The following is a 113,340-nucleotide window of genomic DNA, read 5'->3' on the forward strand; positions in this document are numbered from 1 at the left end:
GTCCCGGAGCTCGGGTTCGCCCCGGTCGACGTGCGGGACGTGGCGCGGGCGCACCGGCTCGCCATGGAGAAGCCTGACGCCGCGGGTCAGCGGTACATCTGCGCCGGCGACAATTTCTGGTTCGGCGACCTCGCACGGATCCTCGACGAGGAGTTCGGGCCGCAGGGGTACCGCGTGCCGCGGCGCCGGATGCCGTACTGGATGCTCTGGACGGTCGGCCGGTTCGACCGGGAGGTGCGGCTCGGCCTCGACTTCGTCGGCAATGCGGAGCTCGTCAGCGCGGACAAGGCCCGTCGCGAGCTCGGCTGGGACATGCGGCCCGTGCGGGAGACGCTGGTCGACACCGGCCGCAGCCTCGCCGAGCTGGGGCTCGTCCGGCCGCGCGGCGCGGTGCGACCGGCGGCGTGAGCCGGGCGGCCGGCAGGGTGAGCCGGGCGGTCGGCAGGGTGAGCCGGGCGGTCCGGGTGGTCGGCAGGGTGAGCCGGGCGATCGGCAGTTTGGATCGCAGACTCGGCAGTCCGCATCCAGGTCGGCACAGGCCTGTGCCGACCTCGACGCAGGCTGCCGACCTCGCAGGAAGCTGCCGACCTCGACGCAGCTGGCCGTCACCGTCACGATCGAGGTGCCGGGCCGCGCGCCGCGCGCGCTGCCGACCTCGACGTACCTGCCGACGTCGACCGCACCGGACGACCTGCCGACCTCACCGGAGGTCCCTCAGCGAGGCTCCGGCCGAAGGGCCCGCAGGCGCCGGTTCAGGTACTGCTGCTCGGCGAGGTTGTGGGTGGACCGGGCGGCCCGGCGGTACGCGTCGGCGGCCTCCGTCGTCCGGCCCAGGCGTTCCAGGAGGTGCGCGCGGACGGCGTCGAGGCGGGGCAGACCGGGGTGCTGCCGGTCCAGGTCGTCGAGCGAGGCCAGCGCCGCACCGTCGCCGCGCACCTGCGCCTCGGCGACGATCCGGTTGAGCGTGATCGTCGGGTTCTGCCGGCCGGTCACGACCTCCAGGACGCCGTACAGCGCGAGGATCTCCGACCAGTCGGTCGAGGCGGTGTCGGCGGCCTCGGCGTGCAGCGCCGCGACGCAGGCCTGCAGCAGATAGGGCCCGGGCTCCGCACCGGGCACGGTCGCCTCGACCAGGGCGACGCCCTCGCGCACGAGGGCGCGGTCCCACCGGGTCCGGTCCTGCTCGTCCAGCGGCACCAGGGAGCCGTCGTCCGCCTGCCGTGCGGGCGCGCGCGACGCGGTGAGCAGCATGAGCGCGAGCAGCCCGGCCACCTCGGGGTCCTTCGGCAGGGCCTGGCGCAGCAGGCGGGCCAGGTGGATCGCCTCCGCCGCGAGGTCCGCGTCGCGGGCGGGCGTGCCCGACGTCGTGTGGTGGGCCTCGGTCAGCATCGCGTAGAGGACGTCGAGCACGGGGCTGAGCCGTTCGGCGGCGTCGCGAGGCCGGGGCAGGTCCCCGCCGAGCTCGGCCAGCTGGCGCTTGGCACGCGTGATGCGCTGGGCGACGGTCCCCTCCGGGAGCTGGTGGACGTTCGCGATCTGCGCCGTCGTCAGGCCGGCCACGGCGCGCAGCGTCAGGGCGACCTGCGCGGGGCGGGCGAGCGCGGGATGACAGCAGAGCTGGAGCAGGAGCAGGCTGTCGTCGGCCGGGGAGGCACCCGGGTCCGCGCCGTCCGGCGGTGTGCTCAGCGGGTGGGCCAGGAGCGCCTCCCGGGCCTCGCGGTCACGCCGCCGGCTGTCGGCACGCACGCGGTCCACGTACCGGCGCCGGGCCGTGGTGACGAGCCAGGCCAGCGGGTCCGACGGCGGTTCGGCCGGCCACTGGCGGTACGCCGCGAGCAGGGCGTCCTGGACGGCGTCCTCGCACACGTCGAACTGGCCCGTGCCGTGGGTGCGGACGAGCCGGGCGAGGACCTGCGGCGCGAGCTCGCGCAGCAGGTCCTCGCCGACCCCCGGCCCAGGGTTCACAGGTCCCCGAGGTCGCTGAACATCACGGGCCGTACCTCGACCGCCAGCCCGTCGATGGACGTGTCGGGGATCATGCGGGCGAGCTCCAGGACTCGTGCCTCGTCCTCGACGTCCACCAGGTAGAAGCCGCCCAGGAACTCCTTGGCCTCGGCGAACGGCCCGTCGCTGGTCTGCGGCGTCCCCGCCACCGACCGCACCACCTTGCTCTGGCTCGGGTCGGCGAGCGCCTGCGTGCCGACGAACTCGCCACGCTCCTTGAGGTGCGCCATGAACGCCTCGTGCCCGTCCTGGACCAGCTTGTTCTGCTCCGGGGTGAGCTGTTCGAGGACGGTGGGGTTGATCTGCATCAGGATCAGGTACTTCATGGTTCCTCCTGGGTTCTCCGCGACGGCGCCCTGCCGTCGTCGTACCCCTTGGTCGGCACGGACCCGCCGGATACGACAACCGGCCCGAAGAAATCTTCGCGTGGCCGGACGGGCTCCGGCGAGCCGCCATACTGGAGTGTGACTACGTCCATCGTGACTCCTGCGGAAGCGGGGGCGGAGATACCGATCGAGCTGCTCTACCGGGTGCCCTACGGCAAGGTCCTGCATGGCAAGGACTGCCCGCACCTGACTCCGAGCCGGTTGGCGACGCTCCACCCCGCCACCGAGCTGGACCGCCAGAAGTTCAAGATCTGCAGGTCGTGCCTCATCGCGCTCGACGGCGACCCCGGCCGGGACGACTTCGAGTCGCTCGACGCGGCGCTCGAGGCGCTGCACGTCCCGCAGGCGAACCGGCCGGCCATGCGCGCCATCGCGGAGGGCCTCGACACGGCCCGCATCTGGATCCCGGCGACGCGCACCTACATCGCGGTCTCGCCCGGCACGGGGCACGAGGTGACCGCGTTCTTCAGCAAGGACTCCGTGGACCTGCGCAAGGACGAGGGCGGCTACGAGCGCCTGGTGTTGTCGACGCCGACCACGCCGGCCGGCCGGACCAGTGCGGCGAAGGCCTCGGGCACGAGGAAGACGAAGGCCGCGGCCGCGCAGGAGCCGGAGCCGGCCCCGCCGACCTGCCCCACCTGTTACATGCAGCTCCCGGCGACGGGCGTCTGCGACAGCTGCGACTGACCGACCGACCCGTCGTCCGGCTGGAGGCACATCCCCTTTGAGGCCCGGGTTTCTTCGCTTTGAGCCGACTCAAAGCGAAGAAACCCGGGCCTCAAAGGGGATCCGACGGGGCGAACCCGGGCCGGGTCGAATCTGGACCGCCGGGTGTGAAGACGTGCCGACAGGCTGGGTAACGGAGAGGTAGCAGTGCTCCCTCTCCGTAACCCTTGCGGCTGCGGGTCGTGTTGCTGGGAGTAGCCGATGTCCACTCCCAGCAACACGACCCGCGTACTACTGGCTTCCCCGGCGCCGATCCTCAGCGCTGGGCCCGGCGCCGCGGAGGGACCTACTTCCTGCCGGCGATGCCGAACGCCGCCGTGACCTCCTGGGTCACCGAGTTGCCGGCGTCGTCACGGGCGGTCGCCCGCAGCGAGACCAGGTCGGCGCCCCGCGACGGGATGCGCAGGTTCGCCTTCCAGCGGTCGCCCTCGCGCCGCAGCTTCACGTCAGACCAGGACGAACCGCCGTCGTAGCTGACCTCCAGCGTCGCCCCGGCCAGGGAGCCCGCCCGCGGGGCGCCCGGCACCGTGTACGGCTCCACCGCGAACGGAACGGTCGAGCCGGCCCGGACGGTGCCGTCGAGCGCCGTGTCCACGTCGTAGTCGAGCTGGACCAGCGGGAGCGGCGTGCCGTTCTCACCGGGCACGGCCTCGTCGGCCTGGTCGGCCACGAAGGTCCACGACGTGCGGGTGCTCGTCGAGTACCGGTGCGCGTCGTCGGCGGCGTCGGTGTCGATCTCGAACCGGTACTTCTGCGGCCCCTCGACCACCGGGACCGACGTCTGGACCGCCTGCCCGATGTTCTCCCGGACCAGCGTGTCGCCCTGGTACAGACGGGAGGTCACCGGGGTCTCGCCCCAGCCGAACCCGCCGGTCAGGCCGTTCGGGCCGCCCGCGGTGGACACGTTGACCGCGAACCAGTCGGCGCCGTGCCACGGGCCCCAGTAGCCGTCGCCCGTGCGGGGCGCCGCCACAGCAGCGAACCAGTCGCGGACCGTGGTGCTGCGCGGCTCGTAGGCCTGGCGGACGCCGCGCTGCTCCCAGCCGCTCTCATGGTTCACGTTCTCGTACCACTCGACGTCGTCGTACGTCGAGACGTAGTCGGTCCGCTCCGACGCCGTGGGCTGCAGGGCCCGGACGCTGAGGCACGGCGGCCACTGGTAGTCGCGGCAGTCCGCGCGGTCGTCGACGGCGAGGCGGTCCTCGGTGTCGTTGTAGCGGCTCTCCACCGTGGCGAGCTGCCGCGTGGTCGGCGCCAGGGCGAGCTCGGCGGGGATCTCGCCGGGCCAGCTCTTGGACACGTCGTACAGGTACGTCGGGAACTCGACGGCCTTGCCGGTCAGCGTGAGCCGGCCCGTTGCGGCCGCCTTCAGGAGCTTGGGGCCCTGGGCGGACGGCACCGAGACGACCGGCAGGTCACCCTGGGTGACGTTCTCGACCAGGGAGCCGGGGCGGTCGTCGACCACCACGAGCAGCGCGGCCCTGGCCGCCTGGGCGGCAGCCTCCCGCTCCTCGGCGGTCACGGCGTCGTCCCTGGTCACCAGCACTGCGCGGCCCTCGGCCCGCACGCCCTCGTAGTCGGCGGCGGTGCCCGTGCCGGCGGCGACGGCCCGCAGCGAGACGCGGCCGTCGAGCCGCGCGGAACCGTTCTGGTAGACCGGGTCGAACCCGACCGGCAGGGGGCTCCACGCCGTCAGGTCGAGCGCCGGCTCGATGGCCCGCCACCGCACGGCGAAGTCGAAGTCGGCGCTGTCGACCGGACCCGTCCTCGCGGCGTAGAACGAGTCGACGTCCGCCGGGACGGCGTACGTGGCGGCGAACGTCGAGTACAGGCCGCCGATCCCGGAGTCGTTGAAGAACTGGAACCGTCGGTAGGCGACGTCGCTCGCGCGGGGCGTCCTCAACGTGAGCTCGTCGGCGTCGCGCGCGTCCAGCACGAGCGACCGGTCGGCGTCGGTGACGACGACCTGCGGGTCGCCGACCAGCGCGATGCCGGTCGAGCCCGGCCCCTGGGAGCCGGCGACGTCGAGGAACGCCGTGGCGGAGTAGACGCCGGGCTGCAGGCGCTGCGTCGGCACCTCGCCCGTGGCCGGGTCGATCGGCAGGCTGCTGACGAACTGGTCGCCGTAGCGGTAGAAGTCCACGTAGCCGCTGGCGGGCTCGCCGGACCGGTCGAGCGCCGTGATGTCGAGGCCGTACCGCTCCTCCTCCTTCACCAGCGCGACGGCGGTGCGGACGGTCACCTCGCCCGAGGCGTCCGTACCGACGACGGCGCCGCTGTACTTACCGGCCAGTGCCGCGTCGTCGGCGTCGCCGGTGACCGTGACGTCGGCCGTGCCACCCGCCGGGACCACGACCTCGGCGGCGGACAGGGTCATCAGGTCGCTCGGCGCGCCGTCCGGCCCGGTGACGTCGGTGCTGAGCGCGAGCGTGACGTCGGCGTCCGTGGTGTTGGTGAAGGTGACGGTGCTGGTCGCGGGCTCGTCGCCGTCGTGCGGCCAGTCGTAGAAGCCGAGCAGGCCGCCGCCCGACGCGTCCACGCCGTCGAGGGCGGCCGGGACATCGAGACGGCCCGTGCCCACCTCGTACGCCGGGGCGTCGATGTCGGCGGCGGAGGAGACCAGCGCCTCCTTGAGCTGCTCGCCCGTGAGCTCGGGGTGCGCGCCCTTGACGATCGCCGCGGCGCCCGCGACGTGCGGGGTGGCCATGGAGGTGCCGCTCATCGACGTGTACCAGCCCGATCCGCCCGACTGCTGCGAGCGGGCCGCGACGATGCCGACGCCGGGCGCCGTCAGGTCGGGCTTGATCGCGTGGTCGCCGACGCGCGGGCCGTAGCTGGAGAAGTCGGCGCGCACGTCGTCGTCGTCCACCGCGCCGACCGTGAGCGCGGCGTCCGCGGTGCCGGGGCTGCCGAGCGAGCCCTCGGCGTAGCTGTTGCCTGCCGCGACCACGAACAGGGCGCCCGTCTCCTCGCTCAGCGCGTTCAGCGCCTGCGCCATGGGGTCGGTGCCGTCGTTGAGGCTGGAGTCGCCGAGGCTCATCGAGACGACGTCCGCGTTCGCGGCGCCCCACTCCATGCCCGCGATGATCCAGGAGTCCTGGCCGTAGCCGTCGTTGTCGAGCACCTTGCCGACCAGCAGGTCGGCGCCGGGGGCGACGCCCTTGTACAGGCCGTCGCTCGCGGCGCCCGTGCCGAGCACCGTGGAGGCGACGTGCGTGCCGTGCCCGTGCTGGTCGTCGTCGACCGCCTGGCCGGGCACGAACGACTCCGCCTGCGCGATCTGGTCGGCGACGTCGGGGTGGGTGGCGTCGATGCCGGTGTCGAGCACGGCCACCGTGGCGCCCGTGCCGTCGAAGCCCGCGGCCCACGCCTCGGGCGCGCCGATCTGCGCGGTGCTGTGGTCCAGCGTGGACTCGGCCTTGCCGTCGAGCCAGATCTTCTCGACGCCGCCGGCGAACGCGCCGGCCTCGGCACCCGAGCGCGCGGAGCGCGTGGAAGCGGCGGTCGCGGCCGACCAGAACGCCGACGCCTCGGCCTTCTTCGCGTCCACGGCGGACGCGTCGATGCTCGGCAGGTCGAGCGTGCGCTGCGCGCCCGGCAGCTCGGTCGCGGCGGAGCGCGCCGCGGCGCGGGTGTGCTCCAGGATGAGCGGCGTCGCGGCCACGGTCTCGTCGTCGTACTGCATCTCCAGCAGCGCGGTGACGTCGAACAGCCGCCGGTCCAGCGTGCCCGCGGCCAGGTACGGCAGCGCGGCGTCGGGCACCACGTAGAGGTGGTCGCCCACCTGCTGGGTGCGGACGGCGCCGCCGTCGGCCGACTCGACGCCGACCGTCAGCGCGCCCGCGTCGGTCGTGGTGACGTCGACGACGTCGCCGGTCACGAGGGTGACGGTGGTGCGGCCGTCGGCCAGGGCGGGCGTCCGCGGCGCGGTGCCGCCGGAGCCGGAGCCGCCGGGACCGGACAAGGTGCCGGGGCCCGAGGCGGGCTCGGAGCCGGACGGGATGGTGGTCGCGTGGGCGGTGGTGGCCATCGTGGCGACCAGGGCGGTCGCGGCGACGGCTGCGGCGGCCCTGGTGGCGGCCGACAGCCCGCGCCGAGTGGGGGATCTCATGGACCTGGACACTCCCAGCGAGCGGCGACACGTCACAAGAGGCGCATCGTGGCGGCTTTACGGCATGTCGTGACTCCGCCAGAGTTGGGCACCCATCGACGTGACGGAGGAGTGCCATGCTCGGCGACGTGCTCGGACTGACCCCTGACGAGACCCTCGCGTACAGCGAGCTCGTCGCCCTGCCCTCGGCGACGGTCGCGGACCTCGCGGCCGCGCTCAGCCCCTTCGGCACCTCGCTGGGCGACGCCCACCGGCTGCTGCGCCGCCTGGAGGAGCACGGTCTGGCCGCGCGGATCACCGGCGACGAGCGGCGGTTCGCGGCCGCGCCGCCCGCCATCGCGCTCGGGGCGCTCCTCGCGCGCCGGCAGGACGAGGTGCGGCACGCCGAGGTCGAGCTCAGCCGGCTGGAGGAGGTCTACCGGGTGGCCGCGGCGGGCCGCGGCCCCACCGACGTGGTCGACGTGATCCGGGGCGAGGACGCCGTGCGGCACCGGTTCGAGCAGCTCCAGCTCGGGGCGCGCGAGTGCGTGGACGCGTTCGTGCGTCCGCCCGTGATCGTCACGTCCAGCCAGGAGAACTCCGCCGAGGGCCAGGCCGTGGAGCGCGGCGTGCAGTACCGCGTGGTGGTCGAGCGCAGCATGCTGGAGAGCCAGGACGTGACGATCGACGAGGCCGTCGAGGCCACGGAGGCGGGCGAGGACGTGCGCTTCGCCGAGCGCGTGCCGCTCAAGCTCATCGTGATCGACCGGCGGCTCGCCCTGATGCCGCTCACGTCGTCCGGCGACGTCGTGGGCGCGCTGCTGGTCCGGGAGAGCACGCTGCTCGACGCCCTGCTCGCGCTCTTCGAGAACGTGTGGGACCGGGCGACGCCGCTGCTGGTGGGTACGTCCGGCCTGGCCGGCGACGTCGTCGACCACGTGGACGACGATGACGCCCGCGTGCTCGGGCTGCTGCTCGCCGGGCTCACCGACCAGGCGGTCGCCAAGCAGCTCGGCACGTCCCTGCGCACCGTGCAGCGGCGGGTCCGGGCGCTGATGGACCTCGCCGGCGTCGAGACGCGGGTCCAGCTCGGCTGGCACGCCGCGACCCGCGGCTGGGTGCGCTCGGGGGCCGTACCCGTGTGACGTTGCCGACGCCGGCACGGTGACGGCCGAAATCCGCTTTCCGTGCCGCCGTGCCCGGGGTGAGGATCGGGCGGTGACCTCCTCTCCACGCACCGGCGCCCTCGGATTCTGGGCGGACCTGCCGCAGGACGGCCGCTGGCTGCTGTCCACCGTGGTGGTGCAGTTCTTCGGCCGCGGCCTGACGCTCCCCTTCACGATCATCTACCTGCACGAGGTGCGCGGGTTCTCGCTCGCCCTGTCCGGCACGCTCATGGGCCTGATCGCCGTGGTCGGCGTGCTCGTGACCGGCCCGGCCGGGGCCCTCGTGGACCGGTACGGCGCCCGGCGCGTCATGCTGACCGGCCTGTTCTTCGCCGTGGCGGGGTACTCGGTGCTGGCCTTCGCCACGACCCCGCTGGTCGCGGCCGCCGGGCTCGCCCTGTTCGGCGTGCAGCTCGGCGTCGGCTGGCCGTCCGTGAACGCGCTCGTGGCCACGGTGGTGGACGGCGACCTGCGGCAGCGGTACTACGGCGTGAACTTCGCGCTGCTCAACCTCGGCGTCGGCGTGGGCGGCGTGGTCGGCGGGCTCGTGGTCGACGTCGAGCGACCCGGCACCTTCGTGCTGGCGTTCCTGGTCAACGCCGCCACGTTCCTGCTCCCGATCGTGGTGCTGGTCGGCCCGCTGCGGCACCTGCACGGCCGGGTCGACCGACCGCACGACGCCGAGGTGGGCGGCGAGAGCTACCTCGCGATCCTGCGCCGGCCCGAGGTGCTCTGGCTCGCCGCGCTCGGGCTGCTCGCGGCGTTCGTGGGCTACGGCCAGATGGAGGGCGGGTTCCCGGCCTTCGCCCGGCAGGTCGCCGAGGTGTCCACGCGCGTGGTCGGCTTCGCGTTCGTGGTGAACACCGTGGTGATCGTGGCGCTGCAGTTCTGGGTGATGAACCGGGTGCGGGGCCGGCACCGCACGCGCGTGCTGGCGCTCATGGCCGTGGTCTGGGCGGCGGCCTGGCTGCTGCTCGGGGTGACCGGACTGATGCCGGGCGGCCTCGCCGCCGTGGTGATCGTCCTCGCGTTCCACGGCGTGTTCGGCCTGGGGGAGACCCTCATGCAGTCGGTGCTGCCCGCGCTGACCAACGACATGGCGCCCGCGCACCTGCGCGGCCGGTACAACGCGATCGGGTCGGGCTCGTTCCAGGCGGGCACCATCGCGGGACCCGTGGTGGCGGGGCTGCTGCTGGAGCACGGCTGGTCCGGGGCGTTCATCGGCGTGGTGGTCGCGGGCTGCGCCGGGATCGCGGCGACGTCGTACGCCGTCGGACGGCGCGTGACACCGGAGGTGAACGGCGTCGCGGACGCGACCCCGACGTCGTCCCCCACCACGACCCCGGCCTGACCGCGGATCCCGACCCCGGCCTGACCCCGGATCCCGACCGCGGATCCCGATGCCCAACTCACCTTTGAGGCCCGGGTTTCTTCGCTTTGACGCCGTCCAAAGCGAAGAAACCCGGGCCTCAAAGGTGAGTTGGCAGTCTGGAGTGAGGTGTCAGGAGCCCTGAGTGAGGAGTCGTGATCGAGGAGTGAGAAGTCAGGTGTCAGGCGGCAGGTGTCAGGCGTCAGGCGTCAGGCGTCAGGCGGCCGGGTCCGGCGACGTCGCGTGCTCCTGGGCCCACGTCAGGGCGTGGTCCGCGACCTCCTGCCAGCCCTCCGCGCCGCACGTCCAGTGGTCGCGGCCCTCGAACTCGAAGTACTCCGTGACGGCCGGCGACTTGTCGTAGTGCCTCGCGTTGGAGCGGTTCACCGACGGCGGCATGATGTGGTCCTCGCTGCCGGCGATGAACAGCAGGGGAGCGCGGTCGGCGGCGTAGTCCACCCAGGTCTCCTGCGGTCCGGGCTTGAAGTTGGCGAACAGGCCGTACTCCCAGACCCAGTGGCCGGGCGCCGGGATGGCGTACCGCTCCCAGACCTGCCGGGACTCCTCCGCCGAGAGCGTGTTGGTGAACGCGTAGTGGAACTCCTCGGCCGTGAAGCCGACGGCGCGGTGCCGGTTGGCGGGGTTCTTCAGCGCGGGGAACAGGGACCTCGCCTGGGACAGCGGGTTGACCCGTACGCCCTCCGTCGGCGCGGAGTCGATCACCACGCCCGCGGCGCCCAGCCCCCGGGCGAGCAGGAGCTGCGTGAGCGTGCCGCCGAACGAGTGGCCGATGATGATCGGCGCGCTCGGCAGCGCCTCGATGACGCCGGCGAGGTGGTCGACCGTCTCGGGCACGGTGAGCTTCGCGATGCGGTCCGGGTCGGCCCGCAGGGCCTCGACCTCGATCTCGAAGCCGGGATAGCCGGGCGTCACCACGTTCAGGCCCTTGGCCCGGTAGTGGTCGACCCACGCCTCCCAGCTGCGCGGCGTCATCCAGAGGCCGTGGACCAGGACGACGGTGTCGGGCTGTGCTGCGTTCATGACAGAGCTCCTCAGGGTGCGGGAACGGCGGGAATGGCGGAAAGACAGCGGGGACGGCCGGTCAGCCGTCGATGAACGCCAGCAGGTCGGCGTGCAGGCGCTCGCGCGCCGTGTCGGGCAGGGCGTGGGCGGCGCCCTCGTAGACGGTCAGGACGGCGCCGTCGACCAGCGCGGCGGACCGCTTGCCGCCCACCTCGAACGGCACGATCTGGTCGTCGTCGCCGTGGATGACCAGCGTCGGCACGTCGACCTTGGCGAGGTCGGGCCGGAAGTCCGTGGCCGAGAACGCGGCGATGCACTCGTAGGCGCCGCGGTGCCCGGTCGCCATGCCCTGCGCCCAGAACGCGTCGCGGAACCCCTGGTCGACGTCCTGGTTCCGGTTGTGCCCGAAGAACGGCCCGTCGGCCAGGTCGCGGTAGAGCTGGGCACGGTTGCCCCGCTCGCCGGCGCGGATGGCGTCGAAGGTCTCGGGCGGCAGGCCCTCGGGGTTGTCGTCGGTGCGCACCATGAGCGGCGGCACGGCGGAGACCAGCACGAGCCGCGCCACGCGCGCGGTGCCGTGGCGGCCCACGTACCGCACGATCTCGCCGCCGCCGGTGGAGTGGCCCACGAGGGTCAGGTCGCGCAGGTCGAGGGTGTCGACGAGCACCGCCAGGTCGTCGGCGTAGGTGTCCATCTCGTTGCCCTGCCAGGTCTGGCTGGACCGGCCGTGGCCGCGCCGGTCGTGCGCGACGACGCGGTGCCCCCGCTCGGCCAGGAACAGCGCCGCCGCCTCCCACGCGTCGGAGCTCAGCGGCCAGCCGTGGCTCAGCAGCACGGGCGTGCCGTCCGTGCCCCAGTCCCGGTAGAAGATCTCGGCGCCGTCGTCGGCGGTGACATAAGGCATGTGGCCCCCTCGGTCGGTCAGGTGATGAACTCGACCTTGCCGCCGGTCGCGGTACGCGCGGACCACGCGAACCGCGTAGTCCGTCGCAGGCCCGTGACCTGGGTTACGACGTGGCGGGGCGGGGGTTCTGGTCCGACGGCGGGGTGGCGCCCGGTGCCGGCGACGGCGGGGCAGCCAGCCGGTCGGCGAGCTGCCGCCGCGAGGTGACCCCGAGCTTCTGGAAGACCTTGCGCAGGTGGTAGTCGACGGTGCTGGGGCTGATGAACAGGTTCGCCGCGATCTCCGGGTTGGTGTGGCCGGCCGACGCGAGCCGCGCGACCGTGTGCTCCTGCGCCGTCAGGCCGAACCGCCGGGGCGGGGCGTCGGTGTCCCCGGAGGCACCGACGGCCGCCAGCTCGGCGACCGTGCGGTCGACGAACAGCTCGGCGCCGCTGTGGTGGAAGTGCGCCAGGGCGAGCCGCAGCTGCTCGGCCGCGTCCCGCCGTCGCCGGGCCCGGCGCAGCCACTCGCCGTAGACCAGGTGAGCCCGGGCGAGATCCATCTCGGCCCCGGTGCCGTGCAGGGCCTCGACGGAGGCGACGTGGTGCCGCTCGGCGTCCTCGTCCGTCCCGGCCAGGGCCAGCGCCCGCTCGGCGACACCACGGCACCACGGCGAGCCGTTCGCGTCCGCCATGGACGCCAGCAGCCCCGCGACGCGTGCCGCCTCCTCGGGGTGCCCGCTGCGGGCCGCCGCCTCGACGTAGTCCGGGTACTGGTCGGGCGTGACCTGCAGGAACGGGTCGGCGATCAGCGGGCTGAGGCGCTCGTACGCGTCCTGGTAGGCGCCCTCCGCGAGGTCCCGGACCGCGAGCGAGGCGACGGCGGAGGCCTCGACCCCGCCGAAGCCCGTCGCGGCCGCGCCGTCGGCGATGGCCCGCACCACGTCCCGCGGCGCGCCGCCCCACGCCAGGACGGCGACGTTGGGCACGTTCTCGGTGTCCCACCCCATGGCCCGCCGCACCTCGCGGACCAGCTCGTCGTACGCGCCGGCCCGCCGCGGGGTGCCGCCCCACAGCTCCGAGAGCGCCATCACCCACAGCAGCGTGTCGAGCACCTGCAGGGCACCTGAGTCGCGCGCCGCCTGGGCCGCGCGGTCGAGCGCGGCGGCCCGCCCGGCGTCGTCCCAGAGGAACGTGCCGAGCGACGCGATGGCGGTGCCCATGTGCATCATCCGGTCGTCGGGGAGCGCGAGGATCGCGGCCAGGGCCGCGCGCGCCGGGGCCACGGCCCACGGGTACGGGTCGAGCACGATGGCACCCAGCCCCCGCAGGATGTCCGACGTCGGGCCGTCGGCCAGGTCGGCGCCCGCCGTCAGGCGGCGGCCCAGCTCCTCCAGCGTGACCCCGCTCATCAGGCGCTCGGCCGTGCAGCAGCTCTCGAACGCGTGCAGGAGGGCGACCTGCTCCTGCTCGGCGTCCTGCCCGTGGAAGGCGTCGGCGGCGCGCAGGTGCGCCGCGGTGGCGCCGCGCACCCCCTCGGCGTCCGCGCTGAACAGGCTGAGGCCCGTGCGCACCGTCAGCGCGCGGCCCCGGGTCACGGGGTCCACGGCGGCCAGGTCGATCTCGCTCACGAGCCGCTGGGCCACGTGCGCCGCGCCCACGGCCAGCGCGGCCTCGGCCGCGCCGACCTGGCGCGCGTCGCGGACCGGCCCGGGCGCCGTCAGCTCGGCCGCGCGCGTGAGGATGGTGGCGCGCGAGGCGAGGCCCCCGCGCCGCGCGGCGAGGTCCGCGGTGTGCGCCAGCCGGTCGGCGACGGCGGGGTCCGTGCCGAGCACGGCGCGCGCGGCGTGCCACGCCTCGGTCTCGACCATGCCGATCCCCGCGGCCGCCCGCGCGAGCGCCCCGTGCATCCGGCGCAGCTCGGCGCCGGGCGCGGCGTTGTAGACCGCGGACCGCACCAACGGGTGCCGGAACCGCACGACGGGCTGCAGCTCCACGAGGCCGGCCACCTCGGCCCGGTCGCCGTCGTCGGGTCCCAGGCCCACGTCGGCGGCCGCCGCGGTCACGAGGTCGATGTTGCCCGTCGAGTCCGCCGCGGCCAGCAGCACCCAGGTCTGCACGCGCGGGTCGGCCCGCCGCACCTGCCGCACGTAGTGCTCCTCCAGGTGCCGGCCGACGGGCACCGGCGCCCCGCCCAGGCCCAGGTCCGGGAGCTCGTGCACCAGGGCGTCGCCCGCGAGGTCGATCAGGGCCAGGGGGTTGCCGCCGGTCGCGCGGGCGATCGCGGCGGCCGCCGACGGCGCGAGCGGCCGCTCCGCCGACCGGTTCAGGAGCTGCGCCGCGGCCTCGGGGGAGAGGCCCGTGAGGGCGAGCCGCGGCACCCCGCCCATCCGGTCGGCGATCCCGCCGTCGTCCCGGGCCGCGAAGACGACCGCCACGTTCTCGACCTCGAGGCGCCGCGCCACGAAGGCGAGGGCGTCGAGGCTCTCGGCGTCGATCAGGTGTGCGTCGTCGACGACGCACACCACCGGCCGCTCGGCCCCGGCCGCGGCCAGGAGCCCGAGCACGCCGAGGCCCACCAGGAACCGGTCCGGGGCCGGCCCGTCGGCCTGGCCGGACGCCACGCGGACCGCCTGTCGCTGCCGCTCCGGGAGGCTCCCGCAGTGCTCGCGGAGCAGGGAGACGAGCCGTTGCACGGCCGCGAACGGGATGGTCGACTCCGACTCGTACCCGTCCAGCCGGATCGTGGCCAGGCCCGGGGTGCGCGTCGCCGCGGTCAGCAGGCAGGTCTTGCCGATGCCCGGTTCGCCCAGGACCAGCAGCGAGCCGCCGCGGCCGTTGCGAGCACCGCCGAGCAGCGTGGCCAGCCGGCGCAGCTCCTCGTCGCGCCCCAGGGGGGCGGCGGCGGTCTCCATGCGCCCACGGTAGGGCCGACGGCGAGGGACTACGTGGTTCACGTGGTCCATATCACCCGGCCTCCTGCGGATGATCTTTGGTGTCCGTACCACGACAGGAGACATACCGATGACCAGGAGACGCTTCACCCGCCCCACCGCACTGGTCGCGGCGCTCGCCACGGCGCTGCTCGCACTCTCTTTCGTGACCGGCGCCACCGCGCCGGCCCGTACGCACGGCTCCTCCGGGGGCCACGGTGACCACGACAAGCCCACCATCGTGCTGGTCCACGGCGCGTTCGCCGACTCCAGCGGCTGGTCCGGCGTCACCGAGCGCCTCCAGGACCGCGGTTACCCGGTCCTGGCGTTCTCCAACCCGCTCCGCGGCCCGACGTCGGACAGCGAGTACCTGCGCCTGTTCCTCGACACGATCGAGGGGCCGATCGTGCTGGTGGGCCACTCCTACGGCGGCGCCGTGATCACCAACGCCGCGACCGGCGACGAAGACGTCGAGGCCCTGGTCTACGTGGCCGCCTTCGCGCTCGCCGAGGGGGAGACCGTGGCCGACGCCAACGCGCTGGGCGGCGGCCCGCCGCCCGTGGTGATCGACCACCTGGTGCTGCGCCCGTACCCGGGAGCCCCCGAGGGCGACGCCGACGCCTACATCGACCCCGAGTGGTACCCGCGGCTGTTCGCCCAGGACCTCCCGCGCGACACGGCCCGCGTCATGGCCACCAGCCAGCGCCCGGCGACGCTGAGCTCGCTCGTGACGCCGTCCGGTCCGCCCGCCTGGGAGGACATCCCGAGCTGGTACGTCGTGGCCAAGAACGACCGGATCATCCCGCCCCAGGCGGAGCGTGCCATGGCCGAGCGCGCCGGCTCCACGACGGTCGAGCTCAAGAGCTCGCACGTGGCGATGATCAGCCAGCCGGGTGCCGTCACCCGGGTGATCCTGGACGCCGCCCGCAACAGCTGAGGCCCGTCCGCCGCCCGGGCACTGGTTCCCGGGCGGCGGACAGCGGGTGATCAGCCGACTTTCGTTGCCCTTTTCGCCCGTTCTCTCCAGAGTGTCACGTGGCCCGCGCTCGTGGGCCAGTGGTTGCGCCCCGTACGGAGCGCTTGCACCCCGGAGGCAAGATGCACAGTCACATGCCCACCAGACGCGCGCCGATCGCTCTCGCAGCGGTCGGCGCTCTGCTGGCCACCACGGTGAGCGTGACCCCTGCGTTCGCGACCACACCCGGGTCCACGGGACCGCAGCCGGCGGGAACGCTCGCCGCCGACGTGCCGGAGCGCGCCGCCGACAAGCTCACGCCCGGCGTGCAGACCCGGTTCGAGGCCAAGGAGACCGCCGACTTCTGGATCCGGTTCGCGGACGCGCCGGACCTCGCCCCGGCCCGGGCGATCAGCGACTGGGACGAACGCGGCCAGTACGTCTACGACGCCCTGACCCGCACGGCCACGACGTCGCAGGCGGGCGTCGTCGCCGACCTGGAGGCCGCGGGCGTCGACTACGAGTCCTACTGGATCAGCAACGCCGTCCTCGTCGAGGACGGCACCCGGGAGCTCGCCGAGCAGGTGGCCGCGAGTCGCGAGGTCGAGGAGGTGCACGAGCGGTTCGCGGTGCAGCCCGTCGAGCCCGTCGAGCGCAAGGCCCCGACCGCGCGGGCGCCGCTCGCCACCGAGTGGGGTCTGGACGCCATCCATGCGCCCGAGGTGTGGGACCTGGGCTACACGGGTGAGGGCATCACCGTGGCCAACATCGACTCCGGCGTCGACGTGGAGCACCCGGCCCTCCTGGAGCACTACCGCGGCTACCTGGGCGAGGGCGGCCTGAGCAACGACTACAACTGGTTCGACGCCGGCGGTTTCTGCGACGGCTCCCCGTGCGACGCCGATGCCCACGGCACGCACGTCATGGGCACCATGGTGGGCGACGACGGCGCGGGCAACCAGGTCGGGGTCGCACCCGGCGCGGACTGGATCGCGGCCAACGGGTGCGCCTCCTGCTCGGACGCCGACCTGCTCGCGTCCGGCCAGTGGATCCTCGCGCCGACGCGGGCCGACGGCTCCGACCCCGACCCGTCGCAGCGGCCGCACGTCGTGAACAACTCCTGGGGCCAGCAGGCGCCCGGCGCCATCGACGACTTCCTGTCCGAGGAGATCGCCGCCTGGGAGGCGGCGGGCATCTTCGGCGCGTGGGCGGCGGGCAACGCGGGCGATGCCGGCTGCCAGTCGACGTCGTCCCCGGGGGCGAACGTGGCCACCTACGCGGCGGGCGCGTTCGGGGAGTCCGGCGAGATCGCCGACTTCTCGTCGCGCGGCCCCGGTGCCGACGGCGTGACCAAGCCGAACCTGGCCGCCCCCGGCGACGACGTGCGCTCGTCCGTGCCCGGCGGTGAGTACGCCGAGTTCAGCGGCACGTCCATGGCCTCCCCGCACCTCGCGGGTGCCGTGGCGCTGCTGTGGAGCGCGGCCCCCGTCCTGGTGGGCGACATCGAGGCGACCCAGGCCCTGCTCGACCAGACGTCGGTCGACGTGGCCGACGACTCCTGCGGCGGCACCCCCGCCGACAACAACGTGTGGGGCGAGGGGAAGCTCGACGTGGCGGCGCTCGTCGCGGCCGCGCCGATCGACGGCTACGGCTTCGTCGCGGGCACCGTGACCGACGCCGACGGCGAGCCGGTCGCCGGCGCGCGCGTCGCCGCCGGCGAGCGCTCCGACACCACGGACTCGGAGGGCACCTACCGCCTGGGCCTGGAGGAGGGCGCGCACGAGCTGGCCGTCTCGGCCTTCGGGTACCTGGACGCCGCGGCGCAGGCCGACGTCGTCGAGGGCGAGACCGTCACGGTGAACGTACGGCTGGAGGCCGCGCCCACGACGACCGTGAGCGGCACCGTCACCGACGGTTCCGGGCACGGCTGGCCGCTCGACGCCGAGGTCACGGTGCAGGGCGCGCCGAGCAGCGTCGCCGCCTGGACCGACCCGTTCACGGGGGAGTACTCGCTGGAGCTGCCGCAGTCGGCCACGCACACGCTGGTGGTGCAGCCCTCCGTGGCGGGGTACGCGACCTTCACCCGCGACGTCGAGGTGGGCACCGGGCCCACGTCGGCGGACGCCGCGCTCGGCGTGCTCGCCGAGTGCACCGCGCCCGGCTACGGCCTGACGGGGGCGGGCACCGCGACCGAGGAGTTCGAGTCGGGCGACGTGCCTGACGGCTGGACCGTCGAGGACCTGGCCGGCAGCGAGCAGGTCTGGACGTTCGACGACCGGTTCGGGTTCTCCAACCAGACCGGCGGCGAGGGGCTGTTCGCCGAGGTGAACAGCGACGCCTACGGCGAGGACGGGTCGCAGGACACGACACTCACGTCGCCGTCCTACGACCTGAGCGGCCTCGACGCGCCGCTGCTGATGTTCGACCAGGCGTACGCCGCGTTCTTCGACTACGCCGACGTGGACCTCAGCCTCGACGGCGGCGCGACGTGGGAGACGGTGCTGCACCAGACCTCCGACGCGCTGGGCCGGACGATCGTGCCCCTGCCGGGTGCGGGCGGCGAGTCCGACGTGCGGGTCCGGTTCCACTACGGCGACGCCGTGTACGCCCTGTTCTGGCAGGTCGACAACGTCTCGGTCGGCTCGTGCGAGCCGGTCGACGGTGGCCTCGTGGCCGGGTTCGTCCACGACCTCAACACCGGCGACGGCGTGGACGGCGCCACCGTGACGGCGGGGGAGCAGAGCGTCCGGACCGCCGACCCCGAGAACCCGTCGGTGGGCGCCGGGTACTACTCGCTGTTCTCCCCGGCCACGGGCGAGCAGCAGGTCGGGTACACGGCCAAGGACTACGAGTCCGCCGAGGCCACGGTGACGGTCGTCGCCGACGCCGTCATCCGGCAGGACGTGGAGCTCGCGGCCCCGCTGCTGACCGTCTCGCCCGGCGACCTGCACCGCGAGGTGCGGCTGGGCGGCACCCGGTCCGGGTCGTTCACCGTGACGAACGAGGGCACCGCGTCCGCGGACGTCGAGGTGGCGCCGGCGTCGTCCGACTTCGAGATCCTCGGGTCGGCGTCCGCCGCCGGCGTCATCAGGGGGGCCTCCGCCGACGTGACCGAGGAGAGCACGGCGTCGTCCTCGGGCGCGCAGGGCGCCCGGGGCGTGGCCGCGGCGAAGGGCGACGGGCTGGCCCGGAGCGGGCGGCACCCCGGCAGGACGGCCACGCCGTCGGCCCCGCCGGCGCTCCTCGCGGACGGGACGACGATCACGCACTCCACGTCGCAGGACATCACCATGGGCAACTCCGTGGCCTGCGTGGGCAGCCAGACGCAGTGGCTGCGGACGTTCACCCTGGAGGACTTCGACATCCAGGGCGAGCTCGCCGTGACGGACGTGTCCTTCGGCGTCGAGACCGCGGCGGCGGGCACCGCCGTCACGGTCAACCTGTACGAGCTCGACGGGGACTTCGTCTACGAGAACATGACGCTGGTGGGCACGTCCGACGTGACCCTGGAGGCCCAGGAGCTCACGCTGGTCGACGTGCCGGTCACCGGCACCGCGTCCGGCACGCTCGTGGTGGAGGTCGTCAGTGCCGGTGAGTTCTTCATCGGGTCCAACGCGGAGCCGGAGACGGCGCCGTCGTACCTCGCCTCCGACGAGTGCGGCAACCCCGAGCCCGCGACGGTCGAGGAGCTCGGCTTCCCCGACATGCACACCGTGCTCAACGTGACCGGTGAGACCACGGTCGACGTGCCGTGGCTCGACGTCCAGCCGCCGGCGTTCACGCTGGCCCCGGGCGCCTCGGCCAAGGTGTTCGTGGACCTCGACAGCAGCCGGGTGGACCAGCCGGGCACGTACACGGCAGGGGTCGTGGCCGACGGCGGCACGCCGTACGCCGAGCCGCGGGTCCAGGTCTCGCTCGCGGTGACCCCGCCGGCGAGCTGGGGCAAGATCGCCGGCACGGTCACCGGAGCCACCTGTGCCGACGAGACCGTCCCGCTGGAGGGCGCGTTCGTGGTCATCGACGGCTCGGAGTACGACGTCACGCTCGTGACCGGGCCGGACGGCGGATACGCCCGCTGGATGGGGGTGTCCAACAACCGGCTGACGCTGCTCAGCTCGGCGACGGGCTACCCGCCGGAGTCGAAGCAGGCACGCATCATCAAGGGCCGGACGGTGGTGCACGACTTCGAGCTGAACGAGTTCTGCGGCTAGCTCGGCGGCTTCCACGGCTCGTCCGGCAGAGCCGGCGCACCGTGGGCCGTCCGCGCCCGGTCCCGGGGCTCACGCCCCGGGACCGGGCGCGGACGGCGTTCCAGGGTCAGGCGCGGACGGCGTCCCGGCGGCTGCGGGTCCAGGTGGCGATTCCGAGGGCCAGCGCCAGGACGGCGGCGACCGCCGGGACCAGCAGCGCCCGCTGGTAGTCGTCCGCGCTCGCGGCCGAGGCGTGGCCGTCGACCAGCACGACCGTGGCGGCCGTGACGCCCAGCGCGGCGCCGAACTGGAACGCCGTGTAGACGACGCCGCCGGCCACGCCGTGCTCCGCCTCGGCCAGGCCCGCCGTGGCCGCCGCGGTCAGCGGCCCGTAGACCAGCGCGAACATGACCGCGACCAGCAGCAGCGACGGCAGCAGGTCGAGGTAGCCCCACGTCCCGTCGAGGCGCAGGGCCAGGACGAACGCCGCCGTGCCCGCCAGCAGCCCGGCCACGAGCACGGGCACGTTGCCGAACCGGGCGACCAGCCGGTGCGTGAGCAGCGGCGCGATGATCATGTCGGCGCCCATGACGGCGAACACCAGCCCCGTCGCGACGGGCGACCAGCCGCGGTACTCCTGCAGGTAGAGCGTGATCAGGAACTGGAACGCGAAGAACGCGCCGATCACCAGCAGCCCCGCGAGGCTCGCGCGCAGCAGCAGGCCCTCGCGCAGCACGGCCAGGCGCAGCAGCGGGTCGGCCGCGTGCCGTTCGATCAGCACGAACGCGCCGGCCAGCACGGCGGCGGCGACGAACGACGCGACCCCCGCGACGACGTGCCCGCCCTCGCCGACCGCCACCACGCCGTAGATGAGCGCGACCATCGCGGACGTCAGCGTGATCGCGCCGCCCACGTCGAACCCGCCGCGCGGCCCCTCGGCCGGGGCGTCCGCCCGGATGAGCAGCCGCCCCGCGACCCAGAGCGCGGCGCCCACGATCACCGGCGCGAAGAACACCCAGCGCCAGCCCGCGTCGGTGAGGAGCCCTCCCGCCACGACGCCGAGCGTGAAACCGCCCGCGCCGATGGCCCCGTAGATCGCCAGCGCCCGGTCGCGCAGCGGACCCTCGGGGTAGCTGGTCGTCAGCAGGCTGAAGCCCGCCGGCGTCATGAATCCCGCGGTGGCCCCCGTGACGAACCGGGCGACGACCAGCACCCAGGCGTCGTCGGCCAGGCCGCCCAGGCCGGAGAACACGACGAACACCGCGAGGGCGGCGAGGAAGGTGCGGCGCCGGCCCACGAGGTCGGCCGTGCGCCCGCCGAGGATCATGAACCCGCCGTAGGCGAGCACATAGGCGCTGATCACCCAGTGCGCGTCGGCGGTGGCCAGGCCGATGTCCGCGGCGATGGCGGGCACCGCGACGTTGAGCATCGCGATGTCGATGCCCTCCAGGAAGAGGGCGCCGCAGACGACGGCGAGCACTCCCCAGCCCGTCCGTGTCGCCGTGGTCGGTCGGGTGACCGCACTCGTGTCCGTCACAGGGATCTCCTCGCTCGGGTGCCGCATGGTTACCACTTGTAACCATGACGATCGTTGGGCACGATCGACGGATGGCACAAGAAGGCACTTCGACGTCACCGGGTTCTCTCGAGGTAACCGCCGCGGAGCTGGCGGAGTGCCGGGCGGACCGCGACCCGTTCCAGTGGGACGTGCGCGAGGACTGCCAGGTGCGGCAGATCCTGGACCGCATCGCCGACAAGTGGTCCCTGCTGGTCATCGCCCTGCTGGACGAGCGGACGCTGCGGTTCGGCGAGCTGGGCCGGGAGATCGACGGCATCAGCAAGCGCATGCTGACCGTGACGCTGCGCAACCTCGAGCGCGACGGCCTGGTGCGCCGCACGGTCTACCCCGAGGTCCCGCCGCGCGTGGAGTACGAGCTCACCGCGCTGGGCCGCACGCTGCTCGCGACGACCCAGGCGCTCGTCTCCTGGACCGAGGAGCACCAGGACCAGATCGCCGAGGCCCGTGCGGCGTTCGAGACGGCGAACGGTGGCGCGGGCGTCGGCGTGTGAGCGGTCCGCCGGGATCTGAGCGGCCCGCCGGGATCTGACGTTGGCGGGGTGCACGACTGGGGCGAAGGGTGTCGGCTGGGCTGAACTTCGTTCGGCTGTGGCCCGGGCTATTCGGCTGCCCAGGATTATTCGGCCCAGCCGGATTGCGCGGGGCCAGGCCGACCGAAGTTCAGCGCACCCGGCCGGTCTCGTCTGAGGGCATGTCACCTGGCGGGCGTAGGGCACGCGGCGGCCGCACCCTGCCGCCGTCCGCGGCGGATCGGTCAGGTCCGCCGGTCCCGCCACGCCGGCCCGGTCCGCGGGTCGAGGGCTGGGTCAGATCCGGTCCCACGGGACCGCGGCCAGGCGGTCGACGAGGCCCGCCAGGAGCGGGCCGCCGTCGGGGAGCGGGACGTCGTCGATCGACGCGACGGCGACGACGCCGATCGAGTTGACGAGGAACGCCCCGGCGAAGCCGGCGACGTCGGCCAGCGGGACGAGCCGGCGGGACGACGGCGTGGTGTCCTCGACCAGGCGCATCGCGGTGCCGTGGAGCCAGGGGGCCTCCGGCCAGACGACGGCGCCGTCGGGCTCCAGGAAGCCGATGTTGGCGATCGAGGACTCCGCGACGGCGCCGTCGGGCGTGGTGAGCAGGGCGTCGTCGTACCCGTCGCGGCCGACGCGGCGGGCCCACTCGAGCTGGGCGAAGCCGCCCAGGTGCTTGAGGTGCGCGAACGGGCGCAGGTAGGGGACCGACCGCAGCCGCTGCGGCGCGGCGGGCGGGTGGTGCGGCTCGGCGACCGTGACCACGACGTGCTCGGCGTCGCGCAGGACGACGCGCACGGAGGCGTCCGGCGTGCCGTCCAGCGCGTGCCGCACCAGGTCGCGCACCCGGTCCGCCTCGAGCGGGCGGTCGAACAGCTCGCGGTGCGCGGCGTCGAGCCGGGTCAGGTGGTGGGCCAGGCCCTGGACCCCGCCGTCGCGCACCTGCATGGCCGTGAAGTGGCCGTAGGTGCTGAACAGGTCGGCGGCAGCCGCAGGCCGCCCGTTGGTCTCGATACGCACCCTCGGACCCTAGCCCGCTGTCACGCGGTGACGGCGGCGTGGGACGTGGCCCAGGTGAGGGCGTGGTCGGCGATCTCCTCCCAGCCCGGCTGGGAGACGAGCCGGTGCGTGCGGCCCGCGTACTCCTTGTACTCGACGACCGACGGGCTGCCGGTGCCGGTGTACTTGGCCACGATCGCCTTGCCGATGGCGGGCGGGGCCACGTGGTCGATGCCGCCGGTGATCACCAGGAGCGGCGCGCGGTCGGCGCGGGCGTAGTCGACGTGGGTGACGCCGGTCTTCTCGTTCATGGTCGACGCGACGCCCTCGAACAGGACCCGGTTGTAGGACGGGACGGCGGACTGCTCCCAGAGGACGTCCGACGAGGCGCGGTTCAGGTCGTTGCCGAAGGTGAAGTGGAAGTGCGCCTTCGACAGCGGCTTGGCGCCGTTGCGGCCGAACGGGTTGGACAGGATCGGCAGGCCGGTGCGCAGCGTGGACAGCGGCAGCACGCTGATGCCGGCGGTCTGCGCGGGGGCGACGCCGACGTAGGCGGCGCCGAGGCCGCGGTCGGCCAGCATCTGGGTGATGACGCCGCCGAACGAGTGGCCCATGATGATGGGCTTCACCGGCAGGGCGCGGATGATGCGCTCGTAGTGGTCGGTGATCTCCTTGAGTCCGACGCCGCGCAGCGCCGCGGGGTTGTTGCGGACGTCCTGGACGCTGCGGTCGTCGATGCCGGGCCAGCCCGGGACGATCACCTCGTGGCCCGCGGCGCGGAAGCGCTCGGCCCAGGTGTCCCAGCTCGCGGGGGTCATCCAGAGGCCGTGGACCAGGACGATCGGCAGCTTCTCCGGGGTGGCGCCGGCGGTGCCGGTGGTCTCGGGGGTGGCGTTCATGGTGGGCTCCTCAGGTTCGGTGGGCCGGGCTCCCCGGTCCGTCGACAGGAAGAACGATCGTTCTTTCTCTGTTATTCCCAGAAGGTACGCCCGCACCCGGCCGGCGTCAACGCCTCACGAGAAAGATCGTTCTATGCTCAAAGACATGGCAACCAGATCCACTGCCTCCCGCGCACCCCGCAAGACCGCCGAAGGAGGCTCCGAGGCCCGCGAACGCCTGCTGCGGACCGCGTCCGAGCTGTTCTACGCCGAGGGCATCCACGTGGTGGGGGTGGACCGCATCGTCGCGGCGGCCGGCGTCACGCGGGCCACGTTCTACCGGCACTTCCCGAGCAAGGAGGACCTGGTCGAGGCCTACCTCGGGGTCGAGGACGCGAACCTCCGCGCCGCGCTCGACGGCGCGCAGGGCGCCACCGACGACCCGGTCGAGCTCGTCGGGCTGATCATCCAGGGCATCGCCGAGGACGTCGCGCGGCACCACACCCGCGGCTGCCCCTTCATCAACGCCGCCGCCGAGTACCCCGACGCCGGCAGCGGGGTGCGGCGCGCCGTCGACACCCACCGCGCCTGGTTCCGGGGCGCGCTCGAGCGGGCGCTCACCGCCGCCGGCGTCGACGACGCCGTGACGCGCGCCGGGCAGCTCGTGCTGCTGCGTGACGCCGCGCTGGTGGGCGGCTACCTGGACGGCTGGGACAACGTGCGCGTGGCGTTCGTGAGCGCGGCCCGCCAGGCGGCGGGCCTGGACCCTGCGGCGTAGGGCACGACGCCGCCCGGCAAGCCACACATCGGCCTTCCCTTTGCCGAGTGTTGACCCATATCCTGGCGTCCGTCGCACGACCGTCACGAGGGGGAACGGCCTGATGAACGCACCCGACGCAGGACGGGGGACCGCGCGCGGAGTGCGCGGCGTCCTCGCGGCGTCGGCGGCGACCCTCGTGGCCCTCGCCTCGCACCTCGCCGGCGGCGGGGACCTCCCCGGCCTGCTCGGGATCCTCGTGCCCTGGGTGCTCTCGCTGCCGGTCTGCACGGCCCTGGTCGCCCGCCGGCTCACGCTGCCGCGACTGTCGGTCTCGGTCGCGGCGAGCCAGCTCCTGTTCCACCTGCTCTTCCAGCTCGGCACCCCGGCCGGCACGCTCCAGGCCGTCGCGGACCCGCACGGGGCCCACGGCGGGCACGGCGACATGGCGCCGCTGACGACGTCGGGCATGCCGGTCCAGACGGCGCTGCTGCACGGCGGGCCGACGATGTGGCTCTGGCACGGGATCGCCGCGGCGGTCACCGTCGTGGTGCTGCACTGCGGCGAGCTGCTCCTGCGACGCCTGCGCGAGCTCGGCGCCCGGATGGCCGCCTGGCTGCTGCGCGCCCGGGCCGTCGTCGGACGGGCGATCTCCCTCGTGGCGCCCGCCCGCTCCGGCGTGCCCGCCGCGGTCTTCCGCCCGCTCCACCCGGGCCCCCGCCTCACCCCCCTGCTCCGGAGGGGACCTCCCGCACCGCACGCGGTCTGAGCTCTGCCCACGGGCGCACGTGTGCCCGTGGGCCGTCCCGTGCGCGCCCGCGCGGCCCTGCCCTGCGCGGTCGCCCGCGCGGCCCTGCGCGTTCGCCCCCCCGCGGCGGGCGGGGACCCGTGTGTCCCCGTGCGTGCCGACGTCGGGCGAACCCCTCCTCACCTGAAAGCAGGACCCACATGACCGACACGATCACGGGTGCCGACGTCCCCACGGCGGCCGACCCCGCACGACCGCGCGGCCGCACACCCTGGTTCGGCCCGCTGCTGCGACGGCTGCACTTCTACGCGGGCCTCCTCGTGGGCCCGTTCATCCTGGTCGCCGCGACGAGCGGCGCTCTCTACGCGCTCACCCCCGCCCTGGAGCAGGTCGTCTACGACCAGGAGCTGCACGCCCCCGCCGCCGACACCGCCCTGAGCCTGGGCGACCAGGTCGAGATCGCCCAGGGCCAGGTCGGCGCCGACGCCGTGCTCACCGCCGTCCGCCCCGCGCCCGAACCGGGCGAGACCACCCGCGTGATGTTCGCCGAGGACGGCCTGGGCCCCAGCGAGTCCCGGGCGATCTTCGTCGACCCCGCGACCGGCGAGGTGCGCGGCGACCTGACCCTCTACGGCTCCAGCGGCGCGCTGCCGCTGCGCACCTGGATCTCCAACCTGCACCGCAGCCTGCACCTCGGCGACCCCGGGCGGCTGTACAGCGAGCTCGCGGCGTCCTGGCTCGGCATCGTCGTGGTGGCGGGGCTGATCCTGTGGATCGGCCGGCTGCGCGCGTCCCGGCGGGCCGCCGGGGTCGTCCGGCCGAAGCGCCGGCAGACCGGGTACCGGCGGCTGCTGTCCTGGCACACCGCCGTGGGCGCCGTGGTCGTGCTGGGCGCCCTCTTCCTGTCCGTCACCGGGATCACCTGGTCCCAGTACGGCGGCGCCAACGTCGGCGAGCTGCGCAGCGCCCTCGGCTGGACCACGCCCGCCCTGGACACGCGCGTGGCGGGCGGCGCCCCCGCCGAGGCGGACGAGCACGCCGGGCACGGGGGCGGCGCCCCCGGGGCGGACGGCGCGGTGGACCCCGCGACGTTCGACGCCGTGCTCGCCGTCGCCCAGGGCATCAACGTCAACACGAACGAGGTGGAGATCAAGCCGCCGGCCGAGGCAGGCACCGCCTGGACCGTGCAGGAGAACAAGAGCGACGTGCCCACCGAGGCCGACGCCGTGGCCGTGGACGGGACCACGATGCAGGTGGTGCACCGGACCGACTTCGTGAGCTTCCCGCTGCCCGCCAAGCTCACCACCTGGGGCATCGACCTGCACATGGGCCTCCTGCTCGGCCCCCTCAACCAGGTCGTGCTGTTCGTGCTCGCGCTCGGCATCGGCTCGATGGTGGTGCTCGGCTACCTGATGTGGTGGAAGCGGCGCCCCACCCGCGAGCCGCGCGGGCCGGGCAGGCTCGGCGGTCCGGCCCCGCGGCGCGGGGTGCTCCAGGGCACGCCGTGGTGGGGGCTGACGGCGGTCGCCGCGGTCGCGATCACGGTGGGGACGTTCCTGCCGCTGGTCGGGTACACGCTCATGGCGTTCGTGGTGGTCGACGTCGTCGTCGGGCTGGTGCAGGCGCGGCGCGCCGGGGAACGGGTCAGCGCCACGCCCTGACCTCGAACCCGGCGTCGGCGACCGCCGTCGCGACCCGGGTGTGGTCGACCGCCGAGAGGGTCTCGAACGTGACCCGACCCGACGCCGCGTCGATCCGCACCCGCCGGACGCCCGGCACCGCGGACAGCTCGTCGACGAGCGCGCGCCGGCAGTGCTCGCAGGTTCCGGTGTTCACGTACAGCTCGGTCGTGCGCACCGGAACCACCCCGCTCCCCGTCCGCCCCCGGTCCCCAGAACCGTACAACATCTCTACATCATGTGGTACTGTCGCGGCGGTTCGGCCGCTTCAACATCTCGGGACGCGGGGGCGCCAATGACGTCGGACCCGGTCGTGCAGTGGGCGGCGACAGCCCTTTTCGCCGTCCTGAGCGCCTGGTCGCTCGCGCGCCTGACCGCCACCCGCCGGCCCCTCCTCGCGGCGGGCCACCTGTTCCACCTGGGCATGGGCCTCGCGATGGTGGCCATGGTCTGGCCGTGGTGGGTCCGCCTGCCTGCGCTGCCCCAGGTCGCCTTCTTCGCCGTGGGCGCGGCCTGCTTCGCGGCCGCCGCGGGCTGGTACGGCCTCGACACCCTGAGCCGCCCGGCAGGCGGTCCCGGTCCGACGGCGGACGGTCGGACGCCGGACCGGCCGCGGGCCGGACACCACGAGAGCGCCTGGTGCCAGGCGACGCACGCCGTGATGATGCTCGCGATGGTGTGGGCGCTCGCGGTCATGGCTCGGCCCGCTGGTCATGGTGCCGCTGGTCACGGTGTCGGGGGCCAGGGTGCCGCCGTACAGGGTGCCGCCGAGCCGGCGCTGGCGGCCGTGCCGCTGGACGCCCCGACGGCTGTCGCCGGCGGGGTGCTCGTCGTGCTGCTCCTTGTCGGAGGCGCGCTGTTCCTGGTCGTGGCGGTCCGGCACGCGCGTGCGAGCGGACCGGCGGGCGGCCGCGCCGGCCTGGACCGAGCCGGGCTCGACCTGCTGGCGGGCGGCCTGATGAGCCTTGGCACGGCCGCGATGTGCGGGCTCATGCTTGTCGGATGACCGGACCCGGGACCCTGGGGGCCGAGTCAGACCTGGAGTCCGGCCCGGAACCGGATGCCGGAAGGGACCAGGTGCCTGACCCGAGCGAGGAGTGCGGCAAGAATCCGGACGAACCGCCGCGGGGCAACGTGATGCCGACGAGCACCGGTCGGCTGCGCTGAATTTCGTTCGGCCTTGACCCCGCGAGTTCGGCTGAGCTGGACTGTCCTGCAGGGCCAGGGAATCAGGGGCGCAGCTGAACAGAATTCACGTGTCCCGACGCCTTCCGCAAGAGTGCACCTTGGTACACGGCATGACTAGATGATTCGGCGTCCCGGCGTCCCGGCGTCCCGGCGTCCCGGCGTCTCGGTGTCCCGGTGTCCCGGCGTCCTGGTGTCTCGGTGTCTCGGTCTCCCGGCGTCCTCGCGGATCCCGCGACCGGTACGGCGCGGCGGCGTCGCGAGGGGGCGGGGCGGGGTCAGCCTGCGCGGCGTCGTCCCGTGGGCTGCTTGGGGCGCAGCGCGCGCTGCAGCATCTCGGCGTCCCGGGCGGTCAGGTGGTCGGCGAACCGGAGCAGGGCACCCTCGCGGTCGCCCGTGCCCTCCAGCACGGAGAGCATCGCGGCGCCGGCGCGTTCGCCGTCGGACCGGGTGGGGCGGAACCGGACCTTGCGGGGGGAGGTCGCGATGCGGACCACCTCGCCCTTCTTCTCCAGGCGGTCGAGCACCGTCAGGAGCGTGGTGTACGCCGGGACGTGCTCGTCCCCGAACCTCTCCTGGATCGCTCGTGCCCCGATCGCGTCCTCGTGGTCCCAGAGGATGCGCATGACCTCCGCCTCGAGCTGTCCGCGTGCGCGAGTCCTGCCTGACATAGTGCCCTCCTGGCAGGACCATACTGCACAGGTGGCCGCCCACCGGTGAGTGGGCAGCCACCTGTGCCGTCGTCCGGAATACCGGACGGAACACCCGAACGTCAGGCCGGCTGCAGCGCCGCCGCGTCGAGCGCGCCGCTGCGGGCCTGCTCCACCAGGTCCGCGAGCTGGTCGTGGCTCATCTGGATGCGCTGGCCGAAGTCGTCGGTGATCACGATCTGCTTCAGGGGCTCGGCGGTCGGGTCGACGAACAGTTCCGGGCAGCCGCAGTCGCACTTGCCGCAGAACGTCGCCACGTGAAGTAGCTGAGAGTTCTCGCTCATCGCTGTCTCCTCTGTTGGAACGGACGGGTCTCGGGCGCGTGCTGGATGCCCTCTACGAGGGTCGCCCTATCTCTACAACACGTCAAGATGTGGGTGTGGTCGTCCGCGCCTGCGCCAGCAGGTGCTCGACGAGGTCGGCGGCGCGGGAGGTGCCGCCCTCGGCCTGGGCGGCGGCCCGCAGCCGCGCGGACCGCTCGGCGCGTCCGGGGTCGCCGACCAGGTCGTCCAGCGCGGCGCGGAGGGTCTCGGCGGTGGCGTCCTCGGTGTCCACGCGGCGGGCCACGCCGAGCTCCACCAGGCGGTCGGCGTTCATGAACTGCTCGGCGGCCTGGGGCACGGCGATCATGGGGACGCCGGCCAGCAGCCCCTCGCCGCAGCCGCCCATGCCGGCGTGCGTGACGAAGGCGTCGGCCTGTTCCAGGATCGCCCGCTGCGGCACCCAGGGGTGCACCTCGACGTTGCCCGGGATCTCGCCGAGCTCGGCGACGTCCGTGTGCCGGCCGATCTGGAGCACGACGTGCCAGCCCGGCAGGTCGCCGAACGCGGCGAGGCACCGGCGGTAGAACTCGGGCCGGCGCGTGTAGGCGGAGCCCAGGGAGATCAGCAGCACGTTCTCCGCGTCCGCGGGGCGGGTCCAGCCCTCGGCGTCCACGTCCGGGCCGGTGTCGAAGCACGGTCCCACGAAGGTGACCCTGCCGGGGTCGACGCGGTCGGCGTGCGGCTGCATCGCCCGCGGGATCAGGGCGAGGGCCTGGTCGGGTGGGCCGGAGAAGGCGTCCACGTCCGTGGTGGTCGCCCCGCAGCCGGCGAGCCAGCGCGCGAACCGGTCGCGGTACGCGTCGGCTCCCGGCAGCCGCCACAGCTGGGCAGCCACCTCTTCCTGATAGCCCTCCCAGCCCACGAACGTCGGGGACAGCTGCACCAGGGGGCGGCCCTGCGCCTCGGCGAGGGCGCGCGCCGCATAGGCGCCGATGTCGTAGAGGTACAGGTCGGCCGGGTCGTCGTCGTAGGCGGCGCTCAGCTGCGGGAGTGCCTGCACGGCGTCGTCCAGGAAGAGGCTCGCCGCGGCGATGGGGTCGGCGGGCCAGTCGTCGTCGGCCACGGGCAGCGTGGAGGTGCAGGGCACCAGCTCCGCGCCCGTCGGTGCGATCCGGTCGGCCACGAACGGGTCGGCGGCGTAGGTGACCCGGTGTCCGCGGGCCACGAGCTCCCGGACGACGGCGAGGCTGGGCAGGACGTGGCTGACGATCGGCACGCCGATCATCGCGATGTGGGCAGGGTGGTGCGGCACGGGCGATCACTCGTCTCGGGTGGGTCGGGCGTGGGGGACGGGGCGGGGGTCTCTCAGGCCCGGCCGACCTGCTCGGCGGCCCGTTCGAGGTCGGCGACGGTGCCCGACATGATCGTCCGGACATGCTCCGTGACGTGCTCCGCGGGCCAGTCCCACCAGGCGACGGCGAGCAGCCGGGCGACGTCGTCGGCGTCGTACCGGGTGCGGATGAGCCGGGCGGGGTTGCCCCCGACGACGCCGTAGTCGGGCACGTCGGCGGTGACCACGGCTCCCGCCGCGATGATCGCGCCGTTCCCGATGCGCACCCCCGGCATGACGGTGGCGCCGTGCCCGAACCAGACGTCGTTGCCGACGACGGTGTCGCCGCGGCTCGGCAGGCCGGTGATCAGGTCGAAGTGCTCGGCCCACGAGCCGCCCATGGTGGGGAACGGGAAGGTCGAGGGGCCGTCCATACGGTGGTTGGCGCCGTTCATGATGAACCGGGTGCCGGTGCCGAGCGCGCAGTAGCGGCCGATGACGAGCCGCTCGGGGCCGTAGTGGTAGAGCACGTTGCGGGTCTCGAACGCGGTGGGGTCGTCCGGGTCGTCGTAGTACGAGTAGTCGCCGACGTCGATCAGCGGGGACGTCACCAGGGGCTTGAGCAGGACGACGCGCGGGTGCTCCGGCATCGGGTGGAGCACCGTCGGGTCGGCGGGAACGGGCTGCATCGGGTGGGTGGGTCCTCTCGGAGACGCTAGTGCGACAATTGTCGCGTTAAGATGCTGACACATCACCCGTGCCCCGATCAACCGGATACCGACCCCCATGACCGACCCCCAGAGCACCACCGCCGACCGCCGCCCGGGCGGCCGCACCGCCCGCATCCGTGACCAGGTGCTCGACGCGGTCCGCGCCGAGCTCACCGAGCGCGGCCACGAAGGCCTCACGATGGAGGCGGTCGCGACGCGCGCGGGCGTCCACCGCGCGACGGTCTACCGGCGCTGGCGCGACGTGGGCGGCCTGCTCGCCGACACCATCGCCGCCGCCGGGGAGATCGACTGGCAGCCCCCGGACACCGGCTCGCTGGAGGGGGACCTGACCCAGCTCAACCGGGAGATCCAGGACTCGCTGGTCGTGCGTCCGTCGTTCGCCGTCGCCCTGATGGCCGCCTCGTTCCACTCCGAGCAGGCCGCGCAGGCCCAGACGCGGCTGTGGGCCGACCGGTATGCCCAGTGCGAGGTCCTCGTCGACCGTGCCGTCGCCCGGGGCGAGCTCTCCGGGCAGCGCCCGGACCCGCGCAGCCTGCTCGTCGCGGCGACCGCGCCGGTCTACCACGAGCTGGTGCTCCTGCGCGCGGATCCCGACCCGGGGCTCCCGGAGCGAGCCGCCCGGGCCGCGGTGCTGGCGGCAGCGGCGGGCGGCCTGGCTCGGTAGGACCGGGAGACCCGTCGGCCCTGGAGACTCGTGGGCCGGGCGGTCAGAATGGGTCGATGATCTCCACCGAGCTGGCCACGAAGCTGCGGGACGCGGGCCTGGTCTGGACGCCGGTCGACGGCGACCAGTTCCTGGTCCGGGCGCCCGAGCTCGCGGGCGACGTCTTCACCGTGAGCACCATGACGATCGAGGCGCACGAGTACCCGACGGGCACGATCCTCGGTTTCAACGGCACCACCGAGTGGGCGCTGGACTCGGTCGCGATCGAGGACGCGCTCTGGCTGCCGCGCGAGGACCAGCTCCGCCGCCTCCTCCGCGGGAGCTTCCACCTGCTGCGCCACACCGACGACGGCTTCGAGGTCGAGGTCGAGCTGCTCGGCGAGCCCCGGGTGTTCACCGACCCGGAGCCCGCCGAGGCGTACGGCGAGGCGCTGCTCGCCCTCATCGAGCTCAGCCGCTGAGCGAGCGGGCCGGCTCAGGAGCCGGTCAGCCCTGGTCGTCGTCCGTCAGGCCCAGCTCCTCGGCGAGGCCCAGCAGCGAGTCGGGCCCGGCCGACGGGCTGGGCGACGGCGCCGGTGAGGACGGCGTCCCGCTGCCGCTCGGGGCGGGCTCCGGGCTCGGCGCGCTCTGCGCCGGGCTGGGCGACGGCGCCGGCTCGCTCGGTGCGGGCGACGGGCTCGGCGCCGGCTGCGACGGCGTCGGGGACGGCGGGGTCGACGGCTCGCCCGGATCCGACGGGGACGGCGACGGTGTCGGGGAGGGCGTGGGCTTCGGCGTCGGGTCGCTCGGGGACGGCGAGGGCGACGGCTTGGGAGTCGGCTTCGGGGCCGGCTTCGGCGCGGGCTTCGAGACCGGGTCGCTCGGCCGGGGCGACGTGGCGGGCTCGGACGGCTTCTTCGTCGGCGGGTTCTTGCGCGGCTCGTCGTCCGGCGTCGTCCGCGGCTTGTCGGCGGACGAGCCGCCCTCGGACCGGGGATCGCGGGCGGCGGCCTCGAAGGCCGGCTCGGACGGGTCGTCCGACGTCCACGTGCCGATGTCGGACGGGTCGATCGCGCGGTCCGGCACCGAGCCTGCCGCGAAGAACTCGAAGTGCCACGGCTCCGGCTTGGACCCGTTCGGGCGGGCCCACGACGGGTTGTCCCACCCGTAGTCCGGGCCGTGCACCCGCAGCCACACGTACTGGGCGGACACGCCGCCCGAGATCGGGGCGCCCAGGTCCACCGCGAGACCCCAGCCGTGGTTGGACGTGCCCGGGAGGGCCGCGAGGTGCGGCTTCGCGTCGGCCACCGCCACCTGCTGCACGTACGAGCGGTAGGAGTCGGTGATCGGGATCGGGTGCCCGAACTCCTCCTCGAACTTCGCGTTCAGCGCCGTGAACCGCTCGGCGGCGTCGCAGCGGAGCAGGTGGCCGGGCGCGAAGTCCAGCGGGCACAGCACCGCGGCGGGGATGCGGCCGTTGGCGTACTCGAGGGTCGAGCCGCCGAACGTCGAGACCACGTCGAGCAGGCTCGCGCGCAGCGTTCCCCCCGCGCCGCTCCGGCCGGCGAGCACCTCGCCGGTCCCGCGGGAGGCCGGCTCCTGGTCCTCCCCGGTGGCCTCCACCTCGACCAGCGCGAGCGGTACCGACGGGTCCAGCAGGTTCGCCAGCCGCACCGCCGCCAGCACCACCTGCTCGTAGGTGATCCGGCCCGACGGCAGGTCCACGTCCTCCGTGCCGGCGGCCGCCCCGTGCACGTCCGACACGGGGATCGCGGCCGGGAGCCGGCCCGTGCCCGCGGCCGCCGTGGCGTCGTCGTCCCTGGCCGCGCGCGCGACCGGGGCGTCCTGGACCCGCAGGCCCTCCGTCGCCTCACCGAAGGCGAGCTGCTGCATCCGGTACGTGGTGTAGAGCATGCCGAGCTCGGCGGCGGCCTGCGCGACCACCGGGCTGAGCCGCGGACCCTGCCGCTCGGCCTCGTCGTCGGCGCGGGCCAGGACCGCCGTGACCTGTTCCATGCTCACGTGCCGCGGCGTGGTGATCACGTGCGGCGTCGTCGGCGCCGAGCGGGCGACCGCCACCGCGGCGATCAGCTCCTGGTGCCGGTCCGTCCGGTCCTGGCCGTGCCCGGCGACGGGCATGCCCGGCACGCTCGGCGCCGCCGCGAACAACAGTCCTCCCGCCGTCACGGTGGCGACGGCGCCCGCCCATGCGGTGCGCAGCACTCTGCGCGGGTCGGGGCGGGAAGCGGGGGGCACGAGCTCGTTCGCCTGGTCCTGCACGCGTCGCTCCTTCAGGTCGGTGCGGTGGCACGCCGATCGCAGGTAAAGAACTCCTGCGTGGCAGTCAAAGAACTATCACGAGTCGGCGAGGTGCACAGGACGAGGTCCGGATGCCTCGGCCCTGCGGCCGTTCCCGGCCCTTCGATGCCCGCGCCTGCGTTCCCGTCCGGCCCGGCCCTGCCGGGCGCTGCGGCCGCTCACCCCCTCGTTTCCTGGTCAGACGTCGGAGAACGGGTGAATTACGCCCGCGGGTTGGTGATTCGGTTGGTGATTTCTTGATCCTCGACTGGTGATCGAGCGCCGACGGGATGGCATTGAACACGCCGTACTGGATACGGGCCGTGTGGCTCGTGAGCGAGGGGAACAGCAGATGCGCGTACGAAGGTCAACGACGAGGACCACCCGGGGCGGGACGGCCAGGAGGCGGCGCGGACGGGTTCCGGCGGTCCTGGCGGCGCTCGCCCTGGTCGGGGCGGGCCTGGTCGCCACGTCGCTCACGCCGGTGACGCCGAGCGCCGTGGCCGCTCCGGGCAACCCCGGTGTGCCCGGCGAGCCGACGGTCCTCTTCGTCGAGGACTTCGAGAACCGGGCGGCCGGCTCGAACGTGCTCCTGACGGACTACACGGGGGCGGCCGGGACGACCTACGCGGGCGACCCGTTCTGGGTGGACCGCAACGACTGCAACGGCTTCATCATCAACCAGACCAGCACGCGGCTGGCCGGGGACTGCAACGGGTCGCAGCCCGAGACCTTCGGCGCCGCGACGTTCACCTCGCTGACGGCCCTGCCCTACGCGCTCGGCACCATCAACGGCACCGACCCGGTGGCCAACGCGGCGGCGTCCTCGTACACGTCGGGCAGCTCCGGGGACGACCAGGTCCAGTTCCGGACGGCCAGTCCGCTGTCGCTGACGACCGAGGGCCGGTTCGTGACGTTCTCGGTGGACGCGGTCGCGCAGAACTGCCAGGCCAGCCACCCCGAGCTGCGGTTCTACCTCGTGGACGGCACCGGTGCGGAGATCCCGGTCTCCAGCGCGGCGATCGACCCGTGCACCGACCCGCGCGGGACGCAGTACAACTCCCCGACCCAGGACGGCACGACGCGCCTGGTGACCGGTGGCCGGTTCCCCGCCGACGGCTCGACGCTCGTCACGGGCGGTGAGTTCGGCATCGTGATGCGGAACGAGAACGGCGACGGCACGGGCAACGACGGCGCGTACGACAACATCCGCGTGCTCGACGTGACGCCGCAGCTCGACAAAGAGTTCAGCCCCACGTCGGTCGCCACGGGCGGCGTCTCGACGCTGACGCTGACGATCACGAACACCAGCGACCTGGCCGCCAAGAACGGCTGGTCGTTCACGGACACGCTCCCCGCGGGTCTGACGGTCGCGGACCCGTCCGCCGTGGCCACCACGTGCCCGGCCGGTGACGTGACCGCCCCGGCCGGCGGCACCGCGGTGTCGGCGACCGGCAACCTCGACGCCGGCACGGCCTCGTGCACCATCACGGTGAACGTGACCTCCGACGAGGCGGGCAGCTACACCAACGACGCCGACAACGTCTCCGCGATCGGCCTGGACTATCCGGACCCGTCGACCGTGACGTTCGGCGACCCGGGCCTGGGCCTCGTCAAGACCGCGGGCGACCCCGTGGACGTCAACGAGAACGGGATCACGGACACCGGCGACACCGTCGCGTACACGTTCGAGGTGACCAACACCGGCGACGTCGCGATCGGCGACCTGGCGATCGACGACCCGAAGGTGGGCGCAGTCACCTGCGAGGCGACCTCGGTCGCCCCGGGTGACTCCGTCACCTGCACGGCCGACGAGCCCTACGTGGTCACGGACGAGGACGTCGCGGCGGGGTCGGTGGACAACTCGGCGACCGCCACCGGCACGCCGCCCGGCACGACCACCCCGATCGGCTCGCCGCCCTCGGAGACGAGCACGCCGACCGAGGCCCCGGACCCCGGGATCGAGGTCGTGAAGTCCGCGACGCCGGCCGGCCCGGAGTCGTACACCGTGGGCCAGGAGATCACCTACAGCTTCGCGGTGACCAACACCGGCAACGTGCCGCTGAGCGACATCACGGTCGACGAGACCGAGTTCACGGGCACGGGCGAGGCCCCGGTCCCGGCCTGCCCCGCGGACGTCGTCCTCGCCCCGGGCGACTCGGTGACCTGCACCGCGACGTACGTGATCACGCAGGCGGACGTCGACGCCGGCGAGGTGACCAACACGGCCACGGCCACCGGCACCCCGCCGGGCGACACCCCGCCGCCGGAGTCGCCGCCGTCGACGGCCGAGATCCCGAGCACGCCCGAGCCGGGCATCGAGGTGGTCAAGACGTCCGACACCGAGGAGATCAGCGAGGTGGGGCAGGAGATCACCTACAGCTTCGCGGTGACCAACACCGGCAACGTCACCCTGACGGACGTCGAGGTCGACGACTCGGACTTCTCCGGTTCGGGTGAGCTCTCGCCGGTCGAGTGCCCCGCCGAGGCCGCAGGCCTCGCGCCGGGCGCATCGGTGACCTGCACGGCCATGTACGTGGTCACCCAGGCCGACCTCGACTCCGGCGAGCTGAGCAACACGGCGACGGCCACGGGGACGCCGCCGGGCGACACCCCGCCGCCGGAGTCGCCGCCGTCGACCATCGACATCCCGGGCACCCCTGCGCCCGGCATCGAGGTGGTCAAGACCTCGGACACGTCGAAGATCACGCGGGTCGGCCAGCCGGTCACCTACTCCTTCGAGGTGACCAACACCGGCAACGTGGCCCTGACGGACGTCGAGGTGGACGACTCGGACTTCTCCGGGTCGGGTGAGCTCTCGCCGGTCGAGTGCCCCGCCGAGGCCGCGAACCTGGCGCCGGGTGCCTCGGTGACCTGCACCGCGACGTACGAGGTCACCCAGGCGGACCTGGACACGGGGGAGCTGACCAACACGGCCACGGCCACCGGCACCCCGCCGGGCGGCACCCCGCCGCCCACCTCGCCGCCGTCGACGGCGAAGGTCCCGGTGGACCCCGCTGACCCGGCGCCCCCGGCACCGGACCAGCCGGACCGCCCGGTCGGTGCGCTGGCCTCGACCGGTGCCGACCTCGGCTGGGCCGTGGGTCTCGCGGCACTGCTCCTGCTGACCGGAGCCGCGCTCCTGGTCGTGGTGCGGCGCCGCACGGCGAGCTGATCGCCGGGTCCCTCGCCCCGCCGTCCTCGTGGCGGGGCGAGGGACCGACCCGGCCGTGAATTCGCGCACGACGGATCAGCACGTCATTCCGGGCAATTATTGGTTTATCGGTCGGTGATATCAGATCGGCCAGGATAGCCCTTTCCCGGGGTTTAAAGAATGACTTATAGTGCCGTCGCACGCTGGATGCGAAACGATGCTCCACTCCTCACGAACCAGCACTGGTGCAGCCCTGAGCAGGGGAAACGCCGGAGTTGCCCCCTCGTTGCGCCCGGGCGGTCACGCCGGGTGGCCGGGCCGGCACCCCAGGCCGCACTCCCCGCCGCGGAAAAGCACCGGCGCTCTGGTGGAAATGGGACGCAACGACTTTGTCAGACAACCTGAGATGGCTTGTCCCGCCCGAACCGGACACCTCGGCGACAGGGGACCGAGCGGACGACCACGGCGAGCACGGTGTGCTGAGCGCCATCGCCTCCGGAGACCTGGACACCCTCGAGGACCTGGCGGACGCGTGGTGGTTCGAGCTGCCCGCCCGCTTCGGCCCCGAGCTGCTCGGCCTGCTCGAACGGCTGCCCGCCACGATGGCCGCCCGCCGCCCGCGGCTGCTGATGGCCGGCGTGCTGGCCTACCAGCTCGCCGAGGCGCGCGACGACACGCAGCTCCGCGCCACCATGCGCCTGTTCGAGCTGCACGGCGTACGCCTGTCCAAGCGGCTGCGCTCGTTCACGCGGCCCGGCGACCTGGTCGCCGCCGGGGCGCTCGCGATGCACGCTGCCCGCATGCGCGGCCAGTACCGCACGGCGGAGGGCATCGGCGCCTGGGTCGAGGAGCACCTGCTCCGGACCGACGACGCCGGGGCGCTGCCCTGGAGCGGTGACCGCCGGGTGGGCCGGCCGGGCCTGATCGCCCTGAACCGGGGCGTGACGGCGCTGCTGGCCGGGCACCCGGCCGTCGCGATCGGGCACCTGCGCCGCGCCTACGACCAGGCCGGCCCGGCGCCGTTCCAGCACTTCGCGGGCGCCGCGGCGTGCGCGAACCTCGCCCTGCTGGCGGCGGTGCGCGGACACCACGCGATGGCCGAGAACTGGCTGGAGCGCATCCAGGAGTGCGGCCCGGTCCCGGACTGGCTGAAGCATCACCTGCTGCTGGGCGCCGTCATCGCGCGGGCGCTCCTCGCGATCGACCGGCTGGACTCCTACGCCGCCGCGCAGGCCCTGGACGAGGCCGGCAGCGGGGAGGACCCGGGCGACCTCTGGCCGTTCCTCGCGGCCGCCCGGGCGGCGTACGCGGTGGCGTTCGACGAGCCCGTGAACGGTCTGCTGGGCCTCGACGCCGCCTGCTTCGCCCACGGGATGGGCGGCCGGCCCGGCCCGGACGCGCACCCGGTGCTGCTGCGGGCCCACGCCGACCTGCTCGCCGCGACCGGCGAGGGCAACCGCGTGGTGGCCCTGGCCGAGACCGCCCCGACCAGCCGGCTGCTGCCGCCCGCGGCCCGGGTGCGGCTCCTGGCCGGCGATACCGACGGGGCGTTGACGGTCGCCGGGCGGGCGATGCGCGACGCGGCGGTGCCGCCCCGGGACGCCCTCGAGCTCCAGCTCGTCATGGCCGTGGCGCACCTGCGCGCGGGCGAGCCCGACGAGGCGCGGGCCCGGTTCCTGCACGCCGCCGAGCTCGGGCGGCAGGGGCCGCTCGCGCCGTTCGCGCTGTTCCCGCGGGAGGAGATGCTGGACCTGTGCCACCGGACCGGCACCGACCCCCGGCACGTGGGGATCACCCGCATCCCCGACGACGCGAGGCACCCCGTCTCGGGCCCGATCGTGCTGCTCACCCGACGGGAGCGGGCGGTGCTGGCCGGCCTGGCCGCCGGTGACAGCGCTGTACGGATCGCCGCGGACCACGGCGTCTCGGTGAACACCGTGCGCACCCAGGTGCGCAAGGTCTACCGCAAGCTCAACGCGTCGAGCCGCACCAGCGCGCTCGCCCGCGCGGGCCAGCTCGGGCTGATCCCGCCGGAGACCCCGCGGAGCGCCTGACCGGACGCCGCCATCCGCGTGCCGGTGGGCGGCCGCCGGGTCATAGTGGCTCCGGGCGAGATGGGCCGGCACAGGGGAGGGGACGGCGATGGACGGCGCGGAGGGACTGACCCACAGCAGCGACGCGGACCCGGGCCTCCACCGCCGTCGGCGCGGCAGGGGTTTCTCCTACACGGACCAGCGGGGCGACCGGGTCACCGACGAGCGCACGCTCGACCGGATCCGCGCCCTCGTCATCCCGCCCGCGTGGACCGACGTGTGGATCTGCCCGGACGCCACGGGGCACATCCAGGCCACGGGGCGCGACGTCAAGGGCCGCAAGCAGTACCTGTACCACCACGAGTGGCGGCGCACCCGCGACGCCGCCAAGTTCGAGGAGCTGACCGGATTCGGGGAGGGGCTGGTCGCCCTGCGCAAGCAGGTGGACGCCGACATGAGCGCGCCGCGGCTCAGCCTGGACCGGGTTGCTGCCACCGTCGTCCGGCTGCTCGACGAGACGCTGATCCGCGTCGGCAACGACGAGTACGTGCGCTCCGGGGACTCGTACGGGCTGACGACGCTGCGCAACCGGCACGCCACCGTCGACGGGGCCGAGGTGCGGTTCCGCTTCACGGGCAAGTCCGGGGCGCCGCACGACGTCGTGGTCGACGACCGGCGCGTGGCGAACATCGTGCGCCGCTGCAAGGAGCTGCCCGGCCAGCGGCTCCTGCGGTACGTCGACGGCGACGAGGTGCGCGACGTCGGCTCGCGCGACGTCAACGACTACCTCGGCCGGGCGACCGGGGCCGGCTGGACGGCCAAGACGTTCCGGACGTGGGGCGCCAGCGCCGTCGCGTTCGGGCACCTGCGCCGGCTCGCACCGGCGGACCAGGCCGAGCACGACGCGCAGCGTGTCGAGGCGGTCAAGATCGCCGCCCGCCACCTGCACAACACCCCGGCGGTGTGCCGCAAGAGCTACGTGCACCCCGCGATCCTCGCCGACGACCGCGCCGAGCTCGACCGCCTGATCGCCCGGTCCGGCGCCGACGACGTGCGCACGTCCCGCTGGATGGCGGCCGACGAGCGCGCTCTGCTCCGGTTCCTCACCGTCGCGGAGCGCGCCCGCCGCAGGGCCGCCTGACCGGTCAGCGCCAGAGCTCGGCGAGCTCGCCGGCGCGGGCCCTGCCCTGGTCGTAGCCCGCCCGGGCGGCGGCCGGGCGCAGCGAGCCGTCCATCGCGTTGAGGCCGAACAGGTGCTCGTTCTCGGGCTCCGGGAAGATCGTCTCCACCCTGCTGCCGCCCGCGCGCAGCTCCGCGACCTGGGTCGCCAGGTCCAGGCCCCAGTCCGCCGGCGTCCGGGACCGGCCCCCGAACGGGGACAGCACCAGCACCCGGGCGTACCCGGCGGCCAGGTCGGCGTTCTCGGCGCCCGCGCGGTAGCCGCCGTCGACGTAGCGGCCGGAGCCGATCCGGTAGGCGAAGCCGCTGGCGCAGCTCGCCGCGACGGCGTCCGCCAGGCCCACCCCGCTCGTCCGGTCGAACACGGCCGGCTCCCCGGTGACGGCGTCGACCGCCGTGAGGAGCACCGTCCGCTCCGGCCAGGCCTGGGCCGGCAGCCGCGCTGCGACGGTCGCCCGCCACCGTTCCTGCACCGCGTCGTCCGAGGACCCGGGCAGGTCGAGCGACATCGCACCCAGCCGGCGGCGCAGGTCGGCCGGGCCCTCGGCGGCCTCGATGATCCGGCGGGTCCGCTCCATGTGGTCCGTCACGGGCCGCGTGTCGTGGGACTGCGGCCCGGTGGGCCGGGGCGTGGTGGGCTGCGCCCCGGCCCACGCGGGCCCGGCGGGCTGCGGCCCGGCCGGCGGCGGCGCGGTCAGCGTCGCGGCGTACAGCTCGCCCGGCGTCGCGCCGGCGAGCTGCGCCGCCGCCGTCGACCCGGCCGACGTGCCGACGGTCAGGTCGGCCGTGGTCACGTCCAGCCCGCCGTCGAACAGGCCGGCCACCACGCCGATCAGCCACGCGTTGCCCGTGGAGCCGCCGCCACCGAGCACGAGCGCGCGCTCACGGGCGGGTGCGGGCGCGCCGGAAGGCGGAGCAGAAGAAGAAGAAGAAGTGTTCATGGGAGTCGCCTCTCGCGAGTTGCCTGGCGAGCGCTCCCGGTGGCGACTAGCGCCGTCGCGCGATCGTGGGCAGCGGGGGAGCACCCGGTACGGACACAGCGTTCACGGGTCTCACCTCCTCCTGCCTGCGGTTCACGATCGCGACGACGTTAGCACACGTCAGGGGCCGTCTCCTCGGCCACCACGAGCGCCACCTCGCAGAACATCGAGTCGGCCCACGAGAACCACGGGCGCGAGTACACCGTCGGGTCCGAGGCGTCGAACGCCTCGTGCATCCGGCCGGTGCCGGCGTCGGTCCGGGCCAGCACGCCGAGGAGCCGGACCCGGTCCTCCGGGGTGCCCGTGAGCGCCTCGACGGCCAGCGCGATGGGCCACACGCGCCCCGGCCGGGTGTGCGGGCTGCCGATGCCGCTCGCCGCCGTGCCTGTCACGTAGTACGGGTTGGCGGGGCTGAGCACGAACGCGCGGGTCGCGCGCCAGACGTCGGCGTCGTACACGTCCGGCGCGACCAGCGGGAGCGACAGCAGCGACGGCGTGTTGGCGTCGTCCATGCGCAGCACCCCGCCCAGCCCGTCCACCTCGTAGGCGTAGACCGGGGCGGCGTCGCCCGGCCCCGCGCCCGGCAGGCCCGGCCCCGCGCCCGGCGCACCGGGCACCACGCCGAACGCCTCGACGCCGGCGACGAGCTCGCCGGACAGCGTCCGCGCGTCGGCGGCCAGGGCGGCGTCGTCGAGCACCTCGCCCGCGATGTCGCCGATCGCGAGCAGCGCCTGCGCCGCGAACAGGTTCGCCGGGATGTTGTAGCCGTAGGTGCAGGCGTCGTCCGACGGGCGGAACCCGCTCCATGTCATGCCCGTGCGGCCGACGGCGGTGCCGCGGCCGTCGCGCGCGAGCGTCTCGGTGGGGATGTCGGTGTCGCGCCGGAACCGGTACGGCGACACGTCGTGGTCCTGCTCGGCGCGGAGCTGGTCCACGATCGTGCGGAGCACCCGGTGCGCGCGCCCGTCGAACACATCCTCGCGGCCCGTCGTCCGCCAGAGCGTGTGCGCGAGCGTGACGGGGTACGCGAAGCTGTCGATCTCGTACTTCTGCTCCCACACGTGCGGGTCGTCGCACACGTCCTCGGGGTCGTAGTGCGCGCCCGTCGGGCCGTCGTTGAAGGCGTTCGCGTACGGGTCGTGGTCCAGGCACGCGAGCTGACGCCGCACCACGGCGGCGACCAGGTCGGCCAGCGGCGGGCACGCGGCGAGGAAGCGCAGGTACGGCGTGAGCTGCGTCGTCGAGTCGCGCATCCACATCGCCGGGATGTCACCGGTGATCACGAACGCCGTGCCGTCGTCGCCCATCGTGACCGTGTCGGTCAGCGTGCGCAGCAGCGCGGCCTCGACCATGTCGCCCACCTGCGTGCCCGAGGTGGCACGCACGCGGTCGGCGGCCGCCGTCAGGGTCGCCGTGATCGCGGGGTCGAGCGGGGTGCGCGTCATCGCTCCCATGGGGTGGCTCCGTTCTGGTCGGTCACGCGGACCGGTAGGGCGTCGGCGGGCGGGTCCGAATCCGGCGTGCACCACACGCTGAGCGTGACCGGCCCGGCGACCGGCGCGCCGGTCGCCCACGAACCCAGCTCGTCCAGGCCGAGGTCGAAGGCGACCGCCGTGGTGGCGCCCGGCGCGACGGTCACCCGCCGGACGGCGAGGAGCTGACGGCGGCGCGGCCGGATCCCCGGCTCGTGCCGGCGGGCGTACAGCGGCACCGGGAACGACCTCGTGTCCGGGCTCGCGTTGGTCACCTCGACGGTCACGGTCGCCACGCCGCCGTCGGCCAGGTCGGCGGCGGGCATGGACGGCGCCTCCCCGCGGAGACGTGTGGTCACGCCCGGCAGCAGCGCCGTGCCCAGCGGGAGGCGCCGGAGCACGTCCGCGTCCACGTACCCGCGCGCCGTCTCCATCCGCTCGTCGTGCGCCACCGGCATGACGCCGTCCGCGGCCGGGAACGTCGCCGGCAGGCGGCCCGACGCCGCGCCGTCGCACAGCGCCGCCACGATCGCGGCACCCCCGCTCGGGCCGGGGAACGGCACGACCAGCAGCGCGTCGACCAGGGAGCGCAGCTCCGTCAGCGCCCGCGGCCGCCCGTCCAGCACGACGGCGACCACGGGCGTGCCGCCCTCCCGCGCCGCCCGCACCACGTCGAGCTGCGCCTGCGGCAGCGCGACCGACGCCAGGTCCACGCCCTCGCCGTTCGTCGTGTCCGGCGCGGGACCGTCGACGGCGCCGTTGTCGGCGAACTCGTCGTCGTACGTGCGGCGGCTCGTCCCCCCGAGCACCACGACGCACACGTCGGCGCCGGCGCTCGCGGCCCGGACCTGGTCGAGCGCGTGCGTGCCGGGCGCGTTCGGGCCGTTAGCGCCCGGTTCGCCCGCCTCCGGGACGACTGCGTGCGCGGCGTCGAGCGGTCCGCGCAGGCGGCTGCCCTCGGCGTACCGCACGCGGTCCGCGCCGAACCGCGCGATCAGGGCCGAGCGGACGGTCGAGGCGGCCGGGTCGGGAACAGGCCGCGGCGGCGTGTAGTCGCCGAGCTGGGCGTCGAGGTCGTCGGCGTTCGGGCCCACGACGGCGATCGTCGCGCCGGGGCGCAGCGGCAGCACGCCGCCGTCCTCGACGAGCACGACGGACTGGCGCGCAGCGCGGTCCACGAGCTCGACGAGGTCGCGCGCGGCAAGGGTGCCAGCAGCGGTGGCGCCGGGCGCGTCCCAAGCGCCCGCGTCCGCCGCGGGCTGCTCCGGCGTCGGCGAACCGAACAGCCCGAGCCGCCGCTTCAGCGCCAGCACCCGGTCCACGGCGCGGTCGAGCACGGCCTCCTCGACGAGCCCGCGCTCGATCGCGGGCTCGATGTGCATGAATGCCTCGTCCCAGAGGCTGAGGTCCACCCCGGCCCGCAGGGCGAGCGCGGCGGCGGCGGCGGGGTCGGGCGAGCTGTCGCGGAGCCGGTCGATCGCGGTGCCGTCGGCCATGACCACGCCGTCCCAGCCCCACCGCTCGCGGATCGTGCCGGTGAGCAGCTCCTCGTTGGCGCTGCACGGCACGCCGTCGACGTCGTTGTACGCGGCCATGAAGCCGGCGACGCCGACGCGCGCGGCGGCGTGCGCGGGCCGCAGGTGGATCTCGCCGAGCTCGCGGCGTCCGATCGGCGCGCCCGAGCCGTTGCGCCCGCCGATCCCGGCGCCCTGCCCGGCGAGGTGCTTGGCGACGACGGCGACGTGCGAACCGTCGATCGGGTCGTCCGACGAGGCGGTGCCCTGCATGCCGCGCACCGTCGCGGCGACCAGCAGCGCGGCCAGCGCCGGGTCCTCGGAGAAGCACTCCTCGGCGCGGCCCCAGCGCGGGTCGCGCAGCACGTCGAGGCCGGAGACGAGCGCGACGTGCGTGCCGCGGGCGCGGGCCTCGGCGGCGACGGCGGTCGCGAGCTCCTCGGTCAGATCGGCGTCCATGCCGGCGCCGAGCGCGAGGTTCACGGGCAGCGTGGTGCCGCCGAGCGCCATGAGGCCGTGCGGCGCCTCCTCGACGAACAGCACGGGGATGCCGTCGCCGAAGGTGTTCACGTGGTCCTGGACCGCGGCGTAGGCCTCGGCGCTGCGCTCGGGCGGGATGCCGTTGTCCCAGCGCACGGCCGACCACGGGTCGGCGCGGAGCACGCCGTACAGCGCGCCGAGCCCGCCCCACCGGTCCACCTCGCGCCGCAGCACGTCGGTCACGCGGGGAGCGCCGTCGACCCACCTGACCGCCTCCCACCCCTTGACCCGCTGATTGACTTGCCCGACGCGTGTAGCCAGCGGCAACGCCGCGGCGCGGGTGTCAGACGTACAGGTCACCGGGGTGACCTGTACGTCTGACAGGTGCGGGTGGGTCATCCCTTGACCGCCCCCGACAGCAGCGCGCGCTGCATCTGGCGCTGGAGCACGGTGTAGACGAGGTACACGGGCAACAGTGTGAACAGGGTGCCGGCCATCAGCACGCCGTAGTCGGTGCCGGCGTCGACCTTGAGCGTGGGCAGCGCCACCTGGATGGTGCGCTGCGCGGTGTCCGGCCCGATCAGGATGAGCGGGTACAGGTAGGCGTTCCAGAACGAGAGGAAGTTGAGCAGCAGCACCGTCGCGATGCCCGGCACGCAGATGGGCAGGTAGACCTGCCGCAGCACCTGGAGCGACGACGCGCCGTCCATGGAGGCGGCCTCCTCCAGCTCGCGCGGGATGGTGCGCATGAACGACGTCAGGATGACGATGGAGAGCGGCAGCGCCGTCGCCGGCAGCAGGAAGATCACGAACGTGCGGGTGTGGAACAGGCCGAGCGCGGCGGCGAGCAGGAACGTCGGGAACAGCGCCGCGAACGACGGGATGAGGAAGCCGAGGGCGAAGACGCTCTCGACGACCTTGCCGGCGCGGCCGCGCGCCCGCGCCAGGGCGAACGACGCCGGCAGCGCGAGCACCAGGGTCAGCACGAGCGCGGCGACCGTGGTCAGGGCGGAGTTGGCGACCGCGAGGCCGAGGTCGGCCTGCTGGATCGCCGTCGTGAAGTTGGAGAGGTCGAACGTCGTCGGCAGCGCGAGCGGCGACTCGAAGATCTCCTCGTTCGTCTTGAACGACGAGACGATGAAGTAGTAGAAGGGGATGACCAGCAGTGCGGCGTAGATCCACGCGAGCGTGCCGCTCGTGATCGAGCCGATGCGGTCGCGCAGGGGGAGTCGCCGGGCGACGGTGGCGCTCTGTGCCATGAGGGTCTCCAGGGCAGGTTCGGGAGGCAGATCGGGCGGGGATCAGTGGGTGGCGCGGAGCGTGCGGCGGATCGCCCACATCCCGAGCAGCCCGATCACGAAGAGGACGACGCCGACGGCCTGGCTGTAGCCCAGGTCGGTCTCGACGAACGCCTTGCGGTAGATGAGGTACGCGAGCGTTGTGGTCGCGTTCTCGGGCCCGCCCTGCGTGAGCAGCAGCACGGTCTGCGCCGAGTTGAACAGCATGGACAGGAACTGGAGCATCGCGACGACGCCGATGAAGTCCTGCGCGATGGGCCAGTACATCCGCCAGGCCAGCCGCCAGTCGCCCGCGCCGTCGAGCCGTGCGGCCTGCACGAGCTCGGTCTCGACGCCGTCGAGCCGCGACGCGATGAGCACCGCGGAGTACCCGATGCCGCTCCACAGCTCGACGGCGATGATGGCGCCGAGCGCGGTGGTCGGGTCGGCGAGCCACTCGTTGCCCTCCAGGCCCAGCGGGCGCAGGAAGCCGTTGACCAGGCCGTCCGGGTTGAGCATCGCGTAGAAGACCATCGCCGTCGCCGGGGCGGAGATGAGCGCCGGGATGAACAGCAGGTACCGCAGCACGCGGTGGCCGCGCGGCTTCTGCACCACGTAGAAGGCGAGGAGGAAGGCGAGGCCGATCATGATCGGCAGGCCGACGACGATCTGGATCGCGGAGTTGGCGGTCGCCGTCCAGAAGGTCTCGTCGGCGAGGACGCGGGCGAAGTTGTCGAGGCCCGCCGGCGTCGGCGTGGTGAGCATGCCCGGCCAGGAGAGGAACGCGATGACGAACATCGCCACCACGGGGCCGATCATGAACACCGCGTACCAGATCAGCGCGGGCAGGGCGAGGCCGGGGAACCGGTCGCGGAGGGTCCCGCGGCGGCGGGTGCGGGGGGCGGCGGTCGTGCCGCCCCCGGTCGTGTCGGGGCGGCCGGCGTCGAGGAGCGCGGTCATGGGTGGGGGTCCTTTCCCAGCTCGAGCGGTCAGACCGCCTGGTATGACTTCTCGAAGGCGTCGATGATGCGGTCGGCCGGGGCGGACCCGTAGGCGAGCGCGGTCGCCTGGATCATCGGCTCGAACACGGCGTCGGGGATGAGCAGGTCGGGCAGCATCACGGGGGTGACGTCGTCGTCCGTGAGGCGCGAGCCCTGGGCGACCAGCGGGAAGTCCTGGCTCACGGTGTCGGTGATGCGGCTCATGTCGCGCCCGGACCCGAGGATGAACTCGTCGGTGACCTCGGGGGTGTACAGGTTCTGCACGAACGGCTTGATGAGGTCGAGCTTCTTGCGGCCGTTCTCGCTGATCCAGATGCCGTGGCCGTTGAAGCTCCGGATCACGCTCGGGTGCTCCAGCACGCCGCCGCTCGACGGCACGGGCCAGCCGCCCACGGTGACCTCCGCCGCGCGCTCGTTGGGCACGAGCGCCAGGGCCGACGACATGGCCGGCACGATGGCGGCCTTGCGGGTGTTGAACTGCGTCAGCTCCGAGTCGGACGTGTAGCCCTGGACGTTGTCGACGAAGACGCCGGCGTCGCGCAGCTCCACGAAGTGCTCCACGCCCGCGATCGCGCCCGGGCTCTCGGAGATCTTGCCCGTGGAGAACACGGTGCGCGCCTCGTCCTGGGTGATGAAGCCCTGGAGGATCTGCAGGAACATCTTCTGGCCGCTCCAGTCGGAGCCGCCCACGGTCACGGGGCCGATGCCCTTCGAACGCAGGGCGTCGGCGGCGGCGATCAGCTCGTCCGACGTCGTCGGGATGGCCTCGACGCCCGCCTCCTCCAGCAGCCCGGTGTTGAACGACACCGGCCAGTTGGTGCGGGTGAACGGGAAGGCGCGCAGGCGGCCCTCCTCGTCGGTCCACTCGGCCAGCGCCTCGGGGATGATCAGGTCGCGCAGGCCCCAGTCGTCGAGGTAGTCGCCCACGGGCACGGTCGCGCCCAGGCGGGTCCAGGAGAGCGTGCGGCCCATCATGTTGACGATCGCGACGTCCGCCTCCTTGCCCGCCAGCGTGCTCGTCTCGAACACGATGGGCAGGTCGGAGCCGTTCTTCAGCAGCGCGACCTTGCGCGCGGTGGCGCGCTGGTAGGCGGCGACGACGTCGGAGAACACCTGGGCGCCGGCGACGGCCCCGCTGATCTGCGTGTGCACGGTCAGGGCGTTCGGGCCGCTGGAGGCGGGGACGAGCGCCCCGCACCCGGCGAGGAACGGCGTGATGATCCCGCCGCTGAGCGCGGCGCCCAACAAGGTGCGCCTGCTGATGCCGTGGGACACGGGACCTCCTGGAGCTTGTCGACCTGGGACTTCGGTGTGTCGATCGAGACGGGCGGGGCACATCCGCGTGCCGGGCCTTGTAAAGCGGTACACAATCTGGCTGGCCGCGAATGTATACCGCTTTACTTTCGAGGGTCAACCCCCGTAGGGTCTGGCACGTGACCGAAACACCCCCGAAACGAGCAACGATCGCCGCGGTGGCTCGCCGTGCCGGCGTGTCGCCGTCCGCGGTGTCCCACGTCTTCAACGGCCGGCCCAACGTCTCGGCCGCCACGGCCGAGCGCATCCGGCAGGCCGCGGACGAGCTCAACTGGCGCCCCAACTACGCCAGCCGCAAGGTGTCGGGCCAGGGTGGGCGCAGCCTCGGGCTGGTGATCGCCCGGGCGAGCGACACCTTCGGTCGCGACCCCTTCTTCATGCGGCTGCTGGCCGGGCTCACGCAGCCCCTGGCCGACATCGGCTGGTCGCTCTCGCTCACGCTCGTGGCGGTCGACGACGAGGCGCGCGTCTACCGCGAGTGGTGGGCCGAGCAGCGCGTCGACGCGTTCCTGCTGGTCGACGCCCGGACGGACGACCCGCGGCTCGACCTCGTCGGCCAGCTCGGCGCCCCCGCGGTGGTGCTCGGCGCGCCCGTGGACGCCGCGGTGCCTGCCGTCACGGTGCGCGACGACGCCGCGTTCGCTGCCGTGCTCGCCCACCTGACCGAGCTCGGGCACCGCCGCGTCGCGCGGATCAACGACGCGCCCGGCCTCGCGCACACCCAGGCCCGCGACCGGCGGTTCGCCGCGGCCGCCGCCGACTGCGGCGTCGAGCCGTCCTACGCGGTGTGGGACGCCGAGGCGGCCGACCCCGTGGCCGACCTGCTGGGCCGGGTCGGCGACGTCACGGCGATCATCGTCGACAGCGAGGTGATCGCCGCCGAGATCGTCGCGCACGCGCCCGAGCTCGGGGTGAGCGTGCCCGGGCAGCTCTCCGTGGTGGCCTGGGAGGACTCCTGGGTCTCCACCCTCGTGCGCCCGCGACTGACCGCGCTCGACGCGCCGGTCGAGGAGAGCGCCCGCACCGCCGTCGCGCTGCTGGAGCGGCTGGTGCGCGGCGAGGACGTCACGTCGCAGACGGTCGGCGGGCGCCAGCTCATGGTGCGCGAGTCGACGTCCGCGGCGCCCGGCGCCGGCGCCTGAGAGCGCGCCCCAGCACCCTTACGCCTGAGAATCCTGACAGACCTGAGAGGCAGGCCCTTGACCACCACCCCGCGTTTCGGCGTCAACTACACCCCGTCGAAGGACTGGATGTTCCAGTGGATGGCGATCGACCCGGACGTCGTCCGCGCCGACTTCGAGGCGATCGCGGCGCTCGGCGTCGACCACGTGCGGGTGTTCCCGCTCTGGCCCGTGCTGCAGCCCAACCGCACCCTGATCCGGCAGCGCGCGCTGGACGACATCGCGCTCGTCGCCGACCTCGCCGCCGAGCAGGGCCTGGACCTCGCCGTCGACGTGATCCAGGGGCACATGTCCGGCTTCGACTTCGTGCCGGCGTGGCTCGTGAACTGGCACGACGGCAACATGTTCACCGACCGGCCGGCGATCGACGCGCAGGCGGCGCTCGTCGCGGCGGTCTACGACGCCGTCCGCGACAAGCCGAACCTCCTGGGGCTCACGCTCGGCAACGAGCTCAACCAGTTCCAGCGGCCCAACCCGGCGGCGATGCCCGCCAAGCGCGACGAGATCACACACTGGCTGACGTCGCTGCTGGAGGCGCCGCGCGACCGCGACCCGGGGCACCTGGTGACGCACAGCGAGAACGACCACCTCTGGTACCGCGACGAGCACCCCTTCGTGCCGGCGCACGCCTCGCGGCTGGGCGACCTGACGACCGTGCACTCCTGGATCTTCAACGGGACGGCCGCGACCTACGGCGCGCTGTCGCCGCAGTCTGTGCGGCACGCCGAGTGGATGATCGAGCTGGCCAAGGCGTTCGCCGCGCAGCCCGGCCGACAGGTCTGGCTGCAGGAGGTCGGTGCGCCCTCGATGAACCTCGCCGAGGCGGAGATGCCGGAGTTCTGCGCGCGCACCATCGAGTCGGCGCTCACCACGGACGACCTCTACGCCGTCACCTGGTGGTGCTCGCACGACGTGACGCGCGACCTCGCCGACTACAAGGACCTGGAGTATTCGCTCGGCCTGCTCGACACCGAGAACCGGGTCAAGCCGCTCGGCCGGCGGTTCGCCGAGGTGGTCGCGGAGGCGCGTGCCGCGGGCGGGCGGCCTGCTGGTTCGGGGCGGACGACGGCCGTGGTGGTCGACGTCGACGCGGACGACCTGCCGCTGTCCCGGCCGTCCCTCGGGCCCGGCGGCGCGGTCTTCGAGCGCTGGCACGCGCTGCGCGAGGAGGGCGTGGAGGTCACCGTCGTGACCAGCGCCGCCGCCGTCGACCCCGCGGCGCTGGAGGCCCGCGGCATCCGGGAGCTCGTCCGTGTCGACGCGGGCTGACCGTGGTGGTGCCGGTGGTGCCGGTGGTGCCGGTGGTGCCGGTGGTGCCGGCACCGCCGGGCTGCCGGGCTGGATGATGTCCGGATGAACGGGGACCTGCTCCTGCGCGGCGGTCTGGTCGTCGACGGCAGCGGGGCGGAGCCGGTGCCCGGCGACGTGCTGCTGCGGGACGGCCGGATCGCCGCCGTCGGCCTCGGTGCCGGCGGCCGGATCGACGCGCCCGGCGCGCGGGTGATCGACGCAGACGGCCTGGCCGTCGCGCCGGGCTTCGTCGACATGCACGCCCACTCCGACCTGGCCGTCCTGGCCGACGGCGAGCACCTCGCCAAGGTCACGCAGGGTGTCACGATCGAGGTGGTGGGCCAGGACGGGATCTCGTACGCGCCCGTCACCGACGAGACGATGGCGCTGGTCCGCGAGCAGATCGCGGGCTGGAACGGCATCCCGGACGGGATCGACTTCGCCTGGCGGTCCGTCGCGGAGTACCTGGCCGAGGTGGACCGGCGCGGCAGCGCGACCAACGTCGCCTACCTGGTGCCGCAGGGCACCGTGCGGATGAACGTCGTCGGCACCGGCGACCGGCGCGCGACACCCGCCGAGATCGCGGAGATGCGCGCCCAGGTGGACCGGGGCCTGCGGGACGGCGCGTTCGGCCTGTCGTCCGGGCTCACCTACGTGCCCGGCATGTTCGCCGACACCGACGAGCTGGTCGCCCTGTGCGAGGTGGTCGCGGAGCACGGCGGCTACTACGCCCCGCACCAGCGGTCCTACGGCGCGGGCGCGATCGGGGCCTACGCCGAGATGGTCGACGTCGCGCGGCGCTCGGGGTGCGCCCTGCACCTGACGCACGCGACGATGAACTTCCCCGAGAACCGCGGCCGCGCGGGGGAGCTGCTCGCGCTGGTCGACCGTGCGATCGTGTCCGGTGTCGACATCACGCTCGACACGTACCCGTACCTGCCCGGCTCCACGACGCTGTCCGCGCTGCTGCCGAGCCGCGCCGCGGTGGGCGGTCCCGAGCGGACGCTGGCCCGGCTGCGCGACCCGGGGGAGCGGGCGTGGATCGCGCACGAGGTCGAGGTCGTCGGCAGCGACGGCTGCCACGGCGTGCCTGTCGACTGGGACAGCATCGAGATCGCCGGGGTGCGCGACGCCGCGCTCGGCGACCGGGTGGGCCGCACCGTGGCGCGGATCGCGCTCGACGAGGGGCGCCCGCCCGCCGAGGTGTTCTTCGACCTGCTGCTGGCCGACCGGCTCGGCACGAGCATCCTGCAGCACGTCGGCGACGAGCAGAACGTCCGCGAGATCATGCGGCACCCCCGGCACACGGGTGGCAGCGACGGCATCCTGGTCGGCGCCAAGCCGCACCCGCGCGGCTCCGGGACCTTCCCGCGGTATCTCGGCCGGTACGTGCGGGAGGAGGGCGTGCTGTCGCTCGCCGAGATGATCGTGCACCTCTCCGCGCGGCCTGCGGCCCGGCTCGGTCTGCACGACCGCGGCCGGATCACCGAGGGCTACGTCGCCGACGTCGTCGTCTTCGACCCGGCGACCGTCGCCGACCGGGCCACCCCGGACGAGCCCCGGCTGACCGCCGCGGGCATCCCGTGGGTGCTGGTGGACGGCGTGCCGGTGATCGAGGACGGCGTCCGGACCGACGCCCGCCCGGGCCGGGCGTTGCGGCACCGACGTCCCGGGACGTCGCGGCGCGTGCCGTAGGCGCGGTCGGGAGTGCGGCCCGGGCTTGAGGCGATGGCCTGGTCGGGGGCACGTCGTCCCTGCGAGGGGTGTCGGCTGGGCCATACTTCGCTCGGCCTGGACCCACTTGATTAACGCCAGCAGGACTGTCCGGCACAGCCGGATTCGGCGGGTCACAGGTGAACGACATCAGGCCCAGCCGACACCCCCTCAAATGTGTGTATGCGTCCCGCGGCCGGCCAGGCGGAGCACCGAGGTCGGCAGCTCCCTGAGGTGATCTCACGTGCGCGAGCCAGAATAGTGTGCCAAGCGCGGAGCGCTCTCGGGGTTGGGCCAGGTCGTGCTCGTGGCGGGAGAGTGGGAGGGCGTCACGGGCTGCGGGATTTGCCAGGTCGAGTGCCCGTGGCATCTAATATATTGCATGCCTATTCCGAGGAGCGTGCCCGCGATCGATCGCCGGCTGCTGCGTGACGACGTCTACGGCCGGCTGCGCGACGCGATCGTCGACGGCAGCCTGGCGCCGGGGGAGCAGCTGCGCGACCTCGAGCTCGCGGCCTGGCTCGGTGTCAGCCGTACGCCCGTACGGGAGGCGCTGCTGCGCCTGGCCGAGGCCGGGCTGGTCGTGGCGCGGCCGGGCAGCTCGACGACCGTGAGCTCGCTGGACCTGCGCGAGGTGCGGGGTGCCCGCGACGTCGTCGCCGCGATGCACGAGGTGGCCGTGCGCGCGGCCGTGCCCGGCCTCACGGCGGCCGACCTCGACGCGATGCGCGCGGCCGAGCGCGAGTTCCGCGAGGCGATCGAGCGGGGCGACGTCGACGCGGCCCTGCGTGCCGACGACGCGCTGCACGGCGTGCCCGTGACGGTGGCGGCCAACCGGGCGCTGTCCGCCGTGCTCGACCAGTTCACACCGGTGCTGCGGCGCGCGGAGCGGCTGCGGTTCTCGTCCCTGGGCGGGCGAGCATCGCTCGCCCGGCACGCGGAGCTGATCCGGTTGTGCGCCGCCGGGGAGGCGGAGGGGGCGGCGGCGGTCGCCTTCGACACCTGGAGCACCCTGCCCACCGACGCCGACGAGCCCACCGACGCCGACCAGCCCGTCGCCCCCGACCAGCCCGGCGACCGCCCCGCCCGCGAGGAGTAACCCATGGCCCTGTCCGACTTCCCCCGCCACCCGCTCACCTTCGGGCCCAGCCCCGTCCACCCGCTGCCGCGCCTCACCGCTCACCTCGGCGGGGCGTCGGTGTGGGCCAAGCGGGAGGACTGCAACGCGGGCCTCGCCTACGGCGGCAACAAGACCCGCAAGCTGGAGTACTTCGTCCCCGAGGCGCTCGCACAGGGCGCCGACACGCTGGTCTCCATCGGCGGCTACCAGTCCAACCACACGCGCCAGGTCGCCGCCGTCGCGGCGTCGCTCGGGCTCAAGGCCGTGCTGGTGCAGGAGAACTGGGTCGACTGGCCCGACTCCGTGGCCGACCGGGTCGGCAACATCATGCTCAGCCGCATCATGGGCGCCGAGGTACGGCTCGACCCCGCCGGCTTCGGCATCGGCTTCAAGGACTCCTGGTCCCGCGCGATCGAGGACGTGAAGGAGCGCGGCGGCACGCCGTACGCCATCCCGGCGGGCGCCTCCGACCACCGGCTCGGCGGCCTCGGCTTCGCCCGCTGGGCGTACGAGGTCCAGGAGCAGGAGCGGGAGCTCGGCGTCTTCTTCGACACGATCGTCGTCTGCGCGGTGACGGGCTCCACCCAGGCCGGCATGATCGCCGGGTTCGCGGCGCTGGAGGAGGCCGGCGGCCCGCCGCGCCGGCTCATCGGGATCGACGCGAGCGCCAAGCTGGACGAGACGCGCGACCAGGTCGCCCGGATCGCGCGCGCCACGGCCGAGCTGATCGGCGTCGGCCGGCCGCTGCGGGACGACGAGATCACCGTGCTGCCCGGCTGGGCCGGGGACCTGTACGGCATCCCGGTGGAGTCGACGCTCGACGCGATCCGGCTCACCGGCGAGCTGGAGGGCGTCATCATCGACCCCGTCTACGAGGGCAAGTCGATGGCCGGGCTGATCGACCTCGTGGCCAGCGGCGACATCCCCGCGACCAGCAACGTGCTGTACGCCCACCTGGGCGGGCAGCCCGCGCTGAACGCGTACAGCGGGCTGTTCACGCAGACCCGTCCCGTGCTCGGCTGACGACGCGCGCTCGAGACGGCGACAAGCGGCGCGGTTTCGGGGAGGCTTGGCACGCGCCGGGCGTTCACCGCGGACACCCGGGATCGAGATGGAGCGTCATGGCCCGCCTGCTGCACCGCCCCGGCACCACGCCACGCCTGCCCAGAGGGCGGGACCTCGACGCGAGCTTCCGCCCGGCCGGGCCCGCGCGGTCGCCGCGGGTCGCCGGCGAGCGGACCGGGAGCCGGGGCCGGGCCGTGGTGGGTCTGCCGGCCAACCCGTTCGGCTACGCGATGCTCGCCACCCTGGGGGTCGGCGCCGGCCTCGCGGTGCTCGGCGCGCTGTCGGCGGTGGCGACGGTGCTCGTGTACGTCGGGCTCGCGCTGTTCCTGGCGCTGGCCCTGGAGCCCGGCACCGAGGCCCTGACCGACCGGGGGCTGCCCCGCTGGGTGGCGGCCACCGTGATGGTCGTCGGGTCGCTGGTGGTGATCGCACTGGTCGTCGTGGCGGTGCTGCCGGTCGCCGTCCCGCAGGTCAGCAGCTTCGGCGCCCAGCTCGTGGACCTGCTGCGCACCCTGCCCGACCAGGCCTGGTACGCCTGGGCGACCAGCAACCTGGGCGCCCTCGACCTGAACGGGCTGCTGTCCTCGGTGACGGACCTGCTGAGCGACCCCCGGCAGCTCTCGGCGATCGCCGGCGGCGTGCTGCAGGTCGGCACCGGGCTGATCAACGGCGTCACGGCGGTCATCATCGTCACGGCCCTGACGATCTACTTCGCCCTGACGCTTCCGACCATGGTCGCCGCCGTCCTGCGCCTGGTGCCGCGCTCCCGGCGGGAGATGACCGGGTCGCTCCTGGACGAGGTGCTCGACTCCGTGGGCCGGTATGTCTCCGGGCAGCTCATCCTGGCCACCATCAACGCCACGTTCACGCTGGTGCTCACCCTGTTCGCGGGCAGCCCGGCGCCGATCCTGCTTGCCGTCATCGCGTTCGTCGCGGCGCTGATCCCCGTCGTGGGCACGGTCATCGGGTCCATCCTCGTGACGCTCGCGACGCTCACGGTGAGCCCCGTCGCGGCGATCGTCGTCGGCGCGTGCCTGCTGGTCTACATGCAGGTCGAGGCGTACGTCCTGTCCCCGCGCGTGATGAGCCGGGCCGTGTCGATGCCCGGCGTCCTGGTCATCGTCGCGGCCCTGGCGGGCGCGGCGCTCGGCGGCATCCTCGGCGCCCTCGTCGCGGTCCCGGTCGCGGCGGCGGGCCTGCTGGTGATCAAGCGCGTGGTGATCCCGTACCAGGAGATGCGCTAGAAGCAGCGGCCCGGCCGGGCGCCTGCGCGGTGCCGGTTTCGGGGTCTGGTGCGGCCTGACGCGCGCGGGCGGCGGACCCGGGTCCGACGGCGGTCAGGCCGCGCAGCTCGGCGAGCACCGACCGCTCGATCTCCCCGATCGAGCGGTCCTCGCCCGGCGCGATCCACTGCGTGAAGGAGACGCCGAACACCGTGGCCGCGGACTCCGCGGCGAGCGTGGCCGCCGGCTCGGCGACGCCGCGGGCGCGCAGAGTGTCGCGCAGCGTCGTGGCCAGCACCGACATCTTGTGCCGCTCCCGCTCCTGCAGCGCCGGGTACTGGTCGATGACGCTCTGCCGCAGCCGGGAGTGGTCGCGCCGCTCGCCGGGGAAGAACCTCGCCCCGGACTCCAGCGCGGCGCCGACCAGCTCCATGGGCGACGCGTCGTCCGGCGCGTCCGCAACCCCGGCAAGGAACGCCTCGACCAGGAGCTCCTGCCCGTGGAACAGCGCCTCGCGCTTGTCGCTGAAGTGCCGGAAGAAGGTGCGTTCGGTCAGGCCGACGGACTGCGCGATCTCCGCGGCCGTCGTCTGCTCGTACCCCTGGCTCGCGAAGAGCTCCAGCGCGGCGGCCTGCAGCCGTTCGCTCGTACCTGGCTGCCATCTGACCATGCCGCCAGTCTAGGTGATGACAGACGCTGACGTCACGCGTATGGTGATGTCTGTGACTGACAACAGTCACTGACATCACTGGAGGTGCACCATGCAGGTATTCGTCACCGGAGCGTCCGGCTGGATCGGGTCGGCCGCCGTCGACGAGCTGCTCGCGGACGGCCACGCCGTCACCGTGCTCGCCCGGTCCGCCGCGTCCGCGGCGGCGCTGGAGGCCAAGGGGGTCCGCGTGCAGCGCGGCGACCTGGACGACCTCGACGGCCTCCGCCGGGGCGCCGACGCCGCCGAGGCGGTGCTGCACCTGGCCAACAAGCACGACTTCGCCAACCCGGCCGTGTCGAACGCGGCCGAGCGGGCCGCCGTGCAGGCCTTCGCCGACACCCTCGCCGGCTCGGGCCGGGCGCTCCTGCTCGCGGCGGGTACCGCCGGGCTGGCGCAGGGCCGGCCCGCCACCGAGGAGGACACGTCGTCGTCCTTCGGGCCGGACTCGCCGCGCGGCGGCGCCGAGAACCTCGCGCTGGAGTATGTGGACCGGGGCGTGCACGTGGTCAGCCTGCGCTTCTCGCCGACGGTGCACGGCGTGGGGGACCACGGTTTCATCGCCGCGATCACCGACGCCGCCCGGCGCAACGGCGTCTCCGGCTACCCGGGCGACGGCAGCAACCGCTGGGCCGCCGTGCACCGGTCCGACGCCGCCCGCCTCGTCGCGCTCGGCCTGGCCAAGGCGCCGTCCGGCTCGCGCCTGCACGCCGTGGCGGAGGAGGGTGTCTCGAGCCGCGAGATCGCCGAGGCTATCGGCGCCGTCCTCGACCTGCCGGTCACCTCGGTCGCGCCCGACGACGTCGCCGCGCACTTCGGCTGGATCGGCGGGTTCTTCGGCATGGACGGCTCTGCGACGAGCACCGCGACGCAGGAGTTGCTCGGTTGGACGCCGTCCGGCCCGACCCTGGTCGAGGACATCGCGGCCGGCGCGTACACGACTTCGGAGGCCCGGTAGGCCCAGCGTCCGCTCGTGGCACGCGGCCAACCAGTCCCCTGTGAGGCCAGTTCCCTTTGAGGCCCGGGTTTCTTCGCTTTGAGCTGGCTCAAAGCGAAGAAACCCGGGCCTCAAAGGGAAGGGGCGACCCGTCGCGCGACGACCGCCGCGGCGGAGGGCGAGGCCGGCCCGGCCGGCCACGTCTCAGGCCGCCGGCGTCTCGGCGATGTCCGTCGTGGTGGCGAGAGCACGGGATGCCTCGACGTCGTCGGACAGGCTCTGCAGGCGGCCCGCGGCCAGCCCGAGCGAGTCCGAGCCGAGGAGCTGGTGCAGGGGCGCCTCGCCGGAGGTCGCGACGGTGATGATCGCCGCGGCGGCCTTCGCGGGGTCGCCGAGCTGGGTGCCCGGCATCCCGAGGTGCTGCTCGACCATCTCGCGGACGGCGGGGTACGCCTCGTTCGTGTCCGACGGCAGGCCGAGCGACACGGGCCGCAGGAAGTCGGTGCGCATGTAGCCGGGCTCGACGAGGTTCACGCGGATGCCGTGGTCCGCGACCTCGGCGGCCAGGGACTCCGTGATCGCCTCCAGCGCGAACTTGCCCGCCGCGTACAGGCTCCAGCCGGGGAACGAGAGCAGGCCGAGGATCGAGGACACGTTGACCACGTGCCCGCCGCGCTGGGCCCGGAAGCCCGGCAGCACCGCGCGCAGCACGTTCCAGACGCCGAACACCTGGACGTCGAACATGGCGCGGGCGTCGGCGTCCGAGACCTCCTCGACGGCGGCGAGGTAGCCGTACCCCGCGTTGTTCACGACGACGTCGAAGGTGCCGAAGCGCTCCTTCGTGGCGGCGACGGCCCGGTCCACCTGTGCCTGATCGGCCAGGTCGACGGTCAGGGCGAGCAGCCGGGAGGTGTCGACGTCGTCGAGTGCGCTGGTGAGGCGTTCGGTGGACCGGGTGGTGGCGGCGACGTTCTCGCCGCGCTCCAGGAGCTGCCGGACGAGCTCGAGGCCGAGCCCGCGGGAGGTGCCGGTGACGAACCAGGTCGCGGGGCGGTCGGTGGGGTAGGACATGGTGGTCTCCTCGGGAGGGTCAGGTCGGCGGGGCGTGCCGACCCGTCAAGACTTCCGCGCGAAACCGTGCTCCTGGGGGCCATCTTCGGCCCCCTGCATCCTGGGTCGCCGCTGACTAGGACGCGGAGGTCCACCCTGACGGGTGCGCCGCGCGAGGCGGCCCGCCCAGAATGGAGGCATGGCCGAGAAGAACACGGAGCTGGCGGACTTCCTGCGTCGCGCACGGAGCCAGGGCGACGCGTCACGCGCCGGGCTGCCCGCCGACGGGCGCGTCCGCCGCGTGCCGGGCCTGCGCCGCGAGGAGGTCGCGTTCCTGGCCGGCGTCTCGACCGACTACTACGCCCGGCTGGAGCAGGGCCGGCGCATCGTGCCCTCGTCGTCGGTCGTGGACGCCATCGGGCGGGCGCTCGGGCTGGACCAGGCCGGACGCGCCCACCTCGCCGACCTCATCGGGCTCAGCACCGCGTCGGTCCAGCCGCGCACCCGTCCCGTACAGCGCGTCCGCCCCGGGCTGTACCAGCTCCTCGACGCGCTCGGCGGCGTCCCCGTGCTCGTGCTCGGCCGCCGCGCCGACGTGCTCGCCCAGAACCGCATGGGCCGGGCCCTGTTCACCGACTTCGAGCGGTTCCCGGCGCCGCGCCGCAACTACGCGCGCTGGATGTTCCTCGACGACGGCGCGCGGTCGCTGTTCGTCGACTGGGAGGAGCAGGCCCGCGCCGCCGTCGAGAACCTGCGGCTGGAGGCCGGGAATGATCCCGCCGACCGGGCGACGGCCGCGCTGATCGCGGAGCTGCGCGAGGCCAGCGCCGAGTTCGGCGACTGGTGGGCCGAGCACCGCGTCTACCAGCGCACCTACGGGTCCAAGCGGCTGCGGCACCCTGTCGTCGGCGACCTCACCGTCGAGTACGAGACCCTCGCCCTGCCCGGCGACCCCGACACGATGCTGTACGTGTACTCGGCAGAGCCGGGCTCGCCGTCCCAGCGGGTGCTGAGTCTCCTGGCGAGCTGGTCGCTGACGGCGACGCCCGGACCCGCCGCATCCTGACCCGCCGCGGGCCGTGATCCGACGCGGGCCCTGATCCGGCCGGGGGCACTCCCCTTTGAGGCCCGGGTTTCTTCGCTTTGAGCCAGCTCAAAGCGAAGAAACCCGGGCCTCAAAGGGGAGGGGCGGCCAGGGGTCCCCGGGCTCCAGCCGCCCCTTAGCCGAGCTCGCGGAGCAGCACGTCCGAGAACACCGCGCTCACCGCCGGCGACGCGCCGCCGCCCGCGTAGATCCCGACCGCCGGGTCGGTGTCGGCGGGCAGTGTCCAGGTCGCGCCGAAGCGCCAGCTCTTCCCGTCGCGCGACGTCGCCGACCGGTACCGGTGCTCGCCCGTGGCCGCGTCCGTGGTGTGGAACAGCCGCAGGTGCATGGTGTCGGCCACCGGGCCGGAGACGAAGCCGCCGAACCGGACGGCGCCGTCGGCCGTGAGCTCCTTGCCGAACTCGACCTGGCGGGTCCGGCCGATCGCCACGGAGCCGAGCCGCAGGAAGTCGTCGTCGCCCGCGTGCACCAGCAGGCCCGCCTGCTGGAAGTTGCGCACCGTGTCCTCGCCCAGCGGCAGGCGCACGGTGGCCTCCAGCACGTAGTCGCCGTCGGGCGCGTCGCGCAGCAGCACCGGCGCGTCGTTCCGCGTGCCCACCAGGTCGTGGCCGGTCAACGGCCAGGTCAGGGCGCCGTCCGCGACGTCGACGGTCGCGGGGGAGTGCTGCCAGCGCCAGCCCTCGTCCAGCGCGCCGTCGAACTCCTCGGCGAACGTGACCGCGCCGGCCTGCGGCTCGGCGACCCGCTCGGTCACCGGCTCGTGCGCCGCCACGACCGTCAGGTTGTCGAGCTGCGCCTCGGCGCCGTCGGCCGCGAGGCGCACCGGCGCCGTGCGGGGCAGCGGCGTCCGCGGCTCGAACCGCGCCTCGGCGTCCACGTCGCCCAGGCCGCTCGACGACAGCCGCGCGTCGGCCACGCCGTCGCGCACCTCGACGCTGAGCACGTGCCAGGAGGTCAGGTCCGCGTTCGCGGGCAGCGCCGTCCGCACCTGGTGCCGTCCCTGCCCGACGACGAGCTCGCGCGCCCCGGCGTCCAGCCGCACCGACACGGCGGCCGGGCCGGCCCCGCCGACGCGCACCGTGAACGCGCCGTCGGCGTCGGGCAGCCGCACGTCCGTCTCGACCCGCACGTCCCGCGGGGCCGGCGCGGTCCGGACGAGGGCGGCGTGCCGCCGGTCCGGTACCAGCCGCGCGATCGACCCGGCGTCGCCCGCGCCGTCCGCAGCCCGGGCCAGCGTGCCCGTGACGCGCCGCAGCGCGTGCCCCGAGGCGGGGTCGGCGCTGTTGATGCCCAGCTCGCTCGCGGCCACCGGCGCCGGCTGCGCCCCCTCGCTCGGGCCCGCGCCCGCGTTGACCACGGGCCAGCCGGCGATCCAGTCGAGCCGGTCCAGCAGGGTCGGACGCCGGTTCACGCCGCCGGGCTGGTTGAGCCACGCGTTGTCGCGGTCGATGCCGTGGTAGAGCATCCAGTCCTGCCCGGACACGTCGGAGAACACCGCGTGGTGCCCGACGCCGATCCACCGGTTGCCGTTCTGCGCCACGACGAGGGTGCCGCCCACGCGCGACTCGTTCATGCCCACGCCCTCGTGGTCGGTGAACGGGCCGAGCGGCGAGCGCGACCGGCCCGTGTAGACGCTGTACCCGGTCACGGGGCCGGAGCAGCAGTTGGCCGACGACCCCATGAGGTAGTACCAGCCGTCCCGCTTGACCACGAACGCGCCCTCGTAGCGGTCCGCGACGGTCACGCGAGTCGGTTCACCCACGGCGCGGGTGCCGGTCTCGTCCAGCTCCGTGACCCAGATGCCGCCGTTGAAGCCGCCGAAGTAGAGGTAGCGGGAGCCGTCGTCGTCGGCGAACAGGGCCGGGTCGATGGTGTTGAGGTACCCGCCGCCGGGTGCTGGTCGGGGGTCCAGGACCGGCCCTCCGGAGTCCGTCCAGGGTCCGGTCGGGGTGGGCGCCGTCGCCACGCCGATCGTGTAGTCCCACGCGTCGGGGTTCGCCGCCGTGTCCGTGACCGTGTAGTACATGACGTACTGGCCGTCGACGTACCGGATGTCGGGCGCCCAGAAGTAGGACGCCTCCGCCGCCCACGCGGGCCGGTTCTCGTCGTCGAAGATCGTGCCGACGTACTCCCAAGCGGCCAGGTCACGCGACCTCGCCACGTGCATGTTGCCGAACGGGCCGCCCGACACCAGCGGGTCGCTCGTCGCGTACAGGTACCACCAGCCGTCCTTGCCGCGGATCACGGCCGGGTCGGCGTAGGTGTCCGCGAACGGTTCCGTCACCGGGTTGGTATAGGTGGTGCCCGGCGGCGGCGCGGCCTGGTCCGTGGCCGTCCGGTCGGTGCCCGTCCGGTCGGCCGCCGCAGCGGGTGGGGCGCCTCCCGTGCCGGGCAGGGCCACGGCGCCGGCGACCAGCGCGAGCGTGGCGAGGGCGGCTACGAACCGTATCTCCATGGGTGATCGTCCCTTCGGGCGGCCGCGCGCCACGTCCTCGATGACGTGGCCGTCGCTCCTTTACAACGGATAACCACGCGCGAAGTTACAACGGATAACCTGCGGTCGGCAAGGGGCGACGAAGGGTTCGGCGGGAGCGCCGGCCGGGCGCGGTCAGTCGAGCGACAGCTCGTAGAACCGCCACAGGTGCTGGAGCTCGCCGGGGATCTCGGAGCCCGGGTAGGGCGTGCGCTCCACGAACCCGCGCGACTCGTAGAGGCGGTGCGCCCCGGCCATGAAGCGGTTGCTGTCCAGCCGGACGGTCCGCGCCCCGAAGTCCGCGCGCGAGCGCTCCAGCAGCCAGTCCAGCATCGCCGAGCCCACGTGGGTCCCGCGGTGTTCAGGGCGCACGAACATCCGCTTGATCTCGACCACGCCGTCGTCCTGCGCGCGGAGTGCGGCCACGCCGGCGGGCTGCTTGGTGCCGGGTCGTGGAGTGCCGGGCCGCGCGGCGCCGTCGTCCCCGGACGGCGACCCGACCTCCGCGAGCGCCATGAGCCCGGTGGGCCGGCGGAACGTGTCGAGGTCGGCGCTGGTGTGCCGTGCGTCGAGGCCCATCGCGAAGCCGTAGGTCTGCTCGAAGGTCGCGAGCGCCCACGTCATGTACTCGGTCATGAGCTGGAGCACGACGGCCTCGTCCTGGTCGGTCGTCTCGCGGACCTGGTTGCGTTCCACTGCTGTTCCTCTCCGGGCTGTCGTGCGCCGGGCCGACCGCCCCGGCCGCGTGGGCGGTCGGGGCGGAGGCGCGGGAGCCGAGCGTATCCCGGCGGGTTCGGGGGTCGATCAGTCCCCGAACACCTCGGCGACGAGCCGCTGGGTCGCCTGCTGGAAGGCGGCCCCGAGGGACAGGGCGGCGTCGTCCACGTAGTTCAGGGTGGCGGTGAGGGTGGTGCGGCCGCCGTGCCCGGCGTACATCAGCGCGCCGTGGCCGGCCATGCCGCCGTTGTGCGAGATGACGGTGGTGCCGCCGGTCTTCTGGACGAAGACGCCGAGCCCGTAGCCGGCCTTGGCCTCCGGGGTGAACATCTCGGCCAGCAGCGGCTCGGGGAGCAGCTTGCCGCCCGCCAGCGCGGAGATGAACGTGTGCAGGTCCGCGGTGGTCGAGATCATGTCGCCGCCGCTGGAGATCCAGGACGGGTCCTGGTCGGTGACGTCGATCGTCGTCTCGCGGCCGGCCTCGTCGTACCGGTAGTAGGCGTGGGCGTGCGGCTCGGGGACGGTCCGCTCGTGGGTCGGCGCGACCGTGCCCGTCAGTCCGAGGGGTCCGAGGACCAGCCGGTGCATGGCCTCCGCGTACGGGCGGCCCGTCACCTTCTCGATCAGGACCCGGGCCAGCGCGTAGTTGGTGTTGGAGTAGCTCCAGTCCGTCCCGGGCTCGAACCGTGCGGGCTTGGCGAGCGCGAGGCGGACCAGCTCCTCCGCCGTGTAGGGCTTGAACCGGTTGTCCACCCACTCCTTGCCGGAGGTGGTGGCGGTGATGCCCGGCGCGAACGTCCCGTCCTCGTAGTACTCGCCGGTGAAGTTGAAGATGCCGCTCGTGTGCTGGAGCACCGTCCGCACCGTCACCCGGGGGTCCAGGCCGAGGTCCGGGAGGTAGTCCGCCGCCGCGGTGTCCAGGTCGACCTTGCCTTCCGCGACCAGGCCCAGCACGACCGTCGCGACGAAGGTCTTCGTGTTGCTGCCGATCCGGACGTGGCCGTCGATGGGTGGCGTGCCGGGCTCGCCCAGCCTGGCCGCTCCGGCGCTGCCCACCCAGGCGCCCTGCTCGTCGTGCACCCGCAGGGTCACCCCCGTCAAGCCCGACTCGACGATGTCCTCGATCAGCTGCTGCAGTCCGGGGCGGGCCTGGTCGGTCTGCGGGGTGGTCTCCTGCGGGCCTGCCGGAGCGATGGTCATGGGGAACTCCTTTGTCGGTGAACGGAACGAGACGGTCCGTTCCGTTTGCCCATCCTGGACAAACCCGACCCGGCATGTCAATACGGTGCGTTCCGTTCCGTTACGGTGGGCGCATGACGGCGAGCCCTTCCACCCGCGGCGCGGCCAGGACCGCGGCGATCATGCAGGCCACCCTCGACCTGGCCCGGGAGAACGGCTATGCATCCCTGAGCATCGAGGCGGTCGCCGCCCGGGCCGGCGTCGGCAAGAACACGATCTACCGGCGCTGGGTCTCGAAGGGCGAGCTGTTCCTGGACTCGCTGCTGTCGCAGAACGCGCCCGCGCTCGAGTTCGCCGACACCGGCGACCTGCTGGCCGACCTGCTGCGGCAGGCCTACGCGGTGACGGACCTGCTGGCCAACGGCACGTGGGGCCCGCTCTACCGCGCCCTGGTGGCCGAGGCGCAGCACGACCCCGCCGTCGCGGCCGGCCTCGACGAGCGGTTCATCCGGCCGCAGACCGAGCGCACAGTCGCCCGGGTCAAGCTGGGCCAGGAGCAGGGGCAGGTCTCGCCGGACCTCGACCTCGACCTGGCCATGACCATCCTGTCCGGGCCGCTGTACTACCGGCTCCTGATCTCCCGCGAGCCGGTCTCGCGCGCGTTCATCGACAGCGTCTTCGCCACCCTCTTCGCCGGCCTGAGCCCCAGGGAGCGTCCGTGAGGGTCACCCTGCGCGACGTGGCGGAACGCGCCGGGGTCTCGTTCAAGACGGTGTCGAACGTGATCAACGGGCACCCGAACGTGCGCCCGGAGACCCGCGAGCGGGTGCAGACCGCCATCACCGAGCTGCGCTACCGGCCCAACACGTCGGCCCGCAGCCTGCGACACGGACGGGCCGGGTTCCTGGCGATCGCGCTGCCCGAGCTCACCTCGCCCTACTTCGCGGGCCTCGCCTCCGAGCTCGCAGCGGCGGCGCGGGCCGTGGGGCAGTCGGTGCTCATCGAGGAGACGTCGGGCGACCTGGCGGGGGAGCGCGCGGTGCTCGACGGCCTGCCGAGCCACCTGGTCGACGGTGTCGTCTTCAGCCCACTGGTCACGTCGGTGGCGGAGGTCGCGGAGCGGCGGGACGGCACGCCGCTGGTGCTGCTGGGGGAGTACGGGGAGCCGGCTGGCGTGGACCACGTGGGCGTGGACAACGTGGCGGCGGCCCGTGACGTCACGCGGCACCTCCTGGACCTGGGCCGACGTCGGATCGCGGGGATCGGTCTGCAGAGCGGCGCCGGGACCGGGCGGCTGCGCGGCGAGGGCTACCTGGCCGCGCTCGCCGAGGCCGGCGTGGCCGTGGACCCGGACCTGGTGGTCGAGTGCACCGACTACCACCGCGCCAGCGGCGCCGACGCCGTGGCGCAGCTGCTCGCCCGCGGCGTCGACTTCGACGCGGTGTTCTGCTTCAACGACCTGATGGCGCTGGGCGCGCTGCGCGCCCTGCACGACGGCGGGCTGCGAGTGCCCGACGACGTGGCTGTGGCCGGCTTCGACGGCATCGAGGACGGTCAGTTCTCCGTACCCTCGCTGACCACGGTGACCCCTGACCTGCCCCGCCTCGCCGCGGAGGCGGTGCGCCTGGTGATGCGGCGCATCGCCGAGCCGGACGCCCCCGCGGAGCACGTGGTGGTGCCCCACCGGATCACCGCGCGCGAGAGCACCTGCGGCGACCTGCCCGCGGCGTCGTCCCCGGCCTAGACTCTGTGCCATCCGCCGGGGGTGGTACCGGCCGCGGCGGGGCCCACCGGAGCGACGTGAGGATCGAACGATGACCGACGAGTGCACGCATCTGGACCAGGTCGCGGTCCTCGAACCCGAGAACCGGGAGGGCTGCCCCGAGTGCCTCGCCCTCGGCGGCACCTGGGTGCACCTGCGCAGCTGCCTGGTGTGCGGGCAGGTGGGCTGCTGCGACTCCTCCCCGGCCAAGCACGCCACCGCCCACTTCAAGTCGTCCGGCCACCCGCTGATGCGCTCCGTCGAGCCGGGCGAGGGCTGGGGCTACTGCTACGCCGACGACGCGATGATCTCGTCGACGACCCTGGGCACCCACAAGTACTGACGGTACGGTCGAGATGACTGGTCCCCGTCCTCGGAGGCAACGATGCGATCTGGCCTGATCGTGGCCGGCCTGGTGCTCGTCGCCATCGGCTGCGTGTTCACCGTGCAGGGGCTCGGCTACCTCGCCGGCAGCCCGATGACGGGCGTGGCGCTGTGGGCGATCGTCGGGCCGATCCTCGCCGTGATCGGGATCGTGCTGATCGTCGGGGCGGCGCGCACGGGGCGCTCGGGCTGAGCGCGGTGCCGGCTGCCGCTTCCTGGGTCGGTCCAGCGGTGCAGCCACAGTTGAACGTAGGGTTGGTCGCACTCTGAGCGCTCAGAGAGCGACCAACCCTACGTTCGACGCCCGCGGGATTCTGGGCGTGACCCGGCAGCTCACACACCGCGGTCCGGGGCGCCCATGTCGCCCGTGGCCGGGACGCCGTCCTCCAGGCCATAGCGCAGGTAGACGGTGCCGTTCGGGGTGGCGGCCGGCGGTGCGAGCAGCGACAGGTTGGAGGGCACCGCGCCGTCGTCGAACACCTTCTTGCCCACGCCCAGCACGATGGGGTGCACCCACAGGTCGAGCCGGTCGAAGAGCTTCTCGCGCAGATGGGTCTGCACCAGGTCGACGCTGCCGACCACCCGGATGCTCTCGTGGCGGTCGCGGATCTCGCGGACGGCAGCGGGCAGGTCCGGGCCGAGCTGTGTGGACCCGGCCCACGGGAGATCGGGCGTGCCGCGGGAGGCCACGTACTTGGGCACGCGGTTGAAGAGCTCGGCGATCTTGAAGTTCTCGTCGCCCTCGTACTGCGGCCAGTAGGCGGCGAAGATGTCGTAGGTGCGCCGGCCGAGCAGCAGGGCGTCGGTGCCCTCGTAGGCGGCGTCGATCTGGGTGCCGGCGACGTCGTCGATCAGGGGAGCCTGCCAGCCGCCGAACGGGAAGTTCTCCGGGTCCTCCTCGGGGCCGCCGGGCGCCTGCGCGACGAGGTCGAGGGTGGCGAACAGCTCGATCTGGATGATGCCCATGATGTGCTCCCTGATGAGTGGTCTGTGTCTCGTCGGGTAGACCTCGGGAAGCGGGCGGACTCATCGGCCTGGCGGCTCGGCTACTTCTCCCAGACGTCGACCAGCGGGAGCCCGCGGGCGGTGCGGGCGCGGTCGACGATGTCCTGCACCACCGCGGTCTTGCGGGCCGTGTAGTCGGGGATGCCGGTGGCGGCTTCTGCCGCCGCCCGCTTGGCGTCGAGGTAGCGCGTGGCGTCCTCCGGATGTGCCAGCAGCCAGTCACGGAAGATCCGCTGGTTGCAGGTCTCCCACTGCTCGGCCGTGAAGAAGTGCGCGATGTCGGTACGCCGCGGGCCCTCCTGCCTGACCAGCACGAGATGTGCCCGCGGCCCCCGGGCGATGCGCAGCCACCCCAGCGCCGCGAGGCTCTCGAACCGGTCCTCGACGTCGGTGAACGACCCGACCCGGACGGCGAGGTCGATCGCCGGCTTGGCGGCCATGCCGGGGATGGCCGTGGACCCGATGTGCTCGACGATCCAGGACGGTTCGATCTCGGACAGCTCGGCCGCCGTCCGCTCGAATCTCTGCGGCCAGTGCTGGTCGTATTCCACGAGCATCTTCGCCTCCTTGGTCGCATCAGGGTAGTGGACCGCTCCGCAGGAGCGGGCCAATTGCAAAAGTGCTTTGCAAAATGTCTTTGCGGTCGTAGCGTGGACGCATGACCGAGCACGAGGCCTGGCCGCCGTCCTGGTTCGACCCGGAGCGCTACGCGACGCTGACCCCGCACAACGTGCAGGCGCTGGCGCACCCCATCCGGTTCGCGCTGCTCCGCCTGCTGCGCGAGGACGGTCCCGCGACGGCGTCGGGACTGGCGCAACGGGTGGGGCACTCCAGCGGCGTGACGAGCTACCACCTGCGCACGCTCGCGGACGCCGGGCTCGTGGTCGAGGACGAGGAGCTCGGCAACCGGCGCGACCGCTGGTGGAAGGCGGCGCACGAGAACGTCACCTTCACGCTGCGCGTGCCCGACCAGCATGGCGACGCCGAGCAGCTCGAGACGGCGGCACGCTACCTGCGCATGGTCGCCCAGGTGGGGCACGAGCGGGTGCTGGGCTACGTGAACGGCCTGCCCGAGCGGGGCGCGGAGGTCGCGGAGCTGCCCTGGCAGCTCGGCTACATCGACCTGTCGCTCACGTACGCCGAGGCCCGCGAGCTGTCGGCGCGCGTGGTCGAGGCTGTCGCCGCGTTCCGACGGGACCAGGCCGGCCGCGCCCGTGGCCCGGGCGGCCCGGACGCGGAGGGGCCCGAGCGGCACCGCGCGGTGTTCCAGTACCAGCTCCTGCCGGACGACGACGGCGGCGCGGGCGGCGCAGGGGCCGCGGGCGGCGCGGGGGCGACCGCGTGACCACCGCCGAGCCGACGACGGCCGAGGTCGCGGCGCAGCGCCGTCGGCTTCCCCTGGCCGCGGTGCTGGCGGCCTACGTCGTCTCCGTGACCTGCACGGCCGTGTCGGCCCTCGCGATCCCGTGGTTCGTGCTCACCACCACGGGGAGCGCGGCGCAGACGGGGCTCGTCGTGGCGGCCGAGATGGCGCCCTACGTGCTGATGCAGGCCACCGCGGGCCCGGCGGTGGAGCGGTTCGGCCCGCGGCGGTCGAGCTGGTCGGCCAACCTGGCTGCCGGCGTCGCGCTGCTCGTGGTTCCCGTGCTCTACGTCAACGGGCACCTCGGGTTCGGGGCGCTGCTCGCGGTCATCGCCTGCGCCGGCGCGTTCCGTGGTGTGGCCGACTGCGGCAGCGCCCCGCTCGTCCCCGCCGTCGCCCGCCTGGCCGGCGTGCCGCTCGAACGGGCGGCCGGGCTGCACGCCTCGGCCAGCCAGGGCGGCCAGCTCGTCGGCGCGCCGCTCGCCGCCGTCCTCCTGACGGTGATCTCCCCGCCGACCGTCCTGATCGTGAGCGGGGGCGCGTTCTTCGTCGCCGCGCTGCTCGTCGCCCTGTGCGTCCCGCGCACCGTGGGCGCTCCGGTGCGCGACGGCGTCGCGGACCCCTACCTGCGTCGGCTCGGCGCCGGCCTCGCCTTCCTCGCGCGCGACCGGGTGCTGCTGGGGGTGGTGGTGATGGTCGCCGTCGGCAACCTGCTGAACGCGGGGCTCGCCAGCGTCTACCTCCCGTCCTGGGTGCGGGAGCACGAGCTACCGGTGGCCGCCGTCGGCACCGTGGCCGGCGGGTTCTCCCTGGGCGCCCTGGTGGGGAGCCTGGTCGGCGCGTGGGTGGCGCCGCGTGTGAACCGCTGGGCGCTGTACTCGTTCGGCTTCCTGCTCGGCGGCGCGCCGTGGTTCTTCGCGCTCGCGGCGAGCGACGACGTGGTGCCCGTGCTCGCGGTGGTGGTGTGCTGCGGGCTCGCGATGGGCGGCATCAACCCCGTGCTGGGCGCGGTGCAGTACGAGCGCATCCCGGCCGAGATGCTGCCGCGGGTGCTGGGCGCCGTGAAGTCGCTGGCCTGGCTGGGGCTGCCGCTCGGGCCGCTGGTGGCGGGTGTGCTCGTCGACGGGGTCGGGCTGGTGCCCACGCTCTGGGCCGTCGGGGTGGTGTACGGGGTGCTGACGCTGACGCCGTTCGTGGTGCCGTCGTTCCGGCTGCTCAATCCCGCTCTGCCAGCAGGAACGTCAGCGACCAGATGACCGCCAGGGTCAGGGCGATGATGATCGCGCTCCAGAGGGGGTAGTAGGGCAGGAACGCGAAGTTCACGATGCTCGCCACGACGGCGAGGGCGAGCCCTGCGAGGTATGCCCAGGTCCGCCGGGCGAGGACGCCGAGGCCCGCGGCGAACGCGGCGGCGCCCACGCCGATGTGGATCCATCCCCACGTGGTCACGTCGAGCTCGTAGATGTACTCGACGCTGATCATGGCCGACCGGTCCGCCGCCAGTGCCGAGATCCCCTGGAACACCTGGAAGAGGGCCGCCAGGACCAGCACCGTCCCGGCGAAGCCCGACGAGGTGAACGCGACGGAGGTGGGCGGGCCGTAGCTGGCGACCGGGGTCAGGCCGGGGTACGGGTCGGCGCCGGGGGCGTGCGTGCCGGACATGTGGGCTCCTTGGCGAGGGCACTCGAGATGAGTCTCCTCATCTCAGCGCCGCGGTGGCCCCGTGCCCTCACCCGTTCCTGGTGAACCTCAGGCCCGGTCGGGCGCCGACGCCGTCGCCGGACGCACGCCTAACCACTGCTCGGCGCCCCACGCCTCGAACCGCTCCTGTTCAGTGAACCCGAGCCGCGCCGCGAGCCGCATCGACCGTTCGTTGGCGGACTGCGTGGTCAGCACGACCGGCTCGTCCGGCATCTCGCCGGCGAACCAGTCGAGTGCCGCCGCGCAGGCCTCGGCGGCGTACCCGTGCCCCCACGACTCCGGGAGGAACAGGTAGCCCAGCTCGACCTTCCCGACGGCCGGACCGACCAGATAGTCCCCGCCGCGCCGGTCGAGCTGGACCAGCCCGATCATCGCCCCGTCGAGGTCGACGACGAACTGGCCCGGGTGCGTCTTCGGCACCGCGGAGACGGTGCGCTCGAGCTCGGCACGCGGCTGCGGCCCGCCGATGTACGTGCTCACCTCGGGGGAGGCGCTCAGCTCGATGACTGCGGCGCGGTCCGCTGCCACGGGCTGACGGAGCAGGAGCCGCTCGGTCCGGATCGGGGCGGGTGGCCAGGTGATGGGTCCGAGATCTGCCATCTGCGCAGACTAGCGAGGGTGGGCGGCACGATTCGGGGCTTCAGCGGATGTCCTGGTCCAGTGGAAGGCTCATGCCGGACATGTAATGGAGCTGTCCGATGGGACATCGGAGTTCACCATGGTGGGTGACGCGTTCGAGTTCGTTCGCGAGTGTGCCTGCCTGCCGAAGACGGCGTCATGGGCTGTGACTACCGGGCCGCCGTTGTCTTCAAGCCATGTGCCCAGGGGTGTTGGTGTCAGGCGGCCGTTTTCCCAAGCGAGAAGAGTGCCGTCGGGAAGGTCCTGAAGGCGTGCGAGCCGGTCGCCAAGTTGCTTGACGTTGTTCTTCAGCGACTCGGGTGACAGGCGCGCCGCCCGCGCCGCTCCGCTCCACGTTCCGTGTGTACGGGCAAGCAGGTACAGCCGGGTCTTGTAGATGAAGTCCATGTTTCCCCTCGTCATGGCAGGACTTGCCATTCGCGATGGTGTCGAGCGGTGACGTGCGAGGTCAAGTAAACAAAAGGTGATTTGTGCCGCAGTGCGGCGATCGTTCGCTACCGGCTCTTCGAGACCTGGTCAAGATCAGCCACCTGATCTCACCCGGCAAAATCGACCCCTCCTCGAAGCCTCGACGATCGTGCATGCTCAGCCCTGCAGTCCGGATCGTCCAACGCCCGGGCACGACAGCAAGGAGCTTGAGATGGAGTCCCCGGTGCGCGGCGGATCGGCCAGAGCAGTGCGAAGGGCGCCAGCTTCTGCATGGACGGTTGCGGCCTTGAGGGGGCTTACGGCCGCGGCAGTTGCCGTCCTGTGCGTCGTACCAGCGTCGCCGAGTCAGGCGACCGAGACGCCGGCTCCGGACGTATCAACGGAGGACTTCACGAGTGGGTACGCGATTGGTAAAGCTCCCGATGCCAACGACGCGGACCCTGCCGAGGCAGAGGCTCTGACGCAGGCAGCGGAGACCGGCGAGCTGGTGGAGATCACGGCCAACCGCGCCGAGACGCGCGAGGTGTATGCGACGCCCTCCGGGGAGATCGAGGTCCGGGAATTCGTGGTCCCGAAGTGGGCTCGCGTCGACGGTCATTGGGTCGCTGTGGACACCACTCTGGAGGCGTCGTCCGAGGGCATTGCCCCTGCCGCCTCGGCATCCTCCGTGGTCTTCTCGCCAGGCGGCAACGACAGGCCGTTGGTCTCCATGGCACGCCATGGCCGGGTCTTGGAGTGGTCGTGGCCAGATGCACTGCCTGAGCCGGTACTGGACGACGACACGGCGACCTACCGGGATGTCATAGACGGCGTCGATCTGCAGATGAAGGCGACGGAGGACGGCTTCGCGTCGTACCTGGTGGTGAAGAACGCAGAGGCAGCAGCCTCGCCGGCGCTCGACGAGATCACCTTCGCCATGGAGACACGGGGGCTTGCCGTCGGAGTGACCGCGGCAGGGGTGCTGGAGGCGAAGGACTCTTCGACTGGGTCGGTCGTGTTCGAGGCACCGCCTGCCTCGATGTGGAGCGCCGCGCCCGCAGAAGGTGCTGTCGCCGGACAGAAGGAACGGGTAGAGGCAAGGAGCGCTGACGCGGTGGCAGGGGAAGAAGCCGCGAGCGGAGGACGCGACATCGCTCCGGTCGACGTCCAGGTGTCACCTGAAGGCGACTCGTTCACGCTGGTGCCGGACCAGGATCTCCTGGAGTCGCCGGACACGTCGTTCCCTGTGACGATCGACCCTGCTGTGTCGACACCGCGTACGTCGGCGTGGACGAGCCCCAACGAGTCGTACCCGTCGACCTCGTACTGGCAGTTCAAGGGGCAGACGACCGCCGGACTGGGTACCTGCACAGGATGGTCGGACTGCCCCGGGGGCGCGACGTACCGGCTCTTCTACCAGTTCGACGTCTCGAAGTTCAAGGGAAAGAACGTCTCCTCGGCCGTGTTCGCAGTTCCGAACACTCACTCCGCGGTCTGCGTGGACCACACGGTGAACGTCTTCCAGACCAAGGCGATCTCGTCCGCGACCACGTGGAACACGCAGGCGGCCTCCGGGTTCTTCAAGAAGCAGGTTGCATCCGCGTCCTTCAACTACGGCGGAAACCAGTCGGGCTGCAAGAATGCGGGCGACGCCGAGTTCTCAGTCAGGGCACTGGTCCAGGAGGGTGCCGACGCAGGGTGGAACCAGGTGACTCTGGGCATGCGGGCGGCCTCGGAGTCCGACAAGAACCAGTGGAAGAAGTTCAGCCGGTCGGCGTATCTCCGGGTCACGTACAACACGGTGCCGTCGAAGGTGGCTCGGTCGGCACTCTCGATGAAGTTCGGCGGTGCGTGTACCGACACCTCGAACTCCGACCCGCTTCGGCTGCGCACGGTCGACGGCAACATCCTGCGGGTGGCCGAGGGTGCCGCCAAGGACCCCGACCCGAACGAGGAGGTGCGGGTCCAGTTCCAGCTCGAGCGGGCCGACGGCACCGTGATCGACACCATCGACACCGGGTGGGCGAAGCCGGGTTCCTACTTCGCGGCGTCGGTCCCTGCGTCGAAGATTCCCGAGAACCAGCTGGTGCGGTGGTTCGTGCGGGTACAGGACCGCAAGGTGGACAACTCTGGTCCAAACTCGTCGGGACCATGGTCGGACCCCGGGTGTTTCTTCGTCCTGGACACCAATGCCCCGCCCGCACCGCGGATCATCTCGGAGGAGGGCGAGTACCCGGAGCCTGACCCGTCCGACCCGGACGACATGCCGCACGACGGTGTCGGAGAGTACGGCTGGTTCGAGATCTCCTCGTCAGCCTTCGACGTGGCGAAGATCGAGTACTGGTTCGGCAACGGTGAACGGACGACCAAGTCAGGTTCGGTCGTTCGCGTGGCTTATCTGCCGCTGGATCCAGGTCAGCACTCTCTCTACGCACGGGCATATGACGCAGCCGGCAACAAGCTCAGCACCCCGACCGAATATGCGTTCCGGGTAAACTATGGGCGCAACCCGGTGGGTAACTGGACGTTCGACGACCCGGCCGAGGGACACCAGGCTCCCTCGCCGTACGTGCTGAGCGGGGATGCGACGCAGATCGATCCCGAGGCGCAGACGCCGACGATCGACCCGGCGGAGGGTGACGCGCTGCAGCTCGACGGCGCCGGAGATTACGCCACAGGCCCCGACGTCGGGGACAAGCCGGCGGGTTGGGTCAATACCAGGGGTCATTTCTCGGTCGAGGCTTGGGTTCGTCCGGACACACTTCCCTCCGGGTCGGGAATGTCTTTCGTGGCGTCTCAGCCGGGACAGCAGCAGATGGGATTCCGTCTGTACTACGCGGGGGCTGATGGCGAGTGGTCGTTCTCGCAGCACGATGATGACGTGGCGGGTGCGACGGGCCCGCGGGCGACAAACGCGGCCACAGTCACACCCGGCAAGTGGGTTCACCTGCTAGGGGTGCATGATGCCTCCCGCAAGAAGCTGGTGCTCTATGTCAACGGGGTGGCTGGTCCGGAGATCACCCTCGACTCACCGTGGACCGCCGCCGGCCCGGTGATGATCGGCGCGAGCAGGTACGGGAGCACCTACGGCAATTACTTCGACGGGCTGATCGACTCGGTCCGCACCTACGACCGGATCGTCACGCCCTCTGAGGCCGCGGCGCTCGCGACGCGGCTGCCCGCAGTCAAGGCGCGATGGAACTTCGAGTCCGCGGACCTCGAGAAGGACGCGAGTGGCAAGGCGGTCAAGGCCCTGGGCTCAGAGAACCCGGCCGGGGTGCGGATTGGCCCCAAGCTGACACTGCCTACCGGTGCGACCCAGGGCGAGGAGCTCATGGGAAAGGTCGATGACTTTGCGCTGAACCTGGACGCGTCGGCCGCCGCTTACACCGATCTGAGCGTCGTGCCGGTATCGATGGACGAGTCGTTCACGATCTCAGGGTGGGCTCAGGCCGTCGGCGTGCCGACCAGCACGGGGACGGTCATGTCGATCTCCGGAGGGAACGAGGAAGCGCTGATGGTCAGGTTCGAGCCGGGCTCCGGGGACGACGAGACGACCGGCGGCACCTGGAACCTGTACGTGCGCGAGGCCAACAGCACCTCGGGAGAACTGCACAGGGTGCAGTCGACCGAGGGAGCGACCGCTACGTCGTGGAACCACTTCGCCGTCGTGTACGACGCACCGCGTCAGACTGCGCACCTCTACATCAACGCAGCTTCCAGCGAGGACATCGGTGTCGGACGTACCGAACCGGGTGCGGTGCCGTTCACGAATGTGGCCAGGTTCAACCTGGGCCGAGGGCTGAGCAACGGGGCGTGGGACAGCTACTGGGCCGGTGGCCTGGACGACGTGTGGGTGTTCAAGGGCGCGCTGAGCCAGGTTCAGATCCGGGCCCTGGAGAACGGCACTCCGGGCATTCCCACGGTGGTTCCCGGAGCCGCGCAGTGAACGAACGACTGGAATGTGCAGGCAGGAATCCAATCGCAGCGGGTGCGAGGACGAGGAGCTCGGGGATGACGGTCCGGTCGTATGGGTTCAAGCGGCGGGCATGGCAGGTTGCCGCGTTCACGCTCTCAGGCGCGCTGCTGGCCGCCGGCCTGGTGGCAGCGCCGACCACGGCGGCGGGGGACACCGTCGACGCAGTCGGCGCACCTGACCCTGGTCCCGTCGTGCACGGCAAGGACGCAGGCCCGCTGGAACCGTCGCCGATCAAGGAGACGCCGGTCCCTGAGCGCGGTCCCGCCGAGCTGCCTTCCGGCGGCGCCGAGCTGGTGGATGTCGCTTCTGCCGGGGCGCGCTCGCCGGAGACCACGGTAGTTGGTGGTCTGCCCGTCGGCGTGGCCCACCATGGCGGGCCGCGGCTCGACGAGGTCGACGTCGAGGTCGTCACCCAGGACGCGGGCGTCCGCGACGGGTCGGCGGACGTCGTCGTCGCGCTGACCGCGCCCGCGGAGGGGCGTACGGCGAACGCGGCCACCGCTCGGACGGGGGAGTCCGAGGACGACGGCGAGGCGAGCCTCGTGGACCTCGCGGTGGACTACTCAGGTTTTTCGGGCCTGCACGGCGGAGCCTGGGACCAGCGGCTCACGCTGGTGCAGCTGCCGGCGTGCGCCGCGGAGACCCCCGAGAAGGCAAAGTGCCAGGTCGGCGAGCCCGTCGCTGCCTCGAACCGCACGGCTGAGGACACCCTCCTGGCGGAGGGCGTTCGGGTTCCGGCTGACGGTTCGCCGGTAGTGCTGGCGCTCGCCGCCGACGTGTCGAGCGAGTCCGGCAACTTCGGGGCTACGCCGCTGGCGCCGTCGAACACCTGGTCCACCGACCTGCGGTCGGGATCGTTCTCCTGGTCCTATCCGATCACGGTGCCGGACGTCCCAGGGTCGTTCGTTCCCGAGCTGGGGTTGTCGTACTCCTCGGGCGGGGTGGACGGCAGCACTTCGACGACGAACAACCAGGGCTCGCTGGTCGGCGACGGCTTCGACCTGTGGCCCGGCTTCATCGAGCGCAAGTACAAGTCCTGCGCGCTCGACGACGTGAAGAACGCCGCGGGGCGTGCGATCGGTGACCAGTGCTGGGACTACGACAACGCGTTCATCTCGTTCAACGGTGCCGCGGGTGAGCTCGTCCCGGCGGGTGCGGCCAACACCTGGAAGCTGCAGAACGACGACGGCACCAAGATCGAGCAACTGACCGATAGCGCCCGCGCCAACGGTGACAACGACAACGAGTACTGGAAGGTCACCAAGCCAAACGGCACGCAGTACTTCTTCGGGTACCACCGGCTGCCGGGGTGGGCCACGGGCGACCCGGTGACCAACTCCACCTGGACCGTGCCGGTCGTCGGCTCCAAGACCGGCGAGCCCTGCAACACCGCGACCGGGAAGATCTGCAGCCAGGCGTGGCGCTGGAACTTGGACTACGCGCTGGACGTGGCGGGCAACAAGATCACGTACCACTACGCCAAGGAGAGCAACTACTACGGCAAGCTCGGCGACCCCGCGGTGGCCACCCAGTACACCCGCGGCGGCACGCTCGAGCGCATCGACTACGGCCTGCGGGGCACCGACCTCGTGGGCACCGGCGCGGCCCAGCCGCTTGGCCGAGTGAGCTTCACCTACGGCGAGCGGTGCCTGAGCGACGGTTCGGGGCAGTGCACCAACATCGCCACGCTGCCCAACGGCTGGCACGACGTGCCATGGGACCTGAACTGCGTGTCCGGTGGCACCTGCGACAACGGGCGCACCTCGCCGTCGTTCTGGACCAGGAACCGCATGACCGGCATCAAGGCGCAGGTGTATGTGTCGTCCGCCTGGAAGGACGTCGACTCCTGGGCGCTGACCCACGAGTGGGGTACCTCCAGCTCGGCCTACCAACTGCTGCTCAAGTCGATCAGACGGACCGGGCACACAGGTCCGACGGGAGCGGCGAGCGCGAGTACTCCGCCGGTGACCCTGTCCTACATGCCGATGCAGAACCGGATGGACCGGGACGGGGACGGCCTGGACCCGTTCTTCAAGATGCGACTGTCCACGGTCGTCGACGAGGTCGGCGGCCAGGTCAACGTCGCCTACTCGGCCACGGCCTGCAACCCCTTGGATGACCTGCCGGTACCGCAGTCCAACACCACCCGCTGTTTCCCGACCAAGCGCAAGCCCGGCCCGGAGCTGGAGCCGGTCATCGACTGGTTCAACAAGTACGTGGTGGAGTCGGTGCAGACGGTCGACCGCACGGGACAGGCTGTGGCCACGACCACGGCGTACAAATACCTGGGTGATGCGGCCTGGCACTGGGACGAGTCCACGGGCATGATCCCGGCCAAGGAGAAGACCTGGTCGGACTGGCGCGGCTACGAGCAGGTGCGTGTCACTGTCGGCGAGTTCGGCAAGCCCGCCTCGCAGACCGACCACTGGTTCCTGCGCGGCATGCACGGCGATCGTGCCGACGGTTCGGGCGGGACCAAGTCCAAGAGCGTGACGCTGGACGAGGGCGAAGGCGACACGATCACCGACCAGCCGTACTGGGCTGGGTTTGCCTACAAGACCGCCACCTACACCGGCGCGGGCGGAGACGTGGTCTCCAAGACCGTGAACCGGCCGCGGTGGAACCAGACGGCGGTCAGTACACGCGACTGGGGCACCATCCGCGCGGGACACTCCGGGACGAGCCGGACCACCGGCTTCCAGTCGTTGGACGATGGTGGTGCCCCGTGGCGGACCACGCAGACCGATACGAGCTATGACCCGGACTACGGCCGCGTCACTCAGGTCTCCGATCAGGGCGACACATCGATCAGCACGGACGATCTCTGCTCGACCACCACGTATGCGACCAACACGGGCGACAATATCCTCGGGTTGCAGGCAAGGCACCAGACGTGGTCCGCCGGTTGCGGCGCCACTCCTACCGCCGCGCAGATGATCAATGATGTCAGGTACGCCTACGACGGCCAGAACTACGGCGTGGCGCCCACACAGGGCAGGATCACCCGCACCGCCGACCTGGCTCGGGTTGACGGCAGCACACGCCACTACGTCGAGACCTCGGCGACCTTCGACACCTACGGCCGTCCCCTGAGCCTGACGGACGTCTCGGCGAACTTGAGCGCACCATCGAACGGCGACGGGGCGCTGACCCGGACAGCCCGCTCGGACGGCCACACGTCGACCACGGCCTACACCCCGACGACTGGGTTCGCCACGCAGATGGTGGAGACCACCCCGCCGGCGACGGCGGGCAACGCGGCCACGGCCCTGACCACGACCACGGTCCTGGACCCGGTCCGCGGAGCGCCCACGATAGTCACCGACGTCAACACCAAGGCCACCAACGTCACCTACGACGCGCTCGGGCGTACCTCGAAGGTGTGGCTGCCCGACCGGCTGACCACGCAGACGCCGTCGACGGAGTTCACGTACCGGATGGACGGGACCAATCCCGTCGCGGTCGGGACCACCGTCATCAACCACAACGGTGACCAGCGCACCTCCTGGGCCATCTACGACGGCCTGCTGCGTCAGATCCAGACGCAGCAGCCCGGCCCGACCACCGGCAGCAAGGCCGGGATGATCGTGTCGGACGTGCACTACGACGCGCGTGGCCTGGTCTCGCGGACCTACAACCCCTACTACACGACAGACGCGACCGGGGGCCAGCTCTTCGATCCGTTCCCGTCCGCGGTGGTCGACGGCCAGGTCCGCACGACCTACGACGGGCTCGGACGCCCCACCCTGTCGCGCCTGATGGAGGGCGACGGCGACGGCGGTGCCGTCAAGTCGGCCACCCGCACGATCTACTACGGGAACAAGACGACCACGGTCCCGCCTGTCGGTGCCACTGCCACCACCACGGTGACCGACGCGCGAGGGCGCACGACCGAGCTGCGACAGCACCACGACCGCGCGTCCGCGGCCCCGACCGACACCACCGGCTACGACCGCACCCGGTACACGTACACCGGGCGGGACGAGCTGGCCACCGTGGTCGACGCCGCGAACAACACCTGGGGTTACACCTACGACCAGCGCGGCCGCCAGACCAGGACGGTCGATCCTGATGCCGGGGCGACGACCACCACGTTCGACGACTTCGGGCGTCTGGTCTCCACCACGGACGCCGAGAACCAGACCCTGGTCAACCTCTACGACGGGCTCGGGCGCAAGACCGAGCAGCGCGAGGGCACCGCGACGGGCGCCCTGCGGGCGTCGTGGATCTACGACACGGTGACCAATGCCAAGGGGTACCTGGCGCAGTCGATCCGGCACGAGGGGACCGACAAGTACATCAACCGTGTCTTGGAGTACGACAACCTGTACCGCGCCGTGCGCAGCGTCGTCCAGATCCCCGCGGTCGAGGGCAAGCTCCAGGGGAACTATATTTCCGTGGCCAACTACGCGGTCGACGGCTCCCTCGAAGGCATGGGCCTGCCGGCCGCCGGCTCCCTGCCGGGACAGAACGTCGCGTTCGATCTCGACGCGGACACCGGCAAGACCACCGGGGTGCTCGGCCCCAACGGCATCACGTCCAGCGTCAAGTACGACCACGTGGGTCGCCTGATCGGCATGGAGATGCGAGCCGGCGTCGGCGAGCTGATCACTGCCAACTACTCGTACGACTACGCGACTGATCGCCTCACCCAGTTCACCGCGGACAGGTTCTCCCAGCCGGGTATCGACCGCTCGGAGACCTACCGGTACGACGAGGCCGGGAACGTCACCTCGCTGGAAGACGTCTCGCGCACGGGCACCGACGTCCAGTGCTTCGACCACGACTACCTCGGGCGCATGGTCGACGCATGGACCCAGACGGCAGCCGGATGCAAGGCCACCGGGCAGGCAGCGGCCGACGCTGGGCTGATCAGTGGTTCCGTCGCGCAGTACTGGCACGAGTACACGTATGACAAGTCCGGGTCCCGCGCCCGGGAGATTTTGCACACCGCTCCGGGCCAGGCCGCGACGACCCGCACCTATCAGTACAGCGCGTCCCAGCCGCACACGGCGGTCGGTGTGACAGAGCAGATCGCCGCCTCCGGCTCCAACCCCGCGGTCACCGCGCAGGAGACCTACACCTACGACAGCACGGGACAGACCACCAGCCGCCAGATCGGCGGGGACATACAGAACCTGAACTGGAACCCCGACGGACGGGTCGAGAGCGTCGAGAACGCCGACGGCACGGGCGCCGAGTACATCTACGACGCCGACGGCAACCGGCTCATCGCCCGCAACACGACGACCAACCAGGCCGGCGCAGAGGTCACCGAGTCGACCCTGTACCTCGGGCACACCGAGGTCACGGTTTCCTCGGTCACCCCGACGGTGGCCAAGGCGACCAGGTACATCGACGTCGGTAGCGGGCACACCGCGCTGATCGACGACGGCGGCAAGGTCACGTTCGTCTTGGCCGACCACCACGGGACCGGCCAGCTGACCATCGATGCCTCCAACATGGCGATCGCCCAGCGTCGGACCACGCCGTTCGGCGTCGAGCGAGGTTCCGGAAGCGTCGGGCCCGACGGCTGGGCCAGTTCGCGGGGCTTCGTCGGTGGTTACGACGATCGTGCCGTCACGGGTCTGGTCTCGGTCGGGGCGCGTGAGTACGACCCGGATCTGGGCCGGTTCATCAGCCTCGACCCGATCATGGACCTGACCGATCCCCAGCAGCTCCACGGGTACACGTACGGCAACAACAATCCTGTCGCTGTTGCTGACCCCTCCGGTCTGGCCTACGAGGAGTGCAACACGGGGCAGTACACCTGTCGAATTGGTGGTGGCGGAGGCGTCATCGACGTCACGCCCAACCCTGACTGGGACGGCGACAACTCTGGTGGCGGTGGAGGCGGCGACCAGACGGATGGTGGTTCAGCCGACAATGCTGGTGACCCTGGCCCGGCCACGCAGGGCCCGACGGCGGAGGAGATCGCGCGTGCGAAGGCGATCCAGGACAAGTCCGTCGTGGATGTCGCTCTTGAGCTTGGCTGGGAACTGCTGAAGGACTTCGTCGGCTACAACGACTTCATGGGGTGCCTGGACAAGGACGTCATGGCCTGCGGAATGCTCATCGCGGGTATCACGCCCTGGGGCAAGGGGCTCAAGGCCATCAAGGTGGCATGGAAGATCGTCGACGGGGCGCAGTCGCTCTACAAGAAGCAGAAGTGGGCACGCAAGGTCATCGCCCAAATCGACGAAGTCGCGAACGCAGGACGAACGAGTTGCAACAGCTTCGTGCCGGGCACGCTGGTACTGCTCACGGACGGTAGCAAGAAGCCCATCGAGGACATCGAGCTCGGTGACGAGGTCCTTGCTGCGGACGAGGCGACCGGCGAGACGACGGGGGGACGTGCGGTTACTGCGCTGATCAGAGGTGAGGGCGACAAGACCCTCGTCACGATCAGTATCGGGGACTCAGATGGTGACGTGCAGGAGGTCGTAGCTACTGGCGAGCACCCGTTTTGGGTGCCGAGGCTCCAGGCATGGGTCGATGCGATAGATCTGACCGCGGGCGACTGGCTCCAGACTTCGGCTGGTACGTGGACACAGGTCATCGCGGTCGACGTTGGGCAGCGGCACGCGGTAGTCCACAACCTCACCGTCGCGACTGACCACACCTACTATGTGGCCGCAGATGAAAGTGCGGAGCCGACTCTTGTTCACAACGCAGACGGCTGCCGCTTGGACCTCCGATACAAGGAAGGCTGGAGCGCGGACCAGCGAGCAGCTGCCGACCACAAGGTCGCTGCGCTCCAGGACGCTGCTGACGCCGGGAATCTGAAGGTGACCACTGTGGAGCGGTCTGGCACGTCCGCCTCCGCGCGGTACCGTCGGTCTGGCAAGTCGGTCCCGAGCGGGTCAGACGTGGACCACACGATCGACCTTCAACTCGGTGGGGCCGACGAGGTTTCGAACATGAGCCCGCTTAACCTGTCGGTCAATCGGAGCCTCGGCGCGCAGATCATGCACCAGTTGCGCGGCGTGCCAGTCGGCACCTGTGTGGCATCGGTATCGATATGTTGAGGGAGCTTGATGTTCAATCGGTTTCGATCCGCATACGTACCGGATCAAAGTTCAGAGAGCAACAACACGCCATGGCTTGCCAACAGTGCGGTCGGCACTGAAGGCTACGTCGATTTCGTCAGAGAGTTCGCGGGGATTTCGTTCGCGGGAGGCCTGTATCGCGTACATAACAGTGCGAGTGGTGCACGTGCACTGGACTTTGTCGGCGGTGCGTTTCCTGAGTTTCGCAATCGTGCATTTCCCTTCGGATTCGACTGGCTTGGAAGGCAGTTCGCGCTCGACTTCAGTCGAACCAGTGACGGTCAGCCACTCGTCGTGCTACTTGAGCCTGGGACCGGCGAGGCGCTGGAGATCCCGGTAACATTCTTGACGTTTCATGAGGAAGAGTTGATCGATTTCGCGGACGCCGCTCTGGCGAGGAATTTCTTCCAGGAGTGGATCGCCATGCAACCTGATGTCGAGCCGCTAAGCCACGACAAGTGCGTTGGTTACCGTGTGCCGCTGTTCCTAGGTGGAAAAGATGTGGTCGAGAATCTGGAGGTGAGCGATATCGATGTCTACTGGTCGATCTGCGGACAGCTTCGCAACGGGACGCGCAACCTGCCCCCAGGCACTTCTGTGAACGAGATCGCTGGCCCGCTGGATTGAGGTTTTCTCGCCTCATTCGGTGATGGGTCGTTGGAGGTGGAGCAGGACGAGTGCGGCGGCGGCGATCTCGGTGATTCGCCAGGGGTCCAGCGTGATGCGGCGCAGGACGGGCCAGGTCGCCTTGAGTAGAGCGTTGGCACGTTCTGCCGGTGCTCGTAGTGTGTTGATCGCGGCGTTGCGGCTGACCACGTCGGCGTTCAGGTTGGTCCCCTTGAACGGCACGATGATGCCGATCCCGGCGCCCTCGTAACCCTTGTCGCACAGGGTGGGCAGTCCCGCCGCGGCGGCGGGATACAGGAACGGGAGGACGTGGGCACGGGCGGTGACGATGTCGTTGACCGTGCCGGGCTCGACCGGGCTGACCCACTCGGGATACCCGTCCGGACCGGTCAGGACCTGTAGGTTCCCGCCGTGCTGAGCGTGCTTGCCCGACTACCACAGGTCCGCGGCCCCGGCTCCGGCGGCGGCGACCTTCGTGGTCGGGATCAGCGTGCCGTCCAGACACAGGTGCGGCCAGTCGGCGCCCGGTCCGCGATCACGTCGATTGCTTCGTGCAGGTACCGGTACGCGGTCGCGGTCGAGATGCCGGCGTCCAGGGCCAGGATCCGCAGCTTGGTCGCGTCCTTGAACCAGCGCAATACCAGCAGCGCTTGCGTGCGGGCGGTCGCTGCGCGCTGATCCTTCCGGTCAGGACCCCGCGTCCTGACCGCGACACACCGTGAACCCGCAGGTCACGGCCCTGCGTGTCGACCTCCCGTGGTCAACCCATCCTCAACGACGCATCATCGCGCCGAGGAACGAGGCGAGAAAACCTCATTGTAACCATTCAGGATCTTAAGGGAAAACCACATTTTGACAAGAAGACCGGACAGTCGATTCCTACGCCGCATGTAAACATGCCTGGCAGGTTGGCGCGGCCGCCCGAGTCCTGGGAGATTCCACGGAGAATTCATGACACGCTTGAATGAACTTCAGGAATGGTATGCGCTTCAGTGTGATGGCGACTGGGAGCACTCGTTTGGGGTCAAGGTCGACACTGTAGACAACCCTGAATGGGTTGTCTCGGTCGATATCGTCGGTACGCCGATCGCAGGTAGCACTATTACTTCCTATGAGGAGTTCCCCTATGGAGAATGGTTGCGTATCGACTGTGACGGAAAAGTGTTTGGTATTGGTTGCGGCCCGAGGTCCCTTGACCGTGGCGTTGCCGCGTTTCTTGAGTTTGCCGGTCGCAACTTGGAGTGAGATATAAGGTGGTCCATTACTATCCGCTGTTCATGCCTTGGTTGGCCCGTGCAACTTGTCGAGCCGCGAGAGCTTGCATCGTAGAAGTCGCTTGGTCAGGCCGCGGCGGGCGAGTCGCGCCGGCATAAGGAGTGGAGAACGCAGCTCACTCGAGTCGGGCATGACGTTCGTGGTTGCTTACCGGGCCCCGTGCGTCGGCGAGGCAAGTGGTTGCCCCTGCGACCGGCGACGATCCGGCGGACGGTGACGGGATCGGCCGCAATGTGGTGGCCGATCCCGGCCGCTGGCATGCCGGCTTGGCGCATGCGAGCGACAGCGACGAGCCTGGGGCCTATCTGGCTCAAGCGGCCCAGCTGTCCCGGCGCACCGACATGAGGAGCACAACGGCGTCCGGCCCGTGCACCGCCGCGAGGCGCATCGCGTCGCGCTCGCCGACCGTGAGCAGCAGATCGGCGTCGCCGAACGAGCGGACGGCGTCGGCGAGGTACGCCCGGTCGAAGGCGACGGTGCCCGGCGCGTCGCCCACCCGGACCTCGGCGGGGTCGAGGCTGATCAGCACCAGGTCGTCGCGCCGTCCGCCGTGCGTCTCGCTCCCGACGTCGGACCGCAGGACCCGTTCCAGGAGGTCCGGCGCCGGCACGGTCACGCCGCCAGGCTCACCCCGGGAACTCCCCGGCCAGGACCCGTGTGCCGCGAGGACGGCCTGGTCGTCGGGGTACAGCGCATCGATCGGCGTGCCGTCGACGCCGCCGAGCGTGATCCGGTGCGCGGCCAGCGTCACGTCGATCCGCGCCGTCTCCGCCCGCTCCAGGAACGCGTCCACGACCGCGACCGGCACGATGACACGCACCGGCGGTCCCGACCCATCGACCACCGGCACACCCGCGACAGCCATCCGGTGCCGGTCCGTGGCGACGAGCCGCAAACCGGAGTCGTCGACGTCGAAGAGCACGCCGCGCAGCGCCGGCCAGCCGGCGTCGTCCCCCACGGCATGCCGGACGGCGCGGAGCGCGGCATGCAGCGCGGCGTCGTCGACCGTGAGTGTGGTCGTCGCCGCCAGCAGTTCGCGCACGGCGGCGAGGTGGGCGGACGCCGTGGCAAGCTCGGCCTCCAGGCGGCGCTGGTGCGCGTCGACGACCCGACGCGCCGTGACGGCGTCGCTCGTGATGACGCGGCAGATGTCGGCGACCGGCATGCCCGTCTGACGCATCCGGGCGACCAGCCTGCCGCGTTCCACCTGGTCGGGCGCGTACCAGCGGTAGCCCGTGGCCGGGTCCACGCGCGCGGGGCGGAGCAGGCCGGCGGCGTCGTAGTAGCGGAGGGCGCTGACGGGCAGGCCCGAGGCGCGCGAGAACGCGCCGACGGTCAGCATCGTGGCGGGGTGCACGGGTACAGCATCGACCCTCGACCCACTTCAGGGTCCAGCGGGTTCACGACGCGCGCGGAGCCGGGTCGCGGCCACGGCGCACACCCCGAGCACGACGGCGCAGCAGTTCAGAGCGACCCCGGGGGAGACCCGCTCCGCGAGCGCCCCGAGCAGATTGTTCGAGACCACGATCGGCGCGAGCTGCGCCAGCGCGGTCCAGGCCTGGACCCGGGCCAGGTGGGTGCGCGGTGCGCTGCCCAGCACGAACGGCGCCAGGTGCGCGACGGCGACGCCCGTCCCCGCCCCGACGACGACGGCCGCGCCCGCCACCAGGGCCGGTGCACTCGTGGCGGCGAGCAACGCCACGCCGGCCGACGTCGCCGCCAGTCCCAGCGCCACGGCCCGCCCGGTCCGTCGCGCCGTCCCGGTCCGGGCGACGACGAGCGCGGCGCCGATCGACCCCGCCGCCTGCGCGGCGACGACCACGCCCGTGGCCCCGGCGCCCCACCCGGACGCCTGCCCGAGCAGGGGCACGAGCAGCGACGACACCGGCAGCACGGCGGCGGCCACGGCACCCGTCAGCACGAGCGCCGCCGCGAGGCCGCGCGTCCTGGTGACCACGCGGGCGCCGTCGGACAGGGAGCGCCAGAACGGCTCGGCGGAGGGGCCGATACTGCGCGCGGGCCGGATCACCGCGAGGACGATCAGGACGACGGCGAAGCCGGCCGCGTCGGCCACCGCGATCGCGGGCAGGCCGACGGTGGCGACCAGGACGCCGCCGAGCGGCGCGCCGGCGAGGAGTACCGCCTGGCTCAGGCCCTGGCGGAGGGCCATCGCGTGGGGGAGCGCGGCGTCGTCCACGAGGCGGCGGGGCATCGAGCCTGAGGCTGGCAGGGAGAACGCCGAGACCACGCCGGAGGCGAGGGCGGCGGCGACGAGGAGCCACGGCGTCGGCCCGGAGGAATGCAGTGCGACCGCGAGGGCCAGGCAGACCGCGGCCATGGTGGACTCGGTGCACAGGAGGAGGCGTCGGGCGCCGACCCGGTCCGCGACCGAGCCGCCCACCAGCACCAGGAGCAGCCGCGGCAGGCCGGACGCCGTCAGGACGAGCGCCGCGACCTGGCCGCCGTGCGACGCCGCGGCCCAGCCGAGGGCGAACCAGAGGACGGTGCTGCCGAGCTGGCTGAGGGTGCTCGCGGCGAGGAAGGCGAGCCAGGCGCGGGGGAGTTTGGTGGGCATGGCCGGGAGCCTGCGGGGTCGAGCGGGTCGAGGGTCAACGGCCGCGTTTGTCGTGGGCTCGGGGCCGTCTGCGTCGGACTACGATCGAGTGTGCGACTGTTCGAGAACCTGACCGCGACGCCGCGTCCCGCCTGGCCGGGGCTGCAAAAACTCGTCGACGAGGCGGCGGTGTCCGTCGAGGTCCTCGCCCCGGACGACGCGACCAGCCGCCGGACGCTCGAACAGCTCCAGGTGACGACGGCGTCGTACCTGGGCGCCGTCGTCGTGCACACCGGTGGGCTCCTGATCGATCACGGGTGGCTGCGGGTGTACGGGAGTCCTGGCGGTGACACTGGCCTGTCGGGGCTGGCCGCGGTCAACGAGTTCCCGCTCGTGCCCGAGGCCTCCTGGTACGTGGCGCACGGGCTCGTCGTCGCGCACGACGTGCTCGGCGGGACGTACGTGCTCAACGGGCCGCACCCCGGATCGGTCGGGAGGCCGGGAAGTCCCGGCGAGATGACCTATCTGGCCCCGGACACGCTCCAGTGGGAGTCGCTGGAAGCCGGTTACGCGGCGTGGCTCGCGTGGGTGCTCGACGGCGGGCTGGCCGACTTCACGGAGGGCCTGCGGTGGGACGGCTGGGACGCCGAGACCCGCGGCCTGAGCGGGGACAGCGGGCTGAACTTCTACCCGCCGCTGTGGTCCAAGGAGGCGCACGTCGACCTGGGGGCGACGACCCGGGCTGTGGTGCCGATGTCGGAGCTGGTCGGGATGGCGCGGGCTACGGCTGAGCAGATCGACGGGGTTGATGTCGGGGCGTTGGGGACGTTCGGCTGACCCAATAGCCTCGCGCCATGAGTCTGGGCGTGCTGTACGTCGTGGTGACGGCTGCCGGAGCGACCCGGCAGGTGCCGTCCCGGCTTCTGCCGCTGGCCGCCGAACAGGGCTGGGACGTGTACGTCCTGGCCACCGAGCAAGCCCAGCGCACCTTTCCCGAGACGATGCACCAGATCGCGGAGGCCACGGGACGCCCGGTGCGGACGGACTTCCACACGGCGGTCGGCTACTCGCTGCCCGATCCGGACGCCGTGATCGTGGCACCGGCGACCTACAACACGATCACCAAGTGGGCGCTCGGCATTGCGGACACCTACGTCCTGACTCGCCTCGCCGAACAAGTCGGCCGGGGGATCCCGATCACCGCGGCTCCCTACGCCAACGTCAGGTTCGCCGCCCACCCGACCTATCAGGGGAGTTTGACCACCCTCAAGGAGTGGGGCGTGTACGTCGTGATCGGCCCGAGCGAGCCGCACGAGCCGGGCGACGGCGCTGCGGACGACTTTCCGTGGGACGAGATCCTCGCGACGGTGTCCCGACCGTCTGGATCCTAGGATCCGCAGCATGAACACCCAAGTCAGAGTGTGGTGTCTACGGCACGCGGAGTCCGAGAACGTCACCGCTGCGCTCGCGGGCGCGCTACCGAACGCACCACTGACCGAGCGGGGACACGAGCAGTCCGTCCGCGTCGCGAGAGCGCTGGCGGGCGAGCCCATCCGGGCGGTGTACGCCAGCGCCACCGTCCGGGCGTGTGAGACTGCGGAGCCGCTGGCCGCTGCACACGGCCTTCCGGTCTTGGGTGTGCCCGGGCTGGTCGAGATGGGGATCGGCCGGGAGGAGGGCAGCGGCGACCCGGCTGTTCGAGCGCGAACCACTGAGGTGCTTCGCTCCTGGGTCGTCGACGGCGACCTCGACGAGCGGGTGGCCGACGGCGAGACCGGCCACGAGGTCCTCGACCGGACGACGGCTGCCTTCCGGCGCATGGCCGAACGGCACTCCGGTGAGACGGTCGCCGTCGTCGGTCATGTCGGCAGCCTCACGCTCGTGCTGAGCCAGCTGTGCGGGCTCGGGGCGTCGGTGTGGGGTGCGCCGTTGCCTCATGCTGAGCCGTTCCTTGTCGAGTGGGACGGGGGCAGGTGGGGCGGAGTGGCCGGGTTGACCGCTGGCGGATCGCCCCTGCAGTGGTGACCGGCTGACGTTCTTCGTGAGGCGGCTCGGGCCTTACGCCTCTGCGGGGTACCCCAGCGGTTCTCCGACGAGTGCGTCGACCGAATCGAGGACGTCGACGAGGAAGGACTGCCTCGTGTCATCAGATCGGTAGTCCGTGATGCCCAGACCTACACGGCGGAGGTGGTGGTAGAGATGGAACTCCACGAATCCGACGGGTTGGTCGGACCTGCAGTCGGCGATCGTGATGCTGAAGGCGGGCCACGACTGGTAGGTGCGGACGCGAACGAGTTCCTTGCCGACCTCCTTGTTGAGTCGTGCCGCTAGTTCTTGTGCGCGGTGCAGCGACGCCTTTGTCTGTGCCGAGAAGCCTTCGTGTTGATAGGCGTCGTCGAGCATTGCGGCGATCGGTGGATTGCTGTTCAGCCAGTCTGGGTCGATCATCACGACGTCGACCTGCACACCTCGGCGGACAGTCTCTCTCAGCAGCCGTTCGTCGCGGGACAAAGTGGTGATGCCGACGCCAAGTGCGAGGAGATGATGCTTGGCGCCACGCCATACTGTGTCGTACTCCGCCTGCCTGTTTCGGCCGTCGCCCACGTAGTCGATGCCGCGCATTCGTCGTCGTGCGACGACGAGTTCTCGGTACACCCAGACCGGTGTCAGGACGACGACAACCCCGGCCATGCAATAGGCGATCACTGTCGCCGCGGGCGCGGGAATCGCACCCGGCGCAAAGGCGAGAGCAAGGTTGGCGGAAACCCCGAGGACGAGTACCGCGAGGCCGCTCCGAGCAAGTCTGTCCATTTGATTTACCGATCTGACCGTCTCGGAGTCCGGGGAACAAACGCTGTCGCAACGGCGGAGTGCTGGTCAAGGTGGAGTGACGGTAGGACCGCTGAAGTCATTCAGAAGTCGGGGAGCGAGGTTACTGTGCAGTTCTGGCGTGCTGTCGACCTGCTGGATGTACCGAGCCGCCCGGTACGACATCGATGTCACGTGTCGTAGTTGCCGTCCCACGGCTCGGAGAATCCGAGCTGGTTCGGGTAGAGCTCGGCCCAGTTGTCCTCGGTCTCGTCCTCGCCGTGCTGCTCGATCACCAGCCCGAAGCGGGCCTGGTCGAACTCGACCAGGAACGGGCGGATCGCGATGTCCGCGTACTCACGCCCGGGGAGTGCCTCAAGAAGCTGGTCGAGTCGCGCATACGCTCGGGTCACAGGGTCGTCGCCGGGCGACGTTTCCTGCAACCGGCGTTGTTCGCTGTAGGTCCCCGAACGCCAGATGTCCGAGCCGAGGTGTCTCCCCACGGCGTCGAACGTGTGCAGGACGGCGAAGATGTGCTTGTGCTCTTCCCACGGCCCCCACGCTTGGGTACGGCCCTCGCGAAACGCCGACGTGACACACGCCAAGAACTGGCCGCCCTCGAACCGGCCGATCGTGTCGGTGCGGTAGTCCGGCTTGTAGGCGATCGGGATAACGTCCGGTACGGGCATGGCCGACACCATAGCGGCGGGCTGTGACACGGCTGCGGCCGGTTGCCCGTTGAGCGGCCGAGTCGTTGAGGTGCCTGCCAAGGACGTGACTGCTGGATGCTCACAGCCCTGTCGGATGGATGGAAAGCCAGTCGGCGTACTCCTCGCGCAAGTGGTCCCGGTCCGCCAAAGTCGGGGCGATCACGTCGGCTCCGCCGTCGTACGGTGCGTAGATCCAGTCGACTGCCTCGTTCGTGAACACGGTGGCATCGACACCGTCGGCCGTCCGCCGCAGGAGCGGATCGAGCACCTCGCGCGCGAGGGGAAGTCGCTGGACGAAGGCGTACTGCTGGAGTGCGACGTCCGGGTCGCCGTCCACCTCGGACTCGAACGTGCGCCAGAGCGCCCACTCCGCGGCGACCTTTCGGAACTCGGCTTCGGCGCTGAACCGCCCCTCCGCGTCACACCTCAGATGGATCGCGACGAGGTCGCTGTCGTCGTCGTCCCTCAGCGCGGCCAGTACCTGGAAGTGACGGTCGAGGAGAATCTCGTACTCGTCCTCGCAACCGGCGTATCGCTGGGAGTCGGGGAGGCTGTGAAAGCGGACCCAACGCTCGGCGAGATGGGAACGCACGGACCAGGACAGCGGGAGCGCGTCGCCGGCGCGCCGTGCCCAGGTCTCAGTGAGCCAGTCCCATGACTCGTCCGGCTGCGGCATACGGAACCCGCGCAGGCCCGCCACGACTCCGTGGGCACGCGCCGATGTCCGGGCCCACCACCAGCCCAGTTCCCAGAGCATGGTCATCACACACGAGGTAGCAGCGCGCGCAGGTACCGCCGTCGGTAGACATGCTGAGCAACCAGGATCAGCGGGAACGCAGCACGCCAGACACCCCGGCCGGCGCGCGTGAGGGAGCGGAGCGTCGGGCTCACGTTCCCGCCGTCGTCCCGGTGGACGATGAACGCTTCCTGCCCCGAGACGGGGTGGCCCCTCAGGGTGCCGTAGGCGAGGGCGGCGCGACGGTCGGTCAAGACCGTCGTGACGATCTCGACGGGCTCCCGCACCCGAATGACGCCGATTCGGGCGATGAGCCAGAAGCGCTCTCCCGGACGTGCCGGACGCCCCGGTTCGAGCGGCGGGTCGACGGCGAAGCCGCTTCGGGTCTTGATGCCCCAGGACAGGACTGCCGCCGAGGCCGCGTCCCAGAGGTCGTCCCCGGAGCCGAGCTGGACAGTGTGCTCGTACGCCCGCCATCCGGCGGGTGGGCGCCACTGTTCCGTGGCGGGCGTCGTGGCGCCCGCGACGGAGTAGCTGCGGATGCGTCGGCCGAGGTGGTATTCGACGAGCCCGACAAGGTCATCGGGGTTGCCGCCAGCATCGGTGATGGCGGTCCGCACGACGTGCTCCTCCGCAGCGCTGAGGGCAAAGGCCGCACTCGTGCCCGTGTCGTTCGCGTCCCAGATGGGCTTCCCGCTTGTGCCGATCCCCGTACAGCCGATGCTGCACGGTGCGAGCGCCAGAGCGATCTCAAAGTCCTCGTCGTCGCGTGGGTCGAGCGTGAGCGAGATGTCGCTGCGTGGGTTCGCCGCGAGGCGGCGTTCTGCGAGCTGGACGGTTGCGCGAAGGTCCGCGGGCCAGTCGGCGTCGGAGGCGACATCGACCTCGAGGCGCGTCAATCGGTCGCGCTGTGTTGTCAGCGCGCTTCGGATCGCGACCTCAACCGTTGTCCGTGCAGCGCCGTCCGTCACGACGAGCCAGCGCGCGTCGTCCTCTTCTGCAGTTCTGCCCACGCCGCACATCCTTCCGCACTGCGATCGCAGGACGTTGGAGCGCTGCCCATGCGGAGGTACTTCGCCAGGACTTCGGAACATAGTTCGGGACTGCCGTGATGTTTGTCCGGCTTGGCCGGCTCCGCCGACCGGGCGGGACGATTAGTCGCGCGATGTCACGAGGGTGGTGCCTCCAGCGGCAGCGAAAGCCACTCAAGCTCCGCGAGCTGTGGCACGTCGTCGACAGGACCGGCCCCGACCAGGACGTTCTCCCGCACGTAGAGGGCGATCCGGTCGTCGTGGTCGCAGCCCGGGCACTCGCACAGCCAGGCGTCGACGACGACGTCGGACGCGGCGGGGTCGCCGACACCGTTGCGGTCCCAGCGCAGGACGTCGCCTAGTTCATAGCGGTACTGCCACACCGCGCCGTACCGGAACTGGATCTCGCGTGGCGCGACCACCTGGCAGGACGGGCAGGCGATCGTAAGGTCGAGCGAGTTGAACGCGCCCATGTCACTCCGCGACGTCGCCGTGTTCGGCGAGATACGTGCCGAGCAGGTTCAGGGCGAGCGCGCACGCAGCGGTGTCTTCCTCCGCCGTCAGGTCACGCTGCCGGACGTTCTGCCGGTCGGACGCCACGACCGCCTGCACGATGTGGTGCTCCCAGACGACATTGGCACCGCTGACCCCGAGCCGGTCGCTGAGCCACGACGAGAAGTCGCGCAAGAGTCGCTCTCGCGCCCAGTCGAACCCACCGAGGAACGCGGCGAGCGTGGCGAACGAGTCATCGGAGACGAACATCCGTCGTCGATGCTGTAGATGCCAGACCAGCGTCGCGAGGGTCACCTCGGCTGCGTCGCCAGGATCACGAGGGCTCTCCGGTCCGGCCTTGCCGCGCCAGCCCGCCGTCAGGTCGCGCGCGACCACCGTGATGGTGCGGTCGGTGAACTCCAGCTCGTGGCTCACGCCGTCGGCATGCGGCAGTAGCTCGTCGACCAGGAGGCCTGATCGCGGACGACCGCCGTGGACGCCGTCCATCTCGACGTGGGACACGCCGTGGTACCGCACGACGAACTCCGGCGGTGCGCCGCCCCAGGCCGCCAGGACCAGGGTGACCTCGACGCCGTCGTCGGTGGACCGGGTGGACATCCGGTCGAACGATGCGCTGCGCGGGCTCCACCCGTGGGAGAAGTCGTAGTGCTCCGGGTCGAGCGCGAAGGACCGCGCGCCGGGAGGCAGTTCGTCGGCGAGCTTGCTGAGCCACTCGAGGTAGGGACGAATGTCAGTCGTCGTCCCGCCGTCTGACGACTCCATGGTCACGTAGCGCACGGGGGAGTCTCCCACAGGGGCTGATCGGCTCCGTTGCGCGCCATGAGCTACGACATCTTCGCCTTCGACCCGGGCTGCGTCACCGACGAGGGCTTCTCAGAGTGGTGGGACGCCCAGTCCGAATGGACCGAGGACCACTCCTACTCCGACGTGGGTGTCACGACGGCCGACCTGCAGGCGTTCTATCGCGACCTCGCCCAGGTCTTCCCGCCCATGAACGGCCCCGGCGCGCCAACAGAGGAGGCGATTCGAGATGATCCCGAGCTCAAGAGCCGTACGAGCAGCTACGCGATTGGCACTTCATTGGTCTACGTAGCATTCGCCTGGAGCCAGGTGAAGGAAGCTCGCCGAGTCTTCGCGGCGCTGGCCGAAAAGTATGGGGTCGCCGTCGCATGGGTGAGCGACGATAGCTCGATTGTTCGGCCATAGGCCCATTCCTGTTCGGGCACGTCGGCACCTGGCAGACTGCCCCGATGTCATTCAGCAGGATCTCGCTGGAGGGCCGGCTGACGGTGATCGCCGGCCCGCGGCCGCCGTCTGACGACGGTTTCTGCTCGGATCGGATCCAGGTCTTGCACTGGCGCGTTGACGAACCATTCGGCGACGACGGAACCCACCTCCACCGGACGAGCGACGAGGTCTATGTGGTGCTGGAGGGCGCCATCGACCTGGAGATCGATGGATCGCGGATCACCGTCGCAGCAGGGGAAGCGGTGACCGTCGGCGCGGGCGTCTCCCATGCTCTCCTCGCCGTCCAACACCCGGCACGAGGTCTGACCATCCGTGGCCCCGCCGTCAACGACAAGGTCGTCACCGGTGCCCGCGTTCGGTCTGAGAACCACGAAGAGAACAGCACTGCGGTCGAGTAAGCAGAAGGACCACGACACGCTGATCCACCCCGTGCGCGGCCGGTACTTCGACTGCGGGAACACGAACGGCTGGCTCGCCGCCAACCTGGCGGTCTCCCAGGGCTAGGCGTGCGACGACCTCAGGCGTGCGTCGACGGCGTGGCAGCCCGCGCCAGCCGGCTGGCCAGCTGGTCGGCCAACGACCTCGCGCGTGCCAGCTCCTCGATGATCCGACGGACCGCGTAATCCCCGCCGGCCACCATGGATCCGGGGCCGTCAGGCCATGGACCCGTCGTCGCGGGGTGCGCGACGTCGAAAGCGGTGGCCGGGTCATCACGCCGGATGGTGCTGGTGTCGAGCAGCTCCATCGCGGCCTTCCACGCACGGTTCATGCCTCGGTCCCGTCGGTCGGTGGTCTCTTCCTCACCGTGGTCGCGGTGAGCAACTGATCCAGCGTCGCCGGGCGACGGCCGTCCCGCCAGGGACCAAAGTCCCGTTGCGTCCGGGCCGACGCCGCGACGTCCCCCACTAGGCTGAGCCGCATGCCCGACCGAGCGTTCAAGGTGCCCACCCTCGACGAGGTCGCGCAGCGGGCAGGCGTCTCGCGGTCGGTGGCGTCCCGCGCCATGAACAACGCCCGCAACGTGAGTCCGGCCAAGCGGGAGGCGGTCGCCCGGGCGGCGTCCGAGCTCGGCTACGTCCCCAACGCGACGGCCCGGGCCCTGGCGACGAGCACGGGCGGTTCGGTGGTCTTCGCCGTCTCCGACGACGACCCGGCGCTGTTCGGCGACCCGTTCTTCTCGCAGGTGCTCGTCGGAGTAGCGGGGGCGCTGGACCGGTCGGAGCTGGACCTGACGCTGATGCTCGCGTCGTCGGAGCACGGCCAGGCCCGGCTCGAACGGCTGCTGCGCTCGCGGCGTTCCGACGGGCTGATGCTCATGGCGCTGCGCGGGGACGACCCGCTGAACCGGCTCGTGGCGGCGAGCGAGTTGCCGGTCGTGCTCGGCGGCCGGCCGTTGCGCGGCGAGGCGCGGTGGTACGTCGACGTCGACAACCGGGGCGGCGCCCGCCTCGCCACCGAGCACCTGCTCGGATCGGGGCGCCGTCGTATCGCCACCATCACGGGCCCGATGGACCTGCAGGCCTCCGTCGCCCGGCACGACGGGTTCGTCGACGCCATGGCGGTGGCCGGCCATGGCTCGGACCTGGTCGAGCACGCCGACTTCAGCTTCGAGGGCGGCGCCCAGGCGATGGCGCGGCTGCTCGCCGTCGACCCCGACATCGACGGCGTGTTCGCGGCGTCGGACAACATGGCGGCCGGCGCCGTCCGCACCCTGAGGGCGCAGGGCCGCCGCGTGCCCGACGACGTCGCGGTGGTCGGCTTCGACGACCTGGAGATCGCGCGGCACACGGAGCCGGCGCTCACCACCGTCAGTCAGCCGATCCGTGGCCTCGGTCAGGAGATGGCCACGATGCTGGTGCGGCTGATCGGTGGGGAGTCGCCGACCCCGGTCATCCTGCCGACCCGCCTGGTCGTGCGGGGGTCGGCGCCGGGCGCGGAGTGACTCCGCGCCCGGGCCAGGTCAGTACCGCGTGTACTTGACCCACTCGTAGGTCGCCGTCCGCTGGCCTGTGTAGTTGAACGGCCCGAGCCAGCTGTCGACGCCGGTCCCCGGCCACAGGTTCATCATGATGCGCTGCGGACGCGTGGGGAGCGGGCCGCGCGAACCGTTCTCCTGGTGGACGAGGCGCCCGTCGACGAACCAGTTGATCGTGCCGCCGTTCCACCACTCGATGGCGTAGTCGTGATAGCCGGCCGCGGCGTCGAAGCCCAGGTTGATGACCGACTCGTGGCCGCCGACACCGTTCGTGAAGTAGTTGGTCTGCATCTGCCACGTGTTCTTGCCGAGGATCTCCACGTCGATCTCGTCCCACGGCTGGCCGTCGCTCGGCCCGGTGTAGGTGAAGAACGAGGTGACGATCCCGGACCCGGACGCCGCCTTCATCCGCACCTCGAAGCGCCCGTAGGAGTACAGCTCGTTGCTGCGGTACTCCCCGGAGGCGTACGGCTTGCCCGAGCAGCCGGCCGGGCAGGAGGCGTTGTCCAGGTTCAGGCCCAGGACGCCGCCGTTGTGCCAGACGTGGTCGGCCCGCCAGCCCGCGTTGAACATGCCGCCGTTGGTCCACCCGTCGGCCTTGTGCCAGCGGCTGGTGTTGTACGAGTCGAGGTTGTCGGTGAAGCTGCCGCCGACGGCGGCGGCCGGCGGCGTCAGGCCCGGCGTCGCCGAGAGCCCGAGCAGCAGGCCGAGGGCCAGGGCCGGGGCCAGGCCCAGGAGCCGGCGTCGGCGTCGGGCGGTGGAACGGTGCTGCGTCGTCGTTGATCGCATGCGTGCCTCCGTTGGTACTCGTGGTGGGTGGTGCCTGGCTGGTGGTGGCCGTGCCTGGTGGATGCCGTCAGTGGTGGGTGCGCCGTCAGTGGTGCGCACCGAGCGGCGGCTGGGCGAGCTCGATGAGCTCCCGTGCCTGCTCGGGGAACCACTGGCCGGCGGGCGGGTCGACCATGCCGCGCTCGGGGTCCTCCGGTCCGCCGAGTCCGCGGAAGCACTCGCCGTCCGACTCGCCCGGGATCTTGATCCACAGCAGCGCGTCGACGAGCTCGTTGCCGGTGTCGGTCGTGGGTCGCTGGCCCAGTCCGCGGTCCGGCGGGTTGCACCACGTCTCGGCGTCGGGGTAGACGCCCGTGGGCGCTGCCCAGGCGCCCCGGCCGTTGCGGCTGGTGTCGACGACGAAGTGCGTGGTGGGCTCGACGTCGCCCAGCGCCAGCTCGTAGCGCGAGTCGATGCCCGCGGTGTTCAGCGCCGGGTCTGCCGCCGTCGGGCTCCAGACGCCCTGGTTGGACAGGGTCACGCCGGTCCAGTCGTTCGCCGGGCCGCCGCTCCAGTACTGGTTGCCGCAGCCCGCGTAGTCGCCGGGCGTCACCTGGGTGGCGTAGGCGATGCACTGGGAGATCCAGGTGCCGTAGGCCACGCTGTTCTCGGTGAACTCGTAGTTGGACACGTTCAGGAAGAACCCGTCCGCGCGCTCGACGCCGGCCTTGACGAGCCGGTCGGCGGCCTCGCCCACGTTCAGCCACGACGTGTTCGTGCCGTCGAGGTACACGACGGCGTTCGGCAGCTCCTGCAGGCGGTCGACCGCGTAGTTGAGCATCTCGAACCGCTCCGCCGCGGCGTCCCGGCCGGTGGTCTCGGGGTCGTACTCCGGCGGCCGGCAGTTCTCGAGCTGCCCGTCCAGGGTGGTGTACCAGGGGATGACGCCCAGCCCGTCCGGCTCCAGGACGACGGCGACCTCCTCGCGGCCGATGCCCGCAGCGAAGCCGTCGATCCACGCCTTGTACTCCGCGACGTCGCGGGCGCCGCCGGCCGAGTAGAGGGCGCAGTCGCGGAACGGGATGTTGTACGCGACCAGCACGGGGACCTTGGTGCCGGTGCGCTTGACCAGCTTGTGGACGTCCCGCTTCACCTCGGCGGGGGTGCCTTCGGTGAACCAGGTGGCGCTGGGGATCGTGCTGAGCAGCAGGGCGTCGCGCCTGGCCTGCCCGCGCAGGGTGTGCGCTGCTTCCTTCGTGGAGCTCTGCGGGTTGTTGTAGAGCTTGGTCCCGGGGCTGAGGACGTCGTTGGCCGCCCAGGCGGGCGTGGCGCCGTCGAGAAGGGCGGTGCCGCCGAACAGGGCGGTGCCGAGCGCACACGCGGTGAGCGCGGCCAGGAGCCGGCGGGGTCGTTTCATGAGGGTTCTCCCAAGGTCTCTGCGAACGCGTCATTGCGTGTTCGTCGCGGTGCTGCATGGGACGTGCACAGAACTGGAACATTGTGGAAGCGCTCCCAGTCTGATCATGGTGTGGGGAGGTGGGGGAGCGTGTCAAGGCGTTCGTCGCAGCCAGTTCCACCCGAGCACCACGCACACGAGACCGTTGAGCACCCCCACGGCGACGTCGCTCGGATAGTGCATCCCTCGGTACAACCGGGAGTAGATGACGAGCAGGGGCAGCGCCACCAGCACGACGGTCACGATCACGCGCAGCCACGGGTACCGGATCCGCTGCGCCATCAGCGCCAGCGAGACGTAGAGCGCTACCGAGGCGCCGGAGTGGCCGCTCGGGAAGCTCGAGGTCGGCGGTGCCGCGTCGAGCTGTTCCACCTCGGGGCGTCCGGCGCTGACGACGAGCGCCGCCAGCATGAAGACCGCCGCCTGGACGGCGACCGCGATCGCCGGGACCACCGCGTACCACCACTGCCTGGTGCGCCACCAGACGACGCCGGACACGACGAGGCAGATCCCGATGATCGTCTCGGTGGTCCCCAGCACGCCCCACACCTCCGTGAGGAGGTCGAGGGTCGCCGTGCGCTGCTGGACGAACCATTCGTTGACCGCGCTCTCCCGCTCTCTGAGCTCCGCCAGCGGGCCGGTGAGCAGGAACCCGAGCCCCACGACGATCACCCACCACACCGCTGCCGGAACCCCGACCCGCAGGCCGAGGTCGCGGCGCACCTCGCGCCCCTCGGGTGTCGATGTGTCGTCGGTCCACCGATCGAGGTCGAGCATCAGGAGGACGTACCCGGCTCGCCGCGCGGCGTCGACCAGTGCTGGTAGGCGAGGTATGACGCCAGCACGAAACCGACGCCGAAGAGGGCGCCGGCCACCACGTCGGAGGGGTAGTGGACGCCGAGCATGACCCGGTCGACCCCCGTGGCGACCGTGAGCAGCACCGCCCCCGCCACCGCAGCAGCACGCAGGGCCCGCGACCTGAGCGACGACCACACAAGGACCACCAGCGTCGTCGTCATCGCCGCCGTGTTCGCGGCGTGCCCCGACGGGAACGAGAAGCCGCCCGCGCTCTCCACCGGGTGGTCCAGCACCGGCCGCGCGCGTCGCACGAGCTCCTTCAGCAGGTTGGACAGTCCCCAGGCCGTGAGGATCGTCGTGAGTGCCCACCAGGTGCGCGCGGCGTTGCCGGTGCGCCACCAGTAGACGAGGCAGAGCGCGGCGACGGGCACCAGCAGGCGCGCCGCGAGGAAGGCCCACTGCCACACGACGAGCGTGCGCAGGAGCTCAGGGTGTGACGCGGCGAGCGCCGTACCCGCGGTCACGGCGCGCTCGTCGAGCTGGACGAGCGGTGGCCACTGTTCGCGCACGAGAAGTGCGATGACGACGACGGCGGAGCCGGTCGTGACACCGACCAGCGCGGCGCGTACCAGGCGGCGCGCGCGACCCGCGGTCGCTCGCGCCGGCCGGGCGGTCTGGGGACCGAGGGCGGGGTTGCGGTGCCGTGCGGGTCTCATGCCGACACGCTCCCACAGGGTGGTGCCACTGGCGCCTGGTGGCGGGAGCCGTGACCTGGCCACCGTGCGAAAGAAACCGAAGCGGGGGAGGTGACTGCGGCCGTGGAGACGCCGGCATCGTGACCGACGCTGACGAGGGCAGGACTGCTGCCGGTGACCTCCGCACGGGCGCGCGCCGTGACCGCTCACGGAGCCTGATCCAGCACGGACGACCGTGCCGTGGGCCCGACTGGTCATCAGGTCCACGGCACGTCACGTCCTACGACCGGCGGAGTCTTACTGCGCTGCGCCGAGTCGGGGGTTGCTGAACACGTTGATCGCCGCCGTGCTCACATCGTGCGACGTCGAGAAGATGCCGCCGTCCTGCACCTCTGCCGCGCCGGGCAGAGCCACCGCAGACCCGATCTGCCGGTAGTTGACACCGTCGTAGGAGTAGGACGCCGCCACTCGGCCGTCCGTGCGGTCCAGCCTGACCCACACGGCGCGGTGCGTGTCGATCCGCGCCTGTGCTGCGGTGTCCACGTAACCGTCCGCGTTGGCGTCCCACTGGAAGACGACGCCGTTGCGTGGGGTCACCGCCGCGATGGCGTAACCGGCCGAGGTGCCGGGCGCGGCCAGGTCGTTGCGGATCATGACGCCGCTCTTGGCCCAGGCGTTCGTGTCGTTGAGCGTGTCCACGCGGGCGGACACGCTCGACCCGGAGCTGACGGAGCCGGCCCGGTAGAGCGCCCCGAACGCGTCGTCCCGCTGACCGCCCCCGCCCCAGACGTCGGCGCCCGAGCCCGCGACACCGAACGTGGTCTCCCGCTGACCGAAGTAGCTCTCGTCCGCCGACAGCGCCGTCGTCTCGAACCGGTCGTCGACCGGTGCTTCCACCGGACACTGCGCGAGACCGAACAGGTTGGCGTTGAGCGTCGTGCGGTGCGCGGGTGCGACGCCGGCCGCACACATGACCTCCAGGGCGCCCTGCGGCCAGTTCGTGCCCGAGACCGAGACGTTGTCGATGAGCTGGTTGTTGCGTTGCTCCGCGTTCGGGATCTGGGCTCCGCCGGAGTTGAACCAGTTCTCGCGGATCATGTTGTCGCTGGTGTTGTTGCCCTCGCTGTAGGCGTTCGTGAAGATCCAGGGGTTGGTGCCCTGGAGCACGTTCTGCCGGTAGGTGGTGTACCGCGTCCCCTCGTCGAGGTAGAGGCCGACACCGGAGACGTTGAAGAGGTAGTTGCGCTCGACCACCGTGCCAGGGCTGGCCGAGAGGTTGTACAGCGAGCCGCCGTCCGCGAACCGGGCCTTGGTGTGGTGGACGAGGTTGCCGGCGACGAGGTTGTCCTTGAGCGTCGTCGGGGTCGTGTATCGGGGATGCCAGTTGTAGTAGCCGCGGCGGACGTACTCCGCCGAGCCGCCGGCGTCGTTGATGCCCCAGCCGTAGCCGGTGTCGATGCCGTCGTAGGCGACGTTGGCGACCTCGTTGTGCACGATCTGCACGTTCGTCGCGTACGTGCTGAGGATGCCCGAGTTGTCCTTGTACTCGACGGCGACGCGGTTGACCGTGTTGTTCTCGATGCGGATGTCCTTGTTGATCATCCGCGGATCGCTGGGGTGGTGGGCGTCCTCGCGGACTCCGCCGACGGCGATCCCGTGGCCGCCGACCTCGTTGAAGACGTTCCCCAGCACGTCGATGCCACTGGCTCCGAGACCGATCCCCGCCAGGGTCGCGTTGGCGTCGTTCCCGATGCCGAGCGCCGTCTGCCCCAGGTTCGTGAAGCGGTTGTTCGAGAGGGTGATGTCGCGGGCCGCCGAGATCTGCACGGCCGCCGGTTCCTGGTACCAGGCGTCGAAGCGGGCTCGTTCGAACATCTCGCAGCCGCGCGAGCAGCTCGTGAAGGCGTCGTCAGGACGATAGTCGTAGTCGTCCTTGATGTACGCGCCGTTCTGCTGGGTCGCGTAGCCGTGGGACGAGGGGCCGAGCCACGACGTGCCGGTGAACTGGATACCGTCGAGCTCGAGGCCTGTCACCGGCTCGTCGTACGTACCTGCGATGCTGACCAGGGACTCCACCCGGGGGAGCTCGACGTCCAGGTCGTCGGGATCGACGCCTGCACCGGGCTTGTAGTAGACCTTCCCCGCGGACGGGTCGAGGTACCACTCGCCCACCTCGTCGAGGAAGGCGAGGGAATTCTCCAGGTACCACGTGGGCCCGGCCAGGAACGAGTTCTGGACCGTGTCCCAGCCCCAGGTGTTGTTGTCCCAGGCGGGCTGCGCCATCGTGATCATGGAGCCGTCGATGCTCTCGACGGGGGAGTAGCGGTTGGTGAAGTCGCCGAGCGACTGGAACTCGATCCGGTCCTGGTCCGGCAGCTCGCCGAGATAGTCGAGCCGGCGGTTGTTGATGGTCAGCCCGGCCGGGGTGGGCGTCACGTCCGAGTTGGCCAGCGACAGGGAGGCACGCTGCGCGATGACCCCGTTCACGTAGAGCTGGCGGCTGTCGAGCCCGCGCGGTGCGTCCGCCACGTAGACGCCGGCGTCCTCGTCGTAGACGGACCATCCGGAGACCTCGGTGGCACCCGAGATCACGGGCTCAGCGCCGGGGGCAGCCGTCCACCGCACGGTGCGGCCGTCGCGGCCGCCGTCCTGCGCACGGAACTCGAGCGGTTCGGCGACCCGGTAGGTGCCGTCCGCGAGCAGGACGGTGATGTCCCTGCCCTTGCGGGCCTCGTGCCGGACGACGTCCTGGACGTGCTCGAGCGAGCAGGGTCGCGTCGCCTGGCACCGGCCGACGTCCCGGCCGTCCGGCGCGGCGTAATACGTGCGGTCCCGGTCCTGGGGAGAGGCCTGTGCCGACTGCAGCGGGGCCAGTGTCGCGGCGAGCACCGCTGCGACGCTCAGGACGGCCAGGGCGCCGGCTCTCCTGGCTCGATCTCGACTCCGTGGAGCCCGGGTTCGTGACTTCAGTGTCATCGTGCCATCGCTTTCTTCTCGGCGACTGGGCGACCATGCCCGCGGCGAGCGTAGTCACACATATGATGTATGCGCAATGGTCGAAGAGGGTTCGGGAGATACGATGGGCGCCCGTGCGGCCCCTCGAGTTCCGCGGCGGAGGAGGAGAGACACGTGGTCCAGCAGGCACCGACCAGCACGCAGGTGACGCGCAACCGGCCGGCGCTCGCGGAGGCGGTCATCCACGCGCTGGTGCAGGACGTCGTCACGGAGAAGTACGCGCCGGGCAGCGCACTGCCCACCACCGCCGTGCTGTGCGAGACGTTCAAGGTGAGCCGGACCGTCATCCGCGAGGCGCTCACCGCGCTGGCGGAGAAAGGGCTGGTCGCCGCGCGCCAGGGATGGGGCACCGTCGTGCTCGACAGGGAGTCCTGGCGGCTGCTCGACCCGATGGTGCTGGAGGCGATCTTCCAGCGCGAGGACAGTCTGCTCTTCATGGACCAGCTCATCGGCATACGAACGGTGCTGGAGGGCCTGATGGCGTCGTCCGCGGCCCGGCAGATCACCGACGAGGCCCGTGCGGAGCTGTCCCGCCAGTTCGACGTGCTCAGCGCCTCGCTCGGTGACGAGGAGAAGTACGCCGAGGAGGACATCGCGTTCCACTCCCTGGTGCACCGGATCTCCGGCAACGAGTTCGCGCGGGCGATCATCTTCAGCATCCAGGGGAAGGCCCGGCTCGTGGCCGAGTACACCGGCGCGCCGCCGCAGGGCCATACCGGGCTGACGCACGAGGAGCACCGGCACATCTTCGAGGCCATCGTCAGCGGCGACACCGAGGCGTCGGCCGACCTGATGCGAGCCCACATCTCCCGGAGCTGGGCTCGCCGCCGCCCCAAGGGCTAGATGTCATTCGTATGATAAGTTACCACCAGTGCTCAGTGCTGGTGGTGCTGTCGTCATGGCGAATTCGAACTGCGCGACGACCGCCCATGAACCGTACTGAAGAGCGGGCTCGGTGAGCCCGCCCCGCGGCCCCCGGGCCGGCGGGTCGGTCCGAGGTCAACGAGGGAGTCGTCGTCAATGAAGATCACGGGGTATCGGAGCCTGCTCACCGTCCATCGGTGGGGGCGGCCGGTCGGCGACGTGAACGGCGTGGTGGGCAGCGGCGTGACCGAGGTGCCGGTCCTCCTGGTCGAGACCGACGGTGGTCTGACGGGGGTCGGCCTCGGTGCGCACGACGCGATCGACCGGGTCTTCCCGGCGATCGAGGGAGAGGACCCCCGTGCGGTCACGGCGCTGTACGACCGGATGCTGTCGTGGGTCTTCAAGGCTGGTCACACCGGGTCGACCTTCGGCACCATCGGGGCGCTCGACATGGCGCTGTGGGACCTCAAGGCGAAGATGGCCGGTGAGCCGCTGTGGCGCCTGCTGGGAGCGAGGGACCGGTTCGTGGCGGGCTACGCGTCGGGCCTCGAGTACGGCCTGGACGAGAACGGCCTCGTCGAGCTGTACTCGCGGTTCGCCGAGCGTGGGTTCACGGGCGCCAAGGTGAAGGGTGGTCTCGACCTGCGTCGTGACGTGGCCCGGCTCCGGGCGGTGCGCGAGGTGATGCTCCGCAACAGCGAGGACCCGGCGCTGATGTACGACGTGAACGAGAGCTGGGGCCGGCACCAGGCCCGGCGGCTGCTGGGGCAGATCGAGGCGCAGGTCGATCTCACCTGGATCGAGGAGCCGGTGCGCCGCTGGGACGTCGAGGGTCACCTCGCCCTCGCGCGGTCGACCTCGACGGCGTTGGCCACCGGCGAGAACCTCACCGGGCTCGAGCAGTTCCGGCCGCTCGTCGAGGCCGGTGCGGTCGACGTGGTGCAGACCGGGAGCGTCTGGGGTCCGACGCACTTCCTGCGGGTGGCGGCCTTCGCCCACGCGCACGACCTGCCGGTCAGCCCGGTCGCGTACAACTGCAACCCGCTGGTTCATGCGGCGGCCGCGGTGCCCAACCACCTGGTGAGCGAGGTGCAGGACCTGTCGTTCCCCGTCGGCCTGAGCGTCGACCAGACCTTCGAGGACGGCGGGATCGTGCTGGGCGACGAGCCGGGCCTCGGCATCGCGGTGGACGAGGCGGAGATCGCCGCGGTCAGCGGGACGGGATCGTGGGCGATTCCGGCCGGTCCGCATGTCCGCCCGCGCGACGCCGGCCTGCGGCTGGCCCTGCGCCGGGACCCGGCGGCACCGCTCAAGGTCGCCTCGGTGAGCTGACGCCACCCTGTGAAGGCCGCGAGGGTCACCCGGCATCGCCGGGTGACCCTCGCGGCATCCGCGTGCGTACGCAGCCGGCCGGGCTCAGCGGGACAGCCAGCCGCCGTCCACCGCCAGCACGTGCCCGTGGACGTAGTCCGCGGCCGCGGAGGCGAGGAACACCACTGCCCCGCCGACGTCGGCGGGCCGGCCCCAGCGGCCTGCCGGGATGCGCTCCCCGATCTGCCGGGAACGGACCGGGTCGGCCAGGAGTGCGGTGTTCATCTCGGTGTCCATGTAGCCGGGCGCCACCGCGTTGACGTTGACGCCCCGCGCCGCCCACTCGTTGCACAGAGCCTTGGTGAGCTGCGCGACCGCGCCCTTGCTCGCCGCGTAGGCGGGGACCGTGAGGCCACCCTGGAAGCTGAGGAGCGACGCGAGATTCACGATCTTGCCGTCGCCTCGGTCCAGCATCGGCCGGCCGAACGCCTGGCACAGCTGCATCACGGCCCGCAGGTTGACCTGCAGCACCGAGTCCCACTCGTCGAGCGGGAACTCGGCGGCCGGATGCCGCACCTGCGCGCCCGCGTTGTTCACCAGGATGTCCACGGTGTGCCGGCCCAGCACCTCGGCGGCGGCCTCGGCGATCGAGCCGGGATCCGCGAGGTCGACCCGCACCCCGGAGACGGTGCGGGCGTGGTCACGGGCGTGCGTGACGAGCTCGTCGGGCAGCTCGCCGCGGGACAGGACGATCACGTCGGCGCCCGCGGCGATCAGGGAACGGCTGATCCCCAGTCCGAGCCCGCGCCCGCCGCCGGTCACGACGGCGGTCCTGCCGGTGAGGTCGAACGGCGTCATGAGTCGGCGTCCTCGTCGTGGGAGGCGACCAGGACCTTGAGGTACTCCGCCGCCCCGGCCGCGGCGACCGCCTGCGCGGCCTCGGCGAGCGGGAACGCGCGGGTGGGCAGGCGGTCCAGGCCGAGGCTGCTGTCGGCGACCAGCTCGATCGCCCGCCGTACGTCGTCCGTCGTGTACACGCGGACCCCGCGGACCACCAGTTCCTTGAAGCAGACCTCGCGCAGGTCGAGCGGGGTCGGCTCCTTGTGCACCGCGACGATCACCACCGTTCCCCCGACGCGGGTGGCCGCGGTGAGTTCCGGCGCGACGGCGGGGTGGCCCGCCGCGTCAAAGGTGACGTCCACACCCTCGCCGTCGGTGAGCTCGAGGGCCGCGGCCGTGAGCGTGCGCCCGGCGGGGACGACTGTCAGGCCGAGCTGTTCTGCGAGCGCTCGCCGCGCCGGGGAGGTCTCGCTGACGATCACGCGCTCCGCCCCGGCGTGCCGCGCGGTCAGGGCCGTGAGGATCCCGATCGGGCCCGCGCCCGCCACGGCGACGGTGTCCCCGGGCACCAGTCCGGACAGCGCCACCGCGTGCACCGCGACGGCGAGGGGCTCGACCAGGGCGGCGAGCCGCAGGTCGACGCCGGCGGGCACCTCGTGCAGCACCTCGGGCGGGAGCGCCACGTAGCGGGCGAGGCTGCCGGGCACGTCGATCCCGTAGAGGCCGAGGTCGCGGCAGACGTGCGTGTCGCCCCGTCGGCACGCCCGGCAGCGGCCGCACGAGATGAGCGGTTCCACCACGACCGGGGCACCGTTCCGGGGCCCGGTCGGCGCCTCCCGGACCACACGGCCCGAGATCTCGTGCCCGAGGATCAGGCCGTGGCGGGCGCGGGGGTGCTTGCCGTGGACGATGGCGAGGTCCGTGCCGCAGATGCCCGTGTAGGCCACCTCGACCAGCGCCCAGCCGGGAGGTGGCTGCGGGATATCGACGTCGCGCAGCTCCAGGACGTCGTCACCGGTCCAGAGGACCGCCGGCATGGTGGGCGGGGCCATGTTCATCGCGCACCTCCGGCGACATCGTGCGTCAGCGCCGTCCGCCCCGTGGCCAGCACCTGCGGGTTGACGATGTCGCGCGGGGCGCGTCCGGCCAACACCTCCACGACGTTCTCGATCGTGCGGCGCTTGAGCTCGCCGTAGGACTCCTCCGTGTACCACGCCAGGTGCGGGGTCAGGACGACGTTGTCGAACTCGGTGAGGGGATGGTCCACAGGAAGGGGCTCGTCCTCGTGGGTGTCGATGCCGGCCCCGCCGAGGCGACCCGCCCGCAGGGCATCGACGAGCGCCGGCACGTCGACCACTCCGCCACGCGCGGTGTTGACGACGATGGTGGTGTCCCGCATCAGTGCGAGCTGGTCGCGGCCGATCAGGCCGCGGGTCTCCGCCGTCAGCGGGACGTGCAGCGAGACCACGTCGGCACGTGCGCACAGCTCCTCGAGCGTGACCGCGGGGACGCCGTGGTGGATGGTGCCGGGCGCGGCGACGGTGTCGTGGCCGATGACGTCGTAGCCGAGACCGGCTGCCTTGCGTGCCGTCGCCGCGCCGATCCGGCCGAGGCCTACCACCCCGAACGTCCGTCCTCGGGTCTGGAAGAGGGGCCGGACGGCGGGCAGGTCCACCCGGCCCTCCCGCAGGCCCCGGTCGGTACGCGGGATGCCGCGAGCGACGGCGAGCGTGAGACCGATGGCATGGTCCGAGACGGCCTCGGTGCCGTAGTCCGGGACGTTGCACACGGCGATGCCGCGTGCGGTCGCTGCCTCGACGTCGATCGAGTCCACCCCGACGCCGTACCGCCCGATCGCTCGTAGCCGGGGGAGTGCGTCCATGACGTCTCCGTCGATGCGGGCATACTGCACGAGCACGCCGTCGGCGTCGCGGCAGTTCTCGATCAGTTCCTCGCGGGTGCGGCTCTGGCTGATCCGCAGGTCGGCGCCGCTCTCCCGGGCGACGGCCTCCTCCTCGAGGAACGCGTCGTGGTCGCACTCGGTCACGGTGATGGTGGGTGGCATGGGCTCTCCTTCGTCGGAATGCCTGTCAGGGCCTGGATGATCCGGCAGTCAGCAGATCCGCACGGTGTGACACGTAGTATATGTGATGACCAATGACACTTGGCATACATGTGACATCTGGTAGGCTCTCGTTCGAGGCCAGGGGGCTCAGACCGGCCTCCACGTCACGCACTGTTGCTGATGAGATAGGAACAACGATGTCCTTGCGTACTCGTTCAGCCGGCCGCACGCGGTACGGACGGCTCGCGCTCACGGCGGCTCTCGTCGTGCCGGCGTTGGCACTCTCCGCCTGCGGTGGCGGCACGTCCGGCGCCGCCACCGACTCGCCCTACGGCTTCGAGGCCGAGGAGCAGGAGGCCGACAGCCCGATCACGGTGTGGGTCGACGCCTCGCGGGAGCCCGCGGTCGATGCCTTCACCAAGGCCCACCCCGACATCCCGGTCAATGTCGAGACCTACGACGGCGGCGCGAACGGTTCGGGCAGCTTCCAGACCAAGATCACCGCTTTCGACCAGGCCGGTTCCGGCTGGCCCGACGTCGTCTTCTCCACCCAGAACAACGACGCCGCGTGGGCCGCGGTCGGCCAGACGCCCTTCGCCGCGCCGCTCGACCAGGGGTACTTCGACCAGGAGTTCCTGGACGGGTTCACCCCTGGCGCGCTGAACCCGACCACGGTCGACGGCACCGTCTACGGGCTCCGCAACGACCTCGCGTCCGTCGTCACGTGGTACGACCAGAGCCTGTTCGACGAGTTCGGATACGAGCTCCCCACCACGTGGGAGGAGTACCAGGAGCTCGGGGAGCGGGTCGCGGAGGAGCACCCCGGCTACATCGTGGGGTCCGTCGGAGACGCCTGGGCTCCTGAGGTCTACTTCTGGGGGGCGAAGGCGCCCATCAACACGGTCACCGGGACCGACACCTTCAGCGCCGACACCTCGGACCCCAACGCGGTCAAGATGGCCGAGCTCCTGGACAGCATGATCGAGTCGGGGTCGGTGGTGCAGGACAGCGTCTTCGACGCCGAGTTCGTGCAGAAGTACACGGGCAAGGTGCTCATGCTGCCCGGACCGGTGTGGTTCAGCGGAGCGCTCTTCCAGAACGCCGACTCGCTCGACGCTCCGGAGGGCACGATCGGCGCCGGACTGCCGCTCGCGTGGGAGGGGGAGGACCCCGTCACGGGCAACGTCGGTGGCGGTACCTGGTTCATCTCCCAGCACTCCAAGAACCTCGAGGCGGCGAAGACGTTCCTGGAGTTCGTGACCAGCGCCGACGAGTACCAGGTCGACCTCGCGCCAGGCCTGCCCGCCTACGCGTCCGCCGCCGACCAGTGGCTCAAGAACCAGGCCGAGTCGGGCTACTTCGCCGGAGACTTCGCGACGAACGTCACCACGGCGTCCGGCCAGGTCTGGGACGGGTGGGGCTATCCCCGCTTCAGCCAGGAGGCCGTCTTCGCCAAGACCGTCACCCCGGAGCTCGCGGCGGGCAAGAAGCTCGTCGACCTGCTGCCCGACTGGCAGACGGCCCTGGAGAACGAGGCCCAGGTGAACGGGTACACGGTCGAGTGATGGCGACAGCGCAGCACTCGGGTGCCGCTCCCGCTCCGGGAGCGGCACCCCAGGTACCCAGGGTCAGGAAGGCCCGCCAGTCGAGCATCGCCCGGAGCCGGGGGCGGATGTCCTACCTCTTCGTGTCCGGCTACACGATCCTCCTGCTCGTGTTCGGCCTGGCGCCCACGCTGTACGCGGCCTACCTGTCCCTGACCAAGGAGGGGCAGTTCGTCGGGCTCGAGAACTTCGTTCGGGTGGTCCAGGACTTCCGGTTCGGGCCGGCGGTGCTGCACGTGGCCCTCTTCGTGCTCTTCTGGCTGGTCGGGCTGGTCCTCTTCGTCGTCGTCCTGTCCTTGCTCGTGCACGGGCTGGCGAGCCGCGGGCTGAGCACGGGGCTGCGGTTCGTCTACTACATCCCGGGTGCGTTGGCGGGCGCGTCGAGCGTGATGCTCTGGCTGTTCGTCCTCGACCCGACCGTCAGCCCGGTCTCCTGGGTGCTGCACGCGCTGGGTATGGAGACCTTCGTCCAGACGGTCTCGCCGGGGAACCTGCCGGTGATCTTCGCGATCATCGCGTTCTGGACCGGAGCGGGCGGGTGGATCGTGGTGCTCTACGGAGCGCTGAACAACGTGCCCAACGAGGTCATGGAGGCGGCAAGGATCGACGGCGCGGGCCGCCTGCGGACCGCGCTGAGCATCCAGCTCCCGATGATGCGTAAGTGGATCTCGTACATGGCCGTCATGTCCCTGGCCGCCGGCACCCAGCTGTTCGTCGAGCCGCGCATCCTGTCCCAGGCGAGCAAGGGAGTGGTCCCCGTGGACTACTCCCTCAACCAGCTGGCCTACCTCTATGCGTTCAAGCAGACCGATCACAACGGGTCAGCGGCGATCGCGATCCTTCTGCTCGTGGTCTCCCTCGGCCTGAGCATGTTCTTCGTCATCAAGGGAGGCCTCTTTGAACGCGACTGAGGTGGGTTCAGCGGCCGCTGCCCCGGCCACCGGTACACGCGGCCGACGAAAGGCCGAGACCACCCCCGGCGCGTGGCTCGGACGTGCGTTCGTCGCGATCGTGCTGTCGTTCTTCGCCCTGTTCTTCGTGGTGCCGATCCTCTGGCTCCTCAACGCCACGGCGAAGTCGCCCCGGGACCTCCTGACCACAGCCCCGTTCGCACCGGGGTCGTTCGGCGACCTGGCGGCGAACTGGGACGCCCTCGTCGGCTTCCAGGACGGGATCATCTTCCAGTGGCTGGGCAACGCGGGGCTGTACTCCGGAGTCGCCCTGGTGCTGACCCTGCTGACGAGCATCCCGGCCGGCTACGCGATGGCGCTCGGCACCTTCCGTGGCCGCAAGGCACTCCTGACCACCACGCTCGTCGTCATGCTCATCCCGAACACCGCTCTCGTGCTGCCGATCTTCCTCGAGCTGTCGGCACTACAGCTGGTGGGCACGGCAGCCTCCGTGATCCTGCCGTTCTCCTTCTTCCCGTTCGGGGTCTACCTGACGTATATCTACTTCTCCTCGAGCATCCCGGCCGATCTCCTGGCCGCCGCCCGCATCGACGGATGCGGGGAGATGGGGGTCTTCACGCGGATCGCGCTGCCCCTCGCCACCCCGGTGGTGGCGCTCGTCGGGTTCTTCAGCTTCGTGGCCAACTGGAACAACTACTTCCTGCCCTTCCTGGTGGTGCCCGGACCGAAGGCGCCGGTCCAGGTCGGGCTGGCCGAGATGCTCGCGAACGTCCCGCAGTTCAACCCGACCGCCGCCGGAGTGACGACGATCGAGCTGCCCGCGCTCGCCCTGGCCACCGTGCTGTCCGTGGCGCCCGTGCTGCTGATCTTCCTGTTCTCGCAACGATTCCTCGTGGCGGGTATGACCGCCGGCGGGACGAAGGAGTGACCGCCGGGATGGCTGTGGAGCGACACGGGCTCGTGGTCGACGTCGTCCCGGAGAAGCGCGAGGAGTACTTGCGCCTGCACGCCGCCGTGTGGCCGCAGGTCGAGGCGACGTTGCAGGCGTGCAACGTGCACAACTACACGATCTTCGTGCTGGAGAACACGCTGTTCGCCTACTACGAGTACACCGGTGAGGATCACGCGGCCGACATGGCCCGGATTGCGCAGGACCCGGTGACGCAGGAGTGGTGGACGCACACGGACCCGTGCCAGACGCCGTTCGGCCGCGAGGCCAAGCCCGGCGAGCGGTGGCGGGACATGCAGGAGGTCTGGCACCTGCCATGACGCGCCACCTCGTCGATGCCCACCTCCACCTGTGGGAGCTGGAGCACCACCCTCAACCCTGGATCGACCCGGAGTCGATGAGCGAGATCGACCGCGACTTCACCGCGCAGGACGCCACCGCGGAGCTCGCTGCCCACGGAATCGTGGATGCCGTCGTGGTCCAGGCCGACAACTCGCTGTCCGAGACGGAAGACCTGATCGCCGCAGCCGCGGACGGCACAGCGATCAAGGCGGTGGTCGGTTGGGTGGATCTCCTGGGTGACGTGCCCGCGCAGCTGGAGCGGCTCCGGGGTCGGCACGGGGGAGAGACCCTCCGGGGCATCCGCCATCTCGCGCATCTCGAACCTGACGCCGCATGGCTGCTCCGGCCCGACGTGACCGCCGGCCTGTCCGCGGTGGCCGACGCCGGCCTGGTCGTCGAGCTCGTCGTCCGTGCACACCAGCTGCGCGTGGTCACGGATCTGGCCGATGCGCTCCCCACGGCGTCGTTCGTGCTCGACCACCTGGGCAAGCCTCCGCTGCTCGGGGGCGGCGACGGCCTCCAGCAGTGGCAGACCGATCTCGCAGACCTCGCGCGGCGTCCCCACGTGGTTGCCAAGGTCTCGGGCCTCGGGCTCGAGGCCGACCACGATCGTTGGACCGCCGATTCCCTGCGCCCCGCCGTCGACCACGCACTGCGTACCTTCGGACCGGAGCGGCTGATGTTCGGGTCCGACTGGCCCCTGGTCCGGCTCACCCGCGGGTACACGGCGTGGTGGGAGACCTACCTGCAGCTCACCGCCTCGCTCAGCACCGCAGAACAGGAGGCGATCGACCATGACACCGCACGACGCACCTACGGGATCCACCGTGCGTGACCTCGCCCGGCGGGCCGTGGGCAGCACCGGCCTCCGCGTCACGGAACTCGGGTTCGGCGCGGCCAGCATCGGCAACCTCTACCGTGTCACCAGCGACACGGAGGCATCAGGCGCCGTGGAGCGAGCGTGGGAGCGCGGGATCCGTTCGTTCGACGTGGCGCCGCACTACGGCCTCGGTCTGGCAGAACGCCGTCTGGGAACAGTGCTGCGCCAGTACGACCGAGACGAGTACGTCCTGTCGACCAAGGTCGGCCGGCTCATCGAGCCCAACCCGCACCCCACGGAGCTCGACGACGACGGGTTCGTCGTGCCCGGTGACCTGCACCGCGTGTGGGACTTCAGCGCGGACGGCGTACGGCGCTCGATCGACGAGTCGCTCGAACGCATGGGCGTGGACCGGATCGACATCGCCTACGCCCATGACCCCGACCAGTGCGGGCCCGACGCCGCACGCGCCGGTCTGGAGTCGCTGCGCCGGCTGCGCGAGGAGGGCCTGGTGCGAGCGATCGGCATCGGTACCAACAGCACGAGTCAGCTCGCCCGCCTGATCGAGGACGGGCTGATCGACGTCGTCATGCTCGCCGGCCGGTACACCCTGCTCGAACAGGGCGCCCTCGACTCCGTGCTCGAACCGGCCCGCCGCGCAGGGGCCGCTGTCGTCGCCGTCGGCGTCTTCTACTCGGGCCTGCTGTTCCGCAGGGGCCGGGTGGCGGGCGCCGACTACGGCTACAGCGCGGGCCCGGAGGAACTGGTCGCCAAGGCCGAACGGATCGAAGCGGTCTGCGCCAACCATGGCGTCGCGCTGGCTGAGGCAGCCCTGGCGTTCCCCCTCACGCACCCGGCCGTTGCGAACGTGACACTAGGGATGCGCACCGCCCAACAGGTCGACACCAACATGGCGCTGGCAGAGGCGAC

General features: G+C 71.9%; 96 protein-coding genes and 1 pseudogene (2 of these 97 running past the window's edge). 48 read left to right on the forward strand and 49 right to left on the reverse strand.

What is annotated here, in order from left to right; all coding sequences use genetic code 11:
* On the forward strand, positions 1 to 408 hold the end of the coding sequence (locus ACH45N_RS08470) for an SDR family oxidoreductase (RefSeq protein ID WP_397392950.1). Its footprint begins 633 nt before the window's first position; only the last 408 of its 1,041 coding nucleotides appear in the window; the start codon falls outside the window, past its left edge; it ends in the stop codon at positions 406 to 408.
* Between the two features lie 306 nt (positions 409 to 714).
* Here ACH45N_RS08470 and ACH45N_RS08475 read toward each other — a convergent pair whose 3' ends face one another.
* Both ACH45N_RS08475 and ACH45N_RS08480 read right to left on the reverse strand, forming a co-directional pair.
* Positions 715 to 1,965 (reverse strand): RNA polymerase sigma factor, encoded by a 1,251-nt coding sequence (locus tag ACH45N_RS08475; protein ID WP_397392951.1) that lies wholly within the window; start codon positions 1,963 to 1,965, stop codon positions 715 to 717.
* The gene (locus tag ACH45N_RS08480; protein ID WP_397392952.1) at positions 1,962 to 2,330 is read right to left on the reverse strand and encodes a YciI family protein; all 369 of its coding nucleotides are present in this window, start codon (positions 2,328 to 2,330) and stop codon (positions 1,962 to 1,964) included. The genes ACH45N_RS08475 and ACH45N_RS08480 overlap by 4 nt, the downstream gene beginning before the upstream one ends.
* A gap of 153 nt (positions 2,331 to 2,483) precedes the next feature.
* Here ACH45N_RS08480 and ACH45N_RS08485 point away from each other — a divergent pair, with 153 nt between their 5' ends.
* Positions 2,484 to 3,077: a hypothetical protein gene (locus ACH45N_RS08485; RefSeq protein WP_397392953.1), complete on the forward strand. Its 594-nt coding sequence runs from the start codon at positions 2,484 to 2,486 to the stop codon at positions 3,075 to 3,077.
* 325 nt (positions 3,078 to 3,402) lie between these two features.
* Here ACH45N_RS08485 and ACH45N_RS08490 read toward each other — a convergent pair whose 3' ends face one another.
* Positions 3,403 to 7,227 carry a S8 family serine peptidase gene (locus ACH45N_RS08490; protein ID WP_397392954.1) on the reverse strand — a complete coding sequence of 1,275 codons (3,825 nt, stop codon included), beginning with the start codon at positions 7,225 to 7,227 and terminating at the stop codon, positions 3,403 to 3,405.
* 116 nt (positions 7,228 to 7,343) lie between these two features.
* Between ACH45N_RS08490 and ACH45N_RS08495 the strand changes: the two genes are divergently transcribed.
* Positions 7,344 to 8,351 (forward strand): helix-turn-helix domain-containing protein, encoded by a 1,008-nt coding sequence (locus tag ACH45N_RS08495; protein WP_397392955.1) that lies wholly within the window; start codon positions 7,344 to 7,346, stop codon positions 8,349 to 8,351.
* A gap of 73 nt (positions 8,352 to 8,424) precedes the next feature.
* Entirely contained in the window at positions 8,425 to 9,723 is a 1,299-nt protein-coding gene (locus ACH45N_RS08500) for an MFS transporter (protein WP_397392956.1), read from the forward strand.
* Between the two features lie 234 nt (positions 9,724 to 9,957).
* Here ACH45N_RS08500 and ACH45N_RS08505 read toward each other — a convergent pair whose 3' ends face one another.
* From ACH45N_RS08505 to ACH45N_RS08515, 3 genes are all read right to left on the reverse strand, one after another.
* A complete protein-coding gene (locus ACH45N_RS08505) occupies positions 9,958 to 10,782 on the reverse strand; it encodes an alpha/beta hydrolase (RefSeq protein ID WP_397392957.1) in 825 nt (274 codons plus the stop codon).
* 61 nt (positions 10,783 to 10,843) lie between these two features.
* Positions 10,844 to 11,668, reverse strand: a complete 825-nt coding sequence (locus tag ACH45N_RS08510; protein ID WP_397392958.1) for an alpha/beta fold hydrolase — start codon at positions 11,666 to 11,668, stop codon at positions 10,844 to 10,846.
* Positions 11,669 to 11,771: 103 nt separating this feature from the next.
* Positions 11,772 to 14,561, reverse strand: a complete 2,790-nt coding sequence (locus ACH45N_RS08515; RefSeq protein ID WP_397392959.1) for an AAA family ATPase — start codon at positions 14,559 to 14,561, stop codon at positions 11,772 to 11,774.
* Positions 14,562 to 14,670: 109 nt separating this feature from the next.
* On the opposite strand from ACH45N_RS08515, the gene ACH45N_RS08520 reads away from it, so the two are divergent.
* Together ACH45N_RS08520 and ACH45N_RS08525 are read left to right on the forward strand one after the other, a co-directional pair.
* Entirely contained in the window at positions 14,671 to 15,516 is an 846-nt protein-coding gene (locus tag ACH45N_RS08520; protein ID WP_397392960.1) for an alpha/beta fold hydrolase, read from the forward strand.
* A gap of 173 nt (positions 15,517 to 15,689) precedes the next feature.
* Entirely contained in the window at positions 15,690 to 19,745 is a 4,056-nt protein-coding gene (locus ACH45N_RS08525) for a S8 family serine peptidase (protein WP_397392961.1), read from the forward strand.
* Positions 19,746 to 19,851: 106 nt separating this feature from the next.
* Here the strand turns inward: ACH45N_RS08525 and ACH45N_RS08530 are convergent, their stop codons facing one another.
* Complete coding sequence (locus tag ACH45N_RS08530) at positions 19,852 to 21,261, reverse strand: MFS transporter (protein ID WP_397392962.1); 1,410 nt, start codon at positions 21,259 to 21,261, stop codon at positions 19,852 to 19,854.
* A gap of 71 nt (positions 21,262 to 21,332) precedes the next feature.
* Between ACH45N_RS08530 and ACH45N_RS08535 the strand changes: the two genes are divergently transcribed.
* Positions 21,333 to 21,794 carry a winged helix-turn-helix transcriptional regulator gene (locus tag ACH45N_RS08535; protein ID WP_397392963.1) on the forward strand — a complete coding sequence of 154 codons (462 nt, stop codon included), beginning with the start codon at positions 21,333 to 21,335 and terminating at the stop codon, positions 21,792 to 21,794.
* Positions 21,795 to 22,109: 315 nt separating this feature from the next.
* Here ACH45N_RS08535 and ACH45N_RS08540 read toward each other — a convergent pair whose 3' ends face one another.
* Entirely contained in the window at positions 22,110 to 22,838 is a 729-nt protein-coding gene (locus ACH45N_RS08540; protein ID WP_397392964.1) for an aminotransferase class IV, read from the reverse strand.
* A 20-nt stretch (positions 22,839 to 22,858) separates the two neighbouring features.
* On the reverse strand, positions 22,859 to 23,716 hold the full coding sequence (locus tag ACH45N_RS08545) for an alpha/beta hydrolase (protein WP_397392965.1): 858 nt from the start codon (positions 23,714 to 23,716) through the stop codon (positions 22,859 to 22,861).
* Positions 23,717 to 23,861: 145 nt separating this feature from the next.
* On the opposite strand from ACH45N_RS08545, the gene ACH45N_RS08550 reads away from it, so the two are divergent.
* From ACH45N_RS08550 to ACH45N_RS08560, 3 genes are all read left to right on the forward strand, one after another.
* Positions 23,862 to 24,473, forward strand: coding sequence for a TetR/AcrR family transcriptional regulator (locus ACH45N_RS08550; RefSeq protein WP_397392966.1), 612 nt, complete (start codon positions 23,862 to 23,864; stop codon positions 24,471 to 24,473).
* A gap of 103 nt (positions 24,474 to 24,576) precedes the next feature.
* Positions 24,577 to 25,221: a hypothetical protein gene (locus ACH45N_RS08555; protein WP_397392967.1), complete on the forward strand. Its 645-nt coding sequence runs from the start codon at positions 24,577 to 24,579 to the stop codon at positions 25,219 to 25,221.
* A gap of 179 nt (positions 25,222 to 25,400) precedes the next feature.
* Positions 25,401 to 26,861, forward strand: a complete 1,461-nt coding sequence (locus ACH45N_RS08560) for a PepSY-associated TM helix domain-containing protein (RefSeq protein ID WP_397392968.1) — start codon at positions 25,401 to 25,403, stop codon at positions 26,859 to 26,861.
* On the opposite strand, the gene ACH45N_RS08565 is transcribed toward ACH45N_RS08560, so the two are convergent.
* The gene (locus tag ACH45N_RS08565; protein ID WP_397392969.1) at positions 26,845 to 27,057 is read right to left on the reverse strand and encodes a heavy-metal-associated domain-containing protein; all 213 of its coding nucleotides are present in this window, start codon (positions 27,055 to 27,057) and stop codon (positions 26,845 to 26,847) included. The two genes, ACH45N_RS08560 and ACH45N_RS08565, sit on opposite strands and share 17 nt — an antisense overlap.
* Positions 27,058 to 27,174: 117 nt before the next feature.
* Here ACH45N_RS08565 and ACH45N_RS08570 point away from each other — a divergent pair, with 117 nt between their 5' ends.
* Positions 27,175 to 27,885, forward strand: a complete 711-nt coding sequence (locus ACH45N_RS08570) for a DUF5134 domain-containing protein (protein WP_397392970.1) — start codon at positions 27,175 to 27,177, stop codon at positions 27,883 to 27,885.
* A gap of 457 nt (positions 27,886 to 28,342) precedes the next feature.
* On the opposite strand, the gene ACH45N_RS08575 is transcribed toward ACH45N_RS08570, so the two are convergent.
* From ACH45N_RS08575 to ACH45N_RS08590, 4 genes are all read right to left on the reverse strand, one after another.
* Positions 28,343 to 28,735 (reverse strand): BlaI/MecI/CopY family transcriptional regulator, encoded by a 393-nt coding sequence (locus tag ACH45N_RS08575; protein ID WP_397392971.1) that lies wholly within the window; start codon positions 28,733 to 28,735, stop codon positions 28,343 to 28,345.
* 101 nt (positions 28,736 to 28,836) lie between these two features.
* The gene (locus tag ACH45N_RS08580; protein ID WP_285103134.1) at positions 28,837 to 29,058 is read right to left on the reverse strand and encodes a hypothetical protein; all 222 of its coding nucleotides are present in this window, start codon (positions 29,056 to 29,058) and stop codon (positions 28,837 to 28,839) included.
* Between the two features lie 82 nt (positions 29,059 to 29,140).
* Positions 29,141 to 30,349 carry a macrolide family glycosyltransferase gene (locus ACH45N_RS08585; RefSeq protein WP_397392972.1) on the reverse strand — a complete coding sequence of 403 codons (1,209 nt, stop codon included), beginning with the start codon at positions 30,347 to 30,349 and terminating at the stop codon, positions 29,141 to 29,143.
* A gap of 53 nt (positions 30,350 to 30,402) precedes the next feature.
* Positions 30,403 to 31,056, reverse strand: a complete 654-nt coding sequence (locus tag ACH45N_RS08590; RefSeq protein WP_397392973.1) for a CatB-related O-acetyltransferase — start codon at positions 31,054 to 31,056, stop codon at positions 30,403 to 30,405.
* 97 nt (positions 31,057 to 31,153) lie between these two features.
* Here ACH45N_RS08590 and ACH45N_RS08595 point away from each other — a divergent pair, with 97 nt between their 5' ends.
* On the forward strand, positions 31,154 to 31,762 hold the full coding sequence (locus ACH45N_RS08595) for a TetR/AcrR family transcriptional regulator (RefSeq protein WP_397392974.1): 609 nt from the start codon (positions 31,154 to 31,156) through the stop codon (positions 31,760 to 31,762).
* A 56-nt stretch (positions 31,763 to 31,818) separates the two neighbouring features.
* Positions 31,819 to 32,223 carry a pilus assembly protein CpaE gene (locus ACH45N_RS08600; RefSeq protein WP_397392975.1) on the forward strand — a complete coding sequence of 135 codons (405 nt, stop codon included), beginning with the start codon at positions 31,819 to 31,821 and terminating at the stop codon, positions 32,221 to 32,223.
* A 25-nt stretch (positions 32,224 to 32,248) separates the two neighbouring features.
* Here ACH45N_RS08600 and ACH45N_RS08605 read toward each other — a convergent pair whose 3' ends face one another.
* Positions 32,249 to 34,021 (reverse strand): M15 family metallopeptidase, encoded by a 1,773-nt coding sequence (locus tag ACH45N_RS08605; RefSeq protein ID WP_397392976.1) that lies wholly within the window; start codon positions 34,019 to 34,021, stop codon positions 32,249 to 32,251.
* 370 nt (positions 34,022 to 34,391) lie between these two features.
* Between ACH45N_RS08605 and ACH45N_RS08610 the strand changes: the two genes are divergently transcribed.
* The 3 genes from ACH45N_RS08610 (at position 34,392) to ACH45N_RS08620 (ending at position 40,367) form a co-directional block, all read left to right on the forward strand.
* Positions 34,392 to 37,214, forward strand: a complete 2,823-nt coding sequence (locus tag ACH45N_RS08610) for a hypothetical protein (protein WP_397392977.1) — start codon at positions 34,392 to 34,394, stop codon at positions 37,212 to 37,214.
* A 455-nt stretch (positions 37,215 to 37,669) separates the two neighbouring features.
* The gene (locus ACH45N_RS08615; RefSeq protein ID WP_397392978.1) at positions 37,670 to 39,247 is read left to right on the forward strand and encodes a LuxR C-terminal-related transcriptional regulator; all 1,578 of its coding nucleotides are present in this window, start codon (positions 37,670 to 37,672) and stop codon (positions 39,245 to 39,247) included.
* 88 nt (positions 39,248 to 39,335) lie between these two features.
* Positions 39,336 to 40,367 carry a DNA topoisomerase IB gene (locus ACH45N_RS08620; RefSeq protein WP_397392979.1) on the forward strand — a complete coding sequence of 344 codons (1,032 nt, stop codon included), beginning with the start codon at positions 39,336 to 39,338 and terminating at the stop codon, positions 40,365 to 40,367.
* Positions 40,368 to 40,371: 4 nt separating this feature from the next.
* Here ACH45N_RS08620 and ACH45N_RS08625 read toward each other — a convergent pair whose 3' ends face one another.
* The 6 genes from ACH45N_RS08625 to ACH45N_RS08650 all read right to left on the reverse strand — a co-directional run bounded on the left by ACH45N_RS08625 (position 40,372) and on the right by ACH45N_RS08650 (position 48,404).
* Complete coding sequence (locus ACH45N_RS08625) at positions 40,372 to 41,346, reverse strand: patatin-like phospholipase family protein (protein ID WP_397392980.1); 975 nt, start codon at positions 41,344 to 41,346, stop codon at positions 40,372 to 40,374.
* A 149-nt stretch (positions 41,347 to 41,495) separates the two neighbouring features.
* Positions 41,496 to 42,839 carry a glycoside hydrolase family 125 protein gene (locus tag ACH45N_RS08630; protein ID WP_397392981.1) on the reverse strand — a complete coding sequence of 448 codons (1,344 nt, stop codon included), beginning with the start codon at positions 42,837 to 42,839 and terminating at the stop codon, positions 41,496 to 41,498.
* Positions 42,827 to 45,094 carry a glycoside hydrolase family 3 N-terminal domain-containing protein gene (locus tag ACH45N_RS08635; protein ID WP_397392982.1) on the reverse strand — a complete coding sequence of 756 codons (2,268 nt, stop codon included), beginning with the start codon at positions 45,092 to 45,094 and terminating at the stop codon, positions 42,827 to 42,829. The genes ACH45N_RS08630 and ACH45N_RS08635 overlap by 13 nt, the downstream gene beginning before the upstream one ends.
* 152 nt (positions 45,095 to 45,246) lie before the next feature.
* Entirely contained in the window at positions 45,247 to 46,110 is an 864-nt protein-coding gene (locus tag ACH45N_RS08640; protein ID WP_397392983.1) for a carbohydrate ABC transporter permease, read from the reverse strand.
* Positions 46,111 to 46,152: 42 nt separating this feature from the next.
* Entirely contained in the window at positions 46,153 to 47,088 is a 936-nt protein-coding gene (locus tag ACH45N_RS08645; protein ID WP_397392984.1) for a carbohydrate ABC transporter permease, read from the reverse strand.
* Positions 47,089 to 47,117: 29 nt separating this feature from the next.
* On the reverse strand, positions 47,118 to 48,404 hold the full coding sequence (locus ACH45N_RS08650; RefSeq protein WP_397392985.1) for an ABC transporter substrate-binding protein: 1,287 nt from the start codon (positions 48,402 to 48,404) through the stop codon (positions 47,118 to 47,120).
* Between the two features lie 158 nt (positions 48,405 to 48,562).
* On the opposite strand from ACH45N_RS08650, the gene ACH45N_RS08655 reads away from it, so the two are divergent.
* The 6 genes from ACH45N_RS08655 to ACH45N_RS08680 all read left to right on the forward strand — a co-directional run bounded on the left by ACH45N_RS08655 (position 48,563) and on the right by ACH45N_RS08680 (position 56,056).
* Positions 48,563 to 49,585: a LacI family DNA-binding transcriptional regulator gene (locus tag ACH45N_RS08655; RefSeq protein ID WP_397392986.1), complete on the forward strand. Its 1,023-nt coding sequence runs from the start codon at positions 48,563 to 48,565 to the stop codon at positions 49,583 to 49,585.
* Between the two features lie 57 nt (positions 49,586 to 49,642).
* Positions 49,643 to 50,893, forward strand: a complete 1,251-nt coding sequence (locus ACH45N_RS08660) for a glycosyl hydrolase (RefSeq protein WP_397392987.1) — start codon at positions 49,643 to 49,645, stop codon at positions 50,891 to 50,893.
* Positions 50,894 to 50,977: 84 nt separating this feature from the next.
* Positions 50,978 to 52,609 carry an amidohydrolase family protein gene (locus ACH45N_RS08665; RefSeq protein WP_397392988.1) on the forward strand — a complete coding sequence of 544 codons (1,632 nt, stop codon included), beginning with the start codon at positions 50,978 to 50,980 and terminating at the stop codon, positions 52,607 to 52,609.
* 400 nt (positions 52,610 to 53,009) lie between these two features.
* The gene (locus ACH45N_RS08670; protein ID WP_397392989.1) at positions 53,010 to 53,726 is read left to right on the forward strand and encodes a GntR family transcriptional regulator; all 717 of its coding nucleotides are present in this window, start codon (positions 53,010 to 53,012) and stop codon (positions 53,724 to 53,726) included.
* 3 nt (positions 53,727 to 53,729) lie between these two features.
* Entirely contained in the window at positions 53,730 to 54,770 is a 1,041-nt protein-coding gene (locus ACH45N_RS08675) for a 1-aminocyclopropane-1-carboxylate deaminase (protein WP_397392990.1), read from the forward strand.
* 98 nt (positions 54,771 to 54,868) lie between these two features.
* A complete protein-coding gene (locus tag ACH45N_RS08680) occupies positions 54,869 to 56,056 on the forward strand; it encodes an AI-2E family transporter (RefSeq protein ID WP_397392991.1) in 1,188 nt (395 codons plus the stop codon).
* Here ACH45N_RS08680 and ACH45N_RS08685 read toward each other — a convergent pair.
* Positions 56,019 to 56,705: a TetR/AcrR family transcriptional regulator gene (locus tag ACH45N_RS08685; RefSeq protein ID WP_397392992.1), complete on the reverse strand. Its 687-nt coding sequence runs from the start codon at positions 56,703 to 56,705 to the stop codon at positions 56,019 to 56,021. The genes ACH45N_RS08680 and ACH45N_RS08685 overlap by 38 nt on opposite strands.
* 91 nt (positions 56,706 to 56,796) lie before the next feature.
* Here ACH45N_RS08685 and ACH45N_RS08690 point away from each other — a divergent pair, with 91 nt between their 5' ends.
* Positions 56,797 to 57,702 (forward strand): SDR family oxidoreductase, encoded by a 906-nt coding sequence (locus ACH45N_RS08690; protein ID WP_397392993.1) that lies wholly within the window; start codon positions 56,797 to 56,799, stop codon positions 57,700 to 57,702.
* A gap of 183 nt (positions 57,703 to 57,885) precedes the next feature.
* Here the strand turns inward: ACH45N_RS08690 and ACH45N_RS08695 are convergent, their stop codons facing one another.
* Positions 57,886 to 58,752 (reverse strand): SDR family NAD(P)-dependent oxidoreductase, encoded by an 867-nt coding sequence (locus ACH45N_RS08695; protein WP_397392994.1) that lies wholly within the window; start codon positions 58,750 to 58,752, stop codon positions 57,886 to 57,888.
* 178 nt (positions 58,753 to 58,930) lie between these two features.
* On the opposite strand from ACH45N_RS08695, the gene ACH45N_RS08700 reads away from it, so the two are divergent.
* Positions 58,931 to 59,797, forward strand: a complete 867-nt coding sequence (locus ACH45N_RS08700) for a helix-turn-helix transcriptional regulator (protein WP_397392995.1) — start codon at positions 58,931 to 58,933, stop codon at positions 59,795 to 59,797.
* A gap of 154 nt (positions 59,798 to 59,951) precedes the next feature.
* Here ACH45N_RS08700 and ACH45N_RS08705 read toward each other — a convergent pair whose 3' ends face one another.
* The 3 genes from ACH45N_RS08705 to ACH45N_RS08715 all read right to left on the reverse strand — a co-directional run bounded on the left by ACH45N_RS08705 (position 59,952) and on the right by ACH45N_RS08715 (position 64,226).
* Positions 59,952 to 62,291 carry a family 43 glycosylhydrolase gene (locus ACH45N_RS08705; RefSeq protein ID WP_397392996.1) on the reverse strand — a complete coding sequence of 780 codons (2,340 nt, stop codon included), beginning with the start codon at positions 62,289 to 62,291 and terminating at the stop codon, positions 59,952 to 59,954.
* A gap of 153 nt (positions 62,292 to 62,444) precedes the next feature.
* Complete coding sequence (locus ACH45N_RS08710) at positions 62,445 to 63,005, reverse strand: GNAT family N-acetyltransferase (RefSeq protein WP_397392997.1); 561 nt, start codon at positions 63,003 to 63,005, stop codon at positions 62,445 to 62,447.
* Positions 63,006 to 63,113: 108 nt separating this feature from the next.
* Positions 63,114 to 64,226, reverse strand: a complete 1,113-nt coding sequence (locus ACH45N_RS08715) for a serine hydrolase domain-containing protein (RefSeq protein WP_397392998.1) — start codon at positions 64,224 to 64,226, stop codon at positions 63,114 to 63,116.
* Positions 64,227 to 64,339: 113 nt separating this feature from the next.
* Between ACH45N_RS08715 and ACH45N_RS08720 the strand changes: the two genes are divergently transcribed.
* The 4 genes from ACH45N_RS08720 to ACH45N_RS08735 all read left to right on the forward strand — a co-directional run bounded on the left by ACH45N_RS08720 (position 64,340) and on the right by ACH45N_RS08735 (position 66,544).
* Positions 64,340 to 64,927, forward strand: coding sequence for a TetR/AcrR family transcriptional regulator (locus ACH45N_RS08720; protein WP_397392999.1), 588 nt, complete (start codon positions 64,340 to 64,342; stop codon positions 64,925 to 64,927).
* Positions 64,924 to 65,949 carry a LacI family DNA-binding transcriptional regulator gene (locus ACH45N_RS08725; protein WP_397393000.1) on the forward strand — a complete coding sequence of 342 codons (1,026 nt, stop codon included), beginning with the start codon at positions 64,924 to 64,926 and terminating at the stop codon, positions 65,947 to 65,949. The genes ACH45N_RS08720 and ACH45N_RS08725 overlap by 4 nt, the downstream gene beginning before the upstream one ends.
* 70 nt (positions 65,950 to 66,019) lie before the next feature.
* The gene (locus ACH45N_RS08730; protein ID WP_397393001.1) at positions 66,020 to 66,310 is read left to right on the forward strand and encodes a UBP-type zinc finger domain-containing protein; all 291 of its coding nucleotides are present in this window, start codon (positions 66,020 to 66,022) and stop codon (positions 66,308 to 66,310) included.
* A 42-nt stretch (positions 66,311 to 66,352) separates the two neighbouring features.
* The gene (locus ACH45N_RS08735; RefSeq protein WP_397393002.1) at positions 66,353 to 66,544 is read left to right on the forward strand and encodes a hypothetical protein; all 192 of its coding nucleotides are present in this window, start codon (positions 66,353 to 66,355) and stop codon (positions 66,542 to 66,544) included.
* A gap of 140 nt (positions 66,545 to 66,684) precedes the next feature.
* Here the strand turns inward: ACH45N_RS08735 and ACH45N_RS08740 are convergent, their stop codons facing one another.
* Both ACH45N_RS08740 and ACH45N_RS08745 read right to left on the reverse strand, forming a co-directional pair.
* Positions 66,685 to 67,317, reverse strand: a complete 633-nt coding sequence (locus ACH45N_RS08740; RefSeq protein ID WP_397393003.1) for a dihydrofolate reductase family protein — start codon at positions 67,315 to 67,317, stop codon at positions 66,685 to 66,687.
* Between the two features lie 80 nt (positions 67,318 to 67,397).
* On the reverse strand, positions 67,398 to 67,913 hold the full coding sequence (locus ACH45N_RS08745) for a GrpB family protein (RefSeq protein WP_397393004.1): 516 nt from the start codon (positions 67,911 to 67,913) through the stop codon (positions 67,398 to 67,400).
* A 101-nt stretch (positions 67,914 to 68,014) separates the two neighbouring features.
* On the opposite strand from ACH45N_RS08745, the gene ACH45N_RS08750 reads away from it, so the two are divergent.
* Together ACH45N_RS08750 and ACH45N_RS08755 are read left to right on the forward strand one after the other, a co-directional pair.
* Positions 68,015 to 68,701: an ArsR/SmtB family transcription factor gene (locus ACH45N_RS08750; protein WP_397393005.1), complete on the forward strand. Its 687-nt coding sequence runs from the start codon at positions 68,015 to 68,017 to the stop codon at positions 68,699 to 68,701.
* On the forward strand, positions 68,698 to 69,975 hold the full coding sequence (locus ACH45N_RS08755) for an MFS transporter (RefSeq protein ID WP_397393006.1): 1,278 nt from the start codon (positions 68,698 to 68,700) through the stop codon (positions 69,973 to 69,975). Before ACH45N_RS08750 ends, ACH45N_RS08755 begins: the two co-directional genes overlap by 4 nt.
* Here ACH45N_RS08755 and ACH45N_RS08760 read toward each other — a convergent pair.
* The 3 genes from ACH45N_RS08760 to ACH45N_RS08770 form a co-directional block, all read right to left on the reverse strand.
* Positions 69,935 to 70,381, reverse strand: coding sequence for a hypothetical protein (locus tag ACH45N_RS08760; protein WP_397393007.1), 447 nt, complete (start codon positions 70,379 to 70,381; stop codon positions 69,935 to 69,937). The genes ACH45N_RS08755 and ACH45N_RS08760 overlap by 41 nt on opposite strands.
* Positions 70,382 to 70,468: 87 nt before the next feature.
* Complete coding sequence (locus ACH45N_RS08765; RefSeq protein WP_397393008.1) at positions 70,469 to 71,020, reverse strand: GNAT family N-acetyltransferase; 552 nt, start codon at positions 71,018 to 71,020, stop codon at positions 70,469 to 70,471.
* 69 nt (positions 71,021 to 71,089) lie between these two features.
* On the reverse strand, positions 71,090 to 71,446 hold the full coding sequence (locus ACH45N_RS08770) for a hypothetical protein (RefSeq protein WP_397393009.1): 357 nt from the start codon (positions 71,444 to 71,446) through the stop codon (positions 71,090 to 71,092).
* Between the two features lie 328 nt (positions 71,447 to 71,774).
* On the opposite strand from ACH45N_RS08770, the gene ACH45N_RS08775 reads away from it, so the two are divergent.
* The 3 genes from ACH45N_RS08775 (at position 71,775) to ACH45N_RS08785 (ending at position 83,122) form a co-directional block, all read left to right on the forward strand.
* Positions 71,775 to 75,416, forward strand: a complete 3,642-nt coding sequence (locus tag ACH45N_RS08775; RefSeq protein ID WP_397393010.1) for a LamG-like jellyroll fold domain-containing protein — start codon at positions 71,775 to 71,777, stop codon at positions 75,414 to 75,416.
* Between the two features lie 65 nt (positions 75,417 to 75,481).
* Positions 75,482 to 82,474: a polymorphic toxin-type HINT domain-containing protein gene (locus ACH45N_RS08780; RefSeq protein WP_397393011.1), complete on the forward strand. Its 6,993-nt coding sequence runs from the start codon at positions 75,482 to 75,484 to the stop codon at positions 82,472 to 82,474.
* A 9-nt stretch (positions 82,475 to 82,483) separates the two neighbouring features.
* A complete protein-coding gene (locus ACH45N_RS08785) occupies positions 82,484 to 83,122 on the forward strand; it encodes a T6SS immunity protein Tdi1 domain-containing protein (RefSeq protein ID WP_397393012.1) in 639 nt (212 codons plus the stop codon).
* Between the two features lie 12 nt (positions 83,123 to 83,134).
* Here the strand turns inward: ACH45N_RS08785 and ACH45N_RS08790 are convergent.
* Positions 83,135 to 83,832 (reverse strand): annotated as a pseudogene (locus ACH45N_RS08790) (transposase family protein); the annotation flags it as partial.
* Positions 83,833 to 84,073: 241 nt separating this feature from the next.
* Between ACH45N_RS08790 and ACH45N_RS08795 the strand changes: the two are divergent.
* Positions 84,074 to 84,367: an Imm53 family immunity protein gene (locus ACH45N_RS08795; RefSeq protein WP_397393013.1), complete on the forward strand. Its 294-nt coding sequence runs from the start codon at positions 84,074 to 84,076 to the stop codon at positions 84,365 to 84,367.
* A 340-nt stretch (positions 84,368 to 84,707) separates the two neighbouring features.
* Here the strand turns inward: ACH45N_RS08795 and ACH45N_RS08800 are convergent, their stop codons facing one another.
* Both ACH45N_RS08800 and ACH45N_RS08805 read right to left on the reverse strand, forming a co-directional pair.
* Positions 84,708 to 85,754, reverse strand: a complete 1,047-nt coding sequence (locus ACH45N_RS08800; RefSeq protein ID WP_397393014.1) for a MerR family transcriptional regulator — start codon at positions 85,752 to 85,754, stop codon at positions 84,708 to 84,710.
* Positions 85,755 to 85,781: 27 nt separating this feature from the next.
* Positions 85,782 to 86,972 (reverse strand): MFS transporter, encoded by a 1,191-nt coding sequence (locus tag ACH45N_RS08805; RefSeq protein WP_397393015.1) that lies wholly within the window; start codon positions 86,970 to 86,972, stop codon positions 85,782 to 85,784.
* 90 nt (positions 86,973 to 87,062) lie between these two features.
* Here ACH45N_RS08805 and ACH45N_RS08810 point away from each other — a divergent pair, with 90 nt between their 5' ends.
* Genes ACH45N_RS08810 through ACH45N_RS08820 form a run of 3 tightly spaced genes read left to right on the forward strand, consistent with a single transcriptional unit; the run spans position 87,063 to position 88,976 of the window.
* The gene (locus tag ACH45N_RS08810; RefSeq protein WP_397393016.1) at positions 87,063 to 87,788 is read left to right on the forward strand and encodes a DUF2625 family protein; all 726 of its coding nucleotides are present in this window, start codon (positions 87,063 to 87,065) and stop codon (positions 87,786 to 87,788) included.
* A 17-nt stretch (positions 87,789 to 87,805) separates the two neighbouring features.
* Positions 87,806 to 88,342, forward strand: a complete 537-nt coding sequence (locus ACH45N_RS08815) for a flavoprotein (protein ID WP_397393017.1) — start codon at positions 87,806 to 87,808, stop codon at positions 88,340 to 88,342.
* A 10-nt stretch (positions 88,343 to 88,352) separates the two neighbouring features.
* Complete coding sequence (locus ACH45N_RS08820) at positions 88,353 to 88,976, forward strand: histidine phosphatase family protein (RefSeq protein WP_397393018.1); 624 nt, start codon at positions 88,353 to 88,355, stop codon at positions 88,974 to 88,976.
* Between the two features lie 33 nt (positions 88,977 to 89,009).
* Here the strand turns inward: ACH45N_RS08820 and ACH45N_RS08825 are convergent, their stop codons facing one another.
* The 6 genes from ACH45N_RS08825 to ACH45N_RS08850 form a co-directional block, all read right to left on the reverse strand.
* Complete coding sequence (locus ACH45N_RS08825) at positions 89,010 to 89,762, reverse strand: hypothetical protein (RefSeq protein ID WP_397393019.1); 753 nt, start codon at positions 89,760 to 89,762, stop codon at positions 89,010 to 89,012.
* Between the two features lie 188 nt (positions 89,763 to 89,950).
* A complete protein-coding gene (locus tag ACH45N_RS08830) occupies positions 89,951 to 90,448 on the reverse strand; it encodes a hypothetical protein (protein ID WP_397393020.1) in 498 nt (165 codons plus the stop codon).
* Between the two features lie 100 nt (positions 90,449 to 90,548).
* On the reverse strand, positions 90,549 to 91,232 hold the full coding sequence (locus ACH45N_RS08835; RefSeq protein WP_397393021.1) for a hypothetical protein: 684 nt from the start codon (positions 91,230 to 91,232) through the stop codon (positions 90,549 to 90,551).
* Positions 91,232 to 92,218 (reverse strand): DUF1990 family protein, encoded by a 987-nt coding sequence (locus tag ACH45N_RS08840; RefSeq protein WP_397393022.1) that lies wholly within the window; start codon positions 92,216 to 92,218, stop codon positions 91,232 to 91,234. The genes ACH45N_RS08835 and ACH45N_RS08840 overlap by 1 nt, the downstream gene beginning before the upstream one ends.
* A 155-nt stretch (positions 92,219 to 92,373) precedes the next feature.
* Complete coding sequence (locus tag ACH45N_RS08845; protein WP_397393023.1) at positions 92,374 to 92,709, reverse strand: hypothetical protein; 336 nt, start codon at positions 92,707 to 92,709, stop codon at positions 92,374 to 92,376.
* Between the two features lies 1 nt (position 92,710).
* Positions 92,711 to 93,526, reverse strand: a complete 816-nt coding sequence (locus ACH45N_RS08850; RefSeq protein ID WP_397393024.1) for a hypothetical protein — start codon at positions 93,524 to 93,526, stop codon at positions 92,711 to 92,713.
* A gap of 42 nt (positions 93,527 to 93,568) precedes the next feature.
* Here ACH45N_RS08850 and ACH45N_RS08855 point away from each other — a divergent pair, with 42 nt between their 5' ends.
* Entirely contained in the window at positions 93,569 to 93,955 is a 387-nt protein-coding gene (locus tag ACH45N_RS08855; protein WP_397393025.1) for a hypothetical protein, read from the forward strand.
* 44 nt (positions 93,956 to 93,999) lie between these two features.
* Complete coding sequence (locus ACH45N_RS08860) at positions 94,000 to 94,395, forward strand: cupin domain-containing protein (RefSeq protein ID WP_397393026.1); 396 nt, start codon at positions 94,000 to 94,002, stop codon at positions 94,393 to 94,395.
* 119 nt (positions 94,396 to 94,514) lie between these two features.
* Here ACH45N_RS08860 and ACH45N_RS08865 read toward each other — a convergent pair whose 3' ends face one another.
* Positions 94,515 to 94,742 carry a hypothetical protein gene (locus ACH45N_RS08865; RefSeq protein ID WP_397393027.1) on the reverse strand — a complete coding sequence of 76 codons (228 nt, stop codon included), beginning with the start codon at positions 94,740 to 94,742 and terminating at the stop codon, positions 94,515 to 94,517.
* Between the two features lie 174 nt (positions 94,743 to 94,916).
* Here ACH45N_RS08865 and ACH45N_RS08870 point away from each other — a divergent pair, with 174 nt between their 5' ends.
* Positions 94,917 to 95,939 carry a LacI family DNA-binding transcriptional regulator gene (locus tag ACH45N_RS08870; RefSeq protein ID WP_397393028.1) on the forward strand — a complete coding sequence of 341 codons (1,023 nt, stop codon included), beginning with the start codon at positions 94,917 to 94,919 and terminating at the stop codon, positions 95,937 to 95,939.
* 18 nt (positions 95,940 to 95,957) lie between these two features.
* Here the strand turns inward: ACH45N_RS08870 and ACH45N_RS08875 are convergent, their stop codons facing one another.
* From ACH45N_RS08875 to ACH45N_RS08895, 5 genes are all read right to left on the reverse strand, one after another.
* Positions 95,958 to 96,761 (reverse strand): glycoside hydrolase family 16 protein, encoded by an 804-nt coding sequence (locus tag ACH45N_RS08875; RefSeq protein WP_397393029.1) that lies wholly within the window; start codon positions 96,759 to 96,761, stop codon positions 95,958 to 95,960.
* Positions 96,762 to 96,846: 85 nt separating this feature from the next.
* Positions 96,847 to 98,157, reverse strand: coding sequence for a glycoside hydrolase family 6 protein (locus tag ACH45N_RS08880; protein ID WP_397393030.1), 1,311 nt, complete (start codon positions 98,155 to 98,157; stop codon positions 96,847 to 96,849).
* Positions 98,158 to 98,289: 132 nt separating this feature from the next.
* Complete coding sequence (locus ACH45N_RS08885; RefSeq protein ID WP_397393031.1) at positions 98,290 to 98,973, reverse strand: phosphatase PAP2 family protein; 684 nt, start codon at positions 98,971 to 98,973, stop codon at positions 98,290 to 98,292.
* Positions 98,973 to 99,710 (reverse strand): phosphatase PAP2 family protein, encoded by a 738-nt coding sequence (locus ACH45N_RS08890; RefSeq protein WP_397393032.1) that lies wholly within the window; start codon positions 99,708 to 99,710, stop codon positions 98,973 to 98,975. The genes ACH45N_RS08885 and ACH45N_RS08890 overlap by 1 nt, the downstream gene beginning before the upstream one ends.
* Positions 99,711 to 99,986: 276 nt before the next feature.
* Positions 99,987 to 102,578 (reverse strand): right-handed parallel beta-helix repeat-containing protein, encoded by a 2,592-nt coding sequence (locus ACH45N_RS08895; RefSeq protein WP_397393033.1) that lies wholly within the window; start codon positions 102,576 to 102,578, stop codon positions 99,987 to 99,989.
* Between the two features lie 240 nt (positions 102,579 to 102,818).
* On the opposite strand from ACH45N_RS08895, the gene ACH45N_RS08900 reads away from it, so the two are divergent.
* Positions 102,819 to 103,547, forward strand: a complete 729-nt coding sequence (locus ACH45N_RS08900) for a FadR/GntR family transcriptional regulator (RefSeq protein WP_397393034.1) — start codon at positions 102,819 to 102,821, stop codon at positions 103,545 to 103,547.
* A gap of 177 nt (positions 103,548 to 103,724) precedes the next feature.
* Complete coding sequence (locus ACH45N_RS08905) at positions 103,725 to 104,900, forward strand: mandelate racemase/muconate lactonizing enzyme family protein (RefSeq protein WP_397393035.1); 1,176 nt, start codon at positions 103,725 to 103,727, stop codon at positions 104,898 to 104,900.
* Positions 104,901 to 104,984: 84 nt separating this feature from the next.
* Here the strand turns inward: ACH45N_RS08905 and ACH45N_RS08910 are convergent, their stop codons facing one another.
* The 3 genes from ACH45N_RS08910 to ACH45N_RS08920 are packed head-to-tail and all read right to left on the reverse strand — an operon-like array spanning position 104,985 to position 107,784.
* Positions 104,985 to 105,737, reverse strand: a complete 753-nt coding sequence (locus ACH45N_RS08910; protein ID WP_397393036.1) for an SDR family oxidoreductase — start codon at positions 105,735 to 105,737, stop codon at positions 104,985 to 104,987.
* On the reverse strand, positions 105,734 to 106,771 hold the full coding sequence (locus ACH45N_RS08915; RefSeq protein ID WP_397393037.1) for a zinc-binding dehydrogenase: 1,038 nt from the start codon (positions 106,769 to 106,771) through the stop codon (positions 105,734 to 105,736). The genes ACH45N_RS08910 and ACH45N_RS08915 overlap by 4 nt, the downstream gene beginning before the upstream one ends.
* Positions 106,772 to 106,773: 2 nt before the next feature.
* Positions 106,774 to 107,784 carry a C-terminal binding protein gene (locus ACH45N_RS08920; protein WP_397393038.1) on the reverse strand — a complete coding sequence of 337 codons (1,011 nt, stop codon included), beginning with the start codon at positions 107,782 to 107,784 and terminating at the stop codon, positions 106,774 to 106,776.
* Positions 107,785 to 107,981: 197 nt separating this feature from the next.
* Between ACH45N_RS08920 and ACH45N_RS08925 the strand changes: the two genes are divergently transcribed.
* The 6 genes in view from ACH45N_RS08925 to ACH45N_RS08950 are tightly spaced (at most 8 nt apart) and all read left to right on the forward strand, a layout consistent with a single transcriptional unit that may run on beyond the window.
* On the forward strand, positions 107,982 to 109,349 hold the full coding sequence (locus ACH45N_RS08925) for an ABC transporter substrate-binding protein (protein ID WP_397393039.1): 1,368 nt from the start codon (positions 107,982 to 107,984) through the stop codon (positions 109,347 to 109,349).
* Positions 109,349 to 110,299, forward strand: coding sequence for a carbohydrate ABC transporter permease (locus ACH45N_RS08930; RefSeq protein WP_397393040.1), 951 nt, complete (start codon positions 109,349 to 109,351; stop codon positions 110,297 to 110,299). Before ACH45N_RS08925 ends, ACH45N_RS08930 begins: the two co-directional genes overlap by 1 nt.
* Complete coding sequence (locus ACH45N_RS08935; protein ID WP_397393041.1) at positions 110,286 to 111,227, forward strand: carbohydrate ABC transporter permease; 942 nt, start codon at positions 110,286 to 110,288, stop codon at positions 111,225 to 111,227. The genes ACH45N_RS08930 and ACH45N_RS08935 overlap by 14 nt, the downstream gene beginning before the upstream one ends.
* An 8-nt stretch (positions 111,228 to 111,235) precedes the next feature.
* Positions 111,236 to 111,568: an L-rhamnose mutarotase gene (locus ACH45N_RS08940; RefSeq protein WP_397393042.1), complete on the forward strand. Its 333-nt coding sequence runs from the start codon at positions 111,236 to 111,238 to the stop codon at positions 111,566 to 111,568.
* Entirely contained in the window at positions 111,565 to 112,425 is an 861-nt protein-coding gene (locus tag ACH45N_RS08945; RefSeq protein ID WP_397393043.1) for an amidohydrolase family protein, read from the forward strand. The genes ACH45N_RS08940 and ACH45N_RS08945 overlap by 4 nt, the downstream gene beginning before the upstream one ends.
* On the forward strand, positions 112,418 to 113,340 hold the 5' portion of the coding sequence (locus ACH45N_RS08950) for an aldo/keto reductase (protein WP_397393044.1). 67 nt of this gene lie beyond the right edge of the window; only the first 923 of its 990 coding nucleotides appear in the window; it begins with the start codon at positions 112,418 to 112,420; its stop codon lies off the right edge, out of view. Before ACH45N_RS08945 ends, ACH45N_RS08950 begins: the two co-directional genes overlap by 8 nt.

Source organism: Promicromonospora sp. NPDC019610 (genome assembly GCF_044389365.1).
In the GTDB taxonomy this organism is placed as follows: domain Bacteria; phylum Actinomycetota; class Actinomycetes; order Actinomycetales; family Cellulomonadaceae; genus Promicromonospora.

What these genes read in the sequence shown, in the direction of transcription:
- ACH45N_RS08480 (WP_397392952.1), bottom strand. Translation starts at nt 2,330, where the DNA reads ATGAAGTACCTGATCCTGATGCAGATCAACCCCACCGTCCTCGAACAG.
- ACH45N_RS08490 (WP_397392954.1), bottom strand. Translation starts at nt 7,227, where the DNA reads ATGAGATCCCCCACTCGGCGCGGGCTGTCGGCCGCCACCAGGGCCGCC.
- ACH45N_RS08495 (WP_397392955.1), top strand. Translation starts at nt 7,344, where the DNA reads ATGCTCGGCGACGTGCTCGGACTGACCCCTGACGAGACCCTCGCGTAC.
- ACH45N_RS08505 (WP_397392957.1), bottom strand. Translation starts at nt 10,782, where the DNA reads ATGAACGCAGCACAGCCCGACACCGTCGTCCTGGTCCACGGCCTCTGG.
- ACH45N_RS08510 (WP_397392958.1), bottom strand. Translation starts at nt 11,668, where the DNA reads ATGCCTTATGTCACCGCCGACGACGGCGCCGAGATCTTCTACCGGGAC.
- ACH45N_RS08515 (WP_397392959.1), bottom strand. Translation starts at nt 14,561, where the DNA reads ATGGAGACCGCCGCCGCCCCCCTGGGGCGCGACGAGGAGCTGCGCCGG.
- ACH45N_RS08520 (WP_397392960.1), top strand. Translation starts at nt 14,671, where the DNA reads ATGACCAGGAGACGCTTCACCCGCCCCACCGCACTGGTCGCGGCGCTC.
- ACH45N_RS08525 (WP_397392961.1), top strand. Translation starts at nt 15,690, where the DNA reads ATGCCCACCAGACGCGCGCCGATCGCTCTCGCAGCGGTCGGCGCTCTG.
- ACH45N_RS08535 (WP_397392963.1), top strand. Translation starts at nt 21,333, where the DNA reads ATGGCACAAGAAGGCACTTCGACGTCACCGGGTTCTCTCGAGGTAACC.
- ACH45N_RS08545 (WP_397392965.1), bottom strand. Translation starts at nt 23,716, where the DNA reads ATGAACGCCACCCCCGAGACCACCGGCACCGCCGGCGCCACCCCGGAG.
- ACH45N_RS08550 (WP_397392966.1), top strand. Translation starts at nt 23,862, where the DNA reads ATGGCAACCAGATCCACTGCCTCCCGCGCACCCCGCAAGACCGCCGAA.
- ACH45N_RS08555 (WP_397392967.1), top strand. Translation starts at nt 24,577, where the DNA reads ATGAACGCACCCGACGCAGGACGGGGGACCGCGCGCGGAGTGCGCGGC.
- ACH45N_RS08560 (WP_397392968.1), top strand. Translation starts at nt 25,401, where the DNA reads ATGACCGACACGATCACGGGTGCCGACGTCCCCACGGCGGCCGACCCC.
- ACH45N_RS08570 (WP_397392970.1), top strand. Translation starts at nt 27,175, where the DNA reads ATGACGTCGGACCCGGTCGTGCAGTGGGCGGCGACAGCCCTTTTCGCC.
- ACH45N_RS08575 (WP_397392971.1), bottom strand. Translation starts at nt 28,735, where the DNA reads ATGTCAGGCAGGACTCGCGCACGCGGACAGCTCGAGGCGGAGGTCATG.
- ACH45N_RS08580 (WP_285103134.1), bottom strand. Translation starts at nt 29,058, where the DNA reads ATGAGCGAGAACTCTCAGCTACTTCACGTGGCGACGTTCTGCGGCAAG.
- ACH45N_RS08590 (WP_397392973.1), bottom strand. Translation starts at nt 31,056, where the DNA reads ATGCAGCCCGTTCCCGCCGACCCGACGGTGCTCCACCCGATGCCGGAG.
- ACH45N_RS08595 (WP_397392974.1), top strand. Translation starts at nt 31,154, where the DNA reads ATGACCGACCCCCAGAGCACCACCGCCGACCGCCGCCCGGGCGGCCGC.
- ACH45N_RS08600 (WP_397392975.1), top strand. Translation starts at nt 31,819, where the DNA reads ATGATCTCCACCGAGCTGGCCACGAAGCTGCGGGACGCGGGCCTGGTC.
- ACH45N_RS08610 (WP_397392977.1), top strand. Translation starts at nt 34,392, where the DNA reads ATGCGCGTACGAAGGTCAACGACGAGGACCACCCGGGGCGGGACGGCC.
- ACH45N_RS08620 (WP_397392979.1), top strand. Translation starts at nt 39,336, where the DNA reads ATGGACGGCGCGGAGGGACTGACCCACAGCAGCGACGCGGACCCGGGC.
- ACH45N_RS08625 (WP_397392980.1), bottom strand. Translation starts at nt 41,346, where the DNA reads ATGAACACTTCTTCTTCTTCTTCTGCTCCGCCTTCCGGCGCGCCCGCA.
- ACH45N_RS08630 (WP_397392981.1), bottom strand. Translation starts at nt 42,839, where the DNA reads ATGGGAGCGATGACGCGCACCCCGCTCGACCCCGCGATCACGGCGACC.
- ACH45N_RS08640 (WP_397392983.1), bottom strand. Translation starts at nt 46,110, where the DNA reads ATGGCACAGAGCGCCACCGTCGCCCGGCGACTCCCCCTGCGCGACCGC.
- ACH45N_RS08645 (WP_397392984.1), bottom strand. Translation starts at nt 47,088, where the DNA reads ATGACCGCGCTCCTCGACGCCGGCCGCCCCGACACGACCGGGGGCGGC.
- ACH45N_RS08665 (WP_397392988.1), top strand. Translation starts at nt 50,978, where the DNA reads ATGAACGGGGACCTGCTCCTGCGCGGCGGTCTGGTCGTCGACGGCAGC.
- ACH45N_RS08670 (WP_397392989.1), top strand. Translation starts at nt 53,010, where the DNA reads ATGCCTATTCCGAGGAGCGTGCCCGCGATCGATCGCCGGCTGCTGCGT.
- ACH45N_RS08675 (WP_397392990.1), top strand. Translation starts at nt 53,730, where the DNA reads ATGGCCCTGTCCGACTTCCCCCGCCACCCGCTCACCTTCGGGCCCAGC.
- ACH45N_RS08680 (WP_397392991.1), top strand. Translation starts at nt 54,869, where the DNA reads ATGGCCCGCCTGCTGCACCGCCCCGGCACCACGCCACGCCTGCCCAGA.
- ACH45N_RS08685 (WP_397392992.1), bottom strand. Translation starts at nt 56,705, where the DNA reads ATGGTCAGATGGCAGCCAGGTACGAGCGAACGGCTGCAGGCCGCCGCG.
- ACH45N_RS08690 (WP_397392993.1), top strand. Translation starts at nt 56,797, where the DNA reads ATGCAGGTATTCGTCACCGGAGCGTCCGGCTGGATCGGGTCGGCCGCC.
- ACH45N_RS08695 (WP_397392994.1), bottom strand. Translation starts at nt 58,752, where the DNA reads ATGTCCTACCCCACCGACCGCCCCGCGACCTGGTTCGTCACCGGCACC.
- ACH45N_RS08700 (WP_397392995.1), top strand. Translation starts at nt 58,931, where the DNA reads ATGGCCGAGAAGAACACGGAGCTGGCGGACTTCCTGCGTCGCGCACGG.
- ACH45N_RS08705 (WP_397392996.1), bottom strand. Translation starts at nt 62,291, where the DNA reads ATGGAGATACGGTTCGTAGCCGCCCTCGCCACGCTCGCGCTGGTCGCC.
- ACH45N_RS08715 (WP_397392998.1), bottom strand. Translation starts at nt 64,226, where the DNA reads ATGACCATCGCTCCGGCAGGCCCGCAGGAGACCACCCCGCAGACCGAC.
- ACH45N_RS08720 (WP_397392999.1), top strand. Translation starts at nt 64,340, where the DNA reads ATGACGGCGAGCCCTTCCACCCGCGGCGCGGCCAGGACCGCGGCGATC.
- ACH45N_RS08730 (WP_397393001.1), top strand. Translation starts at nt 66,020, where the DNA reads ATGACCGACGAGTGCACGCATCTGGACCAGGTCGCGGTCCTCGAACCC.
- ACH45N_RS08735 (WP_397393002.1), top strand. Translation starts at nt 66,353, where the DNA reads ATGCGATCTGGCCTGATCGTGGCCGGCCTGGTGCTCGTCGCCATCGGC.
- ACH45N_RS08740 (WP_397393003.1), bottom strand. Translation starts at nt 67,317, where the DNA reads ATGGGCATCATCCAGATCGAGCTGTTCGCCACCCTCGACCTCGTCGCG.
- ACH45N_RS08745 (WP_397393004.1), bottom strand. Translation starts at nt 67,913, where the DNA reads ATGCTCGTGGAATACGACCAGCACTGGCCGCAGAGATTCGAGCGGACG.
- ACH45N_RS08750 (WP_397393005.1), top strand. Translation starts at nt 68,015, where the DNA reads ATGACCGAGCACGAGGCCTGGCCGCCGTCCTGGTTCGACCCGGAGCGC.
- ACH45N_RS08760 (WP_397393007.1), bottom strand. Translation starts at nt 70,381, where the DNA reads ATGTCCGGCACGCACGCCCCCGGCGCCGACCCGTACCCCGGCCTGACC.
- ACH45N_RS08765 (WP_397393008.1), bottom strand. Translation starts at nt 71,020, where the DNA reads ATGGCAGATCTCGGACCCATCACCTGGCCACCCGCCCCGATCCGGACC.
- ACH45N_RS08770 (WP_397393009.1), bottom strand. Translation starts at nt 71,446, where the DNA reads ATGGACTTCATCTACAAGACCCGGCTGTACCTGCTTGCCCGTACACAC.
- ACH45N_RS08780 (WP_397393011.1), top strand. Translation starts at nt 75,482, where the DNA reads ATGACGGTCCGGTCGTATGGGTTCAAGCGGCGGGCATGGCAGGTTGCC.
- ACH45N_RS08785 (WP_397393012.1), top strand. Translation starts at nt 82,484, where the DNA reads ATGTTCAATCGGTTTCGATCCGCATACGTACCGGATCAAAGTTCAGAG.
- ACH45N_RS08795 (WP_397393013.1), top strand. Translation starts at nt 84,074, where the DNA reads ATGACACGCTTGAATGAACTTCAGGAATGGTATGCGCTTCAGTGTGAT.
- ACH45N_RS08805 (WP_397393015.1), bottom strand. Translation starts at nt 86,972, where the DNA reads ATGCCCACCAAACTCCCCCGCGCCTGGCTCGCCTTCCTCGCCGCGAGC.
- ACH45N_RS08815 (WP_397393017.1), top strand. Translation starts at nt 87,806, where the DNA reads ATGAGTCTGGGCGTGCTGTACGTCGTGGTGACGGCTGCCGGAGCGACC.
- ACH45N_RS08820 (WP_397393018.1), top strand. Translation starts at nt 88,353, where the DNA reads ATGAACACCCAAGTCAGAGTGTGGTGTCTACGGCACGCGGAGTCCGAG.
- ACH45N_RS08825 (WP_397393019.1), bottom strand. Translation starts at nt 89,762, where the DNA reads ATGGACAGACTTGCTCGGAGCGGCCTCGCGGTACTCGTCCTCGGGGTT.
- ACH45N_RS08830 (WP_397393020.1), bottom strand. Translation starts at nt 90,448, where the DNA reads ATGCCCGTACCGGACGTTATCCCGATCGCCTACAAGCCGGACTACCGC.
- ACH45N_RS08835 (WP_397393021.1), bottom strand. Translation starts at nt 91,232, where the DNA reads ATGACCATGCTCTGGGAACTGGGCTGGTGGTGGGCCCGGACATCGGCG.
- ACH45N_RS08845 (WP_397393023.1), bottom strand. Translation starts at nt 92,709, where the DNA reads ATGGGCGCGTTCAACTCGCTCGACCTTACGATCGCCTGCCCGTCCTGC.
- ACH45N_RS08855 (WP_397393025.1), top strand. Translation starts at nt 93,569, where the DNA reads ATGAGCTACGACATCTTCGCCTTCGACCCGGGCTGCGTCACCGACGAG.
- ACH45N_RS08860 (WP_397393026.1), top strand. Translation starts at nt 94,000, where the DNA reads ATGTCATTCAGCAGGATCTCGCTGGAGGGCCGGCTGACGGTGATCGCC.
- ACH45N_RS08865 (WP_397393027.1), bottom strand. Translation starts at nt 94,742, where the DNA reads ATGGAGCTGCTCGACACCAGCACCATCCGGCGTGATGACCCGGCCACC.
- ACH45N_RS08870 (WP_397393028.1), top strand. Translation starts at nt 94,917, where the DNA reads ATGCCCGACCGAGCGTTCAAGGTGCCCACCCTCGACGAGGTCGCGCAG.
- ACH45N_RS08875 (WP_397393029.1), bottom strand. Translation starts at nt 96,761, where the DNA reads ATGCGATCAACGACGACGCAGCACCGTTCCACCGCCCGACGCCGACGC.
- ACH45N_RS08880 (WP_397393030.1), bottom strand. Translation starts at nt 98,157, where the DNA reads ATGAAACGACCCCGCCGGCTCCTGGCCGCGCTCACCGCGTGTGCGCTC.
- ACH45N_RS08885 (WP_397393031.1), bottom strand. Translation starts at nt 98,973, where the DNA reads ATGCTCGACCTCGATCGGTGGACCGACGACACATCGACACCCGAGGGG.
- ACH45N_RS08890 (WP_397393032.1), bottom strand. Translation starts at nt 99,710, where the DNA reads ATGAGACCCGCACGGCACCGCAACCCCGCCCTCGGTCCCCAGACCGCC.
- ACH45N_RS08905 (WP_397393035.1), top strand. Translation starts at nt 103,725, where the DNA reads ATGAAGATCACGGGGTATCGGAGCCTGCTCACCGTCCATCGGTGGGGG.
- ACH45N_RS08910 (WP_397393036.1), bottom strand. Translation starts at nt 105,737, where the DNA reads ATGACGCCGTTCGACCTCACCGGCAGGACCGCCGTCGTGACCGGCGGC.
- ACH45N_RS08915 (WP_397393037.1), bottom strand. Translation starts at nt 106,771, where the DNA reads ATGGCCCCGCCCACCATGCCGGCGGTCCTCTGGACCGGTGACGACGTC.
- ACH45N_RS08920 (WP_397393038.1), bottom strand. Translation starts at nt 107,784, where the DNA reads ATGCCACCCACCATCACCGTGACCGAGTGCGACCACGACGCGTTCCTC.
- ACH45N_RS08925 (WP_397393039.1), top strand. Translation starts at nt 107,982, where the DNA reads ATGTCCTTGCGTACTCGTTCAGCCGGCCGCACGCGGTACGGACGGCTC.
- ACH45N_RS08930 (WP_397393040.1), top strand. Translation starts at nt 109,349, where the DNA reads ATGGCGACAGCGCAGCACTCGGGTGCCGCTCCCGCTCCGGGAGCGGCA.
- ACH45N_RS08940 (WP_397393042.1), top strand. Translation starts at nt 111,236, where the DNA reads ATGGCTGTGGAGCGACACGGGCTCGTGGTCGACGTCGTCCCGGAGAAG.
- ACH45N_RS08945 (WP_397393043.1), top strand. Translation starts at nt 111,565, where the DNA reads ATGACGCGCCACCTCGTCGATGCCCACCTCCACCTGTGGGAGCTGGAG.